Raw genomic sequence first — 115,343 nt, forward strand, 5'->3', positions numbered from 1 at the left:
AGGCACAACCGCTACGGCATCCAATACGGTGGTGAGGGTTCCAACCGTGCCCACAGTCGCGGCCGTTTTCGCATTCAGCAGGTCAATCTCCAACTGGACGGAATTGGCGGCTTCGAGATTGGCATTGCGGGTGTAGGTATCCCTCAACTTAGTCAGCTCAACCAAGTAGGTGTCGGTGATGGGTTTGACCGCTCGATTGATCGCGGATTGATAAGAGTTTCGGAGGTTATTCAGTTCAGCCGGGTCTGCGGCCCAGAGGCTGGACAGAACGAGCAAAGACGTGCCGATGAGGAGGTTTCTCATGAGAGTGGGAGGCAAAGTGTGCTGCGGCTGATCAAAAAATGACGAGCCGGATTTGATTTCAGGCCATCTCATCTAGGGATGCAATAAGTAAATACTTTAATTCATCGCGTGAATTCTTCTCGCCTAACGGTCTCTTCGGAATGATTTTCCATCTGGATGATCCTTTGGGTCTGGTTTTATCGCACGTTCCCGTAGAATTCATTTATGTCCTCCGATCCTCTCAATGAACCTATCCGCCTGAAAACGCTGCTGCAATGGCGGCGGGAGGGGCTACTCACGGAAGATGGTTTTCGGGAGGCGCAAAAGCTGCTGCAACCTCCGGCTGCCTGGTTCACCTGGTTGAGGTTGGAGTTGGCCTTGATTGGTATGGCCTTGGTCTTGTCAGGGATCGTCTTCTTCTTCGCATGGAATTGGCAGGGCATGGGCCGATTTGAAAAACTGGGTCTGATTCAAGGGGCTCTGCTGCTTTGTGTTTTAACCGCCTTGAAGCTGGGCCTGCGTGAACTGGGAGGTCGTCTGATGATGTTGGCGGCGGTGGTGATGACAGGCGTTTTCCTGGCCGTCTTTGGGCAGATTTACCAGACCGGAGCGGATGCTTATCAACTCTTTACCGGATGGGCCGCGCTGACATTGATTGGGGTACTAGCGACTGGCTTTGAAGGTCTATGGGCCCTCTGGTTGGTGATCCTACAGGTAGGGATCGTGTTGTTTTGGAGTCAAGTCGCAGGCCCGGCCTGGAAGTGGACGGAAGACGCTGCGCTCATGTCTCTGGCCGCAGTCAACTTGGTTGCCCTTTTTGTTCGCGAGTGGGTGAATCCACCCGGAAGCAGAGCTTGGCTGCGCACGCTTTTGGTAGCGGCAGTTCTCGTGCTTTTCATCATACCGGCTTTGACCTTTGTCTTCTCAGGAGCTGGTGAGCATGCTTATCGCGTGGCTTATTTACCCGCTTGGATGCTGATCACTGCAGCAGGGTATCTTTACTTCCGTTTCCGGCGGCGAGATTTCACCTGTGTCGCTTTGGTGTGTGCCAATGCGGCGGTGTTTGCCGTGAGTGTCATCGGTCGTGGGATCGTCGAGCTCGATGACGATTTCGCCTTCTTTTTACTCTCTATCATTGTGGTCGCCGCGACAGCGGGGCTGACGGTCTGGCTGGCCCACGAATACAAATCCATGAAGCACCTCTCCCGATGAAGACTCCTAACCTCACTTGGCGTGAACTCGCGGAACGTGTGCCGTCTCTGATGCCGACGGAGTCCTTGCATCAGCAACTCCAGGCTCTGCATGCGCAGGAGGAGAAGCCATGGATCGTGACCTTTTTCAGTGGGGTGGGCGCGTGGTTTTCAGCGCTCTTCCTGCTGCCCTTTTTAGCGATGACTGGTGCGTTCAATAGCGTTCCGGGTAGTGCTGTGGTGGGGCTCATGCTCTTGGGTGCGGCGATTGCGGTCAGCCGCAGTTCGACCCATGTGTTTCCCAGTCAGCTCGCCTTGAGCCTGCTTTTAGCCGGGCATGCAATGATCCATGCCGGGGTGGCCATGTCTCTGGATTCCGAAAAGCTTTTCTTTGAGTCGCTGACGATCACACAGGTGATCTTGGCTGCGGTGACCTGCATCTTGTTTCGGGGTATCACAGGCCGTTTTTTGAGTCTGGTGGCTGTGCCTGCCTGCGCCGCGACGTGGCTGATCGTTCTTCAGCAGCCGCATGGGCTACACGGGATCATCGCATTTCTCGCCGTTGCCACCGGCTTTCTCTGGACCTGGAAGGGACGTCCCGACGTTCTCGATGTCGTCGCGTGGGCGGCGATCTTGTCCCTGCCCTGTGTGGTTCTGCTCATCGAGTTGCTCCATGGCATCACATGGTGGCAGATGTCATCGACACCGCTGTGGCCTTCCAGCCTCATGCTGGGTGCGATCTTGCTCTGGCTTGTGGCAGATCAGCATGGGGGCCTAGCTGTTTGGTCACGCCCCTGGTTTATGGGCTTTGCAGTTGTGGTGGTGATCATCGCAGCGTTGGGGGCTGTCGGCGTGCTGGTAGCGATGCTGCTCCTCTACATGGCCCGCAGTCGGGATGAGCCTGGTCTATCGGTGATCGGGCACTTGTTCCTCACCGGCTTCCTGGTGCTGTTTTATTATGCCCTCAACATCAGCCTAGCAGAGAAATCACTGCTGGTGACTGGCAGTGGTGTTTTGTTCCTGCTGCTTCGTCAAATGTTAGGCCGATCTGAAACTTTATCCTCATCCACGGAGGCTGTGTCATGAAAAACGCGGTTGTCATTCTCTGGGCGCTTCTGCTGCTCGGGGCCTTGAATTTCCTCATTTGGCAGAAGGAGAAAACGGTGGCTGAGGGCCGCACCGTCTTGCTGGAACTGGCTCCGCGCGATCCGCGATCTCTCATGCAGGGGGATTACATGGTGCTGCGTTACAAACTGGCATCAGAGATCAAAGAAGCGCCGAAAGCCAGCGGGCTCCTCGTGCTGAAGCTCGATGATCGCGGGGTAGGCACCGGACTGCGTCTGCATCAGGACGGTGACCTGGCCGCAGATGAACAGCTTTTGGTTTATCGAGATCGCGAGGGTATTCAGATCGGGGCGGAGTCTTTCTTTTTTCAGGAACGACAAGCCAAGCTTTATGATAACGCTCGGTATGGGGAGCTGAAAGTGGACCCCAATGGGAATAGCGTGCTCATCGGCTTGCGAGACAAGGATTTGAATCTCCTCGGGGTGCCGGTGATTCGCTGAAGACCTCTTTTTTTAGCAGACCGCGACCAGCCTTTTGAGGTAAGGTTTCATCTCGGATGAAATTCAGCCTTTTCCTCTGCACTTTTTCTCTGGTGTCCTTGGCCCTCTTCGCCCAGGCGGCCATCACTTCGGAGAACAACGCCCGCCTGCGCCAGGGTTTAAAGCAATACCCTGAAGCTGATACCAATGGGGATGGCCTACTCACCCTGGAGGAGGCCAAAGCCTTCCTCGCCAAACGAAAAGTTCTGAAGGGAGAGGTGACCCCGAAAGAGGGTGCCCTGAAGGCCGATGTGGTGGACGTGGCCTATGGCGCTCATGAGCGCAACAAGCTGGATCTCTATCTGGCCAAAGGCACGAGTGGCCCAACCCCGCTCGTCATCATGATTCACGGGGGTGGTTTCCGAAATGGTGATAAAAGCCGCTGGGCCAGTGATCAAACCACCAAGGAACTGCTGGAAAATGGCATCTCCTGTGCTGCGCTGAACTATCCCTTCCTGCCGGACAAACCGATCCAAGACATCCTGAGGGATTGTACCCGTGCCGTGCAGTTTTTGCGTGCGAACGCCGCCCAGTGGAATCTGGATAAGACTCGTTTTGCCTCCATGGGCGGCTCCGCAGGAGCAGGCACTTCCCTTTGGTTGGCCACGCGGGATGATCTGGCCGACCCAAAGGCGACAGACCCGATTCTCCGCGAATCGACCCGCCTGAGCTGTGCCGTCTGCAATGCCACCCAAGCCACCTACGATGTCTCGCGCTGGGAGTCCTTCATGGGCCCGGCCAAACCGGAATTCGGCAGTGAAACTGAGGCCGCGCTTTTTTATCACCTGCCTACTTTGGAAGCCATGCAGAGCGAGGCTGGCAAAGCGATCCTACGGGAGTGCGACATGCTCGCCTGGATCACCCCAGGCGATCCACCTTTGCTGGTGAATAACACCCAGGTGGTGGATGCGCCGCGCAATCGCGGTGAATGGCTGCACTGCATTCATCATGCCCGCGCCGTGCACAAACAATGCGAAGCCTCGGAGGTGGCGTGCATCGTTCTTCAGGATCAACCGGAGCCGAAGACTTCGACAACGCAGTTTCTGATGCAGCATCTTTTGCCGGCGAAGCAGGGATAAGAGTTCGCGGATCATTTTTCAACGCCCGGTGTGCTCCAGGAGTCTCTTGTTGGCCCAGACACGAAAGACTGGCCTGCCGTGTAGCGCAGATCCTGCTGACCGTGTGCGCCTTCGATCATGATGCGACGATTGATTTTCCTTCTTCCCCTGTTCGCAACCACTCTTGGTTATGCACAGCTCACCTCTGAAAATAACGAACGCCTGCGTCAGGGACTCAAGAAGTATCCGGCGGCTGATGCCGATAAGGATGGTATTCTGACCCTGGAAGAAGCTCGGGCTTACCTTGCAAAAAACAAAAAGTCAGAGGTGGTGAAACCGAAGCGGGGCTCGCCCAGACCGGACTTTGCCGAGGTGGCTTACGGTGAACACGAGCGCAATCGTTTGGACCTTTATCTAGCCAAGGGCATGCAAGGTCCGACACCGGTCGTGGTGCTGATCCATGGAGGTGGATTTAACCATGGCGACAAGAGCGAGTGGGTAAACGACAAAGCTCTCCAGGAACTGCTATCTCAGGGGGTATCTTGCGCGGCGATCAATTATCCGTTCATCGAGCACATGCCCATTCAGGACATCCTGCATCATTGCGCTCGATCGGTGCAGTTCCTGCGCAGTAAAGCGGACGAGTGGAATCTGGACAAAACCCGCTTTGCGGCCATGGGCGAATCGGCGGGAGCTGGAACCTCACTGTGGTTGGCGACTCGGGATGATCTGGCGGATCGGCGTTCAAAGGATCCGGTGCTTCGGGAGTCTTCGCGTCTCGTCTGTGCGGTCTGCAATGCCCCCCAGGCTACCTACGACATCTCGCGCTGGGAGGCCTTCCTGGGCCCTTCTAAACCCAAATACAGCACCCAGGGCACTGAGGCTGCCATGTTTTATCACTTGGCCTCCACTCAGGATTTCCTGACAGAGACCGGAAAGGCCATTCTGCGTGAATGCGACATGCTATCCTGGATCACCAAGGACGATCCGCCTCTGCTGCTGGGCAACTCCATTGTGGTGAAGGCACCGCGCAATCGCGGTCAGTGGCTGCACTGCATCCAGCATGCACGGGAGATCCGGAAAAAATGTGAGGAGGGTAATGTCTCTTGTATCGTCCTTCAGGACCAGCCGGAGATAAAGACCGACGCCGCTCAGTTCCTTTTGGTGAATTTGTTCCCCTCCATGTAGAAAGGCGGAAGCCATCACGGACTTCCGCCTTAATCATGCCCTGACTGGCACTCCGATCATTGTGCCCCTGCTGTCGGGCGGACGATGATTTCGTTCACATCCACATCGGCAGGTTGCGCGATGACGTAAGCCATGGCTCGGGCGATGGCATCGGGAGTGAGCGCCACCTTGCGGAACTCATGCATGGCTGCGCGGGTATCGGGATCGGAGATGGTATCGGCCAGTTCAGACTCCACAACGCCGGGGGAGATGATGGTCACACGCACGTCCTTATTCTCCAGTCGCAAGCCTTCAGAGATGGCACGCACGGCGAACTTGGTGCCGCTGTAAACCGCACAGGTCGGCCAGACCTGATGTCCACCGATGGAAGACAGATTGATGATGTGACCCTTCTTACGAGCCTGCATATCGGGCAGCACAGCTGCGATGCCATGGAGCACACCACGGATGTTCACATCGATCATGCGATTCCACTCATCCACCTTCAGTTCATGAAGGGGCGACAAGGGCATGACCCCGGCATTGTTGATGATCACATCCACCGGTCCGAATTTCTCTTTCGCGAAAGCGACGAAGTCCTGCATGTCTTGGAGGCTGGTCACATCCAGGGCCCGGAATTCCGCTTGCCCGCCCGCCGTGTGAATTTCGGTAGCCAGTTTTTGCAGACGATCGGTGCGGCGTGCGCCGAGAACCACACGATGCCCAAGAGAGGCGAGGTGACGTGCGGTAGCTTCGCCAATACCGCTGCTGGCTCCGGTGATGAGGATGGTTTGAGTCGTGTTCATAATGTTTGATGAATGAGTTGTTAGGTTTGAATGAGGGAAGGGATAAGATGGGCATTACAAAAACATGCCGCCTGATGCTTCGAGGCGTTGGGCATTCACCCAGCGGCCTTCTTCCGTGCAAAGAAAGACGACCACACCGCCGATATCATCGGGTTCGCCCACACGGCCCAGGGCCGTCTGAGAAGCGAGGAAGTCCTTCACGCCTGGGTGAGAGAAAGCCTCGGTGGTGAAATCTGTCGCGATGGCCCCAGGCGCGACGGCATTTGCCCGGATACCACGGCTCCCCAGTTCCTTGGCCAGATAACGGGTGAAGACTTCGATGGCACCTTTCATGGAGGCGTAGGCGGAATAACCAGGAACAGCGAAACGCGCCAGACCTGTGGACAGGTTGACGATGGCTCCGCCATCGGCCAGCAGAGGCAGTAGCTTCTGCGTCAGGAAGAAGACGCCTTTGAAGTGGATGTTGAAAAGCGCATCGAAGTTCTCTTCCGTGGTTTCAGCAAAGGGCGCTGAAGAATCAATGCCTGCGTTATTGATCAGGTAATGAAAGCTATCCTGAGCCCATTGGGTGCGCAGTGTTTCTTCGACGCTCTGGACAAAGGTTGGAAAGGCGGAAACGTCGGCCGCTTCAAAGGGGAGGGCGGCAGCTTGGCGCCCCAAGGTTTGGATCTCAGCGACGACGGCGAGGGCTTCCTCGCGGCGGCTGCGATAGGTGAGGATGACGTCCTTTCCGCTCTTGGCGAGCTGCAGGGCGATGTTACGACCAAGACCCCGACTGCCCCCGGTGACGAGAGCGATTTTAGTGTTCTGCGATTTCATAGAGGTGTGTGCGTTTAGGCGTTAGAAGTTCCTCAAAAGCTGATTTGGAACTGTGCTAACCCTGCCTCATCACCCCCCGAAAAAACAAGGCACGTTCATCTAGAATACTTGCCTGATTCTCTGAATGCATGGATATTTGGGAGTGTAAACGGCAAATCTATTGTCTGATCATCCTATGAAGAGGACCGTTAAAACCACCCTAGAGGCACCTGCTTTACCCGCCCGAAACTCTTCTCTAGCCGCGTTATTACGAGATCTCGTTCGCGAAGAAGGTTTTGGGGGATCGGCGTTGCCGGAGGTGCGGTTAATGTATTCCACAGAGACCTACCCCAGCGCCCCTGTATCCTATGAGCCGAGCATCGTCATCATCGCACAGGGGCGTAAACGGGGGCGGTTAGGCAACCGCGTCTTCACCTATGATCCCAGTAACTATCTTGTGCTGTCGCTGCCTTTGCCTTTCGAGTGTGAAACGATTGGCACTGTGGAAGAGCCCATGTTGGGAATGGCGGTGCGGGTCAGTCCCACCACCATCGCTGAGCTGCTTCTGGATATGGATACTCCTGCATCCTACCTGGAGCCAACAGGGCATGCCATTGACGCGATGCCTCTTACATCTGAAGTCCATGATGCGGCAGTTCGATTAGCCCGTTGTCTTCGTTCTCCTGTTGAGGCACGGATCCTCGGCCCGCAGATCATTCGCGAAATGACTTACTGGGCACTGCGTGGAGGTCAAGGTCCTGCGTTGCGAGCCTTAGCCAGTCCGCAGAGTAACTTCGGCCAGATCGCGCGAGCGCTTCGGCGTATGCATCTGGACTATGATCAAACGCTGGATGTTCCTTCGCTGGCTCGTGAGGCGGGGATGAGTGTCTCGACGTTTCATGCTAACTTCAAAGCGGTGACGGCCTATCCACCTCTGCGGTATCTCCAGACCATTCGTCTCCATAAGGCTCAGGTGATGATGGTGAATGGTGTGCCTGTCGCCGAGGCGGCGAATCGTGTAGGCTACGAAAGCCCTTCGCAATTCAGCCGCGAGTTCAAGCGCTTGTTCGGCGGCACACCGAAAGAGATCACTTCACGTTCTCGCGTAGCCTTGTCCATGTTTTCTTGAGTCGGAAAAACTGTCCAAAAAAGCTCGCTGAGGGCCTCATGTTGAGACTATCCTTTTCCCATGATGACCGATCGCCGCACTTTTATTTCCGCCGTTACTGCCGCTCTTGGAGGCTCTCTTTTTGCAGCTTCAGGAAAGGCGAAGACCGTTCTGCTTCAGTCGGCTTGGGATACCATCAATATCGGTGACATCGGCCACACGCCCGGCACGCTGCGCATCTTAGAAGAGCACCTACCGCAAGTGAATGTGGTGCTTTGGGCCATGAAACTGGATGAGCGTGTGGAAGCGATGCTGCGTCGTCGTTTTCCCAAGGTGAACATTGTGCGCGGAAGCCTGAAAGGAACCACCCTTGCCGACAAAGAAGTCCAGCAAGCCATCGCTTACTGCGATTTGTTCATTCGCAATTCCGGCATGGGCCAAGGCACAGACTACATGGAATACTGCCACAAGCTCGGCAAACCCTACGGCCTTTACGGCCAATCCTTTTTCCCCAGCATGGTGGAGGGAAAGGGTGCAGCGGAACGCATCGCACTGCTGGATGCAGCTGCCTTCATCTATTGCCGTGAAACCAAGACGCTGAACATCCTCAAGAACGCAGGGGTTAAAACACCCGTGCTCGAGTTTGGCCCCGACGGCTGTTTCGGCATTGATGTGCGCGATGATGAGCGCGGCCTCGCGACCCTGAAGAAATTGGGACTGGAGGACCGACAGTTCATCACGCTGCAACTGCGGACGCATACCGCCAAGCATGAAGGGGTGGATAACCCGCCGCTCAATCCCTTGCATCCGACACCTGAGATGATTGCTGACGATGAACGGCGCGCTGCGAAGTATCGTGATCTGGTGACGCGCTGGGTTCAGAAAACCGGCAAGAAAGTGCTCATCGCTCCCGAAGTGAAAAAGGAGATGGTGCATAACAAACGATTGATCTTCGATTTACTGCCTCCTGAGATTCAGACGAATGTGGTGAACCTGGAAGAGTTCTGGAATGCTGATGAAGCTGCCTCCGTTTTTGCTCGTGCCCATACCATCGTCTGTCACGAGCCTCATTCACCGATCATCGCACTGGCCAATGGTACACCGATCATCCATACCTATTCTGAGTTTCACAGCCCGAAATGCTGGATGTTCAAAGACATCGGCTTGAACGAGTGGTTACTGGAGTTTGATGAAACACCCGTCGAGACAATGGAGGAGACTCTGCTGACCATTGACGCCGATTATCCCGCCGCACTGGCCAAAGTGAAGAAGGCGATGGAGTATGTCCATCAACGCCAGGCGGACACGATGAAGACGGTGCAGCAAAGCATGGCTTGAAGATGCCTGACGGGCTGGCGTTGGCTGAATACGCTCAGGCAGGACTTACGGTGCGTATTTAGAGCATCATGACTCCGTCTAAACGTTCCGCTTTGGCACTCTTCGCTTTTTTCCTGGTGACCTTCAGCGCTCCTATCTTGGGATCGCTGTGGATGCCAGGCGAGTGGTATGCTGCCCTTGAAAAGCCTTCTTGGAATCCGCCTTCATGGCTTTTTGGTCCGGTCTGGACTGTCTTGTACATCGTCATGGCGATTGCGGCATGGCTGGTGTGGAAAAAGGGTGAGTTTAAGTTTCAGGCAAAGCCCTTGACTTGGTATTTCATTCAGCTCGGCCTGAATGCGGCTTGGACACCGCTCTTTTTTGGAGCCCATGAATTACTCGCATCATTGGTGGTCCTTGCGGCTTTGTGGGTGGCGATTCTAATGACCGTTCTTTTGTTCCGTCCCGCGAGTTCGGTGGCCTCCAATTTGATGATCCCCTATCTCGCTTGGGTCACGTTTGCGTCGTCACTGAATTACGAAATCTGGCGTCTGAATCGTTAGCGAGAAACTGAACGGAGGGTCAAGATTGCCCCATCCAGTTTGCTTGGAGCTAGCGATAAAGAGGGTGTTAAAAGTTTCGAGTCACCCGAATGAAAACCGCCGGTCGGCGTTTCCTAGTTCTCGGCTTTTGACGCTCAGCCTCTATGAATCTTCATCAGCGTCTTGTGCCCCTGTCGTCATGCATGGCGAGAGTCCTTCTCGTGAGTTTGGCTCTCAATGGCTGCACAGCCACGCGGCCTGCCCGGGGTCCCACCGACCACGCTTTCATCCACTACTGGCCTGCTCCTGAAGGCAATCAAGCTTTGCGCTTGGCGGTCAAAGACTTCATTGATGTGAAAGGTTATGTGACCAGCGCCGGCTCAGAATACGTGGCTAAACACAATCCACCGGCCACCCGCGATGCCGAATGCCTGAAGATAGCTCGGGAGAGAGGCGTGCATATCGTTGGTAAAACCAATGCCAGTGAGTTTGGCGTGACGTCTTCGGGAGTGAATCCTTATTTCGGCACGCCTCGCAGCCCACTGACGGATCGGAAGCATCGGGTGATCTCGGGGGGATCCTCCAGCGGGTCAGCCGTTGCCGTGGCCACGAACTTAGCGGATGTGGCCTTTGGCACGGATACCGGAGGTTCGGTGCGCATCCCTGCAGCCTGCTGCGGCGTCTATGGTCTCAAAACCACGTTTGGATTGGTATCGCTCAAAGGGGTGTTCCCGATGTCGCCCAAGAATTTGGATACCGTGGGGCCCTTGGCCAAAAATATTCCCAACCTTGTGCGGGGGATGAGTCTTTTGAAACGCGGGTTTGAAAAGGAATATGCGGAAGCTGTGGCGGATAGACCGACCGGAAGGAACTTTACCGTAGGCCGCCTATATGTGGACGGCACCGATCCCGCTATTGATCAGGCTGTGGATGCTGCTTTGAAGAAGGCCGGGTTTAAAGTCATACGTCTCAACGAACGGTTCAAAGAAGCCTGGGATCAAGCTCAGAAAGATGGACTCACGATTGCGGTGGGAGACGCCTGGACGAATGATGATCAATACCGAAACAAACGGGGTGTATCAGCTGTGACAAAAGCCACCATTTTGTTAGGCCAAGTCGAGCATCTCACCGGTGGCTATGATCGGGCTTTGCAGAATCGCTCGTCTTGGCAGCGCTGGCTCCGTCGAACGTTTCAGCAGGTGGATATCATCGCTTTGCCAACTTTAAAGAAACAACCTCCGCCGATACCCAGATTCGGGGGGTCTGCGCTTTTTGAAGCCACGACCTTTGCATTGCAAAATACAGTGAGTTTCAATTTTTCCGGCAACCCTGCGTTGGCCATTCCGGTGCCCCTCAAAGAAGGAGAGATCCCGATGACTAGCTTGCAGCTTGTGGGTCCTCGCTTGAGCGAAGCAGAACTTTTGAACGCAGGGCGCATTGTGGCCTCCAAGCGTTTATGAACTTATTGGATGTTAGGCATGTGATTGCCGGTTTATGCTTTTCTTTCGCATTCTGCACGGGGACGCAGGCTCAAAATCAAAGTGCCCAAGATTGGGTGCAAGCGGGCCGTGTTTATGAGTCGAAGCTGGAGAGCCAAAGAGCTTTAGATTGCTATTTGCAAGCGGAGAGGCTGGCTCCCACAGATGCGGATCTTTTGGTAAATATTGCCCGTCAGTATCGGCATCTGATGGCTGATGCGAGGTCTGAAAAAGACAAGCTTCGTCTCGGAAATCAGGCTTTGGAATATGGATACCGTGCGGCTAAACTTGGACCTCAGAATTCCGACGCCCAACTCTCGGTCGCCATCAGTTACGGCAAAATGCTGCCTTTGCTGGGGGCGAAAGAGCAGGTCCAAAGCTCTAAACTCATTCGTCAAGGCGCTGAGCGAGCCATTCAACTCAATCCTCGCAATGATCTTGCGTGGCATATCTTAGGCCGATGGCATCGGAACGTCGCTGAGATCAGCGGGCTGAAACGCACGTTGGCAGCCCTCGTTTATGAAAAACTGCCTGAGGGGACTCATGCCGATGCGGTGAAATGTTTCACCAAGGCCATGGAGATCAATCCCAAACGGCTGATTCACTACATTGAGCTCGGGCGCACTTATGCGCAGATGGGGGAGCCCAGCGAAGCTCGACGCTTTTTAGCTAAAGGTCTGAAAATGCCAAGCGTGGAAAAGGATGATGAAGAATCAAAGGCGCTGGGTCGCAGCGTTTTGGCTAAACTTTAAGCCCATTCGCAAGGAGTTGAGCTAGCGCTTTGGCAGGTGCCTCATCCCAGAGCCTGAGTATAATGCTGTCCTGCCTGAGATGGCAATCCACAAAGGTTGCCATCGATGTAGAGATGATGCCAAAGCTGAGTGGCGACGACTGCCGCAAGACCTAACTCAATCGAAAGACGGGGTAACGAACCCGGCCGCATCTCCTGATAAGCGCGCCGCCAATGGCGAATGGCTTGGGGATCGAAATAGCCGGTCCTCTGCAAGGATTCTTCGCTAACAAGCTGCCGCACGTACTCGGGTTCAGGCTCCAGATGGAAGCTATCCAAAGGCGCTCGGAAGATGACCTTGCCGCGTTGATAAATGGAAGGCGGCAGCCAGCGCTCGGCCAGAAGGCGGAGCAGGTGCTTGTCACGGAAGCCGTGGAGCTTCCAGTCGGGGTGCAGTTTGGAGCAAAAGTCGAAGACTTCTTCATCCAGGAAGGGATAACGGACTTCGACCGAGGAGTGCATGGCCACGCGGTCGCCCTTAGCCTGGAGCAGATGCCCAGCAAGGGTGACACGTCCGGCAACCCAAATGCCCCGGTTGAGAGGATGCCACTTTTTAGCACGCTCCAGATTCAGCCCGAGGTCAGCCCAGGGGCTGGAATTGGCGAGAACACCTTGCATGGACTCGCCGTAAAAACGCAATCGGGACAGGCCTAACAAACCATAAGAATCAATCCAGGCGTTAGGGCCGCCGATCGTTTGCTCGATGTTTCGTCGAAACTGTTTCGGGAACTGCGGCACCTTACTCAATCGGAGGAAAGCTCGGCGTGCATAGTCGCTGAGACGCAATCCAGGGATGGCATCCAGATATCCGGCGAGTTTAGCCGCTTTATACCAGGGATAGCCGACAAGCCATTCGTCGGCACCTTCCCCCGTGAGGACCACCTTTTGACCGCAGGCATGGACTTTCTGCGCCAACTGAAGCAGGGAGGCACAAGACGTATCGATGACAGGGGCCTCGGCGGCTTTGATCAGGTCAGGATATGTATCAATGGCATCCTGATGATCGAATTGCTGCACGACAGGCGGTGGCGCCCCAATATGCTTGGCGACAAGACTGGCAGCACTCAGTTCATCTAGAGCTGGGTCATTTACCTGCACGGTGTACGTCGAGATGGACTTCCCACGCAGGTGGCACGCTAAGGCCAAGATCATGCTGGAGTCCACACCCCCGGAGAGATAGGAACCTACAGGCACGTCCGCTCGCAACCGTTTATCCACGGCGTTCAGCATGACTTGCTCGAAGGCATCCACCAGCTTCTGTTGATTCGGGTGCGGCTCTTCTTGACCCGCATCTGGGAAGTCCATTTCCCAATAGCGACGCTCTTGGATTGATGTCGTTCCGGTTCGGCCCCAGCCGGGTTTCACTTCGAGGAAGTGGGCTGGAGGCAGCATCTGAATGCCTTCGAAGCAGGTGATGGGGCCCGGTAACGCGGAAAAGGCAAAGATGTGATCGAGGCCTCGGCGATCCGGTTTTGCCGGCACGGCCCCTGATGCGAGCAAACTCTTGATTTCTGAAGCGAATAAGAGCCAGTCGCCCTGCCGGGTCCAGTAAAGCGGGCTGATCCCAAAGCGATCACGACCTAACAAAAGTTTCTGCTCACTTTCGTCCCAAAGAGCAATAGCAAACTGGCCACGCAATTTTTCGAAGACACCTTCAGCGCTTTCCTCCCAAAGATGAGGAATGATCTCGGTATCACAATGGGTAACAAGGGTATGCCCACGAGCCGCTAACTCAGCCCTCTTTTCGATATGATCGAATAATTCGCCATTGAAGACGACGGAGACCGTTTTCGCTTCATTGTGCATGGGCTGCTGCCCATCTGCCAAGCCCACGATGCTGAGTCTGCGGGAGGCGAGAGCAAGGCCAGGGCGAACGAAAAACCCCTCTTCATCGGGGCCACGATGATAGAGAGCCTGAGACATCCTTCGAATGACTTCATCAGGCACCGGGCGCTGCCCGACCAGATCCACGACGCCAGCTATGCCACACATTAGGGTAGGTAATTCGGAGGTTGGTTGCTAAAATTCACCTTCATATCGCATCTGGCGGGCGTCTTGCGCCTCTGCCTTCAGTGCGGCATGAGAAAAATTCAGCCTAGAAGGTGAGATAGAGGGCAGATGGCAAACCGAAACGCTGACTGAGTGATTAAGGCTGACTGGTAAAAATGTAATTTTCCCGAAAATGGGAGGCGCACCTCACAAGGCAAAGCCGATTCGATAAAGGTTACCCTGACGTCATCCCGTCTGCCGTTAACCAATGAATCTTCACTTACGCTCGAACCTGCATGCAAAAAGAAGGAATCGCCATTATTGGTATCGGCTGCCGTTTTCCCGGTGGCGTGAATGACGTTGAAGCATTTTGGAAGCTTCTGGCGGAGGGGCGGGATGCTGTTTGTGAGGTGCCTGCCGATCGTTGGAACGTCGAGCGTTTCTATGACGCCGAGCCGAATCTGGCGGGTAAATCCATCGCCAAACGCGGAGGCTTCTTGGACTCCATTGATCAATACGACCCCCAATTTTTCGGTATTTCACCGCGCGAGGCTCCTTTTGTCGATCCCCAACAGCGCCTGGTTCTGGAGACAGCCTGGGAAGCCATTGAGGACGCAGGGATTGTTCTGGATCTGGAAAAAGGAACCGATATTGGCGTGTTTGTGGGTGTGTCTCACACCGACTACCAGATCATCCAAGGCACACCGTTTGATTCTGCAGGGATTGGCGCGCACTCCTCCACGGGAAGCGCTCACTCCATTGCGGCCAACCGCATCTCGTATTCGCTCAACCTGACAGGTCCCAGTGTTTCCATGGATACGGCTTGCTCCTCGGCTCTGACCGCTGTGCATGCCGCCTGTGAATACATCTGGACTGGCCGAGGTCACACAGCCTTAGCGGGTGGGGTCACGGTGATGATCACACCGGGGGGATTCATCGGATTCTCCCAGGCCTCCATGCTCTCCCCAGATGGGAAGTGCAAGGCCTTCGATGCGGAAGCCAATGGCTTCGTTCGTGCAGAAGGCGCTGGTATGGTGATGGTGAAGAAGCTGTCTCAGGCCCTGGCTGACGGCGATCCGATTCAGGGTGTCATTCTGGGCAGCTCGCTCAATCAAGACGGCCACACCAATGGTATCTCTTTGCCCAGCCCTGAAGCTCAGGCTCGCTTGGTGAAAGACGCTTGCATCGATGCGGGTATCAACCCTAGCCACATCGGTTATGTGGAGGCGCACGGCACGGGCACCGCTGTAGGTGACCCTATCGAAGCGACGGCTCTCTCAGAAGCCTTATGCGTTGATCGTCCAGAGGGCCAACCGCTGGCCATGGGGTCCGTCAAGACCAATCTGGGACACATGGAAACCGCGGCAGGTGTGGCAGGTCTAGTGAAGGCGATGCTCGTTCTCAAACACGGTAAGATCCCGCCGAATCTCCATTACACCTCACCGAATCCGCACATTGATTTCAAGGAACTGAAGCTACGCGTGCCGACCGAGATGGAGGACTTTCCCTCTCATCTCCCGGTGCGCATGGCAGGGGTTAATTCCTTTGGCTTCGGTGGAGCGAACTCCCACGTCATTGTGGCGGAGGCGCCCAAACAGCCCAAGGTAAAAATGCCCGCGTCGGCCTTCGAGCGCTCCTGGCCGCTGGTCGTTTCAGCCCGCTCTGAAGAAGCTTTGAAAGCCAATGCTTACCGTTTGGGCACTTGGATTGAAGATCACGAAAGGTCCAATGGCAGTTCCCCCTTGCTGCCTGACCTGACCTACACTCTGGGAGCACGCCGCAATCATCATCAGTATCGACTGACGCTGGTCGCTCGGAGTTCCCATGAAGCAGCTACAGCACTCCAAGCCTTTGGCATGGGCCAAGAGGTGCCGAGCATTCGCAGCGGATTTTCTCCCCGTCGCGAAACCGCTGCCCGCGTCGGTTTCGTCATGAGTGGTCAGGGGCCACAGTGGTGGGGCATGGGCCGTGAGTTGATGAAAAACGAGCCCGTCTTCCGCAAGGCCATGGAGGCCTGTGCCAAAGCGCTCGATCCCTGGACGCATTTTTCATTGCTCGAAGAACTCGCTCGCGATGAGAAGGACTCGAAGATGAGCATGACCGAGATCGCTCAGCCGGCTATCTTTGCCATGCAGGTGTCTCTGGCTGAGTTGTGGAAGTCTTGGGGAGTTCACCCTGCGGCCATCGTCGGTCACAGTGTCGGTGAAATCGCCGCTGCCTGTGTCGCTGGTGTATTGAATCTCGAAGAAGGAGCCAAGGTCATCGCCCTGCGCGGACGTTTCATGAACGAATGCGCTCGCGGTGCAGGCACCATGTTGGCGGTAGGCCTCAATGAAGAGCAGGCCCTGGCGGTCATTGCTCGGCATGATCGCGTGGTCAGCATTGCCGCTTTCAATGGTCCTCGTTCGCTGACACTCTCCGGTCCTAAAGCCTCGCTTGAGGCCATTCAGAAGGAGCTGGAAGCCGACGGTGTCTTTGCCCGCTTTGTGCGTGTGGATCATCCATTCCATCACGCCTTCATGCAGCCTGCGGCGGATGAACTCGTGGCGGCTCTGAAAGACCTTCAGCCCCGTGAGGAGATCGTTCCTTTCTTTAGCACGGTCACGGGTGATCGTATCACGGGGAAGGAATGTGACGCTGATCACTGGGGGCGTGGCATTCGCCAAGCCGTCATGTTTGCTCCTGCGGTCAACGCACTGGCTGATTTTGGTGTGGATGTTTGGCTGGAAATCACCGCTCACCCAGCCCTCTCGGTTTCCATTCAGGAATGTCTGTCCGCACGTGGCATGAAAGCTCCAGTGGTTGCCTCCGCACGTCGGGACCGCGAACACGAGCATATGCTTGAATCTGCCATGGAGTTGCACCGGGCTTGTGTGGACTTGGATTTCAAAGGTCTGACCCCTGGCCGTTATCAGCATACTCTACCGACTTATGCGTGGGATAAAGCCCGCTGGTGGAATGAATCCCCGGATTGGCGCGAAGGCCGTCTGGCTGCTGGTGGCAAAGGCATGCTGGATATCCGCCTTCCTCGCGCCATCCCGACCTGGATCGCCCGCCTGGACAACCGCCACATGGCCTATCTCAAGGATCACAAAGTGGAAAGCCACGTCGTGTTCCCTGGCGCTGGTTTCGTCGAACTCATCCTGGAAGCCGGGGCGCAGTATTTCGAGGGCCGTCCGTTCGCCATCGAAGACTTCGAGATCCGTAAACCGCTGATCCTTCCAGAAAACCCCGCTGGTCTGCTGCTTGAGATCACTTATGATCCGAATGAGCGCACCTTCGCCATTCAGAGCAAGTTTGAACAAGGGGCCGCTTGGTCCGTGCATGTGGTCGGTTCGATGCGTGGTGAACGCACGGAGTCCATCTTCAACGGCACCACCTGGGAAGGCGCTGCCGAGGGCCTGATCTCACTGGACACTACTGATTTCTACCAGCACATGAGCGACCTCGGCCTGCGTTATGGAGACGAGTTCCGCGCTGTGCGTGAACTTTGGGCGGGTGGTGGCAAAGCCGCAGGTAAGGTGGCTCTGTCGGAAAACATCGCGTCTCGTGCGGGTGAATACTGCCTGCATCCGGTTCTACTGGATGGTGCCCTGCACACCTTCTCGGCCGGATCCAAAACGGTCGAAGACCGCAAGGCGAAGATGAAGCTTCCCGTGCGCTTTGGCCGTATCCTTTACCTTCGCTCCCCAGGCGCAGTGACTCGAGTCCAGGCCAAGGTGGTGCAGTTCAACGAAGAGTTCATCGAGGGCAACATCGGTCTCTACGACGATGCCGGTAAACCTTGTGTCCTCGTGGATGGCTTCCGTGCCATCAGCATGGCCGCCGCACGTCGTGCCGGCACCAGCAGTACGCGCGATCTGCTTTACCACGTGGATTGGGAACGCACCCCCACCACGGAAGCACCTGCACCGCTGGCCCCAGTCTCACTGGAGCAGTTGAAGAAGGCAGCGCAGAAGACCCTGGAGGAAGTCATCGCGGTGCGCGGTCGCGATCATCTGGAGGCCACGATGGCCTCCGAGGATGACCTCGCCGCAGCTCAGATCGCCCGCGGTCTACGCTCCATGGCCTCCAGCTTGAAGGCGGGTGAAGTCTGGACAGAAGACTCGCTCAAAGTGGCCGAGCCGATGCGCCGTGTTTACAAACATCTTGTGAACGATCTCGCCCAGCGTGGTCTGCTCCAGGTGAAAGGCGAAGGTCACGTGCCGACCGCCACGTTCGATGCTGCGGCGGACTCCTCTACGAACGAACTCAAGCAGTTCCTCGACAAGCATCCGGGCCATCTTCCTGAAGCCCAACTCTGCTCCATCACCTGCTCGGAGCTAGGCCCGATCCTGCGGGGTGAAAAAGATGCCGTGCAGGTGCTCTTCGGCGGTTCCAACAGTGACTTGCTCGATCAGTTCTACGGTGATGGTTTGCTCTCCAGTCACTGGATGGCCATGATCACCAGCGCGGTTCAGGAAGCTGCCAAAAACCTGCCGGAAGGACGTGGTCTGCGCATCCTGGAGGTCGGTGCAGGCACCGGCGGTCTCAGCGCCTACCTACTGCCGATGCTGCCACGCGGCGTGCATTCCTACACCTTCACCGATGTCTCGGCTGGGTTCTTCTCTGTGGCGGGCCAAAAGCTCGCGGCCTTCCCTGAGGTCGAATACAAAGTCTTCAACCTGGAAAAATCCGGTTTGGAGCAAGGCTTCGAACCAGACAGCTATGACATCGTCGTCGGCACCAATGTGATCCATGCCGTGGCCGATGTCCGCGCCACTCTGGGTTACATCCACGAAGTGCTCAAACCCGGCGGCAGCCTCGTCTTCATGGACGTGGCCAGCCCGCAGCTTTGGACGGAGTCTGTTTTCGGCCTCACCAGCGGCTGGTGGCATCTCACCGACCGCGATCTGCGCCCGGATCAACCGCTAATGCCTCGCGAGAAGTGGGAAGCGGCGATGAAGGAAGTTGGTTTCAGCGAAACCACCTCCGTTCCCGGTTTGAAAACCCCGCGCGGTGGCGAAGGTCAGATTGGCCTCTTCGGTCGCAAGGCCTGGAAAGAACCGGCCGCCGCCGAACCAACGATTCAACAACCGACCGAAGCCTCCTGGCTTATCTTCGCCGACAAGGGCGGTTTGGGTGATCGTCTGGCCATCCAGCTCGGTGCTTCTGGAACCCGTGTGCGCATCGCTCGTCGTGGTGATGAATACGCGGTGAAGGGTGACGAATACACCCTGCGTGCGAACACGCCGGAGGACTGGATGAAGCTGGTCACTTCCTACGCGGACGACACGCCGCCGGAGCGCATGACCTATCTCTGGAGCCTGGATGAACCTGCGGGCAAAGGCGAGGGCGATGCCGCTCTCATGGGCATCGATGCTCTGCTGCACCTGACCCAGGCCATCGAAAACACCACGCCAGCCGCCAAGCTGCGCATGGACCTGATCACCCGTGGTGCCCAGCCTGCGGGCGAGCACATGGGCCTCACGAATGTGGCCCAGGCTCCGTCCATCGGCGTCTTTCGCGTGATCCTCAGCGAGCATCCGAACTTCGCCTGCCGTGGCCTCGACCTGCCACCGGAAGCCACCGCTTCCGATGACACGTTGCTCTGGAACGAACTGCTCCGCGAACACGGCGAGCGCGAAATCGCCATCCGTGGTGAAGCCCGCTACGTGCAGCGCATCAAGCGCGGTCTGCCCGTGCAGGAAGTGACGCTGGACAGCAAGGTCCCGCTGCGTCTGGAATCCCGCGAACGCGGCATGCTGGACACGCTGCGCATGACGCCTTTCACCATGCCGGTCTGTGGCGATGGCGAGGTGCTCATCGAAGTGAAAGCTGCAGGCATGAACTTCCGCGATGTGCTGAAAGCCCTCGCTTTGTATCCGGCAGAAACCCCAGATGCGCGCATCTTTGGGGACGAAGTCGGCGGTATCGTGGTCGCCACTGGCAAGAATGTCAGCCATGTCACCGTCGGTGACCGTGTGTTCGGTCTGGCCGTTTACGGTTTGTCCACGCACACCCTGGCTCGGGGAGGCGATGTGGTGAAGATGCCGGACTGGATGTCCTTTGAAGAGGCCGCCACGCTGCCAGTCGTCTTCATGACCTCCTGGCATGCGCTCTACAACGTGGCCCGCATGCGCAAGGGCGAGAAGATCCTCGTCCATGCCGGGGCCGGTGGTGTCGGTATGTCCGCCATTCAGATCGCCCTGCATCTCGGCTGCGAAGTCATCGCCACCGCAGGCAGCCCTTCGAAGCGTGCATTGCTGCAAACACTGGGCGTGAAGCACGTCATTGACTCTCGTCGCGCGGACTTCGCCGATGCGGTGATGGAACTCACCAACCGCAAGGGTGTGGATGTAGTCCTCAACGCGCTGGCTGGTGAAGCCATTCCGATGGGGCTTTCCTGCCTCGCCGAGTTTGGCCGTTTCATCGAGATCGGCAAACGCGACATCTACTCAAACTCGCGTATCCCGCTTTGGCACCTGCGTAAGAACGCTTCCTTCCACGTCGTGGCCATGGATGCGGTCTTCGGGGGTGATGAAGAACTGACACGCAAGTTGTTAGGCGAACTGCTGGAACTGGTCGAGGCCCGCGCCCTGCGTCCTCTGCCATTCCGTTCCTTCCCGGCGGGTCGTGTGGATGCGGCCTTCCGTCTCATGGCGGCTGGCAAACACATCGGCAAGGTAGTGGTTGCCTTCACGGATGCGTTTGTGAACCGTCGCAGCGAAGCTCCGGCTCCGGGCTTTGAAGTGAAGTCCGATGGCACCTATCTCATCACCGGAGGTTTCGGCGGCTTCGGCCGCGTGCTTTCCAACTGGCTGGTCGATTGCGGTGCTCGTCACCTGTCCCTGGTCGGTCGTAGCGGTGCTTCCACGGCGGAGGCGAAAGCTTTCGTCAAGGATCTCGAAGGCCGTGGCGTCAATGTCCAGATCATCAAGGCTGATGCCGGAGAACCTGCGGATGTCACCCGCATGCTTCAGGAAGTGGAGGCGGCTAAGGTGCCGCTGAAAGGCGTCTTCCATCTGGCCATGGTCATTGATGATGCGCCGATGGGTGTGCTGAACCGTGAACGCATGCGCACCGTCTTGGCTCCCAAAGCCTTGGGTGCCTGGATGCTGCATGAAGGCACGCTGGATCAGAACCTCGACTGCTTTGTCATGTTCTCCTCCATCTCCAGTGTGTTTGGCAACCCGGCCCAGAGTAACTACTCCGGTGCCAACGCCTTCCTCGACTCGCTGGCCCATCATCGCCGCGCTCTCGGACTGCCTGCGCTGGCCGTGAACTGGGGTGTGCTGGGTGGTGAAGGATATGTCGCCCGCAACGAGAAGGTGGCTGAGTTCCTGGCCCGCCAGGGCACCTCTGCTATTACTCCGGGTGAAGTTACTTCCCTGCTGGAAACCTTCCTCACCGCCGGTTCTGCCCAGGTGGCTGCCCTGCGTGTGGACTGGAGCAAATGGCGTCAGTCCTTCCGCGGGCTGCAGGAGAATCCGCTGCTCGAACACATCTTCGCCGCAGGCGTGGACAGTGCCGAATCTGGCGGAGTCACGAGCGACTGGCGTGGCAAGATCGATGCGGCACCGGCCGAGGAACGTGTGGGGCTCATTGCCCAGGCGCTCCGTGAAGTGGTCGGCTCTGTGCTCCGCGTGAAACCGGACAGCCTGCGCGATGACCAACCGCTCACGGATTTGGGTCTGGACTCCCTCATGGGGGTGGAGATCGAAAACCTCATCGAGAGCACCATCGGCGTGGCTCTACCGCCGACCAGCCTCATGCGTGCCCGCACCATCGGCCAACTTGCTGCGCTGATCGGTGAGCACCTGGGCGCTGCTTCCGGTTCCGGGTCTGCGGCTCCAGCCAAACCAGCCGCTCCGGCGGTGGTCGAGGCTGCACCCTCCGTGGAGGAAATCGATCTGGATGCCATCTCCGATGCCGACATCGCCAGCCTGCTGGATGATGAACCAGCCGCTAAAGCAGCTCCGCTGGAGAAGTCTGACACGGCATCTTCGGCGAAGAAGTCTAAATCCAAAGCGAAGGCCTGAGTCCGAATGTCACAGGATCTCCGAGCCAATCTCAAACAGTGGCTGGAGAGCGGTGAAATCCGTCTCCAGCCCCTGAGTCTGCCGCAGCGGGAACTCTGGGAAAACTCCCCGGTTCCTCCTGGCGATATTGGGAACCACATCTGTGCCTTCATTGAGGTAACGGGCCACATCACGCCGGAGGATTGCCGCGAGGCACTTCGTTTGGTTGTGGAGCGGCAAGAGGTGCTGCGCCTTTCCTTCTTACCGGGGAAAGGCCAGCCCTTTCAGATGATTCGAGTGACCGGCACCGTGGCGATGAACTATCGTGAATTGCCACCCGAACAGCATTCCCAAGAAGCACTGGAAGAGGTCATGGAAGAGATCTTCCGCCAGCCTTTCGACATGCTGCGTGGGCCGCTCTATCGCGTTGAGATGCTTCAGCGAGGTCCCAACCGACAGGTGCTGGTTTTTGCCATTCACCATGCCATCGCCGATGGCTGGACCTTGGGTGTCTTTGTTCAGGATCTGGCCGGGGCTTATCTCCAGAGCAAGATGAGCAAGGGCACCCCGCTGCCTCTGCCTGACATGACTTACACGGCCTGGGCTGCGACTGAACGCGCGGCTTGGCAACCGGGACCGGAGATGGATTCCCGCATCAAGTTCTGGAAGGAGCAGTTCACCGAAATCCCACGGCTGTGGGAGCGACCAGCGGACCTAGAAGATCGTTCGGGTAAACTCACACGCTGGGCCTCCAGCGTTCCTCCTGAGGCCACGCGCGAGATTCGAGCTCTGGCCAAGAGCATTGGGGTCACTTTGTTCAACACGCTGCTCACGGCTTTCCAGATCACCCTGGCGCAATGGACCGGCAAAACCGACATCATCGTCGGCAGCCCCGTGGCGAATCGTAACTACGCCGCTGCAAAGGAAACCATGGGTTACTTCGCAGGGGTTGTGCCTCTGCGTGGTCGGGTCAATGCCCAACTTCCTTTCGCGACAGCGGCTAAGGCGATGCAAGACCAAACGATGGACTGCTTTGCCAATGCGATGCCCTTTGCCGAATTGGCCAAGGCATTGGGGCTCGCACTCGAAGAGGGGCACAATCCGATCTTCGATGTTCGGTTTGCCCTGCAAAACCATCCCGTGCCTGATGTCACGCTTCCTAGCTTAGCGTTTAAGCTGCGCATGCGCTCCACCGGCACGGCGCGTTTTGACCTCGCCTGCGAAGTCACTGAAGACGGAGATGAGTTGGAAGTGGTGTGGCTCTATCGTCCGTCTCTTTTTGACAAAACGGACATGGAAGAACTCAATCGCCGCTATCAGAAGGTGCTGGCAGACGTATTCCATTCTCCCCACACTGCCATCTCCAGCCTCACAGCCTGACCGAATGTGATGAATGCATCGACCACATCCTCCGATCCGCTGAATCTGAATGTCCAAGGCGATCTCGCCGATCCCCATGAAGCGCATTGGATCAGCCGTTCGGCCTTTCAGATCCTGGTCTTCATTTTGGTCTTCATTCAGGCTGGTCTGTTCGCCTCTCTTTATTATGACGTCACCTGGCTGACCGTCGTGACGACACTGCTGGCTGGGCATTTCATGCACGGTGTGCTCATTGGCTTTCATGAAGCCTCGCACGGGTTGCTGCGCAAGAATCGCACCTTCAATGAGTTTGATGGCGTCTTCATCGGCATGTTAAGCCTCACCAGCTTCACGCTCTATCGTGTGCTGCATCAGAAGCATCATATGTATCTGGCTACGGAGCGGGATGAAGAACTCTGGCCTTTCAATGATCCTTCCAAGCCCCGCTGGTTCCGCTGCTCGGCGGCCTTTCTGGAGTTGTGTTTGGGCCTGTTCTTCACGCCCTATTTGTTCCTGCGCTGCTTCTTTGCCAAGGACACCACTGTCCGCAGCCCGCGGGTCCGCAAACGCATCTGGAAGGAACTGATCGGCACTCTGGTCTTTTGGGGAGTTGTCGTCAGCATCGTCGCTTGGTTTGGCCTGTGGAAATACTACTTCTGCATGTATCTCATCCCTGCGATGCTCGCGGCCAATCTGCAAAGCTGGCGCAAGTACATTGAGCATGTCGGGCTGCGCGGCACCTCGGCCACTGGAGCGACCCGCAGCATCGTGAGTGAAGGCATCGCTGGCAAGCTGCTGGCCTTCAGCCTGCTGCACGAGCCTTTCCACGGCCTGCATCATCGCCATGCAGGGCTGCACCATTACGAGCTGCCTGCCCGCGCATCGGAGCTGGAACCCAAGACGCCGGAAGAGACCAAGCCTTACCCTAACTACCGCTCAGCCGTATTCGATCTGCTGCGTGATCTTGCGGATCCCAAAGTAGGGCCGCAATGGTTCAGCCAGACGAAGACAAAGGATGTCACTAACTCTGTGGCGATGCCCGGTTGAAACGGACTGGGCCACAACCACCTTTCCCGATCCCTTCATGAGTTCCACCCTTGCGTCTGCTGGCTCTGCCGCGCCTGTTTACGAAGCCATCGACCTGAAAAAGGACTATGACGGCGGTCAGGTCCAAGCGCTGCGTGGGGTCAGCTTTCGGGTGAATGCGGGCGAGTTCGTAGCGATCACGGGCCCTAGCGGCTGCGGCAAAAGCACGCTGTTGCAGATGCTGGGTGCCCTGGATAAACCAGATACCGGCACGCTGAACTATCGCGACCAGTCCTTGCCAGACTTGACGGATCCTCCGGCTTATCGAGCCCATGAAATCGGCTTTATCTTTCAGGCCTTTCATCTGCTGCCGACTTACACCGCTGTGGAGAATGTGCAGATCCCGATGTTTGAGGGGAAACTGGGGACGAAAGCTCGTCGGGATCGTGCGATTGAATTGCTCACCCAAGTGGGTCTCAGTCACCGCATCCATCATTTCCCCGGCAAGCTCTCTGGGGGTGAACGCCAGCGAGTGGCCATTGCTCGAAGCCTAGCCAATAATCCAGGCGTGCTTCTGGCGGATGAACCCACGGGTAATCTCGACAGCAAGAACGCGGCGCAGGTCCTTGAACTCCTGGTGAAACTCCACCAGGAACAACGGACAACGCTGATCATGGTCACACATGACATGAGCATCGCTCGCATGGCGGAACGTGTCCTCTTAATGAAAGACGGACTCATTGTTTCAGATGGCAACCTCGACGTGGAGCCTAACCAGCTATGACTTTCCTAACCATCGTCATACGCGGCCTTTTACGCCGGCGCATGCGCACCGCGCTGACGCTGGTGGGCATCTCCATCGGCATTGCCGCCGTGGTGGCCCTGGTGGGCATTTCAGAAGGCTTTGAGAAAAGCTGGGCCAAGGGACTTAATGCCCGCGGCACCGACATCGTGGTGAGTAACATGGGAGGTGCCATGGTTCCCAAACCGTTTCGAATGGATGTGCGGGATCGCATAACCGCTCTGCCGGAAGTCGCTGCGGCAGACATGCTGATGGTCGAATTGATGAGCGTGGAAAATGCCAACATGATCATGGTCTCAGCACGTGAGTGGGGGGGATTCACGTGGGAAAATCTGAAGCTGATTTCGGGTCGGCTGCCTCATGATACAAAGGAACCCGCCGCAGTGCTGGGTCAAACAGCGGCTGAAGTGCTGAACAAAAAGGTTGGTGATTCGCTGCAAATCGAGGCGACCGAGTTGACGGTTGTCGGCATCGTCAATGGGGGGGCCCTCGTCGAGAATGGATCGATCATTCTAGCCCTGCCCATTCTTCAAGAAATCATGGCCAGCGAAGACAAAATCAATGTTGTGGATGTGCGTGCACGAGCTGGCATGACCGAAGCGGAACTGGAGGCCTTATGTGCCAAGATCAATCAGCTAGTCCCTGAGGTCAGAGCTGTATCCGTGGCTCAGCATTTGTCACACAGTCAGGGTTATCAGATGATTCGTGCCATGAGCTGGGGGACTTCGTTGCTGGCGGTTCTCGTCGGCGTGCTGGGTGTGATGAACACCATGCTGATGACGGTCTTTGAACGAAAACAAGAAATCAGCGTGCTTTTGGCCATCGGCTGGAAGCGCAATCGCATCGTGCGCATGATTCTTTGGGAGTCGGCCTTGCTGGGATTCGCTGGGGGCATAGGAGGTGTGATCCTGGGGGTGGTCGGCACGCATCTCATGCAGGCTGCACCTGCCATTAAAGGATTGTTAGAGCCGGATCTCGGCGCATTGCTTTTGCTGCAAGCTGTGGCGATCGCAGTCACGGTGGGGGTGCTCAGTGGTCTGTATCCAGCCTGGCGAAGCGCCCGTTTAAATCCGGCTGCGGCCCTCAATGGCTGATTAAAGGCGTGCAAAACCGAGGTGTCCTTCGATTCCTTTCCATGATGACCCAGCGAATTTTTCTCTCCGGTTTGATCTCCACCTTCGGACTCTTCTGTTTCCCTGCTTTGACGCTGGCTCAGGCACCTTCTGGCAAGGAGTTAGCAGCAGAGTTGAATGCCGCTCATCAAGATGGCACCTCTTACATCCGCATGAGATTGGAGGTGAATGGCGGAGGTGCCATTCAAATCCAGAGCAAACAAAGACATGTTCAGGGGAGTTCTGAGACCATCTATCAGATCCTCTTTCCGAAGGAACGTAAAGGTGAGTCTGTGTTGTTGAAAAAGACCTCGAGTGGTGCGCCTTCAGGCAGTGTGTTCATTCCACCCTCGGAAGAGAAAAGCCTGAGCGCGGGTGACATGAAGCAGCGTCTTTTCGGAAGCGATCTCACTTATGAAGATATGATTGGAAACTTCTTTGCCTGGTCCAATCAATCCATTCAGGGCCAGGAAGACATTGGCCGCCATACGTGTTGGATTTTGGAATCCAAACCTTCGGCTTCCGATCATTCCAGTTATGCCTCGGTGAAAAGCTGGATCGATGTCGAACGCAAGGTGCCACTCAAGGTCGAAAAATATGATTCAAAAGGGGCTCTTCAAGTGAGCATTGAAACCACCAACGTCGAAAAAGATGATTTGGGGAGATACTTACCTGCGAGCCTGGAAGCCAAGCGCAGTGGCAGTGGGGGAAGCAGCGTTTTTGAAGGTTCCCGCATCAAGCACGGAGTCGGCCTCACCGATGCAGATTTTACACCTCAAGCGCTGAAAGACTTGACTGTGCCGAAGTAACACCGAGGTCGGGACTGTGATCAGTTCGGCGACTCGTTGGTGGTCGTTGGAATCGGTGCGTCGGGCTTTGGCATGGCTCTGCCCCATAGGATCATCCACATGATCAAACCCAGAAGAACGAGCGCTGCTAATGTCATGACCACACAGCCTTTCCCCGATTTTCCGGACTGCTTGTCTTGTTCGGTGAAGCTGTCATTCATGGCCAGATGGAATTTAAAGTCAGCAGGACGCTCAAATCAAAACCCGGCATCCTGAGTGAACCCCAGAATGCCGAGTGAGAAGGTCGGAGCTAGGCTCAGCCCGCCGCTGAAACGTTGATTTCAGACAGCGCGAGTTTGCTGAGTTTTTTGTCCGTCGCGCCTTCTTCGTCCAAGGTCTGCTGGAGGATCTTCTGTCCTTCTTTATCTCCCAGTAGTTCGGCAAAAGAACGCGCACAGCCGTAGCCGGCGATTTCATAGTGCTCCACGCGTTGAGCCGCGCAGATGAGACCCGCGTCGATGACTTCAGGGTCGCCTTCTTCTTCTATCATCTCAGAGCCTTCTTTGATCAGTCCTTCCATGGCTTTGCACTTGGGGCCACGCGTGGTTTGCTTGTGACTGGAGAGCAGTTTCTCCAGACGGTTGGCGTGTTCACGGGTTTCTTCCAGATGCAGCTCAAAGCCCTCTTTCAATTTCTCATTGGAAGCGGCTTTAGCCATTTTAGGAAGGGCCTTGATCAATTGCTTCTCCGCATTGTAGAGGTCCTTGAGTTGATGAATGTAAAGGTCGGTAAGAGTTTCTAGCTTCATAGCGGCAGGAGTTCGGGCCAGTGGGTAGGGCAGGATGTATGCGGGATATAAATTTTCCGAACATTTTAAAGATGAACAATCCTTGTTCCGTCAGACTGGAATAACCAATGTTGATAAGTTGTGAATAGGGGTCGGCACAACCGACATCAGCGTGGGCAGCGAATCATCGACGTACGCACTCGTCACCCTAAACCCCCCAATGTTATGACCACCGATCCCATTATTCTCATTCCACCGACGCATGAGCAGTCTGTTTATGGTTTTCACGTGGAAGAGCGTTTGCTGACACGCTTTTTGGAGTTTCTTGAACAAAAAGGTTTGAGCCCATGGAGACCTCCGGTGCCTTTGGACAAGAACGATGCCAACGAGCAACCGTTGATTCAGGTCGATGTCGAGTCCAAGGCCACCCAAGCCATGATGGAAGATCTCAAAACCGAATTCTTGAGTCAGGAATGAATCCTCTTTTCGGTGTGACATCCAGAGAGTGCGGATGAAGCGATCCGTTGATTGAATCTTATTTTGTTATGCCAAAAGGAGATAAATCCAGCTACACGGACAAGCAGAAGCGCCAGGCTGAGCACATCCAAGAGAACTATGAAGATCGGGGTGTGTCGGAAGCCGAAGCCGAAAGTCGTGCTTGGGCCACTGTGAATAAGACCTGGGGTGGAGGTAAGAAAAGCGGCTCAGGTCGCGGCAAGCCCGAGGATAAAGGCCCCGCTAAAAAAGGAGGTCGGAAAGGTGGGGCGGCCTCTGCTGCCAGATCCGCTGCGGAGCGTTCGGCCTCAGCTCGCAAAGCCGCAGCGACACGCAAGAGACGTGCTGCAGCAAAGAAGGCATGACAAGGATCTCGTCTTCTTTGGGGGATGCTCTTGAGGTAGTCGCTCGGCTATAGACGCAAGTGTGAGGTCAGCTACGAACTTTCTGCAATGAGCAATGATCTTTGGTTTAAAGAGGCCGTCATCTATCAACTCCATGTTCGTTCATTCCAAGATAGCAATGGAGACGGCATCGGTGATTTTCGGGGATTGATTCAGCGTCTGAATCACTTCGTCGAGCTTGGCGTCACGACTCTCTGGCTTTTGCCTTTTTATGTCTCACCGCTGCGGGATGATGGGTATGACATCGAGGACTATCGTTCCGTCAATCCCATGTACGGCACGCTCGCCGATTTTCAGGAGTTCCTGGACCAAGCGCACCAACTCGGGCTCAAGGTCATTACGGAATTGGTCCTCAATCACACGAGCGATAGGCACGCTTGGTTTCAACGAGCGCGGCTAGCTGAGCCAGGTTCCGTGGAAAGAGACTTCTATGTGTGGAATGACCACACCGATCGTTATGCGGATGCACGCATCATTTTCAAGGATTTCGAGGCTTCGAATTGGTCTTGGGACCCGGTGGCCAAGGCTTATTACTGGCATCGTTTTTATTCTCACCAACCTGACCTGAACTTCGACAATCCCAAGGTACAGGAGGAACTGTTGAAGGTGATGGATTTCTGGCTCGGAATGGGCGTGGACGGTGTACGCTTGGATGCTGTGCCGTATCTTTATGAACGAGATGGCACCAATGGAGAAAACCTGCCCGAGACCCATGCTTTCCTGAAAAAGTTGCGCAAGCATGTGGACGATCATTATGACAGTCGCATGCTGCTGGCGGAGGCGAATCAATGGCCGGAGGATGCTGCGGCCTATTTCGGGGATGGCGATGAATGCCACATGAACTTCCACTTTCCGCTGATGCCTCGGTTGTTCATGACGATTCAGATGGAGGATCGTTTTCCTCTCGTGGAGATTCTCCAGCAGACCCCCGCGATCCCAGATAACTGCCAGTGGGGTATCTTCCTCCGCAATCATGATGAACTCACGCTGGAGATGGTCACTGATGAAGAGCGAGACTACATGTACCGAGTCTATGCCGAAGACGCCCGCGCGAGGATCAATCTCGGCATTCGTCGCCGACTAGCTCCGTTAATGGGCAATGACCGAAAGAAGATTGAGCTGATCAATTCGCTCCTCTTTTCGATGCCTGGAACACCGATCATCTATTACGGGGATGAGATTGGCATGGGTGATAACTATTACCTGGGCGACCGCGATGGTGTTCGCACGCCCATGCAGTGGAGCCCAGATCGCAACGCAGGGTTTTCCAATGCGAATGCGCAACGCCTGTTCCTACCGCTCATCAGCGATGCGCAATACCACTACACCACGGTGAATGTGGAGGTGCAGCAAGCCAATGCCTCTTCCCTCATGAACTGGATGCGGAGGATGTTGCAGGTGCGTCGGCAATCCAAGGCCTTTGCGCTGGGGCGGCTGGAGTTTCTACATCCTGAGAACCCGAAGATCATCGCCTTTGTCCGATCTCATGAAGCGGAAACGGTGTTGGTGATCGCGAACCTCTCGCACTACACGCAGTACACGGAGCTTGATCTCACCACCTATAGCGGCATGCAGCCCGTCGAGATGTTCGGTGGCAATCTTTTGCCTGAGGTTAAACAAGGACAAACGTCATTTACAGTCGGACCCTATGGCTTTATCTGGCTCTCCTTGCAGACCAGCACGAGCGAACTTCAGGCATCTGGATGGGAAGCGCCTCTTCTTCTTGGAGCGGCGGCTTGGGGACGTCCTTTGATTCAGTCCTTGGAAGAAAAGATCCTACCCAGATATCTCCAGCATTGCCGATGGTTTGGAGGCAAGAGCCGCCGTTTACGTGATATCCGCATCGTACACGACATCGTTTTCCCTGGCACGGATGTGCACATCTTGAAGGTGGAGACGGCATTTCTCGAAGGGCTCCCTGAGCACTATGTATTGCCTCTGTGCATTGTCCCGGGAGCGTTAGCCCAGCAGCTTTTGAATGATTCTCCCCAAAGGGTGTTGGCCCGGTTCTACGACGATTCTGTGTTGTATGAGGCTCTGTGGCTGCCGGAGTTTCAAACCGCACTCTTCAGCAGTCTCACTGGGGACATGGCTGCCGGGAAGCCCTTTTCTCTGAATCAAGAAAGTCCGCTCTCAGTGACGGCGGAAGAAATCCACAAAGCGGGCGCCAATGCACGGGTGCTCAGTGGCGAGCAGTCCAACACTTCCATCAGCTATGCGAACACTTGGTTGATCAAGTTTTTCCGCAAGTTTGAAACCGGGGCTCATCCTGAAGTGGAGATGACGCAGCATCTCACCCGGGAGAACTTCAATGTTCCTCCCTTCCTCAGCGCCCTGAATCTCCAGGCTGGAGATCAGACCGGCGTACTGGCCATGCTCACGCATTATGCCGTGCATCAGGGGGACGGCTGGCTATTCACTCTCGATGCCTTGGCATTGATGTTTGATCGTGTGCTTCAGGCTCGATTGGCTGGAGTGGAAGCCTTGGCGGAGGACGCCATCGGGGTTGTTTATCCAGATCGCGCAGCCCAGCTTGGCCGGGTCACTGCTGCGATGCACATCGCGCTGGCCAGGGGCTCTTCGGAACCTGCTTTCAAACCCCAGCCTTTTACCACTTATTATGGTCGCTCCCTCTATCAAGGCATGCGTGCCAATGCCAGTCGAGTCCTGAGAGAGCTGCGGCGGCAAATGGCCACGCTAGCGGGAGATGCGGCGGCGATGGCAACGGAGATTTTGGACGGGAAAGACACCTTGCTGAAGGCCTATGAGAAACTTCTGCACACCACCATTCAATGCGGTCTTATCCGTGTGCATGGGGATTTCCATCTGGGACAGGTGCTGAATACGGGACAGGATTTCGTCGTTATTGACTTCGAGGGAGAGCCACGTCTTTCACTCAGTGAGCGAAGGCTGAAGCGTCCTGCGTTACGCGATGTCGCAGGCATGGTGCGTTCCTTCGATTATGCCGCCGCTGCTGCTCTGGATAAAGTCAATGTGGAGGATCGAGACATCGTCGCTCCCTGGGCCGCCGTTTGGACCGAAACGGTGACGCAGGCCTACCTGAAAGCCTATCTGGAAGCAGCTCGAGAGGAAGCGTTTTTGCCCCAAGATTCCGAGACTACCCAACTCTTGCTGGATCTCCATATATTGGACAAAGCACTCTACGAGATTGGCTACGAATTGAGCTATCGCCCGCATTTGGTTTCCATCCCGCTGATGGCGGTAAGACGTTATCTAGACACCCTGAAGGCATGAAGGCGGACTCGGATTTTTTCAGCCCTAGTGCGGCTAAGCTTGCGCTGGGGGCGACGGTGACTCCCTCAGGGGTAGTCTATCGCGTGTGGTGTCCCACCCAGCAGAGGCTGAAGGTTGAGATTCAGTCACGGCAGGGAGAAAAGCGATGGTTGCCGATGCAGCGTGACGACGAAGGATTTCATCAGGCTCATGATGCTGACGGACGCGCGGGGGATCTGTATGCCTATGTGTTTGAAGACGGGCCAACCTTTCCCGATCCCGCATCCCGAGGGCAGGTCGAAGATGTCCGTGGTTATTCCGTGGTGATTGATCCTCATCGTTATGCCTGGACGGATCATGCCTGGCAGCGCCCCCCGTTTCGTGATCTTGTCATTTACGAACTGCACATCGGCACCTTCACACCCAGCGGGAGTTTTGCGGCCGCGGTAGAGAAGCTTCCTTGGCTACAGGAACTCGGGGTCAATGCCATCGAAATCATGCCCCTGGCGGATTTCCCAGGGGATCGGAATTGGGGTTACGATGGCGTCTTGATGTATGCGCCTGCGCGAACCTATGGAACACCTGACGAGCTGCGTGCGTTGGTGGATGCCGCGCATGCCTTGGGCTTGGCGGTGATTCAGGATGTTGTGTACAACCACCTCGGCCCTGATGGCAATTGTTTGACAGCTTTTGCGCCGCAGTTCTTTGATCAACGGCGGCAGACTCCCTGGGGCGCTACGCTGAACTATGACGGTGCTGAATCAAAGTACGTCCGCGAGTTTTTTATCCAGAATGCCACCTATTGGATGGATGAGTTTCACATGGATGGTCTCAGGTTGGATGCGACACATTGGATTCTCGATCATTCTGAAAAGCATCTGATCGCGGAGATCACGGAACGAGTTCATGCCCGTGGCGGATATGTGATTGCCGAAGATCATCGCAATGAAGCCAAGCTGGTCGAGCCGGTGGAGAAAAAGGGGTATGGTTGTGATGCCGTCTGGGCGGATGATTATCACCACAGCGTGCGGGTGAGTCAGACGGGGGAAAAGCACGCTTACCTTCAGGATTTTAATGGTACCTTGGAGGAAACGGTCGAGACCCTGAATCATGGATGGTTATTCCGGGGGCAAAAACACGCCCTGCATGGCACCGTGCCACGCGGCACTACAGTCGCTCACGTGCCACCTGCGCATTTGATCCACTGCATCTCCAATCACGATCAGACAGGGAATCGTGCCTTCGGGGAGAGGCTGCATTCGATTATTCCGGAGGCATCGTATCGGGCGATCTCGATGATGCTGTGTCTCTCGCCCTATACGCCGATGCTTTTTATGGGTCAGGAGTGGTCCTGCTCCACCCCCTTCCAGTTCTTCACGGATCATCATCCGGAGCTGGGACGCTTGGTGACCCAGGGGCGCCGCCGGGAGTTCATTGCGTTCCCCGAGTTTAATGATCCGTCTCGCTTGAATGAAATTCCTGACCCCCAAGATCAACTCACCTTTGAACGATCCAAGCTCAACTGGCTGGAACGTACGGCAGCGCCGCACCAGGGCATTCTCAAGCTCTACCAGGAGTGCTTGAAGTTGCGCGCTCAAGAGCCCGCCTTCAGGCCTTCATCACGTCAGGGTTGGGAAGCCGGAATCCTCCAACGCGGGGTGGGCTATCTTCAGTTCGAGGGCGCAGAACGGCATTATTTTCTTTTGTTCCATCTCTGGCCCGGTCCAGAGCCTCTGGACATGGATCTCCGTCAGCTTCCGTGGAAGAAAAAGCCGAAGACCTGGGAGCTGATCTTATCGAGCAATGATCTACGCTTCGGCGGCACCGGGACTGAGATGACCTCCCGAGATACCGCTTATGTATTCGGTCAGGCCGAGACTCTCTTGATCGGTGGCTGATCGCTTTTTGGCCTTTTTACAGGAAGCTCTTCCTATGAACAGGCCGATAGACATCGGGGCTGCGATTGCCTTGTGAACGCTGCTAAGGCGTTTTGCTATGCCCCCCTTTCCTTGTATCCCTTCAGCGACCTATCGCCTCCAATTTCATCAAGGTTTTACCTTTTTGGATGCGAAGAAGATCGTTCCTTATCTGAGCCAGTTAGGCATCAGTCATCTTTATGCGTCCCCGATCTTTCGAGCTTCGCCCGGAAGTATCCATGGTTATGATATCAGTGATCACAATGAATTGAATCCAGAGTTGGGCTCACGTGAGGACTTTGATGCTCTATTGCAGGAACTCGAGAAGCATCATCTGAAGCTGATTCTGGATTTTGTGCCTAACCACATGGGTGTTTCTGAGGCCAGTAACCTTTGGTGGATGAGTGTCCTCGAGGATGGCCCCAGCTCGCCCTATGCACACTGTTTTGACATTGATTGGTCCCCGCTCAAGGTGGAGATGGAAGGCAAGGTGCTACTGGCGATCCTCGAGGATCAATATGGGAGAGTCCTGGAACGCGGAGAGTTCAGTGTGGTGTTCAATGATGGCTCGCTTTTCATCCAGTACGGAGATCGTTATCTGCCCACCGCGCCGCATACCCTGATTCCCATGCTGAAGCGAGTGGTCGATTTGCTGTCTCCTGAGCCGCCGATTGAGTTGGAAAGCATCATTTACTCAATCGAGCACTTGCCGAGCAATCATGAGACGGATGAGGCGGGCATTCGTGAGAAAGCTCGGGAGAAGCAACTGATCCGTTCCCGGTTGGCTCGCTTGTATGAGGAGTCCTCAGAGGTGCGTCAGGGCATCCAGACGGCGTTAACCAGTCTCTATGCTCCGGGTGAAGGGGGCGATTATGATGCCCTGGATGAGCTGATTCAGGCGCAGTCCTATCGTCTAGCCTACTGGCGCGTGGCGTCCGAAGAAATCAACTATCGTCGGTTCTTCGATGTCAACGATCTCGCCGCCTTACGCATGCACCAACCTGAGGTATTTGAGGCAACCCACCGGTTGGTGACCGATCTGTTAGCGTCCGAGACGGTGACGGGATTGCGCATTGACCACATTGATGGTCTTTCAGATCCGCAAGGGTATCTCGAAAAGCTCCAGGGACTGTATGCGGAGTTGCATGATCAACCTGTGGAGAACAAACCGCTCTATTTGCTGGTCGAGAAAATTCTCATTCATGATGAAGGCCTGCGAACTGAGTGGCCCGTGCATGGAACCACAGGCTATGAGTTCGCCACGCAGGCGACCAATGTCTTGGTGAACGGGCATTCCGCCGTTCGAATGACCAAAAGTTATGAGCGCTTCACCGGCATGAACCGCTCCTTTGCGGACTGCATGTATCAAGGCAAGCTCTTGGTGATGAGGACCACCATGCCGAGCGAGGTCAACATGCTGGCGCACATGCTGCATCGCCTGTGTCAAACCAATCGATGGTATCGTGACTTTACCCTCAACGCCTTGGAGGCGGCTCTACGTGAAGTGATTGCCTGCTTTCCGGTTTACCGCAGCTACATCACACCTGGTCAGCCCGTGACTCATGAAGATCATCGCTTAGTCTTGAGGGCTATTGCAGCGGCACGGCGGCGTAACCCTGACATGGAGCGGACGGTGTTTGAGTTCCTCCGAGATGTTCTATTACCCCCGGCGATGAATGCGCATCCGGTGGATGAACCCACCCGTCAAGAGTTCGTGAGACGCTTTCAGCAGTCCACGGGACCCATCATGGCCAAGGGCGTCGAAGACACCGCCTTCTATGTTTACAATCGGCTGGTCGCCTTGAACGAAGTGGGCGGAGAGCCGGGAAACTTTGGAGCGGATATCGCCACCTTTCACCGGCTGAATGAAGCGCGTGCTGCTCATTGGCCTGCCTGCATGCTCACGACGTCAACTCATGACACCAAACGCAGTGAGGATGTCAGGGCGAGGATCGCGGTTTTGTCGGAGTTCCCCCATGAGTGGGAAAAGGCATTGCGCTTCTGGCAACGCTGCAATCAAAAATATCGAACCGAGATCGAAGGGTTTCCTGCGCCGGATGCCAATGAAGAATCCCTCTTTTACCAGACTCTCATGGGCTCTTGGCCCCTGCACCCGATGAGCCCCGGAGAAAGGAGGGTTTACATTGAGCGACTCCAACACTACATGGTTAAGGCGCTCCATGAAGCTAAGGTGAACAGCTCGTGGATTGAGCCTCACAAGGAGTGGGATCAAGCTGTGCGGGATTATGTGGAGAGGGTGCTCACGAATGGCTCCTCCCGCTTTGAATCCAGTCTGCAAAACTTTGTTCAGCGGGTCGCACAGGCGGGGGCGATCAACAGTCTCACACAGACCGTGCTGAAGCTGACTTCACCCGGTGTCCCTGACACTTATCAAGGACAAGAGATGTGGGACTTCAGTTTGGTGGACCCGGATAACCGAAGACCCGTGGACTATGCCGTTCGGCAGGCGGCTCTGGCTGAGGACCTCCCTTCAGTTCAGTCACTGCTCGAAACGTGGCAGGACGGCAAGATCAAACTCTGGGTCACCCATCGGCTGCTGCATCTCCGAAAAGAACTGCCGGAACTTTTCCTCAATGGGGGTTACGAAGCCTTAATCATCGAAGGTGAATTGAGCGACCATGTGGTCGCTTATCGGCGTCGGCATGGGGAGGTCGTGGTGGATGTCGTCGTGCCGAGATGGATCGCGGCTATGCGCTCTCCGCCTCTGGGAGACTGTTGGGGGAACACACGGGTCAAGCTAGGAAGCCTTACGGCATCCTGGAACGTTTTGACACAAGAGACCTTGGAGCTGGAAGACGGGTATGCGGCTTTGAAGGAAATCTTCAAAGACTTTCCTGTGGCTGTTTTCAGGAGCAGGCCTCTATAGTGAAGGTGATGCATCACCCCCTCGTTTCTTATCCCCAAGATCCCGATACACCGGTTTCCCATTTGCCTTTCAGCCCCTGCGTCATGGTCGGGGAGATGATCTTCGTTTCCGGGCAAGCTTCCGTGGATGAATCTGGCAAGATCGTCAGTGACAGTTTCGAGGGTGAGTTCCGTCGTTCGGTGGAAAATCTTCGCAAGGTGCTTGCTGCCGCAGGCAGTGATCTGGCGCATGTGGTGCAGACGCGCAATTATGTTCGTGATGCGGAAGACGTGCCGTTGTTTAACCAACTGTATCGCGAGTATTTTTCAGCGCCTTTTCCCGCGCGAACCACCATCACAAACTGCCTGCCGCCTTCATTGCGTTATGAGATCGAAGCGGTGGCCGTGAAAGCGAGCCAAAAGTAGGACGGGTATGTCCGGTTGGCGAGCGAGAGGAATCGAATGACTCTGTTGCCGGATTCCCCGCCTTTTCAATGAGGGTGTCTTGGTCATGTATCATCGAATGCCCCTACATTTCCCAAAGTAGGCGGGTGATTCTGCAACACATCGAAGATGAATGCCAGCTCGCGAGCAGACCAAACCCACCCTACGAGTTGAAGGTGGTACTATTTGATTGCTTGTTTGCGAAGTGCCGTTGCGAGTTTCTCACGTTCATCTTGCAGCTGTGCAATTCTGGCTTTGGTTTGATTGATGGTTGTTACCATTGCTTCAGGTGTGACTGGCATCGACTTCAACTTCTTCTGCAAGGCACTTAGTATTTTCAGCAACTCAACCCTTCGTTGATCAAGATTAGCTTTCGCTACGGTCTCGAGAGATGTGGAGTTCGCCAGCTGACCTTCAATGCGAAGCAATTCGTTGGCAGCCTCCTCCGCATCATTTCCACATCCCATGCGTTGAATCGTTTGATGAATGACTTGCAGTGATTGTTCTTCTCGTTCAATCGCTGCATCGAGTTTCTTGATCGTTGGTAACCACCCCATACTATCCATCCATTCGGCACAGCGTTGGGGCCATTGATTGATGGGTTGCTTGTTGTCGCGCATGCCAAACCCATGACCACCTGCGGAGAACAGATGAATTTCGGCGGAGAGCTTTTTCTTTTTGTATTCGAGGTAGAGTTGAGTGGCGGCGATTGGATTCAATCCATCATCACCTGCACAGACTAAGAACAAGGGAGGTGCATCCGAGGGCACGGAGAAGCCTTCTTTAAACCGGCTCGGATCTTGAGGGTCCAAAAAGCCTCCGCCATAAATCATCACACCGAAGTCGGGCCGTTGAGCGCCGGTCTGATCACAGGCCAGATAGGCGAGGAGATTGCCTCCTGCGCTGAATCCCAAGACACCGACCCGTTTCGGGTTCAGGTTCCACTCAGCGGAATGTTGGCGAACGATTTCCAGGGTCTTTTGCGCGTCTTGCACCGGTCTTGCGTGCGGCGCGGCATCATCCCGAGTCGGGGTGCGGTAGTTGAGCAACACACCGGTGACGCCGAGGGTGTTCAGCCATTCACACACTTGGCTACCCTCGTGCACGGCAGACAAAAAGGCATAACCTCCTCCAGGAGCCACGATGACACACGTGCCGTTAGGCTTCTCCGGTCGATAAACCGTGATAGTGGGGGAGGTGATGTTCGTGACCGTACTCTTGCCCGCTTTCTTCTGAATGAATTCCTCTGTGGTCTTGGAGATCGGTGCCGCTTGGCCAGGAGGTCCATCCGGCCACAGGGTGAGAGTCAGCGGTTCAGCCGCAGAAAGAGACAGGGTAAAAGCCAGAGCAAGGGACCATTTCATGGAGAGGCAAGAAAACCAAAACGGCGATGTTACCGCCTCTTCTTTCGGCTCCGGGCGCGTTTTGCCCTGGCAGGTCAGCCAGGGCACACGGGGCATGCATCACTGTTTCAAAAGCTGAACGGCATCAGCTCCGACAATGCCATTCGTATCCTTGTTGCTGATGGTCACCACGGCATCTTGAGAGGCTCTGAAGCTGAAGATCCCCAGGCTGGTGAAGGTGCCATCGTCAGGCTGTTTCTTCTGATTCACCAGGACGGTGTTGCTGCCCTCGGCGTGTTGAATCGTGACGGGCACATTGCTCGCGCGATTGGGGGCAGGGGCATAAGAGACGCGGACTTCGTAACGGCCATCTTCAGGGACCTTCAAGCTGTAGATGACGCTCTTCTGACCCTTCTCCGTGTTTTCATCGTGACGGCTGGCACCATCTACAGGGTTGCCATAGGTGCTACCTGCCCAGTTGCCCACGCGCTCCGCGTCCTGCTCATCCATGATAATTCCTGGAAGCTTCGCGGAGCGAGGCATGGAAGCAAGTTCGGCCAACTCAAGCACAGCCTCTTGTTCCAGCAGCTTTTTGCGCAAGGCCTGGACATCAATGGCTTGAACCGAGCTGCCATTTTTCATGGCCATCACTGCGGCGAGACCGGAGGCATGTCCCAGAGCCATGTACACGGGTTCCATACGCAGAGAGCAATAGGCGATGTGGCTGGCGGAAAGGCAGACGGGGACGAGGAGATTTTCACACTCGGACTGTTTAGGCGTGAGACTCCGATAAGCGATCTGATAAGGCAGGGCAGGGGCATCGGGGAAACTGCCTTCATCACGCACGGTGCCATCCTCGGCCACGATGCGCTGCACGATGTGGCAGTCGATGACGAAGGAACCCATGCCGACGGAGTCGTCCTTGAAGATATCGTTTTGGAGATCCTTCTGGATCATTACGTATTCACCGATCATGCGTCTCCCTTCACGGACGTAGAGGGCATAGGGCCAGTAGTCGTTGTCGGCAAATTCGTCTTTGCACAGCCCCCAGGAGTTGCATTGATCGCGCAGGCTCTGCGGCACACGTTCATCATGACCGAGGAACCACAGCATGCCTTGGATGAAATCCACATGATCCTGCCAGATGCGAGCGCGCGTTGTCGCATCGCCATCGGGATACCCGGTATTGGCACCGGGGTAATCGGTGGAAAAAAGACCCTGAGCATTGAGGTCATACTTGCCGCTAGACACACTGCCGATGTGAAACAGACGACCGAAGCGAACACCGGGGAAAGTTTGGATCAAACGCAGCAGCAGTTCATATTTCGCCGGATCATAGGAGGCGGGCTTGGGGAAGGGGATCTTGAGATCGGGACGCTGGGTGACACAGATTCGGAAGTTGTAAGACTGCGTCAGGTTATCGGCGCTGCCCGGAGCGAGATTGGGAGCTTTGAAGACGCCGTAGATCGGCTGCCCATGGGCATCGAGAGCGGAGATGCTGGCAGGTGTGCCGTGGATGTAACTTGGTCCGGTGCCTCCGATGCTGGGGCAATCACTCTCCATGACCTCCACCGTGCGTGGTCGGATGGGCATCGGATGGTAACCCGCCAGGGATTCACCGTATTGGGAACTGCTCTCGCGGCCCACGATGTAGCTCACCTTAGCCGCAGCCATCAGATCCCCCTCGTAGGTGGCGTCGACAAACATTTTGCCTTCATGCGTCGTGCCATCGGTGGTCGTAAGGTTGGTGATGCGGGCGCCTTCTTTTGTGAGGGTCTTTAAAGCTTGGCCCTTGATCACTTTCACACCTGCTTCTTTCAGCATGGTTTCAAAGGTGGCGTGGTTCACGCTCGGCTCGGCATACCACATGGGCGTGTCGGATTTCACGGCGGCGGCGCGAGCGAAGAATTCGCGGGGGAAACCGCCGATGGTTTTTTCCTTGCCCACATCCGTGCGGCAGAGGCCGCCTGTGACCATGCCGCCGATCCAGCGGGTCGGTTCGATGATCGTCACGGAAGCCCCTTCACGAGCGGCCACGATGCCTGCACTGATGCCTGCTGGGGTGCCACCATAGATCACGAGGTCGGCAGAATCCGCCAGGGCAGCGGAAGTGAGGCAGAGAAGAGAAAAAAGCACGGAACGCATGATGAAAGGATAACGACATCAATCCGCCCTTGTCTTGTGCGTCACCGCCATCTTTTGTTAAATCTCTGCCATGAGTCGCCTTCGCCTTCAGACTGAGTTTTTCGCCCAGATGCAGGATCCGCAGGCTATGCGGAGGATGTTCGATCACCTGCCTGGCGTTTTCTTTTTTGTCAAAGACGCCGAGGGACGGATGATCACGGCCAACGCGGCTAAGCTGGAGCGCCTGGGTTTGAAACAGGAGAGTGATTTCGTCGGCAAGACCGACGCAGACTTCTTTCCTCCCGATGTGGCGCTGGCCTTTCGACGAGACGATGAGGAGATCATCCGGACAGGGCGAGCGGTCATCAACCGGCTCGAGCCCTGGTTGGATGAGCAGCGTGAGCTGGCTTGGTTCATGACCACGAAACTGCCCATCACGGGTCCGCGTGGAAAAATCATCGGCATCATGGGCATGAGCCGCCGTTGTGATGAGCAAGAGAACCCCCACGCGGCCCCAGAGGCCTCCGCCGTGGTCGCCTTCATCCGGGCGAACCTGCACCAGAGCCTGACGGCGGCGGACTTGGCTGCCGCCGTCAATCTCTCCGAACGACAGTTGCATCGGAAACTGCGGGACAGCCTGGGTGCCACGCCCCATGAGTTGATGGTGCGGATTCGCATTCAAGCGGCTGCCGAGGCTTTGACTCGAACGTCAGTTCCCATTTCCAACATCGCGCTCGATCACGGTTTCTGCGATCAAAGCGCCTTCACCCAGCAGTTTCGCAAACGCACCGGCATGACGCCACGTCAGTTCCGGCAGCGGCATGGGATCGCCTAGACGCAAAAAAGGCGGCCGGGGATTCCGGCCGCCTGGGGTCTTTTAAACTTCAGCAGGGGGGTGAGTTTACAGGTTCACACCCAGGCCGACGTTGGTTTTCACCTTCGTGCTAGAGCTGCGATGATGGGATTTACCGTGAACACCTGCCTTGGCCTTAGCATTGACGCCAGTGCTGCAGCTGATGGGCGACAGGATGAGACCTGTCATGAGGAGAGTGAGGATGGTTTTCATGAGATGAGGCTGTTGAGGGTGAGGTTTTGGGGAGAAAGGGACGACGGTTAACGGAAGAGACTCACGTTAGCGTTGACGCGGGTATCCACACCGCGGCGATAGCGCACAGTGCGGCGGTCGTGGTCATGATCGTGGCGGTCACGGTCGTAGCGGTCAGAGCTGCGACGATAACGGCTCGAGTAATGGCGGTTATTGTCGTAGCGGCGATCATGGATCACGCGAGTGGAGCTGTAGTGGGGGTTCCGGTAGGAATAGACCGGAGTTCCATCCACGTAGGTGCTGCAGTTCGACAGAGTGAGTGCGGCAACGGCAGCGCAGAGCAGGGTCAAAATAGATTTCATGGCTTCAAAGGGGGTTGAGTGTTTTTGAGAGCCACATCGCAGTGCGCTCTCTCCCTCCTTATCAGCGAATGCCGTGCCGCCGCTGGCTTGGCTGGACTAAGTTATTGATATTCAATAAGTTAACTAAGATTTTGCGATGGATGCGAGGACGGTAACTATCATGCTTTTTGCACGAAAAGTGTGCAAAGCGGTGATCTCGTGCAGGATGCCTAGCCTTTTAGGGCCAATTCTATCCCTGAAAAGGCCGCAAGAATGCCCGAGGCTTTGTGCAGCGTTTCCTCCCACTCCTTCTCCGGCACGCTGTCGGCCACGATGCCTGATCCGGCATGAAAAGTGATCTCCTCACCTCTTCGGATGGCTGTCCGGATGGCGATGTTCCATTGACTGTGGCCATCGAAACCAAAATAACCGATGGCACCTGTGTAAAGCCCACGAGGCCATGTTTCCAATTCTTGGATGATTTCAGACGCACGCTTTTTTGGCGCACCCGTTATGCTTCCTCCGGGGAAACAAGCGTGGAAAGCCTGAGCGTGGCTGATCCCGGGTAGCAGATGGCCTGTCACCGTGGAGACGAGGTGATAAACCTGCGCAAAACTTTCCACGCGCCAGAGATCTGGCACCTGCACGCTGCCGAATCGACAGACTTGCCCGAGATCGTTGCGCTCCAGATCTGTGATCATGAGCAATTCTGCCCGCTCCTTTTCACAGGCCAGGAGTTCCCTGGCGGCAGCTTCATCACGTGTGGGGTCGGCGGGGAAGCGGGGTCGCGTGCCCTTGATCGGATGGGTGGCGATGGTGTCTCCATCGATTTTCAAAAACAGCTCCGGAGAAGCTGAAAGCACCGTGGTTCCCGCCAGATTCAGGCACGCCGCATGAGGAGCTGGGGAAACTTTACGTAAGCGTTGGTAAAGAGGGAAAAAAGCCGTTTCGGACGGCCACGCTGCCTTCCAGGGATGGGAGAGATTGACCTGGTAGATGTCGCCCGCGCGGATGTACTCCTGGGCGCTTTGCACCTGAGACAGGAAATCGGTGCGCTGGACTTGGGGGGTGAAGTGCAGAGGTTGTGGCGGCTCTTGGGTGGAAAAAGGGGCGTTTTTGGCCCGAAAACGGGCGGTTTTCTGCCAAAAATCTCCAGAATCGAACCATTCTGCCCGATCATGGTCATACAGGAGCGCATGAGGATAACTCCCCAGAACGAACTCCCCATCATAACCTACCCAGCCGAAAAGGCCGCCTGTTTGACCGGTGGCAAGGCCAGACTGAAGGGACTGTTCGACCAGGTGCCAATCCGTCGCCTGATGGCCCCTCAGCAGTGTGTCCGGCCAGCAGGTAAGGATGGAAACGGCTCCAGGGGCAGCGATGGCGCTGTCCAGCCAGACGAAACCCTCTTCCTGAGCCAGGACGGCGGCCAGTTGCTCGGGGAGCCATTTGTCAGTGACCTCGACTCGCGTCCACGATCCTTCTTTTTTCGGAGCAGAATCGTTGGAAAAAGGCTGGAGCATTGACACTTCGGAGCACGAACCCTATACCATACGAATTTCCTGCGGCAATCGGCATGGCTCAAGCCTCTTCCAATATCAGCGCTGACCGGGGCCGTGTGAATGTAGCGGCCCTGGGGACTCTCTGCGCTCTAGCGGTCGTTCAGGTCGGCCTCGTCGGACATGCGGTCTGGCAGGAGGCTCGCCATGGTAACACCGATTCGGTCGGCAAAAGCCCCGGCGTAAATGCCGCCCCGGCTGCCTTTTTACCCACAGTGAGCTTCAGCCCACCGCCGGTGGGGCAGATCGCAGCGCCGCCGTCGGTTTCATCGCCCGCTCCGGCGGTTGTTTCTCCAGCGCCCGCACCGGTGGTGAGCCTAGCACCGCCGCCCATTGGTTCTTTCACAGCCCCTTCATTGCCGGCATCCAGCGCCGTTGTTGCTCCGCCCGCAGTGGCTTCCTTGGCCCCACCTCCCCAGGTGCCTGTGGCTCCGCCAACCCTCGGTGCCGTTCCATCGGCGAGCTCAGCGCCGCTGCCGCCGGTAATGCCGGGAGAAAAAATCGCGTCAGCGGCTCCTCCGTCAGCCTTTGGTAATCAAGCCGCTACGACAACCAACGATCCAGCGGCGGGCATGGCCCTGCAAGAAATGATCGAGTTGGCAAAACAAGTGCGGGGGCTGGGAGACATGCAAGGAGCCCTGGAAGTGCTGAGACGCGCGGATTTGCAGTATCCAGCGCGGCCTGAAGTACTGGCGGAAACCGCCCAGTGCTATGAAACCATGGGCCTCCCCGACAAAGCGGCCAGCCTCTGGCACCAAATCGAAGCCATGGATCCCGCCCAGGCCTCCGGCTTCCGTGATTTGGCCAAACGCAGGCTGAGTTCTCCTTCCAGTGCCGATAGGACAGCCCCCTCCTCCAGTTTCTTGACAGGCGCTGAGGCAGGTAAAATGCTGTCTCTGGGGGCGTGTCAGGCCAACCGGGATCCCTCCGTGGTGAACGGGGAAAAAGTGGTCCTGCGCATCCCTATCCTACGTCATGGCAACACTCAGGTGGACCCTAGCCAAGTGGACATTGACGTTTATTTCTTTGACCGGGTGAACGGCGAGAAAGTCGCCCAAACCATTGCCGATGAACCCGTTTCCGCCTGGGCTGCTGCGCCTGTGGACTGGAGCGGCATCGGTGAAGAACCTCTTGATGTAACCTATTTCCTGCCGGCCCTCACACCGGGAGAGATAGCCGCCCATGGCCGCCGTTCTTATCACGGCTATGTGGTCCGGCTCTACTACCAGCACAAGCTCCAGGACGTGGCCGCAGAGCCGCGAGACCTCCTGGACTTCGGCTCACGCATGCCCTCCGAGACTGCCCCGGGCGGCGTGAACCCGCTGCTCCCCCCGGTGACGAACTGACGGCACCTCCCCCGAACGATGACGATCCTTTTTCTCGATGCCAATGCCGCAACGCGCGGCCCCAGAACCGATGCTCTCCAACGACAAGCTGGCTGGAATGTCCACTCGGTCTCCAGCGTCATGGAGGCGCGTTCATGGCTTAACAAAGCGCCCTCCCTTGATCTTCTAATCACTGAGGCCATTCCTTCCGCCAGCGGAGCGACGGGTTTCGATCTCCGCGACGACGCTCTGGGCCGCTTCCCGCTAGCGCGGGTGCTTTTCACCACTCGCTATGACCTGACCGGGTTTGAGTCCCAAATCGCCGGTTGGCCCGTGCTTCTGGACGGCCCTTACTCGGAGGAAAAGCTCATCGCCAAGGTGGACGCTGCGATGACCAATCCGCCACCGCCCTGCTGTGTGGAGCTTCCGCCTTCGATCACGCGCGGAGCCATGCTGGGGAATTACCAAGTGTTGGAACGCCTGACACAGGAAACCGAGTCGGAGACTTATCGTGCGATTCAGGTCACCGTTCAGCGTCCCGTGGCGTTGGTGATGCTCAAGCCGGGGCTGCAAAGCCAACCGGAAGCCTTGGAAGGTTTTCGGGCGCGTGTGCGTCTCAAGGCCTCCATTTCGCATCCGCGCATCGCCCCCCTCTACGAGGCGGGAGAGGTCAACGGCCTGCTGTTTTATACCCGCGAGCTGCCCCGTGGACGCAATCTGGAAGAGCTCCAAGCGGCCAAGGAACACCTCACCGAACGTAAGATTGCCGAGCTCCTCTTTGGCGTGGCGGAAGCCATGCAGTATGCGGTGGAGAGAGGGTATCATCACCGTCGTCTTTATCCGCGCGACATTTACCTCGATGCAGAAAATCAGGCCAGCATCGTGAACATCTTCCGCCCCGCGGGCAGTCGGCCGCGTGCTGAGAAAGAAGAAGTCGCCGCCTTGCTGGAGTTGGTGCAGCCCCTGGCCAGCGAAGGGAAAGCACGTGGATTGTTAGCCACTCTCGCCGACGCCGGGCATGATTGGTCGGGCCTGTTGGACGCTCTCGACGATGTGCGCGATGCCATGCGTGAGCGCAGCATCATGCGCCGGATCGAAGCGGAGGAGATCTCTGCCGCCAAGAAAGAAACGACCCCCTGGTGGGTCTGGGCAGGGGCCGCCGCAGCCCTCATCGCCGTTTTTGGACTCGGTAACCTCGCGGGCATCGCGACGCCGAAGGGCAGCCCGGCTCTGAAACAGGAAATGGTCCAGATCCCGGCAGGCCCGTTTGTGTATCAGAAAAAGGAAAGCCTTAACCTGCCGACCTTTTGGATCAGCAAGCACGAGGTCACCATCGGCCAATACGGAGATTTTTTGGCGGCTCTGGCCAAGCATCCCGAGAAGTCTTTCGATCACGCGGACCAGCCCAAAACCAAGACGACTCATACCCCCCCTAAGTGGGCGGATACCTATGCTGCCGCTCAGGCCGGGGCGACTTACAATGGCCAAGCCATCGGCTTGAACACACCCGTGACTCAGGTGGATTGGTGGGATGCTTATGCCTATGCCGCCTGGAGAGGTCAACGGCTCCCTACTGAGCAAGAGTGGGAAAAGGCAGCCCGGGGTGAAAAAGGCTTTTCCTTCCCTTGGGGCAATAAACCGGACAAAACCGCCGCCAATCTAGGGGATGACTACGATGCCAACGGCAAAGGCGGCACCGTCGATGGCTATAACCTCTGGGCACCTGTGGATCGCAAGACCCTGGATGTCAGTCCCTACGGAATCTGTGATATGGAGGGCAATGTCTCGGAATGGACCGCCTCGGAGCGTAAGGGCGAGCCTTGGCCTGCGCATCCCGATTACCCTGATCTTCGAGTCCCGGTGGTGCGTGGAGGTCACTTCGCTCTCAAAGGCACAAACGATCTGTTAATCACTCGTTACTTTGCCGAGTCCGCCTCGGAGTCCACTTTGGCTCGCGGCTTTCGCACCGCCAGCGACAGCCCTCCTGCGGCGAAGAAAAAATAAGCCCGCTTCTCGTCGCCGAGCTGCATTTTAGAGTTTTCTCCCAGCCCGTTTTCCGCTCTCAATCGGTCATGCGCTATCTTACCCCCCTGCTTTTTCTTTTCTGTGCCCTGACGGTGCAGGCCCAATACGAGGTCAGCTTGACCTTGCCGCGGACTAACTTTTTGGCCCTCGAAGCGATTCCCGCCACGGTGACAGTCACCAACCGCACCGGCGCGGAAGCGGTGCTCGGTGGCCCCGGGCGAGGCAGTTGGCTTTCCTTCGAGATGACGGATAAAACCGGTTTGCCTTTGGCTCCAATGGATGTCTCGGGCGATGAATTGATCCAGATCCCGGCTGGAGGCACGATTCAGCAGAAGATCATGGTGACGGATGCCTTCGCACCTACGGAGATCGGCAACTACGGTCTCAAGGCTCGCGTGGCGCATGTCGCTTCCGGCCAATACTACACCAGTGCCCGAGTGCGGTTTAACATCACCGATAGCAAGCCGATGTGGGAGCAGGCCTATGGGGTGCCTGAAGGTTTTAAAGGTGCGGGCTCTGTGCGCCGTTATGCCGTGCTTTTGTTCACCGATCTGAGCAGCACTTCGCTTTATGCCCGGGTGATTGACGATAAGAGCAATCTTCGCCTGCACACATTCCGCTTGGGCCCTGTCTCCATGGCCCATGATCCGCAGATCACCATGGATCGCGAAAATCAGCTCCAGGTGTTGTTTCTCGCCCAACCCGGCATCTATGCGCATTGCGTTGTGACCCCTGATGGCAAGCTCAAAAAACGCTCCTATTATCGGGATGTGGAAGGCAACCGCCCGAGCATGAGCCTGGATAGCAATGGCAATGTGGCCGTGGCGGGTGGAGTCTTTTTTGACCCCAGTGCTCCACCTCCGAGCGAGACGAGCAAGCCTTCTCGCAATGTCTCTGACCGGCCCCCTGGCTTGTAGTCGGTGGATTTTGCCTAACGATCTTTTGATCGATGATTGCCTTGGCTGCGTCCTACCCCTTGGTGATAGTTTCATCCAAGTTCAGCAGAGCACTGGCTAAGGCTGTCGTGGCTTTTGCTTCGCCTTGGGGTAGCTGGGAATCATAAAGCTTCTTCATCACGTGCAACTCCTCCTTCGCTGGCTCGCGTGCTAGAGCTAACTGGAACCCGAGTCGAATGCGCGAGACGACGTCGCTTTCCTTCATCAACCGTTGAGCGAAAGTCTGTGCGGCCTCCACATAGACTGGATCATTCAACAAAGTAAGAGCCTGAAGGGGCGTGTTGCTACGCCCTCGCTTCACCACACAGGCCATGCGGGCACTGGCATCGAAATTGACGAAGCTGGGATAGGGGGCACCACGCTTCAGCACCACATAGAGACCCCTGCGATATTGTTTTTCACCCGGACTGACTTGGTAATTATACTTCTGTCCGCCGACCTTGATCCACAGGCCATCGGGTTGGGGTGGGCGAATGGGTTCGCCTCCTTTCTCCAGACTGATGAGGTTGGCGATGGTGAGAGCATTGTCACGGATGGCTTCGGCATCGAGTCGGAAGCGTGGGCCATGCCAGAGGAAGACATTGGCGGCATCCATCTCCGCTTCCTTGCTGCCCGCTCGCATCTGCGAGCTCTGTCGGTAAGTCTGAGACATCACGATCTGCTTCAGGGCTTTCTTCAGGCTCCACCCTTGATCCATGAAATCCACGGCCAGCCAGTCGAGCAACTCCGGATGAGAGGGTGGTGCGCCTTTGATGCCAAAGTCTTCCACCGTGGTGACGATGCCTTGGCCAAAAACCTCAGCCCAAAGACGATTCACCACCACTCGTGCAGTGAGTGGGTTGTCTCGTGAGACCAGCCAGTGGGCCAGCGTGAGGCGATTGGCGGGGCCTTCGATGGATGTCTCGAACACCGCAGGAATGGCCGCCTTCACGGGCTCTGCGGGATCGGTATAAACACCGCGTTTGAAAATGGAGGTCATACGAGGCTTGGGAAGCTCACGCATGACTTCTGTGGTGGCAGGCTTCAGGGCATCGATCTGCTTTTCCACCGCCTTCATCTGCTTCTGCATGGCAGCCAGTACAGGGTTTTGAGTGCTTTTCGGATCTTCGCTAGCCAGAGTGGCTGGAAGGTTGGTTTCGACGGCTTCGGTGAAGGCGCTGAAACGCAACCGCCCGATGGTTCGTCCACCTCCGAATTCCTGCACCAGACGAAGTTGCAACTTGCTGCCCGGAGTGATCTTCAGAGGCTTCTCCAGTGCCAATGCCGCCCAGTGATCTTGATGGAATTGGGGATTGATGGCCCAACCCGTCGCGGGGTTTTGGTCGATCAAGCCCGTGACATCGAAACGGGTCTGTGAGAAGCTTGCGTAAGCGTTTTTGAAGGTAAGGGGTGTTGACTTGCCCTCGGAATCTACAAGCGTGACCTCCAGATGTTGCAACACGAAGTTAGGCCGTTTGGCATCTCCTCGACCGGGTCCTTCGCCGGGAAGAGAGGGGTGGGTTAAAGCTTCAAGCAGGAAGCCTGTGACCTCCCCCGCTGACAATTCATAACTGACGAGACAGACGTCTGTCGCGGGAGCTTCGCCGATGAAAAGTACGCTCTGATCCTTCTGCGTTTCAGACTCAGCCCCAGCGGAAGATTGAATGTCGAGGGGTTTGAGGGCAATGATGGACTTAGGGTTGGGATTCGGCGTGGGGCCTTTGGTCGTGGCCTGAAGTTGATCCATCTTCGCCTGCAGAGTCTCGGCTTGTTGATGGAGTTTGGTGCGTGCTTGATCCCGTTCAGGATCGGTCAAGGTGTAGGGGCTCCCGCCGAATTGAATCGAGCCGGGGGTCTTGGGATTGGTGCGTTCGGCTTCCTTCTCTGTGTTGTTGAAATAAGCTAGGAGCTGATAGTAGTCTTTTTGGCTGAATGGATCATACTTATGGTTATGGCATTGCGCACACTCCAGGGTGCTTCCTAGCCAAACGGCTCCCGTGGTATTGACCCGATCAATGACCTGATTGATGCGGCTTTCTTCGGGTTCGGTGCCCGCCTCCACATTCGTGGGCGTGCAGCGGTGAAAGCCTGTGGCGACGATTTGAGAAGGAGTGGGATGGGGCAGGAGATCACCAGCCACTTGTTCAATCGTGAATTGATCAAAAGGCATGCCATCATTCAACGCCTTCACGACCCAATCGCGATAACCCCAGATATCGCGCAAGTCATCACGCTGGAAGCCATGGGAATCGGCATACCGAGCGAGATCCAGCCAGTGGCGTGCCCACTTCACGCCAAACTCGGGCGAGGCCAGCAGATGATCCACGAGCCGCTCATAGTCAGCATCGGACAGATGAGGTGTGGTGAGATCCGGCAGAAAGCGCGCGAGGTCTTCCTGGGTGGGTGGTAAACCTGTCAGATCGAAAAACACCCGCCGCAACAGAGTGCTCGCCGCAGCTTGGGGGGATGCATGCAAGCCCTGTTGGTTGAGCTTGTCAGCGACGAAAGCGTCAATGGCATTGGTGTCGCCATGGGGCTGTGGCCAAGTCACCCGAGGGAGCTCGGTTTTCACGGGTGGGAGGTAAGCCCAATGTTGGGTGGTTTGAACGGTTTCAGGCCAAACTGCGCCTGCTTGAATCCACTGCGTTAAAGTCGCGATCTCCGCCGTTGTCAGAGGCGTGCCGCGTCTCGGCATGGCTTCCTTGTTCTGGCGGGGTAAAGACACGCGGCGCAGCAGCTCGCTTGCCTCGGGTTTACCGGGGATGATGACGGCTTGGTGGTCACTGCCTTTTAGTGCACTCACCTTCTCATGCAAACGTAGCCCGGCCTTAGCCACTTCGGGGCCATGGCACTCAAAGCAAGCGCGTTGCAAAACCGGCAAGACTTCGCGGGAAAAATCCACAGCGAAGGCCGAAGAGCCGGAGAGCAGCAGGAAAATCAGCAAACGATTCACATTGCTGACAACGATACGCATTCCCTCGGGCTTTCCGTGTAATGTTGGTGAAGACCCTGCTCTGGCGATGGAGTATCCCTGCACACTGCGGAAGATGATGGCAGACGCCACGTATCTAACTTTCTCTCTGTCATGGTTCGTCTGTTTATTCCATATGCCGTTGGGCTCGCTCTGATTCCGTTGGATTCAGAGGCGGTGGATTTTTCCAAACAGGTTCGGCCGATCCTCTCAGAGAACTGTTTTTTCTGCCATGGTCCTGACGAAGCGAAGCGGGAAGCGGGGCTGCGACTCGATGAGGAAAAGACGGCCAAAGCGGACAATGAGGGAGTGATCGCTGTGGTGCCAGGGGACCCGGATAAGAGTGCCTTGATCCAACGCATCGTCTCCACCGATCCAGATGAAGTGATGCCGCCGCCTAAGCAGCACAAAGAGATCCCTGCGGCCCAAATCGAATTGCTCAAGCAATGGATTCGAGAAGGTGCCCCATGGGGAGGGCATTGGAGTTATGAAAAGGTCGTTAGGCCTGAGGTGCGACCAATCGGCGAATCGAAAGGCCATCCGGTGGATGCCTTTCTATTAGCTCGCTTGAAGGAGGAAAAACTGAGTTACAGCCCTGAAGCGAATGCGGCTGTGTTGGTTCGGAGGGTGGCTCTTGATCTGACGGGCCTCCCCCCCACGGTGGAAGAGTTGCAGATGTTTGCCCCCGTGTCGGGAGGGACTTTGAATCCGCAGGCTTACGAAAAGCTAGTGGATCATTATTTAGCCAAGCCCGCCTTCGGGGAGCATTGGGCACGCCAGTGGCTAGACCTCGCTCGTTATGCAGACAGCTCGGGTTACCCCAGTGATCAACCTCGCGAAATTTGGCTGTATCGAGACTGGGTGGTCAAAGCTTTGAATGCCAACATGCCGTTTGATCAATTTACGATTGAACAACTGGCGGGTGATCTCCTGCCGAAGCCCACCGACGATCAGCTCATCGCGACGGCTTTTCATCGCAATACGATGACGCAAAATGAAGGGGGCACGAGCGACGAAGAATTTCGTGTGGCGGCCATCGTGGATCGGGTCAATACCACCTTTGCCGTGTGGATGGGCACGACCCTGGCTTGCGCGCAATGCCACACCCATAAGTATGATCCGCTCACCCAGAAGGAATACTTTCAGATCTACGCTTTCCTGAATCAAAGCGCGGATGCGGATAAGAAAGATGAATCACCCGTGCATGAACTGGTAACGCCGGAGGTGAAGCGGCAACGGGAAGGCTGGCAAAAAGAGATCACACGGTTGGAGGCTCAGTTTGCTCAACCGTCAGACGCTTGGTTGAAGGGGCTGGAGGCTTGGTTAGCCACCCCACCTGAAGTCAAAGACAAGAAGGTGAGCGCAGCGCTGAAGGTAGCGGCGGAAAAACGCTCGAAGGATGAGCTGAAGCTGATCCGCACTTACTATGCGCGGTATGTCTCGCCAGATGCGAAAACTGAGCGCACCCGATTGAGCCAACTGAGCCAAGAGATGGCGCGGACCAAACCGGTCACGGTGCCGGTGATGCTGGATCTCCCAGGCAAAGATCGCCGCAAGACCCAGGTGCAACTGCGCGGCAACTGGCAGGCACTCGGTGAGGTAGTTCATGAAGGCACTCCCGCCGTATTTCCGGCTCTCCCAGCCGATGCGCCGCGCAATCGGCTGACGCTTGCTCGCTGGCTGGTCAGCTGGGAGAATCCACTGACCGCGCGGGTAACCGTGAATCGCTTGTGGGAGAGTTTGTTCGGCATCGGTATCGTGCGCACGAGCGAGGAATTTGGCAGTCAGGGCGAGTTGCCGTTTCATCCAGAACTGCTGGACTGGCTGGCCGCCGAGTTCATGGAGAGTGGGTGGGATGTGAAGCACATGATCAAACTCTTGGTGACGACGCGGGCTTATCGTCAGGAGTCTTCCAGCACCGATGAACTGAACGAGCGTGATCCTGATAACCGCTTGTTGGCTCGGGGGCCTCGTTTCCGACCAAGCGGTGAACTGTTGCGCGATCAAGCCTTAGCCGTGAGTGGCCTGCTGAGTCCGAAAATGGGTGGACCTGCGGTCCGTCCGCTGGCTCCGAATATGGGCCTTACAACGGCCTTTGGGCGCAGCAATGACTGGACTGTGAGTGAGGGAGAGGATCGCCACCGCCGCAGCCTTTATACCGAGGTTCGCCGCAATAGCCCTTATCCCAGCTTTACCACCTTCGATGCGCCGAATCGTGAAGTCTGTACCATTCGTCGGGGACGCACCAACACACCCCTTCAAGCTTTTGTGACTCTCAATGACCCGGTGTTCATCGAGGCCAATCAAGCCTTGGCGCGCCGAGTCATGAGTGCCGAGGATAAGCTGGCGGCCATGTATGAAGTTTGTGTTTCACGTCAGCCGTCGGCGACAGAGCGTGCCGCTCTCCAGAAGCTTCACGATGAGGCGCTGACCGACTATCGAGCCGATCTTGAGTCCGCTCAAAAGATGGCGACTGAACCGCTAGGACCTGCTCCGAAAGGAGCCGACTTGGCAGAACTCGCCGCCTGGACCACGGTGGCCAACGTGGTGATGAACCTCGATGAGTTTTTGATGCGGAGATAACCCCCTAAGCCCATGAACCCCGTCCGCCACGACAGTCTTCAGTTCACCACGCGCCGCGCTTTTCTAAGCAGCGCAGGGCAGTTCAGTCTCGGGGCCATCGCCTTGCAGGCACTGCAGGGGCAGGGCCAAGCCTCGCCATCGGTGGTCAATCCTATGGCGCCACGTGTGTCGCATCATGCGGCCAAGGCGAAGCGGGTGATCTACCTGCACATGTCGGGGGCACCGCCACATCTGGACCTGTTTGATTACAAACCGGAGTTGGTGAAACACGATGGTGAAAATTGCCCGGACTCCATTCTGAAAGGGCGCACCTTTGCCTTCACCACTGGTGTGCCTAAGCTCATGGGCACTCCGCGCAGCTTCCAGCGTTACGGTCAGGCAGGCATGTGGATGAGTGATGCCTGTCCTAACTTCCACACCATCGCGGATGAGATCACCATGGTGCGGTCCATGTTCACGGATCAGTTCAACCATGCGCCGGCGGAGTTGCTGCTGTTCACGGGGCACACCCGTCAGGGCAGGCCCTCCCTCGGCTCATGGGCCACATACGGGTTGGGCACGGAAAACCAGGACTTGCCCGGGTTTGTAACCCTCATCTCCAGCGGCACTCAGCCAAGCGGTGGGCAGGGGCTGTGGGGCAGTGGTTTCATCCCCTCCGTTTATCAGGGCGTTCAGTGCCGCAGTAAGGGCGATCCCGTGCTGTATGTCTCCGACCCCGCAGGCATGAGCCGCAGCATGCGCCGCCGCACCTTGGATGCGCTGCGGGAGATCAATGAGAGCCAAGTGGCTGAACTCGGGCATCCCGAGACGGTCACCCGCATTGCGCAGTATGAGCTGGCCTATCGCATGCAGATGAGTGTGCCGGAGGTGATGGATATCTCCAAAGAACCTTCCAAGGTCATTGAGGAGTATGGTGCCAAGCCGGGGGAGGCGAGCTTTGCCAACAACTGCCTTTTAGCTCGACGTCTCGTGGAGAAGGGCGTGCGTTTTGTGCAGCTCTTCGATTGGGGGTGGGACTTCCATGGCACGTCGGAGGCCTCCGGCATCACCGATGGTCTGACGAAAAAGATGGCCGAGACGGACAAACCCGTGGCGGCTCTTATTAAAGATCTCAAACAGCGGGGCTTGCTGGAAGACACGCTGGTCATCTGGGGCGGTGAATTTGGCCGCACCCCCTTCCGAGAAGGCCGCACCGCAGCGAGTAAGATCCTCGGACGCGATCACTACCCCGATTGCTTCACCCTCTTCATGGCAGGTGGCGGGGTGAAATCAGGCTTCGACTACGGCAGCACGGATGAGCTCGGCTTCGGCATCGCTGAGAAAAAGGTCCATGTGCATGATTTCCAAGCCACGGTGATGCATTTGCTGGGTTTCAATCACGAGCGCTTTACCTATCGCTTCCAGGGACGTGACTATCGCCTGACGGATGTTCACGGCCATGTGGTGCACGATCTTTTGGTCTAAAACGACACTCTCAGACCTGCGAGGTCAGTTTTACAAGAGTCTATTTGGCCCATTGCAATTACTAAAATAGTCGTTAGCCTCGCACACGTTGCAGCCTCACGACGTGGAGGCTGCCGCAAAGCTAACAAAAACGCTACAAACATCAGACTATGAAATACGCCCTCCTCGCTCTTGCAGCTTCCGTGATCGCCGGTGGCCTTGTCTCCTGCGCTTCCAAGGCTCCCCCTCCGCCGCCTCCTGCTCCTGTGCAGATGAGCAAGTAATTGGAAGAATAGGTTAAAAGGCGTCTCATGGACGACCGTGGCCAACCAACACATATTTTCTATGATCCGTCTTCTTACCATCGGTCTTGCCTCCGTCTCCTTCTTGCTGGCCTCCTGCGCTAGCGCCAAGAAGGACAGTTCCTGCTGCAGTGCTTCCGGCGATAAAGCCGCCAGCTCCTGCTGCTCGACCAAAGACAAGGGTGCCTGCTGTGACTCCAAAAAAGAGGGTCATAAGCACTAAGCCCTGAGGTTAGTCCGTCATTCCCTGTAGGCACCGCATGTGGGTTCACCCGCATGCGGTGTCTCTTTTATGTCGGGATTCCAGGTTGCGTTTAACCATCAGGCTATACGGGGCGCATGCCCAACGGTGGATTGGCTTGCGACCCATAGGGTCGCACGATCCGGCCCAGGATTAGCCGAACAGATGCCGCGATACATCAATGATTCGACATCCTTGGTGAGTGAAATCGCAAACGAGGAACAAGCCGGATTGACTCAGCTTACACTCTCACCTGCGGCCGTTTTTCGATCACCTCGCGCACCACGCGGATGAGCTCGCCGCTGTCGTAGGGCTTCGGCAGCATGCCGAGAAAGCCGTATTCGCCGGGGTCCTGCATCGTGGGGTCCAGGCGGTTACCACTGGAGACGACGGCGGTCACGTGCGGGTCGATTTGACGCAGGTGTTCCATGGTCTCCGCCCCCCCCATACCCATCGGGATGGTGAGATCGATCAGGACGAGGTCAAAACATTGGCCTGCCTTCAGCGCTTCCTGGTAGCTGGCGACGGTGTCTCGGCCATCTCCTGTTTCTACAATTTCAAAGCCCTCGTTCTTCAGGTTGCGCACGATGAGCTGGCGCAAAAGCAGGTCATCCTCCAGCACCAGCACACGGCCTTGCGGCGGTTTCGGAGCAGGTGTTACGGCCCCTGGTAGTGGAGTGATGGGCGTCAGCGGCGCGGTGAGGCTGCTCAGCAGGGCCTGTTTGAACTCTTCCGCGGAGGCATAACGTTGATTTCGGTCCGGCATCAGTGCCCGCACGATGACTGTATCCAGGCGCGGATCGGTGCCTGCTAGGGCGGAAGGCGGCTGCCAGGCCCCACGGGGTAGGGCTCCTGTGAGCATCTGGTAAAACACTACCCCGAGAGCATAGAGGTCCGCCCGGTGATCGATCACCGCGCTCGTGTCATACTGCTCCGGCGCGGCGTAGTCGGGCGTGCCCATGGCCATGTTGCTATGGGTCAGCAGGGTGGTCGGGCGGTCGAACCGCTTGGCCAGGCCAAAGTCCGCCAGCTTCACCCGGCCATCGGACGAGATCAGCACATTGGCCGGTTTCAGGTCCCGATGCACGAGGCCCTTGGAGTGGGCATAGGTCAGGGCGTCACACAGCGCGGGCACGATTTGCAGCGCCTCCGCCTGGGTCATCTTGCGGCTGGAGAGCAGGTGGTGCAGGTCTGTGCCCTCGATGAACTCCATCACGTAGTAGAGGTAGTCTCCCACCACACCCAGATCATACACACTGACAATGTTGGGGTGGTTCATGTGCGCCAGGGACTGCGCCTCCCGGCGAAACCGCTCCGCATAAGAGTAATCCGTGCCGTGCTGCTGATGCAGGATCTTGATCGCGACCGGTCGGTCCAGCTTGAGCTGGCGTCCGCGATACACGGCGCCCATGCCGCCTTGGCCGATCAGAGAGTCGAACACATACTCCCCGGTGGAGACCATGCGCGTCAGTTCCTCCGGCGTGGGGTAGATTTGTAGAGGTGCCCAGCCTGCCACGCCATCGGACACGGACGGTGCCGCCTTAGGCGGTGTCGATCGTTTACCGAAGGAGAAGAAACGCATCATGGGCAGGGAGAGCAGGCTTGGACAGTCAGGAGTTTGCTTTGTCCCCGCAAGTAACTCTTTTCAATCGCATACGTTGCCACATTCATCTCTTCCACTTAGCATTTGGCATGCCCGCGCCCTATTCCACCTTTCCAGACCCGGATTTGAGCCCCCTGGCGGAGCGGTTGGACAGTCGCTGTGAGGAGCATGCCCTGCATGCGCTCCGTCTAGCTCCAGCGGCATTGGTGGAGGGTTTACCAGCGCGGCTGCTGCATCAGGCCCTGGCGGGGGTGCAGGCGGATGAAGGCAGCGTCTGGCTGGCCCAGGAGACCCCTGCCGTGCTGGTGCCGGTCTGGAACAACGGCCCCGATGCCGCGCGCTTCGTCGGCAGCTTTCGCCTGCCTTCCACACAGGGCATCACGGGCAGTGTGTTCACCAGTGGACTGGCTGCGTGTGAGAGCGAGGTGTGCTTTCGTCAACGGCAAAACCGCGATCTCGACCGTAGCCTGGAGGTGCTCACCTGGGCCATGTTGGCCGTGCCGCTGAAGTTTGCCGGTGCCGTACGAGGGGTCATCACCGCTGTGCGGCTCATTCGCCCGCGTGATCTGCCGGGTCTCACCCACGTGCCCGAGTCCGCTGCAGATTTTCCCCCCGGGTTTACCCCTCCGGCAGCTTTTAGCGTGGCGGATCTGGCCGCCATGGAAACCACAGCCGCAGGTGTGGGTCGCCTCATTCAGCATCGTCTTACCACCTGGGTTCTCGGCACCGAGGAGTGACCGCTGTCCCACCCCTTTCTTTGTCCCACCCGCGATGGCCCTACCTGACTCATGACCCTGCAGGATCTCCAAACCAGCACCGGCCGCGGCGTCCGCATTGCCATTTTGGATTCCGGTGTGGAGACCTCGCACCCCGCCTTGGCCGGTCTGGAGTTGAGCGATGACGTGGCCTTTGAGCGCGATGGCTCATTTTTGAAAACCGTCCCTGGGGGCGGTGGGGATGTCATGGGTCACGGCACCGCCATCGCCTGGATCATCCGCAGTCTCGCCCCCGAGGCCGAGATCGGCAGCTTTCGTGTTCTGGATGGCGATCTACGCGGTCGCACCACCGTCATCTGGGAGGCCGCTCGTCTGGCCATGCAGCGCGGTTATCACATCCTCAATTGCAGCTTTGGCAGCCCGGGCGAGGCCCGCTTTGTCATGCCCTACAAGGAATGGACCGATGAAGCCTACCTGCGCCGCACCCACATCGTCGCGGCCTGTAGCAATGAAGACGCGAACCTGCGCGAATGGCCCGGCTGGTTCCCCACCGTTCTCACCGTCAACCTCGCCGACATGCCCGATCAACCCTGGGCCCATCGCCCCGGCAGCATGGTCGAATTCCTCGCCCACGGATATCAAGTCCGCGTGCCCTGGCAGGGCGGTTGGAAAGTCGTCACTGGCAGCAGCTTCGCCGCCCCGAGAGTGACCGGCTGGCTGGCGAAACTCCTTTCTGTTAGGCCCGATCTCAGCGTGGAAGGGGCGAAGGAGTGGATGCGGGGGATGACTTCACGAAGTCGATAGCTGACGAAGGGTGAAAGTCCGGTTTGGTCACGGGATCAAACTCTTTTTGTTATTGACATCCTTTTGGTTAATCCCCCGGCTGCCTGGGTATGACAACCTTGTCTTTATCGCATCAGAAGTTTGTTCAAGTGTATGTGAGCCATGCCAATGCGGCACGGGCGTATCAGGCGGTATATCCTGAGGCGAGTATGGACTCGGCTCGGAAGGCAGGCTCGCGACTGCTGAGGCAGCCGGAAGTGGCGGCGGAGGTCGAGCGTCTGCGCAGGCTGAGTGAATCCGCCTCGGTGATGGACCTCGCCCAAAAGCGGGAGTTCCTGGCCCGCATCATCCATGACCCGGGGCAGAAGACGGCGGATCGACTGCGAGCGCTGAAGCTGGATGCGGAGTTGGCCGGCGAGATGGGTTTTCCCCGTGCCGCGAACGACTCCGATGAGGCCGCGGGTGAGATCGTGCAAGCGATCCGTCATGTGTGACCCGCGTGGAAGCGGAGGCGATGGGGTGAGGCGGGTGAGGGGTTCAAGTGAGGGTTGTTGAGGCACGGAAGGAAGTGGTTGGGACTCCCACGTTGCCGACCGTTCCACCCGTCCCGATTCGGCCCTTGGATGTCATCCCCCTGTTCTGGCGACCTTTCAGGCTGTGACACGTAGGCCGTCGATATCTTTCGGCACTACCCAGGGCTGGCTCCGCTGTGCCTGGGCTGAATCCGGCGACCCGTTGGGCCGCAAGAAGCTGTTTATCGACTAGAGAGGAGCGCGGACACTTTGTCCGCATCTTCTAACATCGCGGCTTTGCCGCCATTTGAAGGAAGCGGAGAAGGCTCTCTTCTCTCCTTTTCCATGCCTTCACGCACTGCGGCTGCGGATGGCTTTGCCGAGGTAGCGGAGGTATTCGGGGTGCTCTTTGAGCAGTTGGGCCAGAGCTGCACGTTCCTTGGCATCGGCCTCACCGGAGGCGAAGGCATCGAGCCGGGGCAGGACGTCCGCAGGGGGATCTCCCAGATCGTGACCCTCGACATCGAGGTCCATCCGACGGAGGAAGCGGGTAAGGATGAAGAGATCGTTTTCAGCAGTCATACGGGTGGCGGTGGCGGGTGTTTGTCTGTCTGAAGAGGGATGCAGCGAGGGGCAGAAACTTGCGCAGAAAGTGAAACCTTTTTATTCCGAAGGCCCCAAGATGGCCTCGGCTCCATCGCCGCAGGCCTCCAGGAGGTCTTGCCAGGAGATTTGCAGGGAGGGCTCGCGCTCGGCGAGGTAGGCCAGGGTGGCATCGCGGATCTGCTCCATGGCCTCGGTCTTTTTTCGGGAGATGGTGCCCTCGTGACAGCCGCCCCAGAGCTGGCAGAGATCGCGCTGGCGCACCTCCTGTAGCAGGGAGAGGCGCAGGATGAGCAGGGCCTCGGCATCGGTCTGGGCCAGGGCGTGCAGGAGGGCGTCCTTCAGCAAATGGGCCAGGGGAGACTCCTGCGGGGCAGGGCGTTCATCGCGGGAGAGGTTTTCTAGAGGATCGGCGTCGCTGTCTTCGGAGGTCAGGTTGGTGGCAGGGACCATGCGGCGGTGTTTGCGCAGGTATTCCAGCCAGGCATTGGCGGCCATGGTGCGGACGAAGCCGACCAGGGGCCCGCTGCCGGTGTAGGCGGCGAGTTTTTTTTGTGCCCACAGTTTTTCCATGACGATGCCGATCACCTCCTGGGCATCGGCATTGGTGGCCCCCGAGGCGAGCAGTTTGCTCAGCATCGCCGGTTTCAACTCCTGATCGAAGCGGCCCCAGGCGGTGCGGTCACCATCCAGGAGATCCTGGGCAAACTCGTAGTCGGCGGCTTGAAAGGGAGCAGACGCTGAAGCGGAACTCATGGTCGCATGTTTACGCGGAAGGGCTGGAAACTGCACCTGAAAATGCCGCCGGAAGGCGCGGAAAATACGTTTCGAATGAACACTTTGTTTTTGGGATTGCCTAAGATGGGGATTTTCGGTTATCCTAGTCCCCCACGTTTTAAAGAAAGCATGCTAGCTGCCCCCCCACGACGCTCCATGGTCTTTCTGCTGATGCTCGCATCAGCGGCCGCTTCGGCGATGGCTCAATCGATGTCCACGGTCAGCACTTCCAGCAGTGCCGCTGCAGCTCCGCAGGGCATTACTGTGCCACGGGTCAATTCGCCGACGATGCCGCGGCTAGGTTATTCCAAGTATCCCTGGAAGACGGACATCATGGCCACGGTCTTTTGGGTGGGGGAAACGCCGACGGAGAATAATCCGACGCCAAACAACAAAAGCAGTTGGGACCCTGAGTGGGAGAAGAACTTTGGGGGCTTTGATGATCCCGATCCGCTGAAGCGCAACAACGCGAACTACTGCCCGCAGGGATTCACGCCGCAGCTCAATCCTTTCTACATCGCGCTGCCTTACAACGACTGCCTGGACTACTCCACGCATAAACCGGAGGCCTCCAAGATCATCCCGTGGTTCAAGCAGCGCTTTACCCGCGCGGGTAAAACCGTGCTGCGTGGCACCTGGGTAGCCATCCGCTTTGGCAACCGCGTCTGCTATGCGCAGTGGGAAGACTGCGGGCCTTTCGTGACGGATGACCATGAGTATGTCTTCGGCAATGCCCGACCCAAGAACACGAGCAACCGAGGGGCGGGCATCGATGTCAGCCCGGCCGTGCGTGATTACCTGGGCATGGGCAGCAGCGGCAAGTGCGACTGGCGCTTTGTGGATGTGAACGAGATCCCTCCAGGTCCCTGGCGTTCCTTGGGCAATAACAACCACTTCGTGCGGGCTCAGATCCAACAGCAGTCCCAGCAGCGCAGTGATGTGGCTTCTCGCCTGGAAGAACTGAAGAAAGCTCGCGATGCCTACTTCAAGCAGAACGGCAATTCGGACCTACGGGTGCGCTAACTAGCTAATGCTGGTAGGACCGTGCTTCGGCACGCCGAGCCTTTGAGCCGAGTAGATGCCTGAGGGACCGCTGAAAAAGTAGGCCACAAAACAGGCGACTCCGAAATAGACCGCATAGTGAGCCCCGAAGAGCTCGATGCCCATGAGCGTGCAGGCCAGTGGGGTATTGGCTGCACCGGCGAAGACGGCGATGAAACCCAGGGCGGCGAAAAGGGCTACGGGTTCATGCAGCAGGAGCGCTAGAGCGTGGCCGAGGGTGGAGCCGATGAAGAAGAGGGGTGTGACCTCACCGCCTTTGAAGCCACTGCCGACGGTGAGGGTGGTGAAGAGGGTCTTCCAAAGCCAGCTCCAAGGGGTGGCCCCTCCCGGCTCAAAGGAGGAGACGATGCTGACGCCACCGGGCGTCGAAGCTTCCACCCCGAGGCCCAGGTAATCCCGGGAACCGAGCAGATGAACCATCAGAATCACCACCAGACCGCCGACGAAGGGCCGCAGCGGCGGGTAGGCGACCCAGCGCTTCAGCGTCCGCTGAATGCCATGCGCCAGGGTGGCGAAAAACCGCGCCATGAGGCCGAAGGCCATCGCGGCTAGAGCCACCTTCAGCAGGAGCAGCCACTCAATCGGAGCTCGCAGGCCTGCATCGGGGCTGACCTCCAGATGGTAAGTGGTGTGATGGATGCCCCAGGCGGTGCAGACGGCATCCCCGACAACGCTGGCCACCAGCACTGGCACCAGGGCCTGGTAGTTCACGCGACCGATGATGAGCACCTCCATGGCAAAGATGGCTCCCGTGAGCGGAGTGCCGAAGACGGCGCCAAACCCGGATGCGATACCACAGAGCAGCAGGATCTTCACCTGCTCAGGACCCAGGCGAAACCAACGTGCGAGCAGATGAGCCAGGCCGCCGCCCATCTGCACAGCGGTGCCCTCGCGGCCGGCAGAGCCGCCAAAGAGATGGGTGACCCAGGTGCCCAGAAGCACTAGCGGGGCCATGCGTGCAGGCACACCGCCTCCTGGCTCATGGATTTCATCAATGATCAGGTTGTTCCCCCGCTCCGAGTTTTTGCCAAAGTGATGATACAGCCAACCCACGGCCAGACCCGCCACTGGCAAGCCCCACAGCAGGGCAGGGTGGGCGGCATGCGTTTGAGTCATGCGATCCAGCACCCACAGGAACAGCGCCACCGCTGAGCCCACGACTCCCGCCACCGGCAGAGCCAGCAGGGTCCAGCGCAGCAGCTGAGCGAGACCGCTGAGATGCGTGTGGAGATTCAGGAGGCGCTTCATGAGGGCTCAACTTGGCGGGAAGCACGTCTCCGTCCAGCTTCGATCTTTGCTGTGAGATGCCGCCCGCACCTGCGTTGTCATGAGATGCTGCTGAAAAGCTTCTTCGCTCTCCTGACACTCACCTCCGTTGCCTTAGCGGCAGACTCCCGGCCTAACATTGTGTTCTTCCTCGTGGATGATCTGGGGCAAAGGGACATCGGCTGTTATGGCAGCACGTTTTACGAGACGCCGAATGTGGATCGCCTCGCCAAAGAAGGTGCGCGTTTCACCGATGCTTATGCGGCCTGCCCTGTCTGCTCACCCACGCGTGCCGCCGTGCAGACGGGGCGTTGGCCCCAGCGCACCGGCATCACGGATTACATCGGGGCACCGATGAAACCGGGGCTCTGGACCCGCAATACCAAGCTCCTGCCCGCGTCTTACAGCGACCGCCTCGCGCATGAGGAAGTGACGATGGCGGAGATGCTGAAGGCCGCAGGCTACGCCACCTTCTTCGCAGGTAAGTGGCATCTCGGGCCGGAGGGTTGGTGGCCGGAGAACCAGGGTTATGACCACAACCTCGGCGGTGTGGATCGCGGGGGTCCTTACGGTCGGGGCAAATACTTCGTGCCCTATGACAATCCCCGCCTGCCAGATGGCCCCGAGGGCGAGCATCTGCCGGACCGCCTGGCGACCGAGGCCAACAAGTTCATCGAGGCGAGCAAGGACAAGCCCTTCTTTGCTTTCTTCTCCTTTTACTCCGTCCACACACCCCTTCAGTCCCGGCCTGATCTGGAGAAGAAGTATGAGGAAAAGCGCAACCGTTTGGGCTTGAAAGCCGAGTGGGGCAAGGAAGACACCCGCGAGGTGCGATTGGTGCAAGAGCTCCCGGTTTATGCTGGCATGGTGGAGGCCATGGACCTCGCCGTGGGCAAGGTGTTGGCCAAATTGGATGAACTGGGCTTGGCCGAGAACACCCTCGTCATCTTCACCTCCGATAACGGTGGTCTCTCCACCAGCGAGGGTTCCCCCACCTCCAACCTGCCTCTGCGTGGAGGTAAAGGCTGGATGTATGAGGGGGGAATCCGCGAGCCTTTGGTGATCCGTTGGCCTGCGGTGGTGAAACCCGGCCGCGTGGTGGATACCCCCGTGAGCAGCCCCGACTACTTCGCCACGGCGATGGAGCTGGCCCAGGGGAAAACCACTTCTCAGGTCGATGGCTTGAGCCTGCTCCCCGTGCTGCGTGGCGGTTCCCTGCCTGAGCGCCCCCTCTACTGGCACTACCCCCATTACGGTAACCAAGGCGGTGCTCCTGGTGCCGCCGTGCGCGAGGGGGACTGGAAGCTGATCGAATGGTATGAGGACGGCAAACGCGAGTTGTTTAACCTGCGCGAGGACATCGGTGAGACAGACGATGTCGCCCGAGCTCACCCTGACAAAGTGGCTGCTCTGGCGGCCAAGCTGGAGGCCTGGCGCAAGGATGTGGGTGCTCTGATGCCCACTCCCAACCTCGCCTATGACCCCGCGAAGCCAAGTGGCCGCCTCCCCGGTGCAGGGCAGGCGAAGAAGAAAAAGAAGAAGTGAGGGGAGCGCGCGGTAGCGTCCCGGAGTGCGGTGGTCCCGCACGCGGGACGGGGCCATCGGCTTCGGCGACACCGCTATTGAGTCAGGCCATGGCTTGTTGTGTTACGGGATCCACTCAGCCGAAGTCGTGACCGAGCCTGCAGAGGGCTCCTTTTGCGTGAGCTCCACGCTTTGGCTAGAGCGGTGTCGTCGAGGCAAGGTCGTTGCCCTTGCCTCTCTGCCACCGCCTCCGGGACGCTTCGCGACCTCATCGCGTCTCAGTTTGGCCGCACCGCGCGTCTGCTTGGCCACTCCACGGGACGTGGGAAAACGATGAAGCCGTGCGGGGGAAGCCTAAAATCAGGCAAAACGCCCGATTTTGGTGAGGTGTTGAGACGCGGACCCTCTTCTTGAGATGGGTGCAGGAAGTCGGACAAACCCAGGCTCATCGCCGGGCGATCATGCGGTAAGCACCGAGGAGCGTTTCCTGGACGGTGACCTCCCAGTCCTCTCCAAGACCGAGTTGGTCGGGGAGTTCCTGCCCACGGAAGCCGGCGCGAATGCTGACCTGCATGTCGTAGCGGGTGACGTGGTTCAGCTCGGCAATGCTGCAAAAGAGCCGACCCGAGAGCGTATGGAGCCACCGGCGGGCAGGTTCGGCCGCCAAAATGAGGCGGGTCTGCGGGGGAATCCGCTGACCGAGCGTCCGGAGTTGGTCGGGCTGGAAGTGGTGCAGGAAGAGATTGGCGATCAGCACCTCTGAAGGCGGCAGGGTTTGCACAAAGAGATCTCCCTGAGTCCACCCCGCATCGGAAGACCAGTCCGCCGGACGTGGGGCTAGATCGAAGGCATGCAGGGCCGAGGTGGGGCAGACGCCCCGGCAGGCGAGTTTCTGCGAGAGGGCACCATCGCCAGCACCGATCTCGGTGATATGCCAGCCTGGCTGGGTAAAGCGCAGTAGAGTGCGGCTGATCCAGCCGTGATTCCCCATGATGCCATTGACCAGAAGGAGGTCATCCCGCCCACGAATGGCGTCGGGATGATCTGGCGGCAGGGTTTCTAAAATCTCCGGCTGGACGCTGCGCTGCTGCATGGACGAATCCTAGCACGCTCACTTGTTGGCGCCACGCAGGATCATCTTGGACATCTCGATTCCTGACTTGGCCATGGTTTGTGTCTGGGTCAGGTAGTTCTGCAGGGTGAGTTGCTGGGCGGGGGTGAGGAAGGACTGGGCACGCTCGGCGACGATGCGGTTATTGGTCTCAATCTGCTGGAGTTGCTGGGCGATGACATCGTCGGTGAGGCGATTGGGGTCGGTGCCGGTTTGGTCATTGAGACCGCCCACAGAGCTGGGGCTCATGCGCACCTCGGCCATGAGGTCGATGAGCTGCTGCTCCTGTTGCTGGGAGAGCGGCTCAGAGGAGGCTTCGAAAAGGCCGCGCCCGACGCTGTTGAACTGCGTGCGCTCGGTCTTGGTGTTTTCCCAATGGGCGAAGGTATTCCAGTCATTTTCGTCGTTGAGGAACTGCTTGATGGTGGCCTCATAGACGGAGTGCTGATTCCTCGCTTCCTCAATGAGCTGCTGGCGGCGTTCTGGCGACAAGTTCGGGTCCAGGAGTTGGACGTTGTAGTCTGTGAACACCTTCTGGCGTGCCGTGAGCAGGTTTTTGAGGTGGGCGCGCTCCTCAGGGGTGAGGCGGAGCTGCTCGAAAAGCTGCGCGTAACCCACCTCAATCTGGGCGGCCTGCTGCTGGTCAATGACCGCGCGCATGGCGGGGGTGCTGTAGAGCTGGCTGAGGTTCTGCTTCTCCGACGAGGTGGTGGCGAGGGTGGAGTTAGCCGTCTGGCTCAGGGCCAGATTCCCCCCTGGGGTGATGTTGGCGGTGTGCCGGGTTGATTCTTTAGCAAGGTCGGCCTTGAGCTGAGCAATGGTCTGGCGTGCTTCTTTGAGATCGGACTCCAGCTTGACCAAACGGGGGTCCACTGACGGAGGGGAGGCTAAAAGCCAAGCGACAGCACCGATGGAAACGATGCTGACGGCTCCGAGAATGGGGATGACGATGTTTTTCATGAAAAAAAGGAGGCTGCTTGCCATCACAGTCTCCTTTTTACCCATCGGCGTTCATTTTGACCAGCCGAAAATGAATACATTGTCATCACATCCACCTACTTCGCCGAGGGAGCTTTCAACTTCTCGATGAGGTAATCGTCGATCTGCGGATGCTTCACGTTCGGGGCTCCTGGATACACCAACTCGCAAGGAACGCCGACTTCCTGGCATTTTTCCTGGAGCTTCACCCCGAAGTTGGAGGTGTGCGTGGGGTCCTTCTGATCCTGACCGAGGGCTGGTGGCGTGGAGTAGGTGAGATAGACGGGGCTATCGTCCACAGTGACGTTGGCGTAGGGGGAGTATTCCTGAATCCAAGGAAGCACCCGCTCGCGGTCGGCCAGGAAGAGATTGAATTGGGAGTCGCGTTGCTTGGGATCACCCGCTTTAGCCAGGAATCCGAAGGCATGACCCCCGTAGCGGCTGTTGGGCGTCCACTCCTTCATCTGCTGGGGGTCCAGGGTGGTTTGAGCCCCAGCAACAGCGGCGCACCAGAGGCGGGTGGATTCATGGGCGATCGGGTCGCTGCTTTTCGGATCGGCGAGGTCGTTGTGGAAAGCCAGCCACAGACTGGAGCAGGCCCCGGCGGAGCCGCCGGTGGCGCCGATGCGCTCTTTGTCGAGGTTCCACTCGGCGGCCTTGCTGCGGATGAACTGGAGCGCGCGGGCCGCGTCTTCCAGGGGGGCTTTGACCGGGGGCATGATTCCCGCCTCATGGGCCTGGGAGACGTAGCGGTAGTTGATGGAAACGACGGAGATCCCTTTGGCGAGATACTTGTCCACGTTGCTGACGCGGCCTTTGTCCCCATTCATCCACCCGCCGCCGTGGATATTGAAAACCACCGGAGTAGGCTGGTCCGACTTGGCCTGCCAGAAGTCCAGCACCTGCCGCTCGTGAGTGCCATAGGACACATTGGCCTGGGTCGGTGTCGGGAGCTTGGGAGCTGCGGGTTTGCTTGCTTCAGGCTTGGCCGCCTTAGGTTTGGCGGGCTTGGTGGCGGTATCCGCAGCGAAAAGCGAACTGCCGATCAGGCTGACGGCACAGAGGGTGAGGTAGGTCGGACGCATGGTGGTAAAGCCGTTTTGAAACGACTCTCGGCCACCGATGTTTCCAGCAATCCCGCTCAGGGCTGCCAATTGCCGTCTAGCACGCCTTTGTCGGTGACCGTGTATTTGTCCCCGGCACGGGTGACGGTCCAGGTGCGGCGCTGGAAGTGCTTTTTGTAAGACCAGCCAGCCTCATACTCCCAGGAGTCAGGTCCGGTGGATTTCATCAGACGAACCTGAATGACGTAGGCGGCGATGCGCTGTTCTGGGTCCACGATGATGTTGTCTGGCTGCTGAGTGGTCAGCACGCTGGCACTGATGAGGCGCAGGTTGAGATCGGCAAAGCGCTCCAGAAAGGGCACACTCGCAGGGGTGTAGTCACGGTTCGGGACGATCTCCCCCAGGGAAATGGAGTAGCTCTTCGGCACGCCGGGGTTCGGATCAGGCAGGGTGCGCAGCATTTCACGGACCAGCGCCTCTGTCGCATCGGTTTCGTAACGGCTCAGTCTCGTGCCTTCACGATCCACCGGCCCACAGGCGGCGAGGGAGAGCAGGCAGAGGCAGGAGAAAAGGCGGCGGGTCATGGAATGTGTTCTGTGGCATGAAATACGGTGCGGAGCAACTGGCTGTGCTTGGCAAGCGCCTGCACTCCGCTATAGGTGGACGATGTTTGATATTCGTGAAAAGCCTCAGCAGGTGGAACGTGCATTCCTGGTGGGAGCCTATTTTGACCGCCGTAAAGCCCAGGAATCGGCGGATCTTCTGGAAGAGTTGAAGGAACTGGTGCAGACCCTGCATATCGAGGTCGTGGCTACCGAACTGGTGTTTGCCCGCGAGATGACGGCCCGGCATTTGATCGGTAAAGGCAAAGCCGCCGAACTGATGCAGGCCGCCCGTGATGCTGGAGCGGAGTGCATTGTCTTCGATAACGAACTCTCCCCGGCACAGCAGCGTGCTTGGGAAGGGGAGTCCAAGCTCGCCGTCATTGATCGCCATGAGGTCATTTTGGACATCTTCAACATGCGCGCCAAGACCCGCGAAGCTCGCCTCCAGGTGGAACTGGCACGGATGGAATATTCCATCCCGCGTCTGACCCGCATGTGGGCTCACCTTGACCGTCAGGGCGGTGGCGCTGGTGGTGGCGCAGGTGGTGCTGGAGCCGCCCGTGGTGAGGGTGAAACCCAGCTCGAAGTGGACCGCCGAATGGCCTACAAGCGTCTGGACCGCGTGAAAGCGGAACTGGAGGAAGTGAAACGCCAGCGCGACACCATGCGCAAGGAGCGCAGCCGTGTGCCCGTGCCGCACGCTGCCATCGTGGGCTACACCAATGCCGGTAAATCCTCCCTTCTCAATCACCTGACCCAATCCGACGTCTTGGCCGAGGACAAACTCTTCGCTACTCTGGATACGACGACTCGGCGCATGGAACTGCCTGATGGCCAGTCGATGCTGATCACCGACACGGTCGGCTTTGTGCGCAATCTCCCGCATGATCTCGTGCAGAGCTTCCGTGCGACGCTGGAAGAAGCCGTGCTGGCGGACTTTCTCATTCACGTGGTGGATGCCAGCTCCCCCCATGCCTATGCCTTTTACCAAACCACCACGGAAGTGTTGGCCGAGTTAGGCGCAGGGGACAAACGGGTGTTGCTCGCGTTGAACAAGATGGATCTGGTGGAAGACCATCGGCAGATGGAACTCCTGCGGCAGTTCCCCGAAGCCGTCTTCATCTCGGTGCAAACCGGCCAGGGCATGGAAGATCTCTTCCATCGCATTCATGACATGCTGATTGATCGTGTCGTGCGCATGGACCTCAGCATTCCTCTGGATCGCATGGACCTCGTGGCCTTCGCCCATCAGGAGGGCAAGGTCTTATCCGAAGACTACGATCGCGGGGTCGCCGACATTCAGTGCGTGGTGCCGAAGCGGTTCGAGTCGCGTTTTCTGCCTTTTGCGGTCACCCAAAAGAAGCCTGCAAAATCACGATGAGATCAACTTATCCCCAAAGGATCGGCACGCCATAAGCCGGAAAATGCGTATCACGGCTCACCAAAACCAAGCTTTCAACACGAGCTTGGGCGATGAGCAGACGATCAAACGGATCTCGGTGATGCCAAGGGAGTCTCGCGGCTTCATGCAGATGAGCATGTCGGATAGGAAGTATCTGAAAGCCGAGTGTCTGGAGACGTGAGGGGAACAAATCTTCGTAAGGAACAGGAAGGTCCAATTTCCCCAGCGAGTGCTTGATGCCCACCTCCCAAGCCGTTGCGTCGCTGACGAAGCTCTGGTTTTCGGGGTGACTGATCGCAACACGTGCCACATCAGACAAATGCGCGTGATCTTCTAGGAACCAAATCAAAGCATGCGTGTCGAGCAGCAGTTTCATTCCATGTATTCTTGGAAGTCTTCTAATGGCTCATCGAAATCCTCTGCCATGCGAAAGCCTTTCAGGCTCCCTGGCTGAGGTGCCCTTGAGACAGGATTTGTTTCGATGCCTGCATTTTGAGTGACAGGCTGCTCTGTCGTGAGGAAGACATGCACTCTTCCGGGTCTCAACCATGAGGGAAGGGGGGAGAGCAGTTGCAAATTCCCGTCCGTTTGAACCATGGCGTCGGTCTCGAGGATGTTCATCAGAGAACATAAGGCTACGAGCAACAGACTGCAAATGGATCACCATTCAGTGCGGCGGCTGACTCCTTCTCTTTGCCACAAGCTAAAAGACCCGTTAAAATCACGATGAAGACATGAAGTTCTTGCACAAAGGCTTTCGTTAGGCTTTGAGCAAGGGAGCCGACCATGTGGGAATTTTTAATACAGCACTGGCGTGATGGCGTGGAGATCTTGATCCTCGCTGTGTTGGTCTATCAGGCCTACCTGTTCTTCCGGGCCACACGTGGCGCACGCATTCTTACGGGCTTGCTGGTGCTGTTGCTCGGCTTGGCGCTTGTTTCGCAGCTCTTGGAGTTGGAGGTCATCACGTGGCTGCTTCAGCGTATCTCCGTCTTTTTGGCCATTGCCTTGGTCGTGCTCTTCCAGCCGGAATTGCGTCGTGTCTTGGCCGAGTTGGGCAGTCACCGCTTTTTCTCCCTGAACCGCCCTGACCCAGAATCGCTGGATGTGTTGTTGGTGGCGATGAAGCAGCTCTCCGCCCGCCGTTGCGGCGCTTTGTTTGCTCTTCAACGTGGCATCAGCCTGCGCCTTCTGGCGGAGACGGGGGTCGCGGTGGATGCCAAGCTTTCGCCGGAACTGATCACGACCATTTTCCATCCGAAAACGGCCCTGCATGATGGAGGGGCCATCATTGATCAGGGGCGCATTGCCAGTGCGGGCTGCGTCTTCCCTGTGAGTCAGAAAGAAGTGCGTGATCGGGCCATCGGCCTGCGGCACCGGGCCGCCATGGGCGTGACGGAGGAGACCGATGCCATCGCGCTGATTGTGAGTGAAGAAAGCGGAGCCCTTTCCATCGCTTATCGCGGCAAGCTGGAGCACGATTTGGAACCGGATGAACTGCGCAATCGGTTGAATGAATTGCTGACCTTCGGCACTGCTGCCCCCGAACCTATCCAGGAGGAACCGACTCGTGAGCTGGGATCAATTTAAAAGTTTCTTCACCCGGAACTGGCGTGAGAAAATCATTGCCGTGCTGCTGGCCTTTTTGTTCTGGTTCATGATCAAGAGCCAGATCCGGCCGGATTTCCGCAATGAGCCTCCGTTGCCGCCTCTGCGGGCGGTTTGACGCCAGACCTGTCTTTGACACGGGGCGGCTTCTGCGTTAAACGGCGCGCTCTCTTATGTCTGAAAAGCGTCAATTCTTCGGCACCGACGGCGTTCGCGCCGTGGCCAACCGTCACCCCATGACCCCTGAGTTTGTCTTACGTCTGGGACAGGCGGCAGCCACCATTTTGGGAAACCGGACCGAAGGGGGGGAGCGTCCACGTGCCATCATCGGTCGTGACACCCGCGCTTCAGGCGAGATGCTGGAAGCCGCCTTGGTGGCTGGCTTGAACTCGGCTGGAGTGGATGTGGTGCTGGCCGGAATGATCCCGACCCCTGCCGTGGCCATGCTAGCGGCACAGTCGGGAGCCAATTTCGGCGTGATCGTCAGTGCCTCGCACAACCCCTTTGAAGACAACGGCATCAAGTTCGTCCACGGCAATGGGCGCAAGTTGAATGACCAGACCGAGCTGGCCATTGAAAAGATCGTGCTGGGCAATGCCGAGGAAGCGATCCGCCCTGAAGGCCGTGGCATCGGTCGGGTCAGTCGCATGACCGACAGCGTGGAGCGTTATGTCGCCCATGCCGTGGCGAGTATGGGTGGCGTGCGACTGGATGGGATGCGCGTGGCCTTGGACAATGCCCATGGAGCCGCCTCCTACACCAGCGCTCTGGCTCTGGAGCAACTCGGTGCCGATGTTCAGGTGTTTCACAGCGAGCCTGATGGTTTTAACATCAATGAAGAGTGTGGCTGCACTCACAGCGAGGAGTTGGAGCGCCTCGTCCGCCAGTCTCAAGCTCAGGCTGGGATCGCCCACGATGGAGACGCGGACCGCATCGCTCTCTGTGATGAGGAAGCCATTGCCCTGGATGGGGATGAACTCATGGCCATCGCGGCAGAGTCCATGCTGCGTAAGGGCACGCTGAAGCAAAATACGTTAGCCGTGACCATCATGAGCAATTACGGCTTGGACGATCTTGTCTCGCGTTTGGGTGGTCGGGTCATCCGCACGAATGTGGGAGATCGTTATGTGCTGGAGGAGATGAACAGCCGGGGTTTGAACCTCGGGGGTGAGCAGAGCGGTCACATCATCTTCGGTGACTGGGCTTCCACGGGAGACGGTCTCATCGCAGGCTTACAGGTGCTGAAGATCATGAAGGAAACCGGGGAGCCGCTGAGCCAACTCCGCAAGTGCTTGAAGAAATTCCCCCAGAGCTCCCGCAACTTGCGTGTGCGCTCGAAGCCACCGATCACGGATCTCACTGAAGCTCAAAAGATCATTAAGGAGACCGAGAAGAAACTCGGCAACTACGGTCGCGTGCTCCTGCGCTACTCCGGCACGGAGTCTCTCATTCGCCTCCTGATCGAGGGGCGCGATGTCGAGTATCTCGAAGCCCAAGCCGACCGCATCGCTTCCGCGATCTTGGCTCAGATCGGCTAAGTCTTATCGATTAGAGTGAGTCGTCACGCACAGGGCGGCTCACTCACTCACTCTGGTTTAACGGAGAAGTCGCTGTCGTCCAACGAGCGCAACACCAACTCACGCGGCACGCAGAAATCATCCATCTCCAAGCAGCGGACGATGCCGTCAGCGATGTGGTGAGGTTGGAGAAACAGCTGTTTCGGGGCATCACGCTCGGAGGCTTCATCCCAGAAAGCCGTGTCCACACCGCCCGGAAGCAGCGCCGTGACGCGGATGCGATGCGCAGCAGCTTCTTCCGCCAGCCCTTGCGTGAAGCCGCGCACGCCCCATTTCGCCGCGCAATAGACCGTTTCACTGGGAATACCGCGCAAGCTGGCTGTGGAAATGACATTGACGATGTGTCCTCGACGCTGGGGCATCATGGCTCGCAGAGCAGCCTGAGAACCAAGGATGGTGCCCTTCAGGTTCACATCGAGCATCAGGTCGATTTCCCCCTTGGTGTAGTCCTGAATCCAGCGGTGTCGAGCGAGGCCAGCATTGTTGATCCAAACCTGGATGTCGCCGAAGTGAACTGTCGTTTCGGTCACGATGCGAGTCACATCGTCACCCCGAGCGATGTTGGCGACGACAGCAAGCACCTGAGTCTCGGGTAAACGCGTAGAGGCTTCGGTGAGAGCGGCAAAGTCTTGATCCACCAGCACCACCTTAGCGCCTCGGGTGACGAGAAGCTGCGCCGTCGCTAAGCCGATGCCACGGGCTGCTCCGGTGATCACACACACTTGTCCATGCAAATTCATGCTGGCAGTGTGGCCAGCCCATCGCCCTTTGCCAAGCAAGGACTCAGGTCAGAAGTGTATCCGGCAAAGCGCTGCCTTGATTCACCAAGCCCAGATTCGCCACGGTGACCCGGGCGATCTCTCCGAGGGCTTCTTGGGTGAGAAAGGCTTGATGAGAGGTGATCAGGACATTGGGCAGCGAAAGCAGCAGGGCCAAGGTGTCGTCACGCAGCGCATGGCCGGAGTGGTCTTCGAAAAAGATACCTTCCTCCTCCTCATACACATCCAAGGCCACACCACCCAGGTGACCTGACTTGAGAGCCTCAATGACCGCAGGTGTATCCACCAGCTTCCCACGGCTTGTATTGATGAGATACGCCCCAGTTTTCATGCGAGCGATGGTGGTGGCATCGATCAAGTGGTGGCTTTCCGGTGTCAGCGGCAGGTGCAGGGAGATGATGTCAGCCTGGCTAAAGAGGTCGTCCAAAGGAGCATAAACAATGCCCTGTTGGCTGGCCCAATCCGTCACCGGAAAGGGATCGTGAGCGAGCACGTGACAGCCAAAGCCACGGAAGATCTCAGCGGCGCAGCGTCCAATTTTCCCCGTGCCGATGATCCCCACGGTCTTGCCATGGAGATCGAAGCCGACCAGTCCTGCCAATGAGAAGTTGTGCTCACGAACGCGGTTGTAGGCGCGATGAATCTTGCGATTCAACGTCATGAGCAAGGCCACGGTATGCTCAGCGACGGCATGAGGCGAGTAGGCTGGCACACGCGTCACGGAAATCCCCAAATTCTTCGCTGCTTGAAGATCCACCTGATTAAATCCGGCGCAGCGCAGCGCCACGCGTTTGACGCCTGCCTCAGCCAGCTTTTCTAAGCAAGGACGATCCAATCGATCATTCACAAACACGCACACGGCGTCCATGCCCACAGCCGTTGCCGCCGTCTCGGTGGTGAGCCGAAAATCATGGAAGGTCCACTCGATATCACCCGCCCCTGGAGCTGCGAGGACGGCTTCCCGGTCATAGGTCTTGGTGTCGTAAAAGGCGATTTTGATCATGACATGGAAGGAGGGTTCAGCATGCGAATCACGAAGGGCATCACGACCCGTCGTTGATTCAATTCCTGAGCGGTCACTCACCGCGCAGCTCCTTGAGATGTCTCTTATTCAAGTCAGAAGCAAAGGGTATGCTTCCCGTATGAGCAGGTTTTAGCAAGGATGGCCCAAGTGAGGGCAAAGGAGGCTGCCTTGGGCATTTAGAGGTCACTGCGTGACTCCGTGGGTGAGCGTCCACTCCAGGCTTTGAAGGCCCGTGAAAAGTGAGCGGCGCTTTTGTAACCCAATTCACTCGCGACCGCTTTCACTTGGGCATCCGGTTGGCGCAGTTTGATGGCGGCTTGGGAGAGCTTCAGCCTCGTTAGACAAGCAAGCGGCGTCTCATCGTCGTAGCGTTTGAACAAGCGCGTCAGATAGGCTGCTGAGACATGGCAATGCCGCGCGGCTTCTTCGATGTTGCCAAGCACCGGGTAGTTCCTCAGGATGTGCCCACGGCAGCGCAGATAAGTCGCATAAGCCGGGTCGAGTTTCGTGGTGGCTGGCTGACGGCTGTCGGCACACAGGACCAAGGCATGCTCCAGAGCAGCACTGGCAGCACGGAGGCCTAGACGCCCACCACGAAGCGCATGATCAATGACTTCCTCCAGCAGGCTGATGACACGGCTGGCATCCAGCACACGGATGAGAACCCCAGACGTGAGACCCAGTTCCCCCAACAAGGCGGAGGCGCGGGAGCCGGTGAAGTTGAAAAAATACTTCACCATCGGCTCACCGTAGTCCGACTGGATCACATGCGGCGTCGCCGGATCAAAGAAGAAGGCATGCCCCGCCGACAGCTCATGCTTCTTCCCCGCCAAGGTCACCTGACCTTTGCCACGAGCCACGAACTCGAAGGCGATGAAAGGAAACGTCGTGCGACTGATCACAAAGTCCGGCGCACACCACTCGCACCCACCCGCCACCAGTGCGATGCCGCCACTCTCCCCACGCTTGCTTTTCGGTTCCATCACAAAAAAGCGCCGCGTGCGCAGCACCTGCTGGGAGAAGTAATCAGCTGTGTCGGAGACTTTCATAACATGGAGTTCGTTACCCAAATCAAACCTTGCGTCCAAACTGCTGCCACTTTGGATGCACACGATACCAGCGCGATTCCTCGAGCACAGGCTTTAGCCCTCCCCATTCGGAGTCATGCTTCACAAATAGCTCGCGCATGGTGTGAATAAACTTGGCATCCTGCTCTTTGGGGAGACCATAACCGGCCACACCTAGCTTGGAAAAGATTCCGGCCTCTACATCGGCTTCGTCCGCTTGTTTCAGGTAAGCACGTAGCTCCTTGTTGGTGTCGTCTTGGAGCGCCTTTTCGAAGTCGGCCTGAGTTTTCGACCATTCGTCCACCTTGGGCTTCCACTCAGCGGGTAAGACATACTCACCAGCAGCCAGCCCACCCGTCTTCCACGCCAGCAGCGCGAACTTCGTGAACTGCATCGCCCTCTTCGCATGTTTCACCCACTCTCGACCCACCTTCACCCGCAGCGTGCCACGCCCGTCTTTACCATACTTCTCCCCGAAGAACGGCACCGGGGCCAGAGACCACTCGCACCAGATGGTGATGTCCACCTCCGTCTCCATCAGGCCCGTTTTCCACCACTCTTTCTCTACCGGCAGGATGCTGAAAAGCCGTGGCCGATCGTCCTCGCGGTTGGAGAAGGCATTCATCCAGTCTTTTGCATGAGCACGGGCTTCATCGCGGATCGTCGTCACCACCTCGGCGATGTGGTCCAACTTGCCTGATACGGTCCGTTGCCAGTCCGTGCCGCCTTCTGCCATCTGCTCAATGAGAGTGGTGATCCGTGAGTCAAGTAGGGTGACCTGCTGAGTCGCACATTCGGCGAACAGGGCCTCTAGCTTCACGGGTTTATTGCATGAGGCACAATTGACTGCGGGGAAGCCCTCTTTCAGGTTCTCGTGGCAAGCGTCCTCAGAAATGCGGCCCTGACCATTCATCATGTCGTGTCGCGGTTGGCGGCAGGCGGTGCTGCAACTGAGGTAGCGGGTCTTTTTCAATCCATTCCAGCATTCGTCCGTGTCTGCGCCGATCTGGTGGTCGATCAGGTCAAAGAGGCTGTCGTTGCGCAGGTAACGCAGCTTGATGTGCAGCTCGCGCTCCTTCAGCTCAATGCGGGCCATGCTATGGTTCTTGTCGCTCACGACCAGCCCGTGTTGCCAGTGAATGGCTTCATCGGGGTTGGTGTGCCCCAGGCTGAGGGAGCGCAGGCGGAAGATCAGCAGGTAAATGAGCTCCGGCACCTCGCCCGGCTGCAGGCTGCCAGATTGATCGGCAAAGAGGATCGTGCGGCGTGACTCGCGATAGTTCTGGGGTGTTTCCACAGGCCACACCTCATCCAGCCGTGTAGGCGGCAGCTCCTGCACCATCTGCGTCATCAGCAGCAGATCACCCTCGCCGTGTTTCTGGCCGGGCCGCTTCGGGCGGTAGGCCAGTTCGTTGATTTCCATGAGCTGGAGCAGCATGTTATGGGTCTCTGCGGGGAATGGCTGTGCCCCATCGCGGGCCTTTGCCAGCCACAGCTTCTTCAGGTGGTCCAGTCGGATCACGCCATGCGCCTTGCGGGCGGGTTCATCGTCCAGTACACGGGCCACCGCCCGATTCAGCCATTCCGGTTTCAGAACCACCACGCCTTTCCCTGCCGGAGTATCCTCCCGCCACAGCCAAGTGCCGATGAGATGCCCCGTGCGAATGAAAATTTCCTGGGCGTCTCCATCCCTGATGCCATGCTTATCGCAGATGCCCCGCACCTCGTCACAGCTCAGGTATTGCTCCGCGTGTCCTTGGAGAGCCTGAAACACGCCCGCCCATCCAGGCTGCCACCGTTGGGCATAAGGACCTTTTTTATCGCTTACGATCCCCGCCAGCTCTCGCCGCAATTTCGGGATGCCCGTGCCTTTCACGCTGTCCACCACATGCAGCCCGTGGAAGGTAAGTTGGGGAAACTCGCGCTGGAGGTCCTCCAGCTTCAGGGATGCATCCTGCCGTCCGCGCGTGCAGATCACCAGCACGCGGGCGTTCCCCTGCGTGCGGCGTTGTACCAGCTCCAGCCAACGATGCAGGCCGCGGTCTGCGTCATCCTTCCCCCGTGGGATCATGACCGCCAGATAAATGGCTTGCGGAGAGAAAAGCATCTGGTGCATGTGCCGGTAATCATGCTGCCCGCCCATGTCCCAGATGTGAAAGTCCAGACCGTCCCGCCCCGGCTCCACATGCGCGTCGGCGTCCAGTTGCGCCAGCACCCGCCCGTTTTTGTCCAAGCGGAGAAGCGAACGGTTCATGCCCTCGGTGCTCTCGCTAAAGGTATCTCCGTCTTTCCCCACCTTCTCAGTGACCTGTAACCCACGCAGAGCCTTTTGCAGGCAAGTCTTCCCATGCCCCTTGTCTCCGATGAGGATAAGCTTCGCGGCATAGAAGGTGATGGTCGGAGCCGCCTCGAGGCCGTCACAGGCATGACGTTCTCGATGCTGTGCCAGCATCTCGCGAGTGATCGCAGAATCCGTCATCCGCAGGTGTTTCTTCAGGGAGGGCCACGCTTTCTGCTTCCAGGCAGACCGCTGATCAGGGATCAGTTGACTGTCCTCCAGGGCCACATGCTCCAGCGCATCCAGCAGGCCCATGGAAAGGGGCAGCTCACCTAGCGGATTGGCCGTCAGGTCCAGTTCCACCAGCCGATCCAGCAGGCCGATGGCGAAGGGCAGGGAGATCACCCGGTTGTCCCGGAGGTACAGCCTCTCCAGCCGATGAAGCCACTCCACTCCTCCCACACTTGCCAGCCGGTTAAAATTCAGCCCCAGCCAGCGCAGTTGGGTGAACCGGCTCAGGCCACGTGGCAGCTCTGTCAGCTCATTCCCGGTCAGGTCGAGAAATTCGAGCTGCGTGAGCTGGGCAAACTCGGGGACCGCGTCCAGATCCGCCGTGCGCAGCCCCAGCTCCGCGAGGTTGAGGTGGTTCCGCCGTTTCCGGTGGCAGAAATGGATGCGCTTTTGGGCTTCAGTCAGGTTCGGGATGCTCATGACGGTGTGGCTTGAGAAAATGTCCCCGCCGCCCGTGCTGGCCCGGTGCGCTGCACCCTGGGGCTACGGACCGGCGGCGGGGTGCTTTGGGTTTCGTCCACAGCAAACGGCTGTGGAGCTGGACAGCAGGCCGGTTCCATCCAGGCGCTCCGGGCTCCGGCTGGAGCTGGGGGAGACACGCAGGCCGATGTTCTCGTTGCGGTTCTGCGGCTCGTTCCTGTTGCGGATGCTGGCAGCGGCGTTCCTGCCGTTGTTGTTCCAGGAGCCGCCGCGCAGGACGCGCTTGTCGCCCGTGGCCCGCCGCCCAAAGTCATGATCACTCGCCGCCGCCAGCTCACGCAGTCGGCACGCTGAGTGAAGGCTGTCAGCGCCACGGCGCGTTCCTGGGCCGTGGCTTCACTGATCTCCTCATCATTCATGAGATCCTGCAACCGGTGCTGGTAGCGCCTGCGGCTGGCATGGTTCAGCCCCAGCCGATGGGGGAAGACCCGGTGACCCAGGAAGTCCATCCCGTGCTGACTGCGGTTGATGAAGGCCGTCTTCATTTCCAGTCCCAGCTCATGCTGCGCAAAGGCCACCAGGCTCTCCCGGGCGTACTTGGCAGCGGCGGCATCTGCCACCCACAGCGCCATGTCATCCATGTAGCGCACGTAGCCAAGTGGGCGCAGGTCCTGCACCGCTTTCACATCCAGCGTGGCGAGGTAAAAATTCGCCAAATGCTGGGAGATGAGCGTGCCGATGGGCAGGCCCCGGCCCGGCTGGGGTGCATAGGCCGCCAGCAGCAGACGGAAAGTGTCCAATACCTGCCTCTCCCGGAACACGCGCGCCAGCCGCGCCATGAGCCGCCCATGGTCAATGCTCTGGAAATACTTCCGCACATCCAGCTTCACAAACCACGTCCCTTTCCTTGCTGCGGCCTGGGCAGCCTCCAGCGCGGCATAGGTTCCCTTTCCTACACGGCAGGCATAGCTGTGGTGGATGAGCCGCCGCTCCAGCACCGGGCCGCACACCCGCATGATGGCGTGATGCAGCACCCGCTCACGAAAGACCGGTGCGGTGATCAGGCGCTCCTTCGGATCATGAATGGTAAAGGTGTGGCACTCCCCGCAGTGCAACTCACCGGAGGTGAGCTGGCTTTGCAGCGCGTCCAGCTCGACACTCAGATTTGCTAGGAAAGTCCGTACGGCAGGCTGCTGCCGCCGCCCCTTGGCTGCCAGCCACACAGCAGCGGTCAGGTTCTCTCGCGTCACCATCGCCTGCATGAGACCGCCGACACTTCTCATGAAGGTTTGGTCCCTCCCTTCAGCACTTCCAGAACCTCGGCACCGTACTTCGCCACGCGGGCCTCTCCCACGCCGCTGATGGCCCGCAGCTCCGCCGTGCTCTGGCAGCCGCGCTGCACGATCTCCGCCAGTTGCGCATTGCTGAACACGGCGAAGACCGGTGTTCCCTCCCTTTCAGCGATGGTCTTCCTCAACGTACGCAGCCGGGCGAAGAGCTCAAACTGCTCCGGCGGCAGTGTCTCCTTGTAGTCCACCTTGTCGCTAGCCGGGCTGCAAGTGCTGCTGTTCCCTGGCCCGTCCACATACTCCACGCTGAATGCCCACGCCCCCTCTTTCTCATGCCACTGCTGCGTCACCCGCAGCACGCGGTGGCTGCGGAGAAAGGCATTCAGTTCCGCTGCCACGTCCGGGCGGGCTGCGGCGGGGATGCTGAAGAAGGCAAAGGGCATGGAATCAGGCTTGAGAAAAAATTTCGGCTGCTGCGCAGAGTGGATCGCTTCACTCGTACCTCGTTGCGCTCTTTTGGCCTCCGGCCCTGAACTGGATGGAACTGGGGGAGACACGCAGGCCGAAGGACTCGTGGCGGTCCAGCGGCACGTCCCTGTAGCGGAAGCCGGCAGCGGCGTACCAGCCGTCGTCGTCCCAGGAGCCGCCGCGCAGGACGCGGGAGTCGCTCCCTTGAGCGTAACGTTCAGCACACCACTCCCAGAGCTGGCCGTGCATGTCATGCAGGCCCCAGTCATTCGACGGGAGGCAGCCCACGGGAAGGGTCTTCTGACGGTAGAGCCATTTAAACCAACCCCTGCCTTCGCCTGCTGGATGATTCCCGTTAAAATTCGCCAACTGACTATTCAGGCTGTGCCCAGAGCCGATGCCGAAATCCATGTCCCGCCCCGCCCGGCAGGCACGCTCCCACTGCGCCTCTGCTGGCAGCCAGAGTTCATAGCCTGCGGGCATCACGTCCCGTGATTTCTGGGCGAACTCGCCCGCATCGTGCCAGGAGACGTGATCCACTGGCTGCTGCGGGCTTTCGTTGAAGCCGCTCCGGTTTCGCAGCCCCAGTGCCACCCACTGCGCCTGGGTGACGAGGTACTTCCCCAGCCAGAAGCCGGGCAGCTTTTGCTCCGGCGCAGGCGGGCACCAGCAGAAGACCATGCGGGTCTCCTGCCGGGGTTCCTCGGGCGTCAGGTCAAGGTAACACTCATCCCCCGCGTCTTCACCAATGAGGTCGGGGCGATACTTCGGCAGATCGGTCGTGGGGCTCATGCACGGTGATCCTAGCGCCTGGCCTCGCCGTTTGGCAACCCGAACTCTGGCCCCTCACGCATCCTACTTGGGCTTCAGGCCGATTTGCCACGGTCAAGAATCGTCATCCGTCTGCCAAAGATGGGCACAAGCAAGGAGTTGCGAATGGAGTGGCGGAAGAGGCAAGCTGTGAAACTACCCACCATGTCCCTACCCCAACCTCTTCGCGGGATCATTCCGCCCCTCGTGACTCCACTTTCCGGCCGTGATACTTTGGATGTCGCCGGTCTTGAGCGTTTGATTGAGCATCTGCTCTCAGGGGGTGTGCATGGTCTTTTCATTTTGGGAACCACAGGCGAGGCCCCGAGTCTGAGCTACCGCCTGCGGAGGGAGCTGATCGAGCGCACCTGTCAGTTGGTGAAGGGACGGGTGCCAGTCTTGGTGGGCATTACCGACACCGCTTTTGTCGAAAGCGTGGATCTCGCTCGCTATTCTGCGGATCAAGGGGCGAGCGCGGTCGTCACGGCTCCTCCCTACTACTTTCCTGCCGCTCCTCCGGAGTTGATGGAATACATTCAGGATCTGGTAGAGGAAATGCCCTTGCCGCTGTTCCTCTATAACATGCCCGGCCTAACGAAGGTTAGTTTTGAGATTGATCTGGTTCGGCGTGCGCTCGACATGCCTGGCATCTGTGGGGTGAAGGACAGTTCTTGTGACATGATTTACTTTCACCGTCTCATCGAGGTGGCGCATCAGAGACCGGAATGGAGCATCCTGGTGGGACCGGAGGAGCTGACTGCAGAGGCCGTTCTGCTGGGTGGGCATGGTGGCATCAATGGCGGCGCGAATTTACATCCGTCACTCTATGTGAAGATGTATGAGGCCGCCGCCGCACAGGATCTTCAACGGACGCGTGAGCTGCATCGCCAAGTCATGAGCTTGGCGGGCAGCATCTACACCGTCGGCAGGCACAAGAGTGCCATCATCAAAGGCATCAAGTGTGCCCTTTCACTGCTGGGGATCTGTGATGATCAAGTGGCCGAACCTTTCCATCGCTTCAATCCGCCCGAACGGGAATTGATCCGTGAAAGACTCACCGCACTCGGTCTGATTCATTGATTCGCCATTTCATTCGACCTACCTCCAACCATGTCTCTCAAATCGCTCCTCCTTCCGTGTCTTCTGTGTCTTCCGTGGTTGTCCACAGCCGCTGACCCCGCTTTGCTCAAGTCTGAGTTCATTTACGATACGGGACCTTACCCACAGATCCATGCAACGACGATTGTGGAAACCCCGACGGGCTTGGTGTCTGCGTGGTTTGGCGGTACGCATGAAAAGAACCCTGACGTGGGCATTTGGGTCTCACGCCTCGTGGATGGGAAGTGGACGCCGAGTGTGGAAGTGGCGAATGGCATTCAATACACCAAGGCCGATGGCACAGTGGTGCGTCATCCCACCTGGAATCCCGTCTTGTTTCAGCCCAAGGAAGGGCCTCTGATGCTGTTTTATAAGGCAGGTCCAAATCCAGAGGAATGGTGGGGCATGCTCACCACTTCGACCGATGGAGGCCAGACCTGGGAACAGCCACGACGTTTGCCTGAAGGTATTCTCGGCCCCATCAAGAACAAACCCGTGCAATTGGCGGACGGCAGCATTCTGTGCCCCACCAGCAACGAGACGCATGAGAAACCCAGCAAGTGGATGGTTCACTTTGAACGCACTCGCGATCTGGGTAAAACCTGGGAGTTGATGGGGCCTGTGAATGATGGGGTGCAGATCCAGGCCATCCAGCCCAGCATTCTCTTCCTCGGCGGTGAAAAGCTCCTGGCGATTGGTCGTTCTCGGCAGGATAAAATCTTCGAAGTGCAGTCCGACGATGGCGGTCAAACTTGGGGCGAGATGACTCTGGGATCTCTGCCTAACAATAACAGTGGCACAGATGCTGTGACGCTGAAGGACGGCACCCACCTCATCATCTACAATCATATCGGCGGCACCCCCGGCAAGTGGGGGGGCAAGCGTACGCCTCTGAATATTTCCGCCTCGAAAGATGGTCACACCTGGCAGGCGGGGCTGGTGCTGGAGAGTGAGCCGGGCGAATACAGCTATCCTTCCATCATTCAAACCAGCGATGGTTTGGTCCATGCCACCTACACGTGGAAGCGCCAGAAGGTGAAGCATGTGGTGATTGATCCCACGAAGCTGACTCTCCGGGATCTCGTGGACGGCCAGTGGCCCCAGTGATTGGTCGATTTCTCGACCCGCATTTTTCAGGTTTGAGGTCCTCCTCATCACCCAGATAGGCCCCCTTCAACTCATGACGAAGTTCCTTCTCAGTGCCTCGTGGATGGCCCTTGCCTCAGTGGCTCTAGCCGACACGAAGCTCGAAATCTTGAAGCTAGACACGTCGGCGTCCGAGCTGCCTACGGTCAGCCCAGCCACACGTGAGAATGTGATCATCTACAAAGAACCAGGCCGTTATGGCGGCTGGCCTGCCAACCATGGCCTGTGGCAATGGGGGGACGAACTGGTCGTCGGTTTCACCTCCACGTGGTATAAATCAACGACAACAGACCATCGGATTGATCGCACCAAGCCTTCCTATGAGATCCAGGCGCGCAGTCTGGATGGAGGTAAGACGTGGAAGACCGAAGAGGATGTGCCTTTTGCAGATCGTAAAAAAGAAGTGAAAGCAACCGCCCTGAAGGAGCCCCTGGACTTCACAGCTCCAGACTCGGCTCTCATGTTCTGCTTCGGCGGATTGCATAGGGGGCCGTCGTGGTTCTACACAAGCCTGGACCGCTGCAAGACTTGGCGTGGGCCTTATGCTTTTGAGGTGGAGGGGGTCGAGGGCATTTGCACTCGCACGGATCTCATCGTTCTTGGACCCCGTGACTGTTTGATGTTTGGCAGCTGCGGTAAAAAGAACGATGGCAAGGAAGGCCATGTCTTCTGCGCACGCACCACCGATGGTGGTCTGACATGGACGTTCGTGTCTTACATTGGAGAAGAACCTCAGCCCGGCGGTTTTGCCATCATGCCGAGCACGGTGCGGACTCCAGCAGGAACGCTGCTGACGACCATCCGCATGGGCAAACCGAGCGCGAGTATTGAGCTTTGGCGCAGTGATGACCTCGGTCAAAACTGGACTCATGTGAGTGCGGTCACCGGGAACATCGGAGGCAATCCTCCCGCGACGGTATTGCTCCCCGATGGTCGCCTGTGCGTGACCTATGGTTACCGTCGGAAACCGACCGGTATGCGAGCACGCATCAGTGCGGACGAAGGCAAAACCTGGTTGCCCGAAATCGTCATTCGTGACGATGGCTTCGATGGTGATCTGGGTTATCCACGCGCTCTGGTTCGACCCGATGGCGAGATCTTCAATGTGTATTATTACAATGGCCCACGCGAAGAGGATCGCGCGATCGAAGGCACGTTCTGGACTCCTCCGCAGCCTCATTAAATCACCCTTTAAAACCATGCGAGTTTTGACTCTTCGTCTGTCCTGGATTGGGATGCTCTTCGGAGTGGTCTCATGGGCATGCTCTCTCTCCGCAGCTGATGATTTCGTCAATTCCCTGGGCATGCGCTTGGTGCCGATTCAGCCCGGCACATTTGTCATGGGCCAAGATGGGCCGCAGACGGATCATCAGATGCTGAAGCATCCCGAGAAGTTCGATGATGCCGACTCCGATGAAAAACCCGCGCATCAGGTCACTTTAACACAAAGCTTTCACATGAGTGTGACGGAGGTCACAGTGGCTCAGTATCGTCAGTTCAAGCCTGAGCATCTGAAAGGGAAGGGCTATGACGAGGATGCCGTGACGCAGGTGAGTTGGCAGGACGCGATGGCCTTCTGTGAATGGTTATCGGAAAAAGAAAAACGCCCCTACCGTCTGCCGACGGAAGCTGAGTGGGAGTATGCTTGCAGGGCTGGCACGAAGACCCTGTTTCATACGGGAGATACCTTACCCGCCAGCTTCCAGAAATGGGGATCGGACATCGGGTTTCGGGATCGATATTTCCCAGGGAAAACACTGCCAGCGGAATATCGCACTGAGGTGCCGAACCAAGAAATGCTGAAGGTCGGGCTCACGGCAGCGAATCTATGGGGCTTGCAAGACATGCATGGCAACGTGGCCGAGTGGTGCGCGGATTGGTTTGGGCCTTATGCTGCTGCGGCTCAAACCAACCCGTTAGGAGCTCAAGACGGGGACTTCAAAGTGTTCCGTGGCGGCCATCACTCCATCTTCACACGTGTCATCCGTTCCGCCAATCGCGGAGCTTGGTTGCCAGAGGCTCGGAGTGATCGCATCGGTTTCCGAGTCGTCGCGGGTGCGTTGCCCAAAGGGGCCTACGCCACTCCGGCAGAGGTGCCTTTGTATGCTCGGGATGTGTCTCAGAGCCTCGCTAAGATCGCTGCTGTTTCGGAAACCGAGCCTTTCTTCGAAGGCCCCAAACCCTATGTCAAAATCCCGGAGCCGTCTTATGGACCGGTGTTCTTCCGGCACAATCACAGCCCCTCCATCACGGAATGCCCAAATGGAGATCTGCTGGCCGTGTGGTATTCCTGCGCCAATGAGGATGGCGCGGAGTTAAGCAATGTCGCCAGTCGCTTGCGCCGTGGTCAAACCGAGTGGGAGCCTGCTTCCGTATTTTGGGATGGCGTGGATATCAATGATCACGGTCCCAAGGTCTGGTGGGATGGCGAACAAACGATGTATCATTTCGCACGCGGTTTGAGAGAGAACATTGTCCGCACTTCGACAGACAATGGGGCCACGTGGTCCAAGGCGCTTTCCATTCAGCCACCCGGGGAATTTGGCAATCAGGTGATCCGACTGACCGATGGCACGCTGGTGATCTCTCATGACGTGCGTCAGGTCAGCTTGGTTTACAGCCAAGATGGTGGCAAGAGCTGGAGCTTCAATGATGTGGCCAAACGCGAGAGTGATTTTCGACCTGGAGGCCAAGGCTTTCGTTATCCCGGCATTCATGCGCCCATCGTGCAGCTCAAAGATGGCCGGATCATGGCGGTGAGCCGGAATGACCCCGAAGAAGATCAGGCGAAGTTTGGCTTCAAGACACCGGTCAGCTTCACGGCGGATCTGGGGAAAACCTGGATGTATGATGTGACACCTTTTCCCGCCATCAGCAGTGTGCAGCGTGCGGCAATGATCCGCCTTCAGGACGGAGCAATTCTGTTGTGCAGCTTCACGGATCAATGGCGCGACTGGAAGAACCGTAAAGGCATGTCTTTCAAGCAGGCAGGTGGTGGCGAGTTCACGGGATTTGGCCTCTTTGCCGCGTTGTCGTATGATGAAGGCAAGACTTGGGCGGTTCAGCGTCTGATCACACCTGGAGGGGCAGCGCGGCAGGTGAACGCGATTGATCGCGTGCAGTTCACTTTGAGCGACACGATGGCCGAACCTTGCGGCTACCTCGCAATGACTCAGAGCCGTGACGGCAAGATCCAACTCATCACCAGCAAGAATCATTACGCGTTCAATTTGGCTTGGCTGAAATCCCTGCCTAACCGATGATCATCTTTTATGAGCAAAAAATACTTTCTGGGGTTCGCGATTTGTCTGGGCTTGATCCTCTCCGCTCAAGCGGATGAAACCAAGCGTGCTTCGGTCGCCGCCGCAGATGATGCGCGGGTCACGGCCATGAAGAAAGTCAGTGTGGATCAGCTTCAGGCCGTATTTTCAGATGAGCTGCGTTATGCCCACTCGAATGGCGTCGTGGATACCAAGGCTTCTTTGATCGAAGTCCTGACCTCAGGAACCACCAAGTATGTGGAGTATGATTATGTGGAACGTTCCTTCACGTTCCCTGCACCCGATATCGCGCTCATGGCAGGGCAGGCACGCATTCAAGCAGAGACGGCGAAGGGCAAGATGGACAGCATCCTCAGCTTCCTGGCGGTGTGGAGGCTGGAGCAGGGACAATGGCGATTCCTGGCTTGGCAATCCTGCAAGCTACCACCGGCGAATCCTTGAAGAAGGGCTCAAGCAGATTCAGGCAGGAAGGTGGGGAAGCAGATGCCTATTGTCTCAGTTCCTGGAGCTGTGCTTTGAGCCACGTGCAGTTCCACATTGCGGGCACCCCAGCTATACAGCCTCTTCACCAGGGCTGCTTCACGGCAAGGCACGAGAAACACCGGGCTGCGACCCCGCATGGTATCCAGTCCCTGCCATAGAAGGGCCAAGGCTGCTGTAGCATCCACCGCAAAGCCGGGGCCGAGCATGCCAAAGCTCAGTCCAATGACCAAGCAGCCTTGTCGCTCTCCCTCGGCGTTTTCCGCCACGAGCACCTGCCACGCGCCGGATTCGTCGGCCAGGAAGTAACGGTAGTCTTTCTCTCGACGAATGTGCTGAAGCTTGTGCTCCAGATCAGCAAGAGCGGCGGCTTCATCCGTGTGAGCCAGTCTGACCCGCTCGATGCCGGGAGGAGGTGTTGCCTTCAAACCATCCTCAGGGACCTTCATCATCAGATCCTGAAAGATGAGACCTGGAACGAAACCCAAACGTGTGTAAAGCGAGAAGGAATCGATATTCAACAGGCTGGATACCAAACGGGCGGGTTTACCTGCCGCACGAGCTTTTTCCAACGCCGCCTCCATCATTCGCCGCGCGATACCCCGACCACTGGCTTCAGGAGCCGTGGCTACGATGCCGATGGAGAGATGTGTCTCGCGCTCATGGGTGAAACAAACGCCTAACAGGGTCTTTGTGACGTGATCCCAAGCCGCAATCGCTTCTCCAGGATCCAGATCCTCATAGACTCGTGGAAACTGGAGAAAAGGCTCGTGGCTCTCCCCAAAGCGTGCACCCTGGCCGAGACGACTCTGATACCACTGAACGAGGGCCTGATGGATCAAACGTGCCACCGCTTCCTCGTGATTGAGCGTTAGCGAGACGAAAGTGATGGAATCGGACATGGCAGGCTAGGCAAGGTTACAAAGAATGGATCAGACGATGTCCCATCCAGGTCGTGCGGCTTCACGAATGAAGGCATCAGCCTCCGCATTGCCTTCCACCTTCATGTTTTTGGCATCCCACTTCAGGGGTTTACCCAGGCGCTGAGACAACACGCCAAGCAAGACCGTCTCCGTGAGCTGTGCTCCGTAATCAAACGGGCAGGAAGCGGGAGCACCCCCTTTGCACGCATCGATCCAGTCGCGATGATGCCCGTTGGAACGCTTCAGGCGCGGCTCGGGTTTGACGAACTCTTTACGGCGTGTGTCGGGGAAGAGACGGGGTGGACCACCGCTGCCATCGGTCTGAATCACGCCTTTATCTCCGACATAGAGGGCACCTCGACGAGGCAAGGTGTAAGCTCCCAGAGCCTCGTGATGCGCAGGGCGTCCACCACCCGTATACCAGTTCAGGACAATCGGGCCCCGTTTCTCATTGGCCGGGAAGTGGAAGTGAATCATCGAACCGTAAGGAGCGATATGCTCATTGCTGAAGCCGATGCTGTAAGCCTCCACCAAGTTAGGCGACCAAAGCTCCAGAGCACGCACAGCACTGTTCATATCATGAGTGCCGAAGTCGCCTAGCCCCGAACTGCCAAAGGCCCAGAAATCACGCCAAGAAAAGGGATGATAGGCTGGGTGGTAATCGCGCCCCGAACGTGGTCCAAGCCAGAGATCCCAGTTGAGACCCGCAGGTAAGGCAGGTTTGTCCTCTGGGTAGCCTTTCAATTCGATGTTATAGCGGGTAGCCGGCACCCAGACATGCACTTCCTTGACGGTGCCAATCGCTCCGCCTTGGATGTATTCGATGGTCTCGCGCGTGCCCACGGAGGAATGGCCTTGGCTGCCCATTTGAGTGGCGACTCCAGTTTCTGCCGCAACCTTGGCCACCTGCCGAGCTTCCCAAATATTATGCGTGAGGGGCTTTTCACAATACACGTGTTTACCGGCACGCATGGCGTGCACGGAGATGTAGGCATGGGTATGGTCCGGGGTCGCACAGAGCACGGCATCGATGGACTTCTCTTTCTCCAGCATCACCCGGAAGTCTTCATAAGGCGCGCAGCTGAAGTTGGGAGATTTTTCAGCGTAGTGCTTCTCGATCATCGCCTTCGTCGGTATGCGACCGGCCATGTCTTTGTAATAGGCGTGCGAGAGCTTAGGATCGTAACCTTCAGCCGGATCCGCCACGGCGATGACCTGGACATCATCGAGCTGAAAGAGGTTCTTCAAATTGGAATGCCCCTGACCCCCCGCACCAATGAGGGCCACATTCACTTTTTCACTCGGAGGCACAAAGCCTGGGCCGCCGAGAACGTGTCGCGGCACAATGTTAAAGCTGGCAACGGTGCCCGCAGCCGTTTTCAAAAAATGGCGACGATTGGATGAGTTGGGGGATGTCATTGCGGAGTATTCCAGAAAGTTTGTTGAGTGGTTCAGGGCCTCACACATTGGTTGTGTTTTGTCATGAGATAAGCCCGTTTAGAACCCCAAAACGCATGCTCTGTTTACGCCGAAGGGGGGCTTATTCTCACGGAAAACTGCGCCCCCAAACGCGACTGAAACTTTTAAAGCGGTCTCTGATATGCAGGTGATCTTCGGCCTCCTCTCCTCTCCTCGACTAAGTCAAGAATCCGCAAGTTTAGGTCCTGAATTGGCAGTGGGCGATGATTGACTTGTCGAGCGGCTCATTGTGCCATGCTTTGTTTCTCAATGTCTCGTTTACTGACTCTCTCCTTATCGCTATTCTCCGCTTGCGCTCTCCAGGCCCAGGTGAAGCCTTTAGCGCAAGACTATGTGACCGTTTGGGAGTCGCCCGACCCGAAGCAAATCTTTGGTTATACCCCAGGAATCTGTCGGCTTGATTCGGGGCGGCTGGTGGCGACGCATGATGTCTCATCCGCAAGAAAACCCATCAAACCGGATAACAAACCCTTCCATGAAGCTCGGGTTCTGACGAGTGATGATGGAGGCAAGACCTGGACGCATCGGACAAGCTTCGACATGACTTTTTCCCGGCCTTTCGTCGCGGGTAAAAGTCTCTATGTCATCGGTAAGAGCAAACAAGTCGGGATCATTCGTTCGGATGATGACGGTGTGACATGGAGTGAGCGAGTTTTCCTGAATGATAAGGGCATCTGGCATCAGTCTGCCTGCAATGTTTTGTATGCGAAGGGCAACGTCTATCTGGTGATGGAAAAGCACGCGCCTTTGCGTGGGATCAAAGGTTGGCAAATCGGCGATCTGGCTCCGGTGCTCATGCGGGCCAAAGCCGATTCAGATCTGACCCAGCGCAAAAACTGGACCTTGGCCAGTGAGCTTGTGTTTGAAGATGTTTGGGATGCCAACAAGAGCCATTACTTTGGAGTCCCCTTTTATCCCGTGGATCGCGATGAGGTGACGTATCTTGTGCCACCGAAAGGACGCAGCATCTCACCGCTCGGCTGGCTGGAAACCAATGTCGTCCAGTTTAATGATCCCAATCACATTTGGTATGACCCTGCGGGTAAAACCTTCCATCTGTGGATGCGTGCTCATACAGGTTTAACGAATTATGCTGCGATTGCTCAGGTGAAAGAGAACGATGATGGCAGCATGACCACCTCCCTGGTCAAAGCTCCTTCGGGACAAACGATGCTGTATGCGCCATGCCCAGGGGGGCAGATGAGATTTCATGTGCTTTATGATGAGAAAACAAAGCTTTACTGGCTGCTCAGTTCTCAGGCCACCGACTCCATGATCCGCCCCGACAAGATGCCGCCGGATCGATGGGGAACACCTGATAATGAGAGACATCGTCTCACGCTCCACTTTTCCAAGAACATGATGGATTGGTGCTTTGCTGGGCTGGTCTGCACGGGAGCGACTCCCAAGGAATCGCGACACTACGCCAGCATGTGCGTAGATGGGGAGGATCTGTGCATCCTCAGCCGCAGCGGCGACTCACGCGCTCACTCAGCGCATAATGGTAACCTGATTACCTTTCACCGGGTGAAGAAGTTTCGGGAGCTTGTGTACTGATTTATGAAACGCGTTCTTGTGCTTCTGACTCTAGGGGTTGCCTGCTGTCAGGCTGAACCGCATCTGCCTCCAGGAATCAAACCCTTGGCATCTGCAGCAGAGAATGGACGGGGGCCTTTGGCCTTGGTGAATCTCAATCATCATGTACTAGGTCACGCTCGGGTGTACAAAGGCAAGTTTCCTGATCTCTTTGTCGCGGGTTATGGTGGTCCGCAGGCGGTGCATCTTTTCCGATGGGTGGATACGGCTGAAAACGGAGCACCCGTCTTCGCGCAACCCCTGGAGGTGAAATGCCCGTTTAAAGATAAAGGCACCGTCTTCCAGCTTCCCGATGGAAGCATTCATGGTCTATGGATCGCCCAAGATGCGCTGGTGCATACGGTCTTCGACATTGAGGCCTTGGAGTTCAAGGAAGAGGGCAAGGTGGCTCTGGATGGAAAAATCAAAAGCCCCTCCAGCCTCGCCGCACTCGCGAATACCGATGGCAGTTACGATGTGGTCTTTGACGTGTCGAATGGAGCGAAGGGAACGCCAGGGCACCCCTGGGCTGAGGATTGGCGACCCTACAATTCATCGGGGTTTGCCATCGGAGAGCAACGTTACCGTTATCTCATGGGCGCAAGACTTCCATCTCTGATGAAAGAGCCCTTGGAAGGCCTTCGGCAAATCACGCTGACTCAACGGGAGGTGTTTTACTCCATGCATCAAGTCACGGCCGTGAATCTTGGGGCCGGGCATGAGCGGGATTTGATGACGGGGTCTCGCCAGGGCAATTTGGTCTATTATCACAACCCTGCTGAGACGGGATTCAAGCTGGAGAAGAAGCGATTGGCGGCTGGACCGGACGGCAACGCTCTCCGACATCCGAGCATCAATCCCAGTGTCTGCGCTTATCCGAATGGCCAGGGACACTCCGACGTCATCGCCTGTGGAGAAGGCTCCTTGTGTTTCTATCGATTCACGGGCCAGTTCACCTCGGCGGGAGCGCCGATCTTCGCCGAGCCGGTGTCCGTCTTGCAAGAGAAGGCGGACCTCTATGCAGGCACCCTTCCGACACCCACGACGGTTGACTGGAATGGCGACGGAGCCCTCGACATTGTGGTGGGGAATTCGGAGGGTTTCGTGTTGTTCTTCGAAAACATCGGCACGACCGATGAGCCTCGTTTTCTGCCAGCCGTGCGTGTTCAAGCCGAAGGGAGGGACATCCACGTGCAGGCGGGTTATTCAGGCAGTCTTCAGGGGGTTCAAGAAGCGCGCTGGGGCTATCTCTCGCCGAATGTGGTGGATTGGAATGACGACGGTTTGCTGGACATCGTTACGGGAGACATCACGGGCGATACCTTGGTCTATCTGAACCGTGGCACGAAGACCGAACCTCGACTGGCTGCGGCGCATCCCATCTACTGCGATGGTCTGGATCTGCGTGGTATGTGGCGTGTGAGACCCGGTGTGGCGAAAGTGGGAAGCCGGATGGTTTTGGCCGTCGTGGATTCAGAGGATCATCTGCATCTCTACTGGCGCATTGACGACTATAATGTGGAAGATGGTGGTAAGCTGCTGATGGCCGATGGAAAACCTGTTGGGGCCAGCGGTGGCATTGGTGGAATGAGCGGTCGCTGCAAACTGGATTTCTTTGACTGGAATCAAGATGGCAAACTGGACCTCGTCATCGGCACCGGACGAGTGAACTCGATCCCGGATCGTGAAACGGGACTGCCCATGCCCACCATTGGTAAGAAGACGCTCGGCACGCCGTTGCTGATGCTCAATGTCGGCACCAATCAGAAACCTCGTTACGCGATGCCCGTGCCTTTTCGGGATGTGGACGGTGCCGTGGTTCAGCCGGGGGGTGCCCATGAAACGGGTGCCGTGGGGACGATGCTCGGTGGGAACGGTCCCAATCTTCTGATCTGCAATGAAGCCGGGCGACTGTACTTGATCCCTGGAACGCAAATTCAACCTCGATAAACCCAGCCTAACCAACCATGAAAATCCAACAATGGCTCGGCGGCTTTCTGCTCGCCCTCTCTTTCTCCACCCCTGTTTCAGCGGATGAAAAGCTGAATGTCCTTTTCATCGCGGCCGATGATTTGCGCAACGATCTCGGCTGTTATGGCCATGCGCTGGTGAAGACCCCTCATCTGGATCGCCTGGCGCAACGGGGGGTGGTCTTTGATAAAGCCTATTGTCAGCAAGCGGTGTGCAATCCCTCGCGTGCCTCCATCATGACAGGACGTCGGCTTGACAGCCTCCGCGTCTGGGATCTGCCCACGCATTTCAGACAAAATGCCCCGGATATCGTCACCCTGCCTCAGCATTTCAAAAACAACGGCTATTTCACCCAGAACATCGGGAAGATCTTTCACAACTGGATTCATGAAATCCAGGGGGATCCTGAATCCTGGAGCGTGCCTGCGGTGATGCACTTCGCCAATCATGGCGCTGATAAACCGGAAGTGACCGGCGAGCTCCCTCCGAACTCGGCTCAAGATCCCAAGTGTGAATGTCGGGATGTGCCTGATGAAGCCTACTTTGACGGACGAGTGGCGGGCCTCGCGGTGAAAGCCCTGGGTGAATTGAAAAAGCAGGAGAAACCGTTCTTCTTAGCCGTGGGTTTTTGGAAACCGCATTCCCCGTTCAATGCGCCCAAGAAGTATTGGGACCTCTACAAACGCGAGGAAGTGCCCATGCCGAAAAATCCCGACTGGCCGGAAGGAGCCCCGCGCATCGCTTGGCATAATAGCCGTGAGATTTTGTCGGACAAACAGCGCCAGCTTACCCCTGAAGCCGTGCGTGAGATCCGCCATGGTTACTTGGCCAATATCAGCTACATGGACGCGCAGATCGGGCGAGTCTTGGAGGAGCTGGATCGCCAAGGTCTCACTGAAAAAACGATCATCGTTTTCTGGTCGGATCATGGCTACCATCTGGGCGAGCAGACGTTGTGGGCCAAGACCTCGAATTTCGAATTGGATGCCCGGGTGCCGCTCATCATCGCTACGCCTAAGGGAGTGACGGCAGGGCAGAAGACGGCGTCCCTTGCTGAGCTGATGGATCTTTATCCCACACTGACTGAGCTCTGTGGCCTGCCTGCGCCCTCCGGTGTGGAGGGGGTGAGTCTCACACCCATCCTGGCGGATACCTCAGCGAGTGTGCGGGATGCTGCCTTGTCCCAGCATCCACGTCCCGCCTATTACAAGGGGGCTCCCGATGCCATGGGTTACACCCTCCGAAGTGCGACCCATCGCTACACCGAATGGCGCGACTGGAAGACCGGCCAGACCGTTGCCACGGAGCTTTACGATCACCAGACCGATCCTGATGAGACACGAAACATCGCTCAAGATCAGGATGCCGAAGCCATTGTAAAGGAGCATGCGAAGCTGCTCGAAAAAATGAAGCCGATCGTGCAACCCGGCTGGAAGCCGGTGTTGTGAGTGACTGGGGCTTGTTGTGTCCCGAGGGCAAGTCTGTTGCGCAATGCGAGACGGCTCGCCCTTTGTTTGAGGCTCGAAAGTCGAATGGCCAAGGCCACTTTCGAGTGCTCCAGCAAACACGCCTTGGCGGCTTTCGTCGCGCTGGGAAAGTGAGGCGAGTAGGCTTCGCCATACTCGCGCTCCAGTCGTTTGGCCTGCCTTGTGCTTGATCAGGAGAGGGAATCTTTTTGCATGCGCGGGTTATGTCTATTTCCAATGAGCATTCTGGCTGGTCGAATCGTGGCTTTCTGCCTCATTGTGATCAGCCAGGATTGGTTCAATCGGTGACCTTTCGGCTGTCGGATTCATTGCCGAGAGAGAAGCGGTTGGAATGGGAGTGTTTGCTCAAGATTACAGACGATGGAGAACACATCCGGCAGATCGAAGAGTATTTGGACCGTGGTGCAGGGCTTTGTCTTCTCAGGCATCCCGCGTGTGCCGAGATTGTTCAAAACGCATTGCTTCATTTTGACCATCAGCGTTACCATCTGATGGCCTGGTGCATCATGCCTAACCATGTGCATGTGCTCTTCGAAACGATCGGCCGATACCCGATTGGCAAGGTCATCCATTCTTGGAAAACTTTTACCACTCGCGAGGTCAACAAGCTTCTTGGCCGATCTGGTCCACTTTGGCAGGAGGATTATTTCGATACCTTCATGCGAGATGCAGAGCATCAGTTCCATGAAGTCCGTTACATCGAACGGAATCCCGTGAAAGCCAATCTAGTCAAACATCCTGCCGAGTGGCGCTGGTCCAGCGCCTTCCTTCGCTCACGCATGGAGTAATCCTTCCCCACCTCTCCTCCAGCGCCGAAGGCCAAGCGACGGAGCGCGAGTATGGCGAATGCCTACTCGCCTCACTTTCCTGAGACGTCGAAGGCCGTGAAAGGCATTTGCGAGTGAGCTCGGAAGTAGCCTTGGCCGCTCGACGCTCCAGACAACCACAAAGCGCGAGTCGTTTGCAGACTCGCGCTCAATGTTCGGGCTCTCGGGAACTCAACTAGCCGACCAACTTGCGGGCCTCGGCGAGAGCCGCGTCGATCTTCGACACGTCCTTACCGCCGCCGCGAGCGAAGTCGGGTTTACCGCCGCCTTTGCCGCCGACGATGGGCGCGATGGTCTGGATGATCTTGCCCGCCTGGACCTTGGCCTGATGATCTTTGGAAACCGTGGCCATGAGGGTGACATTGCCATGGCCGGTGGAGCCGAGCACCACCACGCCGTTGAACACGCCTTTCAGAGCGTCATTCACGGCCATGGCGTAATCGCCATCCACGTCACCGAGATTGGCGATGAGGACGTTGTTTTCAGCCGTGGCGATGAGTTCCTTGGCCTTGCCAGAAGCTTCACGTTGCTGAGCGGCTTTGAGGGACTTCTCGAGCTCTTTCTGCTGCGCGAGGAGGTTCTCGATCTTTTTCTCCAGATCGTGGATGCCCTGAGAGCCGACCTTACCCGACAGGACTTTGAGAAGCTCCGCATCGGCCCGAGCCGCATTGTAAGCTTCCAGTCCGGCGATGGCTTCGATACGGCGCACGCCTGCAGCCACCGCGCCTTCACCGACCAAGCGGAAGAGGCCGATCTCGCCGGTGTGGCGGGTGTGAGTGCCGCCGCACAGCTCCATGCTGTAGCCATTCAGAGCGTGAGCCTTGCCACCGATCTGCACCACGCGGACCACTTCAGGATACTTCTCACCGAAGAGCTGCATGATGCTAGCATTGGCCTTCACGTCAGTATAAGGAACTTCGGTCCAGGACACGGTGTCGTTGGCGACGATGCGCTCATTCGCGAGACGCTCGATGTCGGCAAGCTGGCCAGGAGTCAGGGCACCGCTGTTGAAGTCGAAGGTCAGTTTGTCGGGATTGACGTTGGAACCTTTCTGCGTGGCATCTTGGCTCACCACTTCATGCAGGGCCCAATGCAGGATGTGCGTGGCGGTGTGGTGACGCTCGATGGCATGACGACGGGTGGCGTCCACCTCAAGCTGGATCTCGGCACCCGTAGCCGGGGCTTCTTCGCCTTCGATGAAATGCAGCCAGGTATTACCCACCTTCGTGGTGCTGCTGACCGGGTAAGCATTGGCCCCCAGAATGATCTGGCCGCTGTCGCCCACCTGACCACCCATTTCGGCATAACAAACACTGCGATCAAGAACCACAGCCGTCTTGTCCTTCATGGACACGACTTCGAGCACCTTGGCTTCGGTGCTGAGTTCATCGTAACCGAGGAACTGCGTGGCGTCCTTGGTTTCGATCTCCGTCATCGAGACCACCTTCTTATTCTTCTGACCTGCCTCACGAGCACGCTGCTTCTGCTCCTCCATCAGTTTTTCAAAACCGATGGTGTCCACGGTCAAGCCACGTTCGCGGGCGAGAAGCTCAGTGAGATCGAGAGGGAAGCCGAAGGTGTCGTAGAGCTGGAAAGCAAAGTCGCCTGAAATGGATGGCCTGCTGGAAGCTTCGGATTCGAAGAGGGCAATACCGCGATCCAACGTCCGATTGAACGCCTCTTCCTCCAGCTTCAGCACGCTCTTGATCTGGTCCTTTTTCACGCGCAGTTCGGGGAACACGTCACCCATGTGCTGGGCGAGCACGTCCACGAGCTTGTAGAAGAAAGGCTCTTTAAACTCGAGCGTGCGGCCATACTTCACGGCGCGGCGCAGGATGCGGCGGAGGGTGTAGTTGCGGTCGCTGTTGCCGGGTTGGATGCCATCGGCAATGGAGAAGCTCAGAGTGCGCAGGTGGTCAGCAATGACGCGGAAGGCGACATCAATCTTCTCCTGGTCGGTCACGGGGATCACGTGACCCTGCTCATTGGCGATAGGCAGCGTGCTCAGGTAGTGTTTGCCGCTGAGTTTGGTGAGCTCGTTGAAGATCGGCTCAAACACATCGGTGTCGTAGTTGCTGATCTTGGCGGTTTCGAAATCCGTGAAGTTCTTCGTGCCCTGGATGATGGAGGTGAGGCGCTCGAAACCCATGCCCGTGTCCACGTGCTGAGCAGGCAGTGGTGTGAAGGTGCCATCTGGGTTGGCGTTGTACTGAATGAACACGTTGTTCCAGATCTCGATGCAGCTCGCATCGCTGCCGTTCACCAGCTTGGCACCGGCACGTTGACGGTCTTCGTCCAGGTTGATCGGGCCAGGGGTGAGATCGATGTGGATCTCGGTGCACGGACCGCAGGGGCCGGTGTCGGCCATCATCCAGAAGTTGTCCTTCTTGTTGCCATTCACGATGTGGATCTCGGGATCGAGGCCCACGCTGCGGAATTTCTCGGCCCAGAGTTCCCAGCTTTCCTGGTCACGGTCGGCAGGGTCGCCCTTTTCCTTGTTGGGCTGGTAGATGGTCGCAAAGACGCGGCTGGGCGGGAATTTGAAGCGCTCGACGATCAGCTCCCAGCTCCAAGAGATGGCTTCCTTTTTGAAATAGTCGCCAAAGGACCAGTTCCCTAACATCTCGAAGAAGGTGTGGTGGTAGGTGTCCAGACCCACATCCTCCAGATCGTTGTGTTTACCGCCAGCGCGGATGCACTTCTGCGTATCAGCCGCACGGGTGGGCAGGCCTTTGGAAAGCACGCCCGGCCAGGTATCCACATCGGCTTGGCGTTCGCCCAGGAAGATCGGCACGAATTGGTTCATCCCGGCATTGGTGAAGATGCGGGCGCCGTCGCGGCTGGTGTAGCCGACGTTGTCGCTCGGGACGATGGTGTGCTGCTTTTCCTTGAAGAAATCGAGGAAGGTGGCGCGAATCTCGGCGGCGGTAGGGATCTTAGCGGACATGGGGACGACGGGAAAAGGGGCGCGCATTATGTCCGGGAGCGGCGCGTGGTAAAGTGGGGAGTTCAGGACCCTAGGTGGAGCGACAGCTTCCTCTCCGCACAAATGTCGCTCTTAAAGCGGGCTCATCGCCTCAAATGCCGGTCCAGAAAGCCGATGGCTTCATCCAGAATCTCTCCATAGGCCAAGAAGGCCCCAACGTGGCCACGCCCTTTTTGCCAGACCAGTTCATGTGGGATGCCTGCCTGGGCCAGTGCCGCGGCATAGCGGGTGGTTTGATCTGGCGGCACGAGGGTGTCGCGTGTGCCGTGATAAAGGAACACGGGAGGGTCGGAAGGGTCGAGATGAGTCACGGGCGAGGCCTCGGCATGAAGGCTGGGTTTTTCCGCCAGTGAACCGCCTAAATAGGCGGCGACGATGGGACTGCGTGGGAAGCGACGAAGGTCTGTGGGTGCTCCACCCGCCACCACGGCCTGAATCCGCAAACTCGCGGGACCGTTGACGGCGCCGAGTTGGGCCGCCAGTTGCCCGCCTGCCGAATACCCAAAGGCAGCCAGGCGGTCAGCACGCAGATGCAGTTCTGCCGCGTGGGCACGCAGGTAGCGCAAGGCCTGCTGGAGGTCGTGAAGCTGAGCCGGGTAAATCGCTTCTGGGGCGAGGCGGTAGGTGGCGTTCAGGACCACATATCCGCGCCGCGCGAGGTGTTCGGCAATGCCCTCCATGTCACTGCGGCGGTCGGTATTGGCCCAGCTACCGCCGTGAATCAGCAACACTCCCGGCCAGGGACCGGGGCCCTGAGGCACATACAAATCTGCGGGGATCGCCTGCGGCCAACTCGGCGGGGTGTAAACTATATCGCGTTGATAATCAAAGCCACCCACGCGGATCGGTTTCACGGGCTGCCCCGTGAGGGAACCCTCCCGAGACGTGCAGGAGTTGAGCGAGACCAGCAGAGTGCCGAGAAGGAAATACCAGGACTTTTTCATCATGATGATGGGAGGCTGGGTAACATTCGGATGAAGCCGTGAAATAGATTCACGGATTGCTCGGGCGAGACGTGGTCAGGGCAGCGGAGAGCTTGCAGCTTATGGGATTTCAGCGCATAGGGAGGCCATGCTTCGGGGCGCAGAACAGTGGCTTTGGCCGTATTTGACTCGTGAGCGGCATCGGGTGAAGATTTCACCGAATCAGCCGCTGCACGCTTGCATTGCCGTGTGCGATCACTTTGAGCCGCTGCACCATACCGACAAAGCGGGGGCGCTGCGGGCCATTGGAGATTGGCAGAAAAACTGGCCGAACTTGGTCAGTCAGAATCGCGACAGCGGGGGCCGCGGGCCGAGACACACGTATTTTTACCCGATCGAGCAGTATGATGGCGATCTGCTCGCTCCCGTGGCGGAGCTTTGTGCCCGCACCGGAAGTGAGGTGGAGATCCACCTCCATCACGACAATGACACCGAGGAGACCGTGACCAAGCTGCTGACGGACGGGGTGGAAAATCTCGCCCGCCATGGATTACTGAGCCGGGCCGACGACGGCAGCCCGAAATACGCGTTCATTCATGGCAACTGGGCTCTGGATAACTCGCGCCCAGATGGCCGTTGGTGCGGGGTTTCCAATGAGCTGACCGTCCTACGCCGCACGGGCTGCTATGCCGATCTCACCATGCCGAGTGCGCCTGACCCCTGCCAGACTTGCACCCTCAACGCCGTCTATTATGCCCGTGAAGATGGCTGCGCGAAGTCGCATGACCACGGCATCCCGGTGCAGGCCGGGAAAACGGCGGCTTTGCGTGATGAGGCGGATCAGTTGCTCCTGATTCAAGGACCGCTCGGACTGAACTGGAAACGGCGGAAGTGGGGCGTCTTGCCTCGACTGGAAAATGGTGATCTGACCGGGGCAAACCCGCCGACGATTCAACGGATGCGTTTATGGCTGGAGCTCTGCCCACGAGTCAAGGACGGCGCACCGTGGGTTTTCATCAAACTGCATACCCATGCTGGCATTCCGCAGAATTACCGCACGCTGCTGGGTGATCCCGCTCGACGGTTTTATCAAGGGTTAGCTGACCTCGCTGCCTCCTGGCCAGGGTTTCATTATCACTTTGTGACGGCTCGCGAGATGGTGAATCTCATCCACGCGGCTGAGGATGGAAAAACGGGGTCCCCGTCAGAATGGCTGGATTATCGCCACCGCCGTCCGCCCGTGTTGGGGTAAGTAAGTGCCCGGCAGGATCAACTGACGAGGCGAAGCAGGTAGCGCACCTCCTCCTGCCAGTCATCCCCCTCCACCGTTTGCTGAACGAGACGTTGAAACTCATGCGCCGCCTCTTTGCGGATTCGGTGCAGGCAGACTTTGAAATCCGAAAGGCTGGGCAGCCCGGCTAAGGTTGCCAGTTCTTGGGAACTGAGGGTTTGCTCTTTCAAATCCGTCAAAATCAAGGGATGCAAGACGTCATACACTTGCGAGCGATTGCGATAGCCGTAGGAACATTTCAAGGTGCTGAGGACCTGTTGCCAAAGCTGTCGCGCAAAGGCGCGATCAAAAGCGAGTTCGGGATTCTGAGTGTCCTCACTGGCATGGCGAAGGTACTGGGTCTCCGCCAGGACAAAGTCGAGCGGCAAATGCTCAATACCTCCGCCCCGGATTTGGGTCTGCTGGCGGGAGAGATTGCTGGAGAGGCGGCGGCGGTAGATGGTGATGATCCAAGTTCGCAGTTTGCCTTGTTTACCGTCATAGCAGGCAAAACCATCGGCATTGGTCAGGATGTGCTGGAAAAACTCTTGGACGGAATCTGCGGACGTGGGCTCATTCAGGCCCGTCCGGCGTGCGAAGTCGTAGAGAGGCAGCCAGTAGCGCAGGGCGACTAGGCGGATGGCTTCATCCCTCAGCGCCTGATCTGTGCTCCGGAGCCTGCCGACAAGCGTTAAGCTTGTTTCTGGAAAACCGTCATTGGCAGAGATGTTCGACATGAAGCGACTGATTTTGACACAATCACCTTTTGAATACCGCTTTAGTAGTTCGGTGGTACAGTTAATCTGTGGATTAATGTGAAATGCCTAGTTTTTTCTTAACAGGATGAGTCCCGGTCCTTCAGACTTAGATGATGATGAAGTGCCCTCTTTTCAGGCCATCATCGAGAATTCATTGAATGAAGAGAATCTCCCGACCGCTTCCTGGTATGGGCCTGAGATGCTTCCACGTGCCGTCGTGATGCAGCATTTACCCCATTACGAGCGTTGGGAGTTTCTGGGAGCCGGTGGCATGGGTATCGTTTATAAAGCTTGGCACAGGGAACTGATGCGGTGGGCCGCGATTAAATTCCTGATCCCCCGCCAAGCCAGCTCACCCCGAGCGCTGGCGCGATTCCAAAACGAAGCGGCTGTGCTCGCGCGCCTGCATCATGCCAATATCGTCCCGGTTCATGACTTTGGTTCGGAAGGCGATGTGGCGTGGCTTGTCATGGAGTATGTGGATGGCATACCGTTGGCGTTATGGGCTAAACAAGCGGTCCGAAAACCCATCGAAACGGCTCAAATGCTGGCCAAGATCGCCCGCGCAGTCGGGGTCGCCCATGCGGCTGGCATCGTTCATCGTGACTTGAAGCCGGGCAATATTTTGGTGGTGGATAATGAGCCCGTGCTTCTGGATTTCGGTCTCGCTCAGCATGCCGCATGGCAGCATGATACTCGCCTCACCGAGGCGGGTGAGCTTGCTGGCACCGTGGCTTACCTGGCACCAGAACAGGTGGACCCAACCCTGGGTGAACCCTCCCCGGCGACCGACGTCCATGCCTGTGGGGTGATGTTGTTCGAGCTCTTGGCAGGGCGGCTGCCACGTTCAGGCTTGGCCTCTCAAATCATTACCAGGCTGCATGAAGATAAACAACCACCACGCCTGGGGAGCGCGGTCAAATCGGTTCGCAAGGAGCTTGATGCCATCTGCTGGAGATCCATGCAGCGCATCCCGGAAGATCGATATGCCAACGGGACGTCACTGGCTGAAGATTTGGAACGCTTTTTAGATGGCCGACCTGTCCGTGCCAGGAATCCCGACTGGTTGGAAACGGCCTATCTCACAGTACGACGCTATCCATGGCTCATTGCGGCAGCAAGCGTGGCCCTCTTTGCCATGGTGATCGCCGTCTGGTCCATCCGACGCATGGAGTGGAGTAAGGAGCGCGCAAGTCTTCTCTCCGAAATCCATCATCAATTGGCCAGTCCCGACTGGACCTCCGAACGGCTGGCCCTCACAGAGAAAAACTTATCTAAAATGAAGACCCTCGACACGGTCTTCGGCAGGTATCTCACAGAATCTCTCATCAACCGAACTCATGCCGAGGTCGTTCGGCTGATGGATGAGCCTCGCCTTTCGGAACAGGAACGGGATCAAGTTGGCGAATTCATCGCTGTTTTAAAAAGCAAAAAATATCCCGAGGCAGAGGCGTTGGCACAAGACTGGGCTGCACGTGACTTGGCGTGGGAGACGATCGGAAGTTTCAATGCCATTTCGGGTCAGGGAATGGCGCCAAATGTTTTGCGCAGGGGTGGGTGGAAAATGTTATCCGATGGAATCCATGCCGTTCCCAAATCGTCTGGCCAGACGTGGAGTTCCCTGTTGGGGGTCCAGAAAGTGGAAGGAGCGATTGAAATCGAAGTGGAGTTCGGTCCGCATTGGCAACAATCCAAAGCCTGTGGGATCAACCTTCTGATTCCTGCGCTTAAAGATGTGCGCTTTTTTGTCTATCAAGCGGAGCGCTTTGCCAATCTTTTGCCGACCTTTGAAAATCCGCAGAAAGAGATGGTTATGGCCATTTCGGTGGAAGATGCCCCCGTGACTTACATGCTTCTGCCGCCTGAGGTGCAAAAGAGCTCTCATCTGGTGATGCGCGGTCGTTATGAAAATGGTGACATGCAAATGTCTCTCAATGGCGGTGATCTCTTGCATTTCACCAGTGTATTTGATTTGGCTCGTCCGCTGACGAACACTTCGTTTTCCATTGTCCTCCCCAGCGAGACGAGCCTGCATAGGGTGGAACTGAGGCGCCGAAACATGACCGTGCCGGCCTCACCATTTGCCAAAGCAGATGACTTGGTCAGCGCTGGCCATCCAGAGGAAGCCATTAAAATCTATGAGAAGTACCTCAATCGGGCCAGTGTACAGACCGAATGTCGGTTTAAGTATGCCGCCTGTCTCGACAGTTTAGGGCGTCCTGTCGATGCCATTCAAGTGTGGCAGCAAGTGGCGGAAGAGTCGCAAGAACCTTGGAAGAGTTTTGCCATGTATGAACTCTGGCGCTGCCAGCTCAGCCAAGGAGACATGGAAAGTGCAAACGCCTGGTTCGACTTACTGATGGCGACACGCCTGCCTCAAATCGTCGCTATGGGGATCCCCACCGCCGAGCGTTTGTTGTTGAATCAGCATTATCTCCCTTTCACTCGAAGCCTCAATTGTCTGCGCCTCTTGCCCAACCAGATTGAGGATATCGATCGAGCGGTGCGGGTGCAAAAGTTTCTCGGGGCCGATGATCGTGAAATTGCCGTGAGAGTTGCGATGGCGTTTCACTTTGCCGAGCGTGACAACCAAGCCCGCCAATATTTTTCACGTGCCATCTCAGCCATCAGACCTTCCACAGTACTGCCGCAGGCGGAGGCTGAGTTAACGTTATCATGCCTGGATCAGTGGGCCAGTGTAGGTGCTTCGGATGGGGATGAGATTTTCCAAGTCTCATTAAAAGCCTGGTTGGAAGCGGTCAGAGGTAGGCCGGTCCCCTATCGGGCGATTCCACAGCTTGAGGATTTGCGCCGGAGACTACGGCGAGGGGTGGTTTTAAAACCCCCGCACTTAGAACTGCTTAACGGCTTGATCTCAGCGCCGGATGTTCTTGCGAGGCATCGGATCGAAGCCTGTCTGATGGCTGGCGAGATCGAAAAAGACCCTGTGCGCCAGCAGGCTGTGTGGAAACAGGCCGCTGAACTCCTTCAATTGAAGGAGGTTGTGCAAGATTACTCCCAACAAAAATTGCATGTCGAATTCGTAGCCCGCAGTTTGGCAAGAGGCTGGACGCCCAATCAAACGATCGAGTGGATGGCCGCTGTTTTGGGTAAAACACGTCCTCTCGTGCAGAAAGAAAGATGGGCTGGACCTTTGATTGGGAGTTTGTCAGGAGAAGAATTCGCGCGTGCTTTCAATCGGGTGTTGCACACCGAACGAGGGCGCCAGTTTGCGCATGATTACATTCTCCGTTCCAGATTGGCTCGTGATCTTGCGAAGGAGGCTTTCCAGATGGTGCTAGTCGCCATCTTCAGCGAAGGGACGGGAGAACGGATCGAAGATCCGTTGGTGACGAAAAATGCAGAACTCTTGGTTCGGGCGTTTTGTAACCACCAGCTTTCGGAGGTGTCCCTCATGCAGTTTCATATTTTGTGGAGCGGCATCAAGACGCCTGCCACCTGGGATGTCTTGATTGAAAACCTGGATCCGGGTTTCAAGGAATCGTTGGCAGCTTTGCTGGCGAAGCGTTACCAAAAACTGGGCAAATCTGAGGAATCTGCCGAATTCACCCGATTGAGCGAAAAAGAAAAACCTGCGCCGAAGACGACGCAGGTTTCTCAATGACTGAAGTTGAGGCGTTTGCCCGACTCAATGAATCTCTAAGCACACGCCTTCTTTGGTGCTGCGAGCAAAGATGCGATCGTAGGCCAGAACGGGGTAGCTCCACACTTTGCCGTCCAGGACATCATCGCGCTTCAGCTCGATGTATTTTTCGGGGTTGGCTTCCACCACGACGATCTCGCCTTTGTCGCTGAGAGCGATGATTTTATCACCTGCCAAGATGGCCTGGCCAGGGCCAAAGCCGGGCTCTTTCCACATGTCTTTTCCCGTGCGGATGTCCACGCAGGCCAGAGGGCCAGCCCCGTATTCCTTGAAGCTGAACATGCCATAGAGATAACCATCCTTCACGAAGGGGGTGCTCCAGTGATTGAAGCACTCGTTTTCCCGACGCCAGATCTGTTCCGCCGAGAAGTCGTTGCCTTTTTTGCTGACCTTGAAGGCACCTGCTCCCACGCCGTAACCGGCCGAGCAATAGACGATATCTTCCCACACCACAGGGCTGGCCGCCGTGGAGACTTTGAAGGGGTAATCCGCACGCCAGAGCACCTTACCATTTTCCGGTGTCACGGCGACGAGGCCCACTTGGGTGAAAAAGATGGCCTGATGCACACCATGGATGTCCGCAAGGATCGGGGTGGCATGGGTCATCTTGTCGTTCTCACCTTTCCACACGACATCTCCGGTCTCCTTATTCAGGCCGAGCAGGGCTTGGCCTTCACCGCCCCCGCACATGAGCAGGATGTTGCCATCAATCACAGGTGAGGCGGCGTTCTGCCACTTGATCTGCACACCGGCGTTCTCCTTCATCACGTCACGGTTCCAGATCGGCTTACCCGTCGCTGCGTCAAAGCAGAAGACTCCGAGGTTGGCATCGATGGCATAAACCTTGTCGCCATTCACCACGGGAGTGGAACGAGGGCCATCGCCACCTTTGTTTTCAGGGGTGCCCGCGTCACCACCACCATCATATTTATTGATCACCGTCAGTGGCTTGCTCCACAGCTCTTTGCCAGTCCGCACATCCAGTGCCACCAGGGTTTCGCCGACGTTACCTTCACTCTCACCAGTGACGATGGTAAAGGCCTTGGCACCAGCGACCGCAAAAGAACTGAATCCGCTAGGGGTATCGGTCTTCCACAGGGTCTTGATTTGGGCGTTCTTCCAGTTGGCCACTTTGGTGGCGGCGGTGGTGCCGTCATTGTTCGGGCCGCGAAACTTGCCCCATTCGGCAGGGGCGGTTTGGGCATAGAGTCCGGCTGTCGTGAGCAGAGAGCCACTGATCAGGGCAAGGGTAGAGCGGTTCATAGAAATGGGTGCGAGCCGTTTTGAACGGATTTCAGGCGCGGAGTCTTGCCAAACCAGCGTCTTACAGCAAGCAAAGTCCTAGAAAATTCACAAATTCTCCATGAGTTGCCGGACCTCACCATAGTAACCCGCAACCATGGCGTAGATCCGATAAACGACGAAGACGACAATGATTGCGTATCCGATCTTGGGAATCCAGAGGCTGGCCCGTTGAAGAGCCTGCTCGGCATTTTCACTCTCCCACTCGGCCCACCGAGCCATTTCCTCATCCAGTCTGCCGACTTCCTCCGCCGTGGCCATGGCGTTGACGAAGAGCGTATCAAAGCCGTTCGAACTCGCCAAAGCGGAGGCTAAGGGTTCTCCCGCCTCCACATCTTGAGCCGCTTTTTCAGAGCCCGCTTTGAGCAAACCCGATTGAGAAGCTTCCCCCGCCATCTGGCAGACGGTTGAGATGCGGATGCTCGATAAAAGTCCAGCGTGGAAGACGCGGCAAAAACGTGCCAAAGCCCAATGCCGACGAGCCGCCCCGAGCCAAGGCAGGCGATTGAGCTGAGCGTCCATGGCTTGCGAGTGGGCTGCCATGAGATTGACCCTTTTCCATATCCAACCGGCGCATCCTAACCCGATCCAGAGCAACAGGAAGGCACCTCCTACCCGGGAGAGAAAACCTTCAGCATCACCCCGAGAAACCGCAGCGGGAATTTCAGGCAGTAAGATGGCCAGATGCAGCAGAATCAGAGGATAAACCATGGCGCTACGCATCTGCCGAGTTGCTTTGCTAGAGGCTTCGTAATAATGAGCGAGGTGACCGAAGGCGGTGCTGAGTTGACCACTATGCTCGCCAGCCTGAATCATGGCCAAATCCAGTCCGGTAATGAGGCTGCTGTTATGAAGGCGGAGGGCTTCCGTGAGACTATGACCTTCAGCAAGACCACGCTGCAAACCGAGGGCGAATTGTCGGCTCGCAGGCGGTGTCTTTTGGGCAAGCAGCAGGGTCAAAGAACGATCCAGGTGAAAGCCCGCCTGGATCATTTTGGCGAGCTCTCGGTAGAGCGCAGTTTTTTCCGCAGCATTCATGGACTCATGATCTGAATTGAGCAGACAGAATCGAGTTCAAAATGAACTCAATGATCGGACGCATACCGGTAGGCCTTCAGGAGAGATTCGACACTGCGATCCCAGCTCAGTTCTTCCGTGAGTCGTTGATGACCGATTTGGCCCATGCGTTGGCGGCGTGGGGCGTCGTCCAGTAGCTCCAAGATGCCATCGCCTAACTGAATGGCTGAGTTCTCTTCGATGTACAAGGCGGCGTCACCTGCGGAGTAGCGTCCTTCACGAGTGCCAAATAGGACTTGGGGTTTGGCAAAGGCCATGTACTCCAGCGTCTTGTTCATCGTGCAGTGGTCGTTGTAGTCGTTGATGGGATCACAGGCCACCCCCAGGTCCATGGTCTTCAATCCCGTAAACAAGAATTCGTTGCTGACTCTTCCTGGCATGGAGATGAAGTCCTGGAGGCCGAGTGAATCTCGCAGTCTCACCAACTCATCATGCTCGGGACCACTCCCCATGAGGAGGAACTGCACATCCGTGCGTTGGCGAGTTCCCACGATGTATTTCGCGGCTTCGATGAGGTAATGCACGCCATCCGCATTTCCCATGACGCCGATGTACCCGACGAGAAAAGTCCGGCCGTTTTTAAGGGCGGGATCAGCGGAGATGGCAGTATCCAATTGGTTAGGCGCCGTGCGCACCACATAAACTTCATCGTCACGCTTACTCCCGCGTTTTTTCACGGCGGCGAGTACACTTTGATTGGTGGCCATCACGGCGTTGGCGAGGGCCAAGGTGCAGCGTTCCGCCGCTCTTACAGCCCAATACAGCCATCCCCGCCGACCAAACTTGGCTTCGAACATTTCAGGCCAAAGATCGTGAACATCATAGATTACCTTCACGCCTCCGAGTAGCTTGAACGGCCACGCGACGAGGAAGAGTAAATCGGGAGGATTGCAGAGATGGATGATGTCAAAACCCTGTCGTTTCCAAGCCTTAAGCGCGCAGGTCCACTCGCCCCAAAGCGCCGTGGCATATTCCAAGATGAATCCACGGATGCCCCGAGCCTCATCGCTGATCCAATGCCGATAAATCTGGATGCCTTCCAGGAGCTCTTCGGCCTGGGTGTAGCCGCGCATTTGTGGGCAGATCACAGTGACGGTGTAGCCCGCATCACGTAGAGCACAGGCTTCTTGCCACACACGACGATCCAGAGGAACGGGCAGATTTTCGACAAGGATCAGGACGCGCTGGCTGGCCATGAGACAAAGCCTTGTCTCGCTGATCCAATCCGCAAGTGAGCTTATCGATTTTCACGCGAAATCACGGTCTTTGGCATCGTTCCCCTGAGATGCGCTATTTTCTGTTGTTCCTGTTTGTCTGCAGTTCCCTCCTGGCGGCTCAGCCCAACATCATTCTCATCGTCAGTGATGATCAGGGATATCCGGACCTGAGCTGCATCGGCACTAAACCAGTGAAAACCCCGAATCTGGACAAGCTCGCGGCAACGGGAGTGCGCGGGACGGATTTTTATGTCACTTGGTGCGCTTGTACACCCTCACGTGGGAGCATCCTGACGGGACGTTACCCACCACGCAATGGACTCTATGACATGGTGCGCAACGATCTCGTGAACTATGGTTATGTCTATTCGCTCTCGGAATATTCGGTGTCGCCCGAGATGACCTTGGGACTCGACCCGAAGGAAGTGACCATCGGCGACATGCTGAAAAAAGCAGGCTATGCCACCGGGTGCGTTGGCAAATGGGACATGGGTCAAGCCAAGCGTTATCTGCCGCTTCAGCGCGGCTTTGACTTCTTCTATGGCCATGGCAACAACGGCATCGATTACTACACCCACGAACGTTATGGGGTGCCCTCCTTGTTCCGTGGTAATGAACGCACCCAGGAAGATCGGGGGAAATACATCACCGATGTGTTTCGCCGGGAAGCTCTCTACTTCATGAATGAGCATCTGGGGCGCAAACCTCTCTTTCTCTATCTGGCATTCAATGCTCCGCATAGCGCCTCTTCATTCCCTGAGGACACCGTTGCGGGTAAAAAGAAGAGCGGGGTGGGTGTGCAGGCACCGGAAGAGTATGTGGCGATGTATCGTGACACGGTGAAGGACGAAAAACTGGCGCGTTATTATGCGGCCGTGACCTGTATGGACGATGCCATTGGCGAGCTCATGAAGACTGTGGAGAAGGCAGGGCAAAGCGAGAACACGCTGTTCCTCTTCCTTTCAGATAACGGCGGCAGTGGCAATGGTGGCAATGCTCCTCTGAGAGGCAGCAAGAGCACCATGTGGGAAGGAGGCCTGCGGGTGCCTTTCATTGCCTGCTGGCCGGGTAAGCTGCCTGCGGGGAAAGTGACGAATGAGTTCATCACCTCCCTCGAGCTCGTGCCTACCCTCCTGGGTGTGGCTGAGACAACACCGCCTCAAGACATCACCCTGGATGGCTTCGACATGCTGCCGATTCTTCAGGGAAAAGCGAAGTCCTCGAGACAAGACATGTTCTGGCAGCGCCAAGATGATAAGGCCGCTCGAGTGGGCCATTGGAAGTGGCTGGATTCCGCCAAGGGCAAAGGTCTCTATGATTTGAGTACGGACATCGGTGAAACCAAGGATCTCTCCCAAGAGAAACCCGAGGTGCTGAAGATGATGCAAGACCGCTTCACCGCCTGGCGCCGGGAGATGGATGCCACCGAGCCCCGTGGACCGTTTCGTGACTATTGAGAGTGAGTTTAGGAAGGGGGAAGTGTGGTTTTCCGATTTTTACGCAAGTCGGAGGGTGGGCATGCATCAGGGGGATGAAGGGCAGCGAGACGTTGCTCGGATTTACCTGACTTCAGCATTTCCATCTCATGAAAACATCCCTCTCCATCCGCTCGGTTTCGCAGATCCTCGGCTTCTGTGCCTGTCTGAGCCTCAGCCCCGCTGCTGTCGAGGCGGCCAATGTCACGATCCCTGGGCTGCGTCTTCCCAACATCACCTCTTACGCTCCACCCTATGCCACTGCGGGAGCCAAGGTGTATGCCAACATTGAGTATCCCCAGTTCTCCAACTCGAAACCCGTCACCCCCACGGGTGTCGAGTTCCTTCGTTCCGACGGTCGTCGCGTCGCAGTGGCTGCCGTTGCGGAGACGAGTGGTTTGATCAGCTTCGTCCTCCCGTCCAACGCCGTGACCTGTCGCCCAGCTCTTTTGGGGCCGAGTGGCATGCGATTGGAAGAGCAGCTTGAGTTTCGCGTGGTTTCGCTCACGCAGACCCCACGTGGTGTCACTCTCATCAATCGGACCCAGTATGTGGTCGGTAGCGTGAGCACCAGTGGACGTGAGTTGTTGCCCTCAGACAGCACGATTGACCAGACCCGGGCACGATTCTTCAGCCTGAGCATGACTTCGACCCCCACGGCTTTGAAGCTGCAGATGCAGCGTCGCACGGCGAGTAATGCTCTGATTCCGATGATGGAACTGCAGGAGACGGTGGGTGGTGCTTTTCCAGGGACCCAAGTGCCGGTGATTTACACCGTGCTGGATCTCGAACGGCTGACGGTGGCGGAGATGCTCGGAGCTGGCAACGGGTCTTCGGAATGGACCCTTCATCATCGGGGGCAGAACCGTCGGATGATGGTTCAATACAACGGCACGGTGACGCTTGAAGAACGTGTCAGTGGTACGGTGCAAGTGCAGAGATACATGCTGAAAGAGGTGTCGTGGTCTAACAACTCACCCAATGTTCAGTTTGCCTTGGTGGATAGTTCGGGGAACCTGGGTGAGACCGTCGTTTTACACCCGCCGTTTCAGACTTTTGCGGCAATGAAGTTCGGTCAGTTCAGCTACGAAGATGTACCGCCAACGCTGCTCTCCTCCGGCTCTGGAGAGCCTGGAGCGGTGACCACCCCGGTGCCTTTGTTCATGGTTCGTGTGCGCTGAAAAGAAAGATGAAGCCATGTTCACTCGGCCTCGTGAAATCTCAGAGATTTCACGAGGCTTTTTTCGTTTCAAGATCACGAATCAATGACTTGGAGGGAGAAGATAACCCTCGGCGAGCTGGACATAGGCTTTGATTTGGCGGGCCTCCCAGGCGGCATCTCGCCCCAGCTCCACGGCCAGCAGATGGGCGACGGTCGGCGCTGCCTCCATACTCGCTCGTGCATCGAGGAGTAGCGCGCGGGTGCGCCGGGCCAGGACATCCTCCACCGTGCGAGCCATCTCGTGACGCGCATGCCACACCACTTCGGCTCTTAGAAACTCCAACTTCGGATGCAGCGGCTCACCCAGACTCGGGTTTTCCTGAATGAGGGCGCGGACACCCACGGCGTCGCTGCCGTAGTAGTGCAGATGACTGGCGGCTTCCTCCTGGCTGGCACCCGCCCCATGGATGGTCAGATCATGGGTGCCGCAGTGGTGATGCTCTAAGGCTCCGATCATCTCCGCATGGTCAATGACATCCTCCGCCATCTTGCGATACGTCGTCCACTTGCCCCCCGCGAGCGTGATGAGACCTGAGTCCGAGACGGAAATGAGGTGATCTCTCGACAAAGCGGCGGTGGAACTGGCATCGGCTTTGATCAAAGGACGCAACCCGGCATACACACTCAGGACATCCGCCGGCGTGGGGTCACGCGTCAGATAGCGGGTGATTTGGGTGAAGATGAAAGCGATCTCTTCCTCCAAAGCGCGAGGTTCGAGTGAAGCCTCTTCCACCGGCGTGTCCGTCGTGCCCACCACCACGCGACCGTGCCAAGGCACTGCAAAGAGCACTCGGCCATCATCTGTTTTGGGGATCATGATGGCCGTTTCGCCTGGCAGAAACTCACGCGGCAGCACAAAATGGATGCCTTGACTGGGGCTGAGCATGGTCTTCGCTTGGGCATCATCCATGCGGCGGACTTCGTCGGCAAAGACACCCGTCGCATTAATCACGGCACGGGCTTGGATCTCCCTTTCTTCTCCGCTCTCCTCATCTCGAAGTCGAACGCCAGAGACATGCGGCCCCTCTTTGAGCACGCCGCAGCAGCGCGTGTAGTTCATCAACACCGCTCCGAGTTCCTCAGCGGTTTGCGCTAGATTGATCGCGAGCCTTGAGTCATCAAACTGACCATCGTGATAAATGATGCCACCGGTGAGATCTTGCTGCTCAATGTTCGGGAGCAGGTCGATCACGTCCTCTCGATTCAAATAGCGGGAAGGTTCCAGCCCGAGTTTCCCGGCTAGGCCGTCATAGACCTTCATGCCGATGCCGTAGAAGGGCCCCTCCCACCAGTGGTAGTTCGGGATCACAAACGGCAGGCTATGCACCAGATGCGGTGCATTTCGGCACATCAGTCCACGTTCACGCAGGGCCTCCAGCACCAGGGAGACATTGCCCTGCTTCAGGTAACGCACCCCGCCATGCACCAGCTTCGTGCTGCGGCTGGAGGTGCCTTTGGCAAAATCCGCCTGCTCCACCAGTAGGACGGTGTGTCCACGCTCGGCGGCATCCACAGCTGCGCCCAAACCTGAGGCCCCTCCACCGACGATGACGAGATCGAATGACGACGGCAGCTCGGCGAGGGAAGCGGGGCGTTTCATAGCAAGTGAAGACTAACCGATTTCGCAGCCCGCTGCCGAGAACAATCGGCGACCGCGGCTCAAGACTTCACTTCAAGCCCAATCAACTTCGCGGCATCCAGGATCATTCGTTTGAATCTTTGCCGCAGAGCCCAGATGAAAGTGCTGAGCCCCAGGATGCTGAGGGTTGCCAAATCCGCCAACAGGGGATGTGGATGAGCCAGCAAGCCCACCAGCCCCAGTAGAGCGGTCACACCGAAGATGAGTCGCCATTGGATGCGCATCAGAAGCTTGATGCGTGTCAGCCGCTGCCGTTCTCCATGGTATTCGGTCACCGTCAAAAAAGCCGGTGAAATGATATGATGAGGCACGGCTTCCAGGTCAAAGAGACGCCAGCCTTGGTCTTCGCGGATGGGGATGTTTTTTTGAGCGAGATGCCGCCGCATCGCATCGAGCCATTGAGTGCGTCCTACACCTACTTCGTTCCAGAAGCACAGTTCCAGCAATGGGATGGACACCTTGCTAGGCCTGCGAACCACCGGGTTTGGAGGCGGATTGGCGTGTGATCCGGCGGGTCTGGCCCCCAGTTGCACCATGCCGACCAGGCGCTTCCATTCACGCACCACAGGCTGGATCCAGCAGAGGCCTAACAAAAGAAGTGATTCGGAAGTTCCGAGTGAAAAAGGTGGGTGCGTCAGCAACCTCTGTCGATAAGCCGCTTGGAGCCACGAAAGTGCGATCACGACCGCAGCCGTGGACGGACACTGCGCTACCAGGGCCCCCAGCACGAGCGCCACCCAGATCACGCCACCTGTCCAGTCCAGCCAGCAGCGCAGGCCCTGGCGGTAGATGCCTTGGAATAAACCTTCTCCCTGAGGCCCGTGGTAAATGCTGCCTTCATCGAGGGGCGGAGCCACAGCGCGGTCACCATAAATACCGCCGATCCAGCGTGCCCCCCCCAGCGCTCCGAAGCGCTCAGGATGATCTTTCATCAGCAAGGCCTCCGCACGGCCATAGCCGGCTTGCTGGCGGAAATAGGCCTGGATGCTGTAGCGGCGGTGATGCCAGACCATGGCTCCCGGCACGAAGCGGAGTTTGCCACCCGCTTGCTGGAGCCGCCAGCAGACGTCCACATCATCTCCTGCCGCCACATATTGAGCCTGAAAGCCGCCAATGGCCTCCAAGGCTCGTTTTCGGATGGCCAGATTGCATCCGGGCAGATGCTCCGCCTCAATGTCATTCAGCAACACATGCGCCGGAGCCCCTGGAGCCGCCGCCACGACCGCCTCGGTGCGATTACGTGGGCGGGGTGGAATATTTGGCCCCCCTGCAGCCACCCACTGAGGATCATCGAAGCCCGTGGCCAAATGCGTCAGCCAGTCTTCATCGGCGATGCAGTCATCATCCGTGTAGGCGACGATCTCACCCGTGGCCAGCGAGGCACCTCGATTGCGCGCGACACTCAGCCCAGCGTGGTCTTGCCGCACGTAGAGGACGCTGGGAAAGCGATGGGCAATGGCAGCGATGTCCTGCGTGGAGCCATCGTCGATCAAGAGCACCTCAAAGTTCGGATACCGCAGCTTTTGCAGCGAGCTCAGGCAATCCGCCAGCGTCGCACCGCCATTCCAGGTGCAGACCACCACGGAGATGCGAGGCGGGTTATCCACGAGGGGGCCAGGGGATAGATCCAAATGGCAGGCGGCTCGCTCCTGTCGGTCTGTCGTGACCAGCCCGAAGGACCAGCGTGTGATGTCATCTCCACCTCGGAACCATTCATCCGTGAAGCTAAACCACACCGTTCCAGCGACGGCGTTACGATGACAGAGTCGGTGAAACCACGCCCGAGTCTCCGCCTGCGCCTGCTCGCCATGAGCCGCCACATCCAGGCCAAATTCAGTGATGACCAGCGGTTTGTCTCCCGCCAGATTCTGCAGCCGTTGCAGGTAGGACTCCAGCGCCGCCGGGTGCTCCAGATACAAGTTCACCGCCAGGAAATCCACATTCGAAGGCACCAGATATTCCGTGCTCGGATAGGTGGCGTAGCTGAAGAGCTTCGCCGGAGCCTCGCGTCGGCCGATTTCGATCAGCCCCTCCAGAAAGCGCCGCACCCGCCCCGGTTCCATCCAGCGAGCCAGGTTTTTTTCGATCTCATTGCCGACCAAAAAACCGGCGACACAGGGAACATCTCGAAACCGCCGCGCCGCATCGGTGATCGTCTGCTCGATCTGTTGCCGCAGAGCCCCATCATGCATGAAATCCACATGATCCGTCCAGGGAATGCCCACCAGCAGGCGCAATCCCTCCGCCTCCGCCCCCTCTAGCACGTCCTCCGTCGGCAGATCATACAGCCGCACCGTATTGAATCCCAACCGCCGGATCTGCTGGAAA

At 57.4% G+C, this 115,343-nt stretch carries 90 protein-coding genes (2 of these 90 cut by a window edge); 51 read left to right on the forward strand and 39 right to left on the reverse strand.

What is annotated here, in order from left to right:
• Positions 1 to 303, reverse strand: partial view of a hypothetical protein gene (locus B5D61_RS16135; RefSeq protein ID WP_139373306.1) — the start only. The gene continues 345 nt to the left of window position 1, outside the view; the window shows 303 of its 648 coding nt (coding positions 1–303); its start codon is at positions 301 to 303; its stop codon lies off the left edge, out of view.
• A 204-nt stretch (positions 304 to 507) separates the two neighbouring features.
• Between B5D61_RS16135 and B5D61_RS16140 the strand changes: the two genes are divergently transcribed.
• The 5 genes from B5D61_RS16140 (at position 508) to B5D61_RS16160 (ending at position 5,322) form a co-directional block, all read left to right on the forward strand.
• A complete protein-coding gene (locus tag B5D61_RS16140; protein WP_078814448.1) occupies positions 508 to 1,494 on the forward strand; it encodes a DUF2157 domain-containing protein in 987 nt (328 codons plus the stop codon).
• Positions 1,491 to 2,558, forward strand: a complete 1,068-nt coding sequence (locus B5D61_RS16145) for a DUF4401 domain-containing protein (protein ID WP_078814449.1) — start codon at positions 1,491 to 1,493, stop codon at positions 2,556 to 2,558. The genes B5D61_RS16140 and B5D61_RS16145 overlap by 4 nt, the downstream gene beginning before the upstream one ends.
• Complete coding sequence (locus B5D61_RS16150; protein WP_078814450.1) at positions 2,555 to 3,037, forward strand: GDYXXLXY domain-containing protein; 483 nt, start codon at positions 2,555 to 2,557, stop codon at positions 3,035 to 3,037. The genes B5D61_RS16145 and B5D61_RS16150 overlap by 4 nt, the downstream gene beginning before the upstream one ends.
• 56 nt (positions 3,038 to 3,093) lie before the next feature.
• Entirely contained in the window at positions 3,094 to 4,155 is a 1,062-nt protein-coding gene (locus tag B5D61_RS16155) for an alpha/beta hydrolase (RefSeq protein ID WP_078814451.1), read from the forward strand.
• Between the two features lie 117 nt (positions 4,156 to 4,272).
• Positions 4,273 to 5,322 carry an alpha/beta hydrolase gene (locus B5D61_RS16160; protein ID WP_078814452.1) on the forward strand — a complete coding sequence of 350 codons (1,050 nt, stop codon included), beginning with the start codon at positions 4,273 to 4,275 and terminating at the stop codon, positions 5,320 to 5,322.
• A 56-nt stretch (positions 5,323 to 5,378) separates the two neighbouring features.
• Here the strand turns inward: B5D61_RS16160 and B5D61_RS16165 are convergent, their stop codons facing one another.
• The gene (locus B5D61_RS16165) at positions 5,379 to 6,107 is read right to left on the reverse strand and encodes an SDR family oxidoreductase (RefSeq protein WP_078814453.1); all 729 of its coding nucleotides are present in this window, start codon (positions 6,105 to 6,107) and stop codon (positions 5,379 to 5,381) included.
• Positions 6,108 to 6,161: 54 nt separating this feature from the next.
• Positions 6,162 to 6,926 (reverse strand): SDR family NAD(P)-dependent oxidoreductase, encoded by a 765-nt coding sequence (locus B5D61_RS16170; RefSeq protein ID WP_078814454.1) that lies wholly within the window; start codon positions 6,924 to 6,926, stop codon positions 6,162 to 6,164.
• A gap of 175 nt (positions 6,927 to 7,101) precedes the next feature.
• Between B5D61_RS16170 and B5D61_RS16175 the strand changes: the two genes are divergently transcribed.
• From B5D61_RS16175 to B5D61_RS16195, 5 genes are all read left to right on the forward strand, one after another.
• The gene (locus B5D61_RS16175) at positions 7,102 to 8,034 is read left to right on the forward strand and encodes an AraC family transcriptional regulator (protein WP_078814455.1); all 933 of its coding nucleotides are present in this window, start codon (positions 7,102 to 7,104) and stop codon (positions 8,032 to 8,034) included.
• 60 nt (positions 8,035 to 8,094) lie between these two features.
• A complete protein-coding gene (locus B5D61_RS16180) occupies positions 8,095 to 9,351 on the forward strand; it encodes a polysaccharide pyruvyl transferase family protein (RefSeq protein ID WP_078814456.1) in 1,257 nt (418 codons plus the stop codon).
• 68 nt (positions 9,352 to 9,419) lie between these two features.
• A complete protein-coding gene (locus B5D61_RS16185; RefSeq protein ID WP_078814457.1) occupies positions 9,420 to 9,893 on the forward strand; it encodes a TspO/MBR family protein in 474 nt (157 codons plus the stop codon).
• Between the two features lie 182 nt (positions 9,894 to 10,075).
• Complete coding sequence (locus B5D61_RS16190; protein WP_078814458.1) at positions 10,076 to 11,332, forward strand: amidase; 1,257 nt, start codon at positions 10,076 to 10,078, stop codon at positions 11,330 to 11,332.
• A complete protein-coding gene (locus B5D61_RS16195) occupies positions 11,329 to 12,102 on the forward strand; it encodes a tetratricopeptide repeat protein (protein ID WP_078814459.1) in 774 nt (257 codons plus the stop codon). Before B5D61_RS16190 ends, B5D61_RS16195 begins: the two co-directional genes overlap by 4 nt.
• Positions 12,103 to 12,143: 41 nt before the next feature.
• On the opposite strand, the gene asnB is transcribed toward B5D61_RS16195, so the two are convergent.
• Complete coding sequence (gene asnB, locus B5D61_RS16200) at positions 12,144 to 14,132, reverse strand: asparagine synthase (glutamine-hydrolyzing) (RefSeq protein WP_078814460.1); 1,989 nt, start codon at positions 14,130 to 14,132, stop codon at positions 12,144 to 12,146.
• A 293-nt stretch (positions 14,133 to 14,425) separates the two neighbouring features.
• Between asnB and B5D61_RS16205 the strand changes: the two genes are divergently transcribed.
• From B5D61_RS16205 to B5D61_RS16230, 6 genes are read left to right on the forward strand one after another with little or no spacing between them, the layout of a single operon-like run.
• The gene (locus B5D61_RS16205; protein ID WP_078814461.1) at positions 14,426 to 22,150 is read left to right on the forward strand and encodes a type I polyketide synthase; all 7,725 of its coding nucleotides are present in this window, start codon (positions 14,426 to 14,428) and stop codon (positions 22,148 to 22,150) included.
• A gap of 6 nt (positions 22,151 to 22,156) precedes the next feature.
• A complete protein-coding gene (locus B5D61_RS16210) occupies positions 22,157 to 23,509 on the forward strand; it encodes a condensation domain-containing protein (RefSeq protein WP_078814462.1) in 1,353 nt (450 codons plus the stop codon).
• A gap of 9 nt (positions 23,510 to 23,518) precedes the next feature.
• Positions 23,519 to 24,535, forward strand: a complete 1,017-nt coding sequence (locus tag B5D61_RS16215) for a fatty acid desaturase family protein (RefSeq protein ID WP_078814463.1) — start codon at positions 23,519 to 23,521, stop codon at positions 24,533 to 24,535.
• A gap of 37 nt (positions 24,536 to 24,572) precedes the next feature.
• Positions 24,573 to 25,298, forward strand: a complete 726-nt coding sequence (locus tag B5D61_RS16220; RefSeq protein WP_078814464.1) for an ABC transporter ATP-binding protein — start codon at positions 24,573 to 24,575, stop codon at positions 25,296 to 25,298.
• Positions 25,295 to 26,410 carry an ABC transporter permease gene (locus tag B5D61_RS16225; protein WP_078814465.1) on the forward strand — a complete coding sequence of 372 codons (1,116 nt, stop codon included), beginning with the start codon at positions 25,295 to 25,297 and terminating at the stop codon, positions 26,408 to 26,410. The genes B5D61_RS16220 and B5D61_RS16225 overlap by 4 nt, the downstream gene beginning before the upstream one ends.
• Before the next feature lie 41 nt (positions 26,411 to 26,451).
• Positions 26,452 to 27,237 carry an outer membrane lipoprotein-sorting protein gene (locus B5D61_RS16230; RefSeq protein ID WP_078814466.1) on the forward strand — a complete coding sequence of 262 codons (786 nt, stop codon included), beginning with the start codon at positions 26,452 to 26,454 and terminating at the stop codon, positions 27,235 to 27,237.
• Between the two features lie 20 nt (positions 27,238 to 27,257).
• On the opposite strand, the gene B5D61_RS16235 is transcribed toward B5D61_RS16230, so the two are convergent.
• Together B5D61_RS16235 and B5D61_RS16240 are read right to left on the reverse strand one after the other, a co-directional pair.
• The gene (locus B5D61_RS16235) at positions 27,258 to 27,437 is read right to left on the reverse strand and encodes a hypothetical protein (RefSeq protein ID WP_078814467.1); all 180 of its coding nucleotides are present in this window, start codon (positions 27,435 to 27,437) and stop codon (positions 27,258 to 27,260) included.
• Between the two features lie 95 nt (positions 27,438 to 27,532).
• A complete protein-coding gene (locus B5D61_RS16240; RefSeq protein WP_078814468.1) occupies positions 27,533 to 28,024 on the reverse strand; it encodes a YciE/YciF ferroxidase family protein in 492 nt (163 codons plus the stop codon).
• Positions 28,025 to 28,228: 204 nt separating this feature from the next.
• On the opposite strand from B5D61_RS16240, the gene B5D61_RS16245 reads away from it, so the two are divergent.
• From B5D61_RS16245 to B5D61_RS16270, 6 genes are all read left to right on the forward strand, one after another.
• A complete protein-coding gene (locus tag B5D61_RS16245; RefSeq protein ID WP_078814469.1) occupies positions 28,229 to 28,480 on the forward strand; it encodes a hypothetical protein in 252 nt (83 codons plus the stop codon).
• 68 nt (positions 28,481 to 28,548) lie between these two features.
• The gene (locus B5D61_RS16250; RefSeq protein WP_078814470.1) at positions 28,549 to 28,863 is read left to right on the forward strand and encodes a plasmid stabilization protein; all 315 of its coding nucleotides are present in this window, start codon (positions 28,549 to 28,551) and stop codon (positions 28,861 to 28,863) included.
• Positions 28,864 to 28,950: 87 nt separating this feature from the next.
• Positions 28,951 to 32,157, forward strand: a complete 3,207-nt coding sequence (treS, locus tag B5D61_RS16255; RefSeq protein ID WP_078814471.1) for a maltose alpha-D-glucosyltransferase — start codon at positions 28,951 to 28,953, stop codon at positions 32,155 to 32,157.
• Positions 32,154 to 34,034 (forward strand): malto-oligosyltrehalose trehalohydrolase, encoded by a 1,881-nt coding sequence (gene treZ, locus B5D61_RS16260; RefSeq protein WP_078814472.1) that lies wholly within the window; start codon positions 32,154 to 32,156, stop codon positions 34,032 to 34,034. The genes treS and treZ overlap by 4 nt, the downstream gene beginning before the upstream one ends.
• Positions 34,035 to 34,131: 97 nt before the next feature.
• The gene (gene treY / locus B5D61_RS16265; protein WP_078814473.1) at positions 34,132 to 36,939 is read left to right on the forward strand and encodes a malto-oligosyltrehalose synthase; all 2,808 of its coding nucleotides are present in this window, start codon (positions 34,132 to 34,134) and stop codon (positions 36,937 to 36,939) included.
• Positions 36,940 to 36,947: 8 nt separating this feature from the next.
• The gene (locus tag B5D61_RS16270; protein WP_078814544.1) at positions 36,948 to 37,343 is read left to right on the forward strand and encodes a RidA family protein; all 396 of its coding nucleotides are present in this window, start codon (positions 36,948 to 36,950) and stop codon (positions 37,341 to 37,343) included.
• 200 nt (positions 37,344 to 37,543) lie between these two features.
• Here B5D61_RS16270 and B5D61_RS16275 read toward each other — a convergent pair whose 3' ends face one another.
• Positions 37,544 to 38,725, reverse strand: coding sequence for an alpha/beta hydrolase (locus B5D61_RS16275; protein WP_176159479.1), 1,182 nt, complete (start codon positions 38,723 to 38,725; stop codon positions 37,544 to 37,546).
• A 99-nt stretch (positions 38,726 to 38,824) separates the two neighbouring features.
• On the reverse strand, positions 38,825 to 40,849 hold the full coding sequence (locus tag B5D61_RS16280; protein ID WP_078814475.1) for an FAD-dependent oxidoreductase: 2,025 nt from the start codon (positions 40,847 to 40,849) through the stop codon (positions 38,825 to 38,827).
• A gap of 70 nt (positions 40,850 to 40,919) precedes the next feature.
• Here B5D61_RS16280 and B5D61_RS16285 point away from each other — a divergent pair, with 70 nt between their 5' ends.
• Positions 40,920 to 41,663: an AraC family transcriptional regulator gene (locus B5D61_RS16285; protein WP_217699004.1), complete on the forward strand. Its 744-nt coding sequence runs from the start codon at positions 40,920 to 40,922 to the stop codon at positions 41,661 to 41,663.
• A 66-nt stretch (positions 41,664 to 41,729) separates the two neighbouring features.
• Here the strand turns inward: B5D61_RS16285 and B5D61_RS26385 are convergent, their stop codons facing one another.
• The 3 genes from B5D61_RS26385 to B5D61_RS16295 all read right to left on the reverse strand — a co-directional run bounded on the left by B5D61_RS26385 (position 41,730) and on the right by B5D61_RS16295 (position 43,737).
• Positions 41,730 to 41,894 carry a hypothetical protein gene (locus B5D61_RS26385; RefSeq protein ID WP_176159480.1) on the reverse strand — a complete coding sequence of 55 codons (165 nt, stop codon included), beginning with the start codon at positions 41,892 to 41,894 and terminating at the stop codon, positions 41,730 to 41,732.
• A gap of 47 nt (positions 41,895 to 41,941) precedes the next feature.
• Positions 41,942 to 42,235, reverse strand: coding sequence for a hypothetical protein (locus B5D61_RS16290; protein WP_078814476.1), 294 nt, complete (start codon positions 42,233 to 42,235; stop codon positions 41,942 to 41,944).
• A 209-nt stretch (positions 42,236 to 42,444) separates the two neighbouring features.
• A complete protein-coding gene (locus tag B5D61_RS16295; RefSeq protein ID WP_078814477.1) occupies positions 42,445 to 43,737 on the reverse strand; it encodes an anthranilate synthase component I family protein in 1,293 nt (430 codons plus the stop codon).
• Positions 43,738 to 43,790: 53 nt separating this feature from the next.
• Between B5D61_RS16295 and B5D61_RS16300 the strand changes: the two genes are divergently transcribed.
• The 3 genes from B5D61_RS16300 to B5D61_RS16310 all read left to right on the forward strand — a co-directional run bounded on the left by B5D61_RS16300 (position 43,791) and on the right by B5D61_RS16310 (position 48,040).
• Positions 43,791 to 45,119 carry a tetratricopeptide repeat protein gene (locus B5D61_RS16300; protein WP_078814478.1) on the forward strand — a complete coding sequence of 443 codons (1,329 nt, stop codon included), beginning with the start codon at positions 43,791 to 43,793 and terminating at the stop codon, positions 45,117 to 45,119.
• A gap of 18 nt (positions 45,120 to 45,137) precedes the next feature.
• Positions 45,138 to 47,102, forward strand: a complete 1,965-nt coding sequence (locus tag B5D61_RS16305) for an SUMF1/EgtB/PvdO family nonheme iron enzyme (RefSeq protein ID WP_078814479.1) — start codon at positions 45,138 to 45,140, stop codon at positions 47,100 to 47,102.
• A gap of 68 nt (positions 47,103 to 47,170) precedes the next feature.
• Positions 47,171 to 48,040 (forward strand): hypothetical protein, encoded by an 870-nt coding sequence (locus B5D61_RS16310; RefSeq protein ID WP_078814480.1) that lies wholly within the window; start codon positions 47,171 to 47,173, stop codon positions 48,038 to 48,040.
• Positions 48,041 to 48,092: 52 nt separating this feature from the next.
• Here the strand turns inward: B5D61_RS16310 and B5D61_RS16315 are convergent, their stop codons facing one another.
• A complete protein-coding gene (locus B5D61_RS16315) occupies positions 48,093 to 51,122 on the reverse strand; it encodes a PSD1 and planctomycete cytochrome C domain-containing protein (RefSeq protein ID WP_139373307.1) in 3,030 nt (1,009 codons plus the stop codon).
• 21 nt (positions 51,123 to 51,143) lie between these two features.
• On the opposite strand from B5D61_RS16315, the gene B5D61_RS16320 reads away from it, so the two are divergent.
• The 3 genes from B5D61_RS16320 (at position 51,144) to B5D61_RS25805 (ending at position 55,580) form a co-directional block, all read left to right on the forward strand.
• Positions 51,144 to 53,612, forward strand: coding sequence for a PSD1 and planctomycete cytochrome C domain-containing protein (locus B5D61_RS16320; protein ID WP_078814482.1), 2,469 nt, complete (start codon positions 51,144 to 51,146; stop codon positions 53,610 to 53,612).
• A 12-nt stretch (positions 53,613 to 53,624) separates the two neighbouring features.
• Positions 53,625 to 55,076 (forward strand): DUF1501 domain-containing protein, encoded by a 1,452-nt coding sequence (locus B5D61_RS16325; protein WP_078814483.1) that lies wholly within the window; start codon positions 53,625 to 53,627, stop codon positions 55,074 to 55,076.
• 324 nt (positions 55,077 to 55,400) lie between these two features.
• Entirely contained in the window at positions 55,401 to 55,580 is a 180-nt protein-coding gene (locus B5D61_RS25805; RefSeq protein WP_139373308.1) for a hypothetical protein, read from the forward strand.
• A gap of 259 nt (positions 55,581 to 55,839) precedes the next feature.
• Here B5D61_RS25805 and B5D61_RS16335 read toward each other — a convergent pair whose 3' ends face one another.
• Positions 55,840 to 57,183, reverse strand: coding sequence for a protein kinase domain-containing protein (locus B5D61_RS16335; protein ID WP_078814485.1), 1,344 nt, complete (start codon positions 57,181 to 57,183; stop codon positions 55,840 to 55,842).
• A gap of 107 nt (positions 57,184 to 57,290) precedes the next feature.
• On the opposite strand from B5D61_RS16335, the gene B5D61_RS16340 reads away from it, so the two are divergent.
• The 3 genes from B5D61_RS16340 to B5D61_RS16350 all read left to right on the forward strand — a co-directional run bounded on the left by B5D61_RS16340 (position 57,291) and on the right by B5D61_RS16350 (position 59,194).
• Entirely contained in the window at positions 57,291 to 57,938 is a 648-nt protein-coding gene (locus B5D61_RS16340; protein ID WP_078814486.1) for a GAF domain-containing protein, read from the forward strand.
• 51 nt (positions 57,939 to 57,989) lie between these two features.
• Complete coding sequence (locus B5D61_RS16345; protein WP_078814487.1) at positions 57,990 to 58,721, forward strand: S8 family serine peptidase; 732 nt, start codon at positions 57,990 to 57,992, stop codon at positions 58,719 to 58,721.
• An 89-nt stretch (positions 58,722 to 58,810) separates the two neighbouring features.
• Positions 58,811 to 59,194, forward strand: a complete 384-nt coding sequence (locus B5D61_RS16350; protein WP_078814488.1) for a terminase small subunit — start codon at positions 58,811 to 58,813, stop codon at positions 59,192 to 59,194.
• 369 nt (positions 59,195 to 59,563) lie between these two features.
• Here the strand turns inward: B5D61_RS16350 and B5D61_RS16355 are convergent, their stop codons facing one another.
• Both B5D61_RS16355 and B5D61_RS16360 read right to left on the reverse strand, forming a co-directional pair.
• On the reverse strand, positions 59,564 to 59,794 hold the full coding sequence (locus B5D61_RS16355) for a hypothetical protein (protein ID WP_078814489.1): 231 nt from the start codon (positions 59,792 to 59,794) through the stop codon (positions 59,564 to 59,566).
• Between the two features lie 81 nt (positions 59,795 to 59,875).
• Entirely contained in the window at positions 59,876 to 60,571 is a 696-nt protein-coding gene (locus B5D61_RS16360; RefSeq protein WP_078814490.1) for an RNA polymerase sigma factor, read from the reverse strand.
• Between the two features lie 150 nt (positions 60,572 to 60,721).
• Here B5D61_RS16360 and B5D61_RS16365 point away from each other — a divergent pair, with 150 nt between their 5' ends.
• Positions 60,722 to 61,615, forward strand: a complete 894-nt coding sequence (locus B5D61_RS16365) for a hypothetical protein (RefSeq protein ID WP_245846553.1) — start codon at positions 60,722 to 60,724, stop codon at positions 61,613 to 61,615.
• Here B5D61_RS16365 and B5D61_RS16370 read toward each other — a convergent pair whose 3' ends face one another.
• Entirely contained in the window at positions 61,616 to 62,902 is a 1,287-nt protein-coding gene (locus B5D61_RS16370) for a voltage-gated chloride channel family protein (protein WP_078814491.1), read from the reverse strand.
• 51 nt (positions 62,903 to 62,953) lie between these two features.
• On the opposite strand from B5D61_RS16370, the gene B5D61_RS16375 reads away from it, so the two are divergent.
• Entirely contained in the window at positions 62,954 to 64,465 is a 1,512-nt protein-coding gene (locus tag B5D61_RS16375) for a sulfatase (RefSeq protein WP_245846554.1), read from the forward strand.
• A 424-nt stretch (positions 64,466 to 64,889) separates the two neighbouring features.
• Here the strand turns inward: B5D61_RS16375 and B5D61_RS16380 are convergent, their stop codons facing one another.
• The 4 genes from B5D61_RS16380 to B5D61_RS16395 all read right to left on the reverse strand — a co-directional run bounded on the left by B5D61_RS16380 (position 64,890) and on the right by B5D61_RS16395 (position 68,181).
• The gene (locus B5D61_RS16380) at positions 64,890 to 65,537 is read right to left on the reverse strand and encodes a class I SAM-dependent methyltransferase (RefSeq protein ID WP_078814493.1); all 648 of its coding nucleotides are present in this window, start codon (positions 65,535 to 65,537) and stop codon (positions 64,890 to 64,892) included.
• An 18-nt stretch (positions 65,538 to 65,555) separates the two neighbouring features.
• The gene (locus B5D61_RS16385; RefSeq protein WP_139373309.1) at positions 65,556 to 66,515 is read right to left on the reverse strand and encodes a hypothetical protein; all 960 of its coding nucleotides are present in this window, start codon (positions 66,513 to 66,515) and stop codon (positions 65,556 to 65,558) included.
• A 95-nt stretch (positions 66,516 to 66,610) separates the two neighbouring features.
• On the reverse strand, positions 66,611 to 67,618 hold the full coding sequence (locus B5D61_RS16390) for an alpha/beta hydrolase (protein WP_078814495.1): 1,008 nt from the start codon (positions 67,616 to 67,618) through the stop codon (positions 66,611 to 66,613).
• Positions 67,619 to 67,674: 56 nt separating this feature from the next.
• Positions 67,675 to 68,181, reverse strand: coding sequence for a hypothetical protein (locus B5D61_RS16395; protein WP_078814496.1), 507 nt, complete (start codon positions 68,179 to 68,181; stop codon positions 67,675 to 67,677).
• An 82-nt stretch (positions 68,182 to 68,263) separates the two neighbouring features.
• Here B5D61_RS16395 and hflX point away from each other — a divergent pair, with 82 nt between their 5' ends.
• A complete protein-coding gene (hflX, locus tag B5D61_RS16400; RefSeq protein ID WP_078814497.1) occupies positions 68,264 to 69,583 on the forward strand; it encodes a GTPase HflX in 1,320 nt (439 codons plus the stop codon).
• Positions 69,584 to 69,590: 7 nt separating this feature from the next.
• Here hflX and B5D61_RS16405 read toward each other — a convergent pair whose 3' ends face one another.
• Both B5D61_RS16405 and B5D61_RS27090 read right to left on the reverse strand, forming a co-directional pair.
• Positions 69,591 to 69,980 carry a type II toxin-antitoxin system VapC family toxin gene (locus tag B5D61_RS16405; protein ID WP_078814498.1) on the reverse strand — a complete coding sequence of 130 codons (390 nt, stop codon included), beginning with the start codon at positions 69,978 to 69,980 and terminating at the stop codon, positions 69,591 to 69,593.
• Complete coding sequence (locus tag B5D61_RS27090; RefSeq protein ID WP_078814499.1) at positions 69,977 to 70,225, reverse strand: DUF2281 domain-containing protein; 249 nt, start codon at positions 70,223 to 70,225, stop codon at positions 69,977 to 69,979. The genes B5D61_RS16405 and B5D61_RS27090 overlap by 4 nt, the downstream gene beginning before the upstream one ends.
• A 165-nt stretch (positions 70,226 to 70,390) precedes the next feature.
• On the opposite strand from B5D61_RS27090, the gene cdaA reads away from it, so the two are divergent.
• The 3 genes from cdaA to glmM are packed head-to-tail and all read left to right on the forward strand — an operon-like array spanning position 70,391 to position 72,750.
• Positions 70,391 to 71,194, forward strand: coding sequence for a diadenylate cyclase CdaA (gene cdaA, locus B5D61_RS16415; protein WP_078814500.1), 804 nt, complete (start codon positions 70,391 to 70,393; stop codon positions 71,192 to 71,194).
• The gene (locus B5D61_RS26390) at positions 71,175 to 71,330 is read left to right on the forward strand and encodes a hypothetical protein (RefSeq protein WP_176159482.1); all 156 of its coding nucleotides are present in this window, start codon (positions 71,175 to 71,177) and stop codon (positions 71,328 to 71,330) included. Before cdaA ends, B5D61_RS26390 begins: the two co-directional genes overlap by 20 nt.
• 55 nt (positions 71,331 to 71,385) lie before the next feature.
• A complete protein-coding gene (gene glmM / locus B5D61_RS16420; protein WP_078814501.1) occupies positions 71,386 to 72,750 on the forward strand; it encodes a phosphoglucosamine mutase in 1,365 nt (454 codons plus the stop codon).
• Positions 72,751 to 72,797: 47 nt separating this feature from the next.
• Here the strand turns inward: glmM and B5D61_RS16425 are convergent, their stop codons facing one another.
• From B5D61_RS16425 to B5D61_RS16455, 7 genes are all read right to left on the reverse strand, one after another.
• The gene (locus B5D61_RS16425; protein WP_078814502.1) at positions 72,798 to 73,529 is read right to left on the reverse strand and encodes an SDR family oxidoreductase; all 732 of its coding nucleotides are present in this window, start codon (positions 73,527 to 73,529) and stop codon (positions 72,798 to 72,800) included.
• A 43-nt stretch (positions 73,530 to 73,572) separates the two neighbouring features.
• Complete coding sequence (locus tag B5D61_RS16430; RefSeq protein WP_078814547.1) at positions 73,573 to 74,568, reverse strand: 2-hydroxyacid dehydrogenase; 996 nt, start codon at positions 74,566 to 74,568, stop codon at positions 73,573 to 73,575.
• A 200-nt stretch (positions 74,569 to 74,768) separates the two neighbouring features.
• Positions 74,769 to 75,641, reverse strand: coding sequence for a helix-turn-helix transcriptional regulator (locus tag B5D61_RS16435; RefSeq protein ID WP_078814503.1), 873 nt, complete (start codon positions 75,639 to 75,641; stop codon positions 74,769 to 74,771).
• Positions 75,642 to 75,663: 22 nt separating this feature from the next.
• Positions 75,664 to 78,648 (reverse strand): COR domain-containing protein, encoded by a 2,985-nt coding sequence (locus tag B5D61_RS16440; protein WP_078814504.1) that lies wholly within the window; start codon positions 78,646 to 78,648, stop codon positions 75,664 to 75,666.
• Positions 78,645 to 79,931 carry a reverse transcriptase/maturase family protein gene (locus B5D61_RS16445; protein WP_078814505.1) on the reverse strand — a complete coding sequence of 429 codons (1,287 nt, stop codon included), beginning with the start codon at positions 79,929 to 79,931 and terminating at the stop codon, positions 78,645 to 78,647. The genes B5D61_RS16440 and B5D61_RS16445 overlap by 4 nt, the downstream gene beginning before the upstream one ends.
• Positions 79,928 to 80,380 (reverse strand): HRDC domain-containing protein, encoded by a 453-nt coding sequence (locus B5D61_RS16450; RefSeq protein ID WP_078814506.1) that lies wholly within the window; start codon positions 80,378 to 80,380, stop codon positions 79,928 to 79,930. Before B5D61_RS16450 ends, B5D61_RS16445 begins: the two co-directional genes overlap by 4 nt.
• Positions 80,381 to 80,429: 49 nt before the next feature.
• Complete coding sequence (locus B5D61_RS16455) at positions 80,430 to 81,197, reverse strand: formylglycine-generating enzyme family protein (protein WP_078814507.1); 768 nt, start codon at positions 81,195 to 81,197, stop codon at positions 80,430 to 80,432.
• Positions 81,198 to 81,380: 183 nt separating this feature from the next.
• On the opposite strand from B5D61_RS16455, the gene B5D61_RS16460 reads away from it, so the two are divergent.
• The 5 genes from B5D61_RS16460 to B5D61_RS16480 all read left to right on the forward strand — a co-directional run bounded on the left by B5D61_RS16460 (position 81,381) and on the right by B5D61_RS16480 (position 87,181).
• Positions 81,381 to 82,295 (forward strand): dihydrodipicolinate synthase family protein, encoded by a 915-nt coding sequence (locus B5D61_RS16460; protein WP_078814508.1) that lies wholly within the window; start codon positions 81,381 to 81,383, stop codon positions 82,293 to 82,295.
• 30 nt (positions 82,296 to 82,325) lie between these two features.
• Positions 82,326 to 83,420 carry a sialidase family protein gene (locus B5D61_RS16465; RefSeq protein WP_078814509.1) on the forward strand — a complete coding sequence of 365 codons (1,095 nt, stop codon included), beginning with the start codon at positions 82,326 to 82,328 and terminating at the stop codon, positions 83,418 to 83,420.
• Positions 83,421 to 83,493: 73 nt separating this feature from the next.
• Complete coding sequence (locus tag B5D61_RS16470; protein ID WP_078814510.1) at positions 83,494 to 84,642, forward strand: sialidase family protein; 1,149 nt, start codon at positions 83,494 to 83,496, stop codon at positions 84,640 to 84,642.
• Positions 84,643 to 84,658: 16 nt separating this feature from the next.
• Positions 84,659 to 86,722, forward strand: a complete 2,064-nt coding sequence (locus B5D61_RS16475; RefSeq protein WP_176159483.1) for an SUMF1/EgtB/PvdO family nonheme iron enzyme — start codon at positions 84,659 to 84,661, stop codon at positions 86,720 to 86,722.
• A gap of 9 nt (positions 86,723 to 86,731) precedes the next feature.
• Entirely contained in the window at positions 86,732 to 87,181 is a 450-nt protein-coding gene (locus tag B5D61_RS16480; RefSeq protein ID WP_078814512.1) for a nuclear transport factor 2 family protein, read from the forward strand.
• 8 nt (positions 87,182 to 87,189) lie between these two features.
• Here B5D61_RS16480 and B5D61_RS16485 read toward each other — a convergent pair whose 3' ends face one another.
• Positions 87,190 to 88,122: a GNAT family N-acetyltransferase gene (locus B5D61_RS16485; protein ID WP_078814513.1), complete on the reverse strand. Its 933-nt coding sequence runs from the start codon at positions 88,120 to 88,122 to the stop codon at positions 87,190 to 87,192.
• Positions 88,123 to 88,152: 30 nt separating this feature from the next.
• Complete coding sequence (locus B5D61_RS16490; protein ID WP_217699005.1) at positions 88,153 to 89,487, reverse strand: Gfo/Idh/MocA family protein; 1,335 nt, start codon at positions 89,485 to 89,487, stop codon at positions 88,153 to 88,155.
• Positions 89,488 to 89,871: 384 nt separating this feature from the next.
• Here B5D61_RS16490 and B5D61_RS16495 point away from each other — a divergent pair, with 384 nt between their 5' ends.
• From B5D61_RS16495 to B5D61_RS16510, 4 genes are all read left to right on the forward strand, one after another.
• Positions 89,872 to 91,179, forward strand: coding sequence for a sialidase family protein (locus B5D61_RS16495; protein WP_078814515.1), 1,308 nt, complete (start codon positions 89,872 to 89,874; stop codon positions 91,177 to 91,179).
• 3 nt (positions 91,180 to 91,182) lie between these two features.
• Positions 91,183 to 93,147 (forward strand): FG-GAP repeat domain-containing protein, encoded by a 1,965-nt coding sequence (locus B5D61_RS16500; protein ID WP_078814516.1) that lies wholly within the window; start codon positions 91,183 to 91,185, stop codon positions 93,145 to 93,147.
• A gap of 17 nt (positions 93,148 to 93,164) precedes the next feature.
• Positions 93,165 to 94,616 (forward strand): sulfatase, encoded by a 1,452-nt coding sequence (locus B5D61_RS16505; protein ID WP_078814517.1) that lies wholly within the window; start codon positions 93,165 to 93,167, stop codon positions 94,614 to 94,616.
• Positions 94,617 to 94,858: 242 nt separating this feature from the next.
• Positions 94,859 to 95,443 (forward strand): transposase, encoded by a 585-nt coding sequence (locus B5D61_RS16510; protein WP_078814518.1) that lies wholly within the window; start codon positions 94,859 to 94,861, stop codon positions 95,441 to 95,443.
• A 214-nt stretch (positions 95,444 to 95,657) separates the two neighbouring features.
• On the opposite strand, the gene alaS is transcribed toward B5D61_RS16510, so the two are convergent.
• Entirely contained in the window at positions 95,658 to 98,429 is a 2,772-nt protein-coding gene (alaS, locus tag B5D61_RS16515; RefSeq protein ID WP_078814548.1) for an alanine--tRNA ligase, read from the reverse strand.
• A gap of 122 nt (positions 98,430 to 98,551) precedes the next feature.
• Positions 98,552 to 99,415 carry an alpha/beta hydrolase gene (locus B5D61_RS16520; RefSeq protein WP_217699006.1) on the reverse strand — a complete coding sequence of 288 codons (864 nt, stop codon included), beginning with the start codon at positions 99,413 to 99,415 and terminating at the stop codon, positions 98,552 to 98,554.
• A 124-nt stretch (positions 99,416 to 99,539) separates the two neighbouring features.
• On the opposite strand from B5D61_RS16520, the gene B5D61_RS16525 reads away from it, so the two are divergent.
• Positions 99,540 to 100,643 (forward strand): hypothetical protein, encoded by a 1,104-nt coding sequence (locus B5D61_RS16525; protein ID WP_078814519.1) that lies wholly within the window; start codon positions 99,540 to 99,542, stop codon positions 100,641 to 100,643.
• A 17-nt stretch (positions 100,644 to 100,660) separates the two neighbouring features.
• Here B5D61_RS16525 and B5D61_RS16530 read toward each other — a convergent pair whose 3' ends face one another.
• The gene (locus B5D61_RS16530; RefSeq protein WP_078814520.1) at positions 100,661 to 101,398 is read right to left on the reverse strand and encodes a hypothetical protein; all 738 of its coding nucleotides are present in this window, start codon (positions 101,396 to 101,398) and stop codon (positions 100,661 to 100,663) included.
• A 106-nt stretch (positions 101,399 to 101,504) separates the two neighbouring features.
• On the opposite strand from B5D61_RS16530, the gene B5D61_RS16535 reads away from it, so the two are divergent.
• Positions 101,505 to 105,044 (forward strand): serine/threonine-protein kinase, encoded by a 3,540-nt coding sequence (locus B5D61_RS16535; protein WP_078814521.1) that lies wholly within the window; start codon positions 101,505 to 101,507, stop codon positions 105,042 to 105,044.
• A 24-nt stretch (positions 105,045 to 105,068) separates the two neighbouring features.
• On the opposite strand, the gene B5D61_RS16540 is transcribed toward B5D61_RS16535, so the two are convergent.
• From B5D61_RS16540 to B5D61_RS16550, 3 genes are all read right to left on the reverse strand, one after another.
• A complete protein-coding gene (locus tag B5D61_RS16540; protein WP_078814522.1) occupies positions 105,069 to 106,346 on the reverse strand; it encodes a PQQ-like beta-propeller repeat protein in 1,278 nt (425 codons plus the stop codon).
• Positions 106,347 to 106,433: 87 nt separating this feature from the next.
• The gene (locus tag B5D61_RS16545; RefSeq protein WP_078814523.1) at positions 106,434 to 107,423 is read right to left on the reverse strand and encodes a type II secretion system F family protein; all 990 of its coding nucleotides are present in this window, start codon (positions 107,421 to 107,423) and stop codon (positions 106,434 to 106,436) included.
• 47 nt (positions 107,424 to 107,470) lie between these two features.
• Positions 107,471 to 108,658, reverse strand: a complete 1,188-nt coding sequence (locus B5D61_RS16550; protein ID WP_078814524.1) for a glycosyltransferase family 4 protein — start codon at positions 108,656 to 108,658, stop codon at positions 107,471 to 107,473.
• An 89-nt stretch (positions 108,659 to 108,747) separates the two neighbouring features.
• Here B5D61_RS16550 and B5D61_RS16555 point away from each other — a divergent pair, with 89 nt between their 5' ends.
• Both B5D61_RS16555 and B5D61_RS16560 read left to right on the forward strand, forming a co-directional pair.
• The gene (locus tag B5D61_RS16555) at positions 108,748 to 110,136 is read left to right on the forward strand and encodes a sulfatase-like hydrolase/transferase (protein ID WP_078814525.1); all 1,389 of its coding nucleotides are present in this window, start codon (positions 108,748 to 108,750) and stop codon (positions 110,134 to 110,136) included.
• Positions 110,137 to 110,264: 128 nt separating this feature from the next.
• Positions 110,265 to 111,335, forward strand: coding sequence for a hypothetical protein (locus B5D61_RS16560; protein WP_078814526.1), 1,071 nt, complete (start codon positions 110,265 to 110,267; stop codon positions 111,333 to 111,335).
• 81 nt (positions 111,336 to 111,416) lie between these two features.
• Here the strand turns inward: B5D61_RS16560 and B5D61_RS16565 are convergent, their stop codons facing one another.
• Together B5D61_RS16565 and B5D61_RS16570 are read right to left on the reverse strand one after the other, a co-directional pair.
• Positions 111,417 to 112,976, reverse strand: a complete 1,560-nt coding sequence (locus B5D61_RS16565) for a glycerol-3-phosphate dehydrogenase/oxidase (RefSeq protein WP_078814527.1) — start codon at positions 112,974 to 112,976, stop codon at positions 111,417 to 111,419.
• A 59-nt stretch (positions 112,977 to 113,035) separates the two neighbouring features.
• Positions 113,036 to 115,343, reverse strand: partial view of a glycosyltransferase gene (locus tag B5D61_RS16570; RefSeq protein WP_176159484.1) — the 3' portion only. The gene runs 167 nt beyond the window's last position; 2,308 of the gene's 2,475 nt are visible here — the last part of the coding sequence; the start codon falls outside the window, past its right edge — the gene reads right to left on this strand; its stop codon occupies positions 113,036 to 113,038.

This window comes from Prosthecobacter debontii, assembly GCF_900167535.1.
Lineage (GTDB): Bacteria > Verrucomicrobiota > Verrucomicrobiia > Verrucomicrobiales > Verrucomicrobiaceae > Prosthecobacter > Prosthecobacter debontii.

Coding starts and splice junctions, on each gene's coding strand:
- B5D61_RS16305 (WP_078814479.1), top strand. CDS start 45,138: ATGACGATCCTTTTTCTCGATGCCAATGCCGCAACGCGCGGCCCCAGA.
- B5D61_RS16290 (WP_078814476.1), bottom strand. CDS start 42,235: ATGAAATCTATTTTGACCCTGCTCTGCGCTGCCGTTGCCGCACTCACT.
- glmM (WP_078814501.1), top strand. CDS start 71,386: ATGTCTGAAAAGCGTCAATTCTTCGGCACCGACGGCGTTCGCGCCGTG.
- B5D61_RS16465 (WP_078814509.1), top strand. CDS start 82,326: ATGTCTCTCAAATCGCTCCTCCTTCCGTGTCTTCTGTGTCTTCCGTGG.
- asnB (WP_078814460.1), bottom strand. CDS start 14,132: ATGTGTGGCATAGCTGGCGTCGTGGATCTGGTCGGGCAGCGCCCGGTG.
- B5D61_RS16460 (WP_078814508.1), top strand. CDS start 81,381: ATGTCCCTACCCCAACCTCTTCGCGGGATCATTCCGCCCCTCGTGACT.
- B5D61_RS16340 (WP_078814486.1), top strand. CDS start 57,291: ATGCCCGCGCCCTATTCCACCTTTCCAGACCCGGATTTGAGCCCCCTG.
- B5D61_RS16230 (WP_078814466.1), top strand. CDS start 26,452: ATGATGACCCAGCGAATTTTTCTCTCCGGTTTGATCTCCACCTTCGGA.
- B5D61_RS16285 (WP_217699004.1), top strand. CDS start 40,920: ATGAGTCGCCTTCGCCTTCAGACTGAGTTTTTCGCCCAGATGCAGGAT.
- B5D61_RS16475 (WP_176159483.1), top strand. CDS start 84,659: ATGCGAGTTTTGACTCTTCGTCTGTCCTGGATTGGGATGCTCTTCGGA.
- B5D61_RS16360 (WP_078814490.1), bottom strand. CDS start 60,571: ATGAGTTCCGCTTCAGCGTCTGCTCCCTTTCAAGCCGCCGACTACGAG.
- B5D61_RS16540 (WP_078814522.1), bottom strand. CDS start 106,346: ATGAACCGCTCTACCCTTGCCCTGATCAGTGGCTCTCTGCTCACGACA.
- B5D61_RS16550 (WP_078814524.1), bottom strand. CDS start 108,658: ATGGCCAGCCAGCGCGTCCTGATCCTTGTCGAAAATCTGCCCGTTCCT.
- B5D61_RS16505 (WP_078814517.1), top strand. CDS start 93,165: ATGAAAATCCAACAATGGCTCGGCGGCTTTCTGCTCGCCCTCTCTTTC.
- B5D61_RS16495 (WP_078814515.1), top strand. CDS start 89,872: ATGTCTCGTTTACTGACTCTCTCCTTATCGCTATTCTCCGCTTGCGCT.
- B5D61_RS16500 (WP_078814516.1), top strand. CDS start 91,183: ATGAAACGCGTTCTTGTGCTTCTGACTCTAGGGGTTGCCTGCTGTCAG.
- alaS (WP_078814548.1), bottom strand. CDS start 98,429: ATGTCCGCTAAGATCCCTACCGCCGCCGAGATTCGCGCCACCTTCCTC.
- B5D61_RS16485 (WP_078814513.1), bottom strand. CDS start 88,122: ATGTCCGATTCCATCACTTTCGTCTCGCTAACGCTCAATCACGAGGAA.
- B5D61_RS16155 (WP_078814451.1), top strand. CDS start 3,094: ATGAAATTCAGCCTTTTCCTCTGCACTTTTTCTCTGGTGTCCTTGGCC.
- B5D61_RS16555 (WP_078814525.1), top strand. CDS start 108,748: ATGCGCTATTTTCTGTTGTTCCTGTTTGTCTGCAGTTCCCTCCTGGCG.
- B5D61_RS16245 (WP_078814469.1), top strand. CDS start 28,229: ATGACCACCGATCCCATTATTCTCATTCCACCGACGCATGAGCAGTCT.
- B5D61_RS16455 (WP_078814507.1), bottom strand. CDS start 81,197: ATGAGCCCCACGACCGATCTGCCGAAGTATCGCCCCGACCTCATTGGT.
- B5D61_RS16345 (WP_078814487.1), top strand. CDS start 57,990: ATGACCCTGCAGGATCTCCAAACCAGCACCGGCCGCGGCGTCCGCATT.
- B5D61_RS16520 (WP_217699006.1), bottom strand. CDS start 99,415: ATGATGAAAAAGTCCTGGTATTTCCTTCTCGGCACTCTGCTGGTCTCG.
- B5D61_RS16385 (WP_139373309.1), bottom strand. CDS start 66,515: ATGAAAAACATCGTCATCCCCATTCTCGGAGCCGTCAGCATCGTTTCC.
- B5D61_RS16395 (WP_078814496.1), bottom strand. CDS start 68,181: ATGACCCGCCGCCTTTTCTCCTGCCTCTGCCTGCTCTCCCTCGCCGCC.
- B5D61_RS16190 (WP_078814458.1), top strand. CDS start 10,076: ATGGCGAGAGTCCTTCTCGTGAGTTTGGCTCTCAATGGCTGCACAGCC.
- B5D61_RS16180 (WP_078814456.1), top strand. CDS start 8,095: ATGATGACCGATCGCCGCACTTTTATTTCCGCCGTTACTGCCGCTCTT.
- B5D61_RS26385 (WP_176159480.1), bottom strand. CDS start 41,894: ATGAAAACCATCCTCACTCTCCTCATGACAGGTCTCATCCTGTCGCCC.
- B5D61_RS27090 (WP_078814499.1), bottom strand. CDS start 70,225: ATGAACATCCTCGAGACCGACGCCATGGTTCAAACGGACGGGAATTTG.
- B5D61_RS16365 (WP_245846553.1), top strand. CDS start 60,722: ATGCTAGCTGCCCCCCCACGACGCTCCATGGTCTTTCTGCTGATGCTC.
- B5D61_RS16545 (WP_078814523.1), bottom strand. CDS start 107,423: ATGAATGCTGCGGAAAAAACTGCGCTCTACCGAGAGCTCGCCAAAATG.
- B5D61_RS16295 (WP_078814477.1), bottom strand. CDS start 43,737: ATGCTCCAGCCTTTTTCCAACGATTCTGCTCCGAAAAAAGAAGGATCG.
- hflX (WP_078814497.1), top strand. CDS start 68,264: ATGTTTGATATTCGTGAAAAGCCTCAGCAGGTGGAACGTGCATTCCTG.
- B5D61_RS16450 (WP_078814506.1), bottom strand. CDS start 80,380: ATGCCCTTTGCCTTCTTCAGCATCCCCGCCGCAGCCCGCCCGGACGTG.
- B5D61_RS16325 (WP_078814483.1), top strand. CDS start 53,625: ATGAACCCCGTCCGCCACGACAGTCTTCAGTTCACCACGCGCCGCGCT.
- B5D61_RS16185 (WP_078814457.1), top strand. CDS start 9,420: ATGACTCCGTCTAAACGTTCCGCTTTGGCACTCTTCGCTTTTTTCCTG.
- B5D61_RS16370 (WP_078814491.1), bottom strand. CDS start 62,902: ATGAAGCGCCTCCTGAATCTCCACACGCATCTCAGCGGTCTCGCTCAG.
- B5D61_RS16210 (WP_078814462.1), top strand. CDS start 22,157: ATGTCACAGGATCTCCGAGCCAATCTCAAACAGTGGCTGGAGAGCGGT.
- B5D61_RS16150 (WP_078814450.1), top strand. CDS start 2,555: ATGAAAAACGCGGTTGTCATTCTCTGGGCGCTTCTGCTGCTCGGGGCC.
- B5D61_RS16250 (WP_078814470.1), top strand. CDS start 28,549: ATGCCAAAAGGAGATAAATCCAGCTACACGGACAAGCAGAAGCGCCAG.
- B5D61_RS16320 (WP_078814482.1), top strand. CDS start 51,144: ATGGTTCGTCTGTTTATTCCATATGCCGTTGGGCTCGCTCTGATTCCG.
- B5D61_RS16510 (WP_078814518.1), top strand. CDS start 94,859: ATGTCTATTTCCAATGAGCATTCTGGCTGGTCGAATCGTGGCTTTCTG.
- B5D61_RS16380 (WP_078814493.1), bottom strand. CDS start 65,537: ATGCAGCAGCGCAGCGTCCAGCCGGAGATTTTAGAAACCCTGCCGCCA.
- B5D61_RS16275 (WP_176159479.1), bottom strand. CDS start 38,725: ATGAAATGGTCCCTTGCTCTGGCTTTTACCCTGTCTCTTTCTGCGGCT.
- B5D61_RS16300 (WP_078814478.1), top strand. CDS start 43,791: ATGGCTCAAGCCTCTTCCAATATCAGCGCTGACCGGGGCCGTGTGAAT.
- B5D61_RS16235 (WP_078814467.1), bottom strand. CDS start 27,437: ATGAATGACAGCTTCACCGAACAAGACAAGCAGTCCGGAAAATCGGGG.
- B5D61_RS16470 (WP_078814510.1), top strand. CDS start 83,494: ATGACGAAGTTCCTTCTCAGTGCCTCGTGGATGGCCCTTGCCTCAGTG.
- treZ (WP_078814472.1), top strand. CDS start 32,154: ATGAAGGCGGACTCGGATTTTTTCAGCCCTAGTGCGGCTAAGCTTGCG.
- B5D61_RS16225 (WP_078814465.1), top strand. CDS start 25,295: ATGACTTTCCTAACCATCGTCATACGCGGCCTTTTACGCCGGCGCATG.
- B5D61_RS16525 (WP_078814519.1), top strand. CDS start 99,540: ATGCTTCGGGGCGCAGAACAGTGGCTTTGGCCGTATTTGACTCGTGAG.
- cdaA (WP_078814500.1), top strand. CDS start 70,391: ATGTGGGAATTTTTAATACAGCACTGGCGTGATGGCGTGGAGATCTTG.
- B5D61_RS16355 (WP_078814489.1), bottom strand. CDS start 59,794: ATGACTGCTGAAAACGATCTCTTCATCCTTACCCGCTTCCTCCGTCGG.
- B5D61_RS16335 (WP_078814485.1), bottom strand. CDS start 57,183: ATGATGCGTTTCTTCTCCTTCGGTAAACGATCGACACCGCCTAAGGCG.
- B5D61_RS16165 (WP_078814453.1), bottom strand. CDS start 6,107: ATGAACACGACTCAAACCATCCTCATCACCGGAGCCAGCAGCGGTATT.
- B5D61_RS16140 (WP_078814448.1), top strand. CDS start 508: ATGTCCTCCGATCCTCTCAATGAACCTATCCGCCTGAAAACGCTGCTG.
- treY (WP_078814473.1), top strand. CDS start 34,132: ATGCCCCCCTTTCCTTGTATCCCTTCAGCGACCTATCGCCTCCAATTT.
- B5D61_RS16445 (WP_078814505.1), bottom strand. CDS start 79,931: ATGAGAAGTGTCGGCGGTCTCATGCAGGCGATGGTGACGCGAGAGAAC.
- B5D61_RS16565 (WP_078814527.1), bottom strand. CDS start 112,976: ATGAAACGCCCCGCTTCCCTCGCCGAGCTGCCGTCGTCATTCGATCTC.
- B5D61_RS16480 (WP_078814512.1), top strand. CDS start 86,732: ATGAGCAAAAAATACTTTCTGGGGTTCGCGATTTGTCTGGGCTTGATC.
- B5D61_RS16435 (WP_078814503.1), bottom strand. CDS start 75,641: ATGAAAGTCTCCGACACAGCTGATTACTTCTCCCAGCAGGTGCTGCGC.
- B5D61_RS16145 (WP_078814449.1), top strand. CDS start 1,491: ATGAAGACTCCTAACCTCACTTGGCGTGAACTCGCGGAACGTGTGCCG.
- B5D61_RS16310 (WP_078814480.1), top strand. CDS start 47,171: ATGCGCTATCTTACCCCCCTGCTTTTTCTTTTCTGTGCCCTGACGGTG.
- B5D61_RS25805 (WP_139373308.1), top strand. CDS start 55,401: ATGATCCGTCTTCTTACCATCGGTCTTGCCTCCGTCTCCTTCTTGCTG.
- B5D61_RS16535 (WP_078814521.1), top strand. CDS start 101,505: ATGAGTCCCGGTCCTTCAGACTTAGATGATGATGAAGTGCCCTCTTTT.
- B5D61_RS16350 (WP_078814488.1), top strand. CDS start 58,811: ATGACAACCTTGTCTTTATCGCATCAGAAGTTTGTTCAAGTGTATGTG.
- treS (WP_078814471.1), top strand. CDS start 28,951: ATGAGCAATGATCTTTGGTTTAAAGAGGCCGTCATCTATCAACTCCAT.
- B5D61_RS16170 (WP_078814454.1), bottom strand. CDS start 6,926: ATGAAATCGCAGAACACTAAAATCGCTCTCGTCACCGGGGGCAGTCGG.
- B5D61_RS16240 (WP_078814468.1), bottom strand. CDS start 28,024: ATGAAGCTAGAAACTCTTACCGACCTTTACATTCATCAACTCAAGGAC.
- B5D61_RS16560 (WP_078814526.1), top strand. CDS start 110,265: ATGAAAACATCCCTCTCCATCCGCTCGGTTTCGCAGATCCTCGGCTTC.
- B5D61_RS16195 (WP_078814459.1), top strand. CDS start 11,329: ATGAACTTATTGGATGTTAGGCATGTGATTGCCGGTTTATGCTTTTCT.
- B5D61_RS16175 (WP_078814455.1), top strand. CDS start 7,102: ATGAAGAGGACCGTTAAAACCACCCTAGAGGCACCTGCTTTACCCGCC.
- B5D61_RS16220 (WP_078814464.1), top strand. CDS start 24,573: ATGAGTTCCACCCTTGCGTCTGCTGGCTCTGCCGCGCCTGTTTACGAA.
- B5D61_RS16425 (WP_078814502.1), bottom strand. CDS start 73,529: ATGAATTTGCATGGACAAGTGTGTGTGATCACCGGAGCAGCCCGTGGC.
- B5D61_RS16530 (WP_078814520.1), bottom strand. CDS start 101,398: ATGTCGAACATCTCTGCCAATGACGGTTTTCCAGAAACAAGCTTAACG.
- B5D61_RS16440 (WP_078814504.1), bottom strand. CDS start 78,648: ATGAGCATCCCGAACCTGACTGAAGCCCAAAAGCGCATCCATTTCTGC.
- B5D61_RS16390 (WP_078814495.1), bottom strand. CDS start 67,618: ATGCGTCCGACCTACCTCACCCTCTGTGCCGTCAGCCTGATCGGCAGT.
- B5D61_RS16270 (WP_078814544.1), top strand. CDS start 36,948: ATGCATCACCCCCTCGTTTCTTATCCCCAAGATCCCGATACACCGGTT.
- B5D61_RS16405 (WP_078814498.1), bottom strand. CDS start 69,980: ATGAAACTGCTGCTCGACACGCATGCTTTGATTTGGTTCCTAGAAGAT.
- B5D61_RS16160 (WP_078814452.1), top strand. CDS start 4,273: ATGATGCGACGATTGATTTTCCTTCTTCCCCTGTTCGCAACCACTCTT.
- B5D61_RS16205 (WP_078814461.1), top strand. CDS start 14,426: ATGCAAAAAGAAGGAATCGCCATTATTGGTATCGGCTGCCGTTTTCCC.
- B5D61_RS16215 (WP_078814463.1), top strand. CDS start 23,519: ATGAATGCATCGACCACATCCTCCGATCCGCTGAATCTGAATGTCCAA.
- B5D61_RS16280 (WP_078814475.1), bottom strand. CDS start 40,849: ATGCGTTCCGTGCTTTTTTCTCTTCTCTGCCTCACTTCCGCTGCCCTG.